The 112,459-nt window shown below is 56.2% G+C and carries 111 protein-coding genes, 6 tRNA genes and 1 rRNA gene; 46 read left to right on the top strand and 72 right to left on the bottom strand.

Going from position 1 to position 112,459, the window contains the following annotated elements; all coding sequences use genetic code 11:
• Window positions 1–200: 200 nt before the first annotated feature.
• The 6 genes from lptD to G364_RS0111585 are packed head-to-tail and all read left to right on the top strand — an operon-like array spanning window position 201 to window position 6,900.
• Window positions 201–2,579, top strand: coding sequence for an LPS assembly protein LptD (lptD, locus tag G364_RS0111610; protein WP_019935319.1), 2,379 nt, complete (start codon window positions 201–203; stop codon window positions 2,577–2,579).
• A gap of 24 nt (window positions 2,580–2,603) precedes the next feature.
• Complete coding sequence (gene surA / locus G364_RS0111605) at window positions 2,604–3,905, top strand: peptidylprolyl isomerase SurA (RefSeq protein ID WP_026344871.1); 1,302 nt, start codon at window positions 2,604–2,606, stop codon at window positions 3,903–3,905.
• Between the two features lie 14 nt (window positions 3,906–3,919).
• Entirely contained in the window at window positions 3,920–4,909 is a 990-nt protein-coding gene (pdxA, locus tag G364_RS0111600; protein WP_026344870.1) for a 4-hydroxythreonine-4-phosphate dehydrogenase PdxA, read from the top strand.
• A complete protein-coding gene (gene rsmA, locus G364_RS0111595; RefSeq protein WP_019935316.1) occupies window positions 4,902–5,711 on the top strand; it encodes a 16S rRNA (adenine(1518)-N(6)/adenine(1519)-N(6))-dimethyltransferase RsmA in 810 nt (269 codons plus the stop codon). Before pdxA ends, rsmA begins: the two co-directional genes overlap by 8 nt.
• Window positions 5,711–6,085, top strand: a complete 375-nt coding sequence (gene apaG / locus G364_RS0111590; protein WP_019935315.1) for a Co2+/Mg2+ efflux protein ApaG — start codon at window positions 5,711–5,713, stop codon at window positions 6,083–6,085. The genes rsmA and apaG overlap by 1 nt, the downstream gene beginning before the upstream one ends.
• On the top strand, window positions 6,085–6,900 hold the full coding sequence (locus tag G364_RS0111585; protein ID WP_019935314.1) for a symmetrical bis(5'-nucleosyl)-tetraphosphatase: 816 nt from the start codon (window positions 6,085–6,087) through the stop codon (window positions 6,898–6,900). The genes apaG and G364_RS0111585 overlap by 1 nt, the downstream gene beginning before the upstream one ends.
• 7 nt (window positions 6,901–6,907) lie before the next feature.
• Here the strand turns inward: G364_RS0111585 and folA are convergent, their stop codons facing one another.
• The 4 genes from folA to rplU form a co-directional block, all read right to left on the bottom strand.
• On the bottom strand, window positions 6,908–7,393 hold the full coding sequence (folA, locus tag G364_RS0111580) for a type 3 dihydrofolate reductase (protein WP_019935313.1): 486 nt from the start codon (window positions 7,391–7,393) through the stop codon (window positions 6,908–6,910).
• A 9-nt stretch (window positions 7,394–7,402) separates the two neighbouring features.
• Entirely contained in the window at window positions 7,403–8,560 is a 1,158-nt protein-coding gene (gene cgtA / locus G364_RS0111575) for an Obg family GTPase CgtA (protein ID WP_019935312.1), read from the bottom strand.
• 116 nt (window positions 8,561–8,676) lie between these two features.
• Entirely contained in the window at window positions 8,677–8,934 is a 258-nt protein-coding gene (rpmA, locus tag G364_RS0111570; protein WP_019935311.1) for a 50S ribosomal protein L27, read from the bottom strand.
• Between the two features lie 17 nt (window positions 8,935–8,951).
• Window positions 8,952–9,263 (bottom strand): 50S ribosomal protein L21, encoded by a 312-nt coding sequence (gene rplU / locus G364_RS0111565; RefSeq protein WP_019935310.1) that lies wholly within the window; start codon window positions 9,261–9,263, stop codon window positions 8,952–8,954.
• A gap of 237 nt (window positions 9,264–9,500) precedes the next feature.
• On the opposite strand from rplU, the gene ispB reads away from it, so the two are divergent.
• Window positions 9,501–10,475, top strand: coding sequence for an octaprenyl diphosphate synthase (gene ispB / locus G364_RS0111560; protein WP_019935309.1), 975 nt, complete (start codon window positions 9,501–9,503; stop codon window positions 10,473–10,475).
• Window positions 10,476–10,635: 160 nt separating this feature from the next.
• Here the strand turns inward: ispB and G364_RS0111555 are convergent, their stop codons facing one another.
• From G364_RS0111555 to G364_RS0111510, 10 genes are all read right to left on the bottom strand, one after another.
• Window positions 10,636–11,934 carry an adenylosuccinate synthase gene (locus tag G364_RS0111555; protein ID WP_019935308.1) on the bottom strand — a complete coding sequence of 433 codons (1,299 nt, stop codon included), beginning with the start codon at window positions 11,932–11,934 and terminating at the stop codon, window positions 10,636–10,638.
• Window positions 11,935–12,079: 145 nt separating this feature from the next.
• Entirely contained in the window at window positions 12,080–12,964 is an 885-nt protein-coding gene (gene hflC, locus G364_RS0111550; RefSeq protein WP_019935307.1) for a protease modulator HflC, read from the bottom strand.
• A 3-nt stretch (window positions 12,965–12,967) separates the two neighbouring features.
• Window positions 12,968–14,140 carry an FtsH protease activity modulator HflK gene (gene hflK / locus G364_RS16515; RefSeq protein ID WP_019935306.1) on the bottom strand — a complete coding sequence of 391 codons (1,173 nt, stop codon included), beginning with the start codon at window positions 14,138–14,140 and terminating at the stop codon, window positions 12,968–12,970.
• Window positions 14,141–14,202: 62 nt separating this feature from the next.
• Window positions 14,203–15,489 carry a ribosome rescue GTPase HflX gene (hflX, locus tag G364_RS0111540; protein ID WP_019935305.1) on the bottom strand — a complete coding sequence of 429 codons (1,287 nt, stop codon included), beginning with the start codon at window positions 15,487–15,489 and terminating at the stop codon, window positions 14,203–14,205.
• A 42-nt stretch (window positions 15,490–15,531) separates the two neighbouring features.
• Window positions 15,532–15,801, bottom strand: coding sequence for an RNA chaperone Hfq (gene hfq, locus G364_RS0111535; RefSeq protein WP_019935304.1), 270 nt, complete (start codon window positions 15,799–15,801; stop codon window positions 15,532–15,534).
• Window positions 15,802–15,838: 37 nt separating this feature from the next.
• On the bottom strand, window positions 15,839–16,780 hold the full coding sequence (gene miaA, locus G364_RS0111530; RefSeq protein WP_019935303.1) for a tRNA (adenosine(37)-N6)-dimethylallyltransferase MiaA: 942 nt from the start codon (window positions 16,778–16,780) through the stop codon (window positions 15,839–15,841).
• Window positions 16,770–18,554 carry a DNA mismatch repair endonuclease MutL gene (gene mutL, locus G364_RS0111525; RefSeq protein WP_019935302.1) on the bottom strand — a complete coding sequence of 595 codons (1,785 nt, stop codon included), beginning with the start codon at window positions 18,552–18,554 and terminating at the stop codon, window positions 16,770–16,772. Before mutL ends, miaA begins: the two co-directional genes overlap by 11 nt.
• Window position 18,555: 1 nt before the next feature.
• Window positions 18,556–19,872, bottom strand: coding sequence for an N-acetylmuramoyl-L-alanine amidase (locus tag G364_RS0111520; RefSeq protein ID WP_026344868.1), 1,317 nt, complete (start codon window positions 19,870–19,872; stop codon window positions 18,556–18,558).
• Window positions 19,872–20,333, bottom strand: a complete 462-nt coding sequence (gene tsaE / locus G364_RS0111515) for a tRNA (adenosine(37)-N6)-threonylcarbamoyltransferase complex ATPase subunit type 1 TsaE (RefSeq protein ID WP_211212446.1) — start codon at window positions 20,331–20,333, stop codon at window positions 19,872–19,874. Before tsaE ends, G364_RS0111520 begins: the two co-directional genes overlap by 1 nt.
• Complete coding sequence (locus tag G364_RS0111510; RefSeq protein WP_019935299.1) at window positions 20,299–21,810, bottom strand: bifunctional ADP-dependent NAD(P)H-hydrate dehydratase/NAD(P)H-hydrate epimerase; 1,512 nt, start codon at window positions 21,808–21,810, stop codon at window positions 20,299–20,301. The genes tsaE and G364_RS0111510 overlap by 35 nt, the downstream gene beginning before the upstream one ends.
• Between G364_RS0111510 and queG the strand changes: the two genes are divergently transcribed.
• On the top strand, window positions 21,809–22,936 hold the full coding sequence (queG, locus tag G364_RS0111505) for a tRNA epoxyqueuosine(34) reductase QueG (RefSeq protein ID WP_019935298.1): 1,128 nt from the start codon (window positions 21,809–21,811) through the stop codon (window positions 22,934–22,936). The two genes, G364_RS0111510 and queG, sit on opposite strands and share 2 nt — an antisense overlap.
• A gap of 89 nt (window positions 22,937–23,025) precedes the next feature.
• Here the strand turns inward: queG and G364_RS0111500 are convergent.
• The 5 genes from G364_RS0111500 to orn form a co-directional block, all read right to left on the bottom strand.
• Window positions 23,026–23,101 (bottom strand) — tRNA-Gly (locus G364_RS0111500).
• 136 nt (window positions 23,102–23,237) lie between these two features.
• A tRNA-Gly gene (locus tag G364_RS0111495) sits at window positions 23,238–23,313 on the bottom strand.
• 138 nt (window positions 23,314–23,451) lie between these two features.
• Window positions 23,452–23,527: transfer RNA gene (locus tag G364_RS0111490), tRNA-Gly, on the bottom strand.
• Between the two features lie 136 nt (window positions 23,528–23,663).
• Window positions 23,664–23,739 (bottom strand) — tRNA-Gly (locus G364_RS0111485).
• A gap of 254 nt (window positions 23,740–23,993) precedes the next feature.
• Entirely contained in the window at window positions 23,994–24,539 is a 546-nt protein-coding gene (gene orn, locus G364_RS0111480) for an oligoribonuclease (RefSeq protein WP_019935297.1), read from the bottom strand.
• Window positions 24,540–24,629: 90 nt separating this feature from the next.
• On the opposite strand from orn, the gene rsgA reads away from it, so the two are divergent.
• From rsgA to G364_RS0111460, 4 genes are read left to right on the top strand one after another with little or no spacing between them, the layout of a single operon-like run.
• Entirely contained in the window at window positions 24,630–25,664 is a 1,035-nt protein-coding gene (rsgA, locus tag G364_RS0111475) for a small ribosomal subunit biogenesis GTPase RsgA (protein ID WP_019935296.1), read from the top strand.
• 15 nt (window positions 25,665–25,679) lie between these two features.
• On the top strand, window positions 25,680–26,540 hold the full coding sequence (gene asd, locus G364_RS0111470) for an archaetidylserine decarboxylase (RefSeq protein WP_019935295.1): 861 nt from the start codon (window positions 25,680–25,682) through the stop codon (window positions 26,538–26,540).
• 29 nt (window positions 26,541–26,569) lie between these two features.
• Complete coding sequence (mscM, locus tag G364_RS0111465; protein WP_019935294.1) at window positions 26,570–29,890, top strand: miniconductance mechanosensitive channel MscM; 3,321 nt, start codon at window positions 26,570–26,572, stop codon at window positions 29,888–29,890.
• Window positions 29,891–29,899: 9 nt separating this feature from the next.
• Window positions 29,900–30,391, top strand: coding sequence for a DUF4136 domain-containing protein (locus G364_RS0111460; RefSeq protein ID WP_245541422.1), 492 nt, complete (start codon window positions 29,900–29,902; stop codon window positions 30,389–30,391).
• Between the two features lie 125 nt (window positions 30,392–30,516).
• Here the strand turns inward: G364_RS0111460 and epmA are convergent, their stop codons facing one another.
• A complete protein-coding gene (gene epmA, locus G364_RS0111455) occupies window positions 30,517–31,491 on the bottom strand; it encodes an elongation factor P--(R)-beta-lysine ligase (RefSeq protein WP_019935292.1) in 975 nt (324 codons plus the stop codon).
• A gap of 38 nt (window positions 31,492–31,529) precedes the next feature.
• Window positions 31,530–31,946: a VOC family protein gene (locus G364_RS0111450; protein ID WP_026344866.1), complete on the bottom strand. Its 417-nt coding sequence runs from the start codon at window positions 31,944–31,946 to the stop codon at window positions 31,530–31,532.
• A 314-nt stretch (window positions 31,947–32,260) separates the two neighbouring features.
• On the opposite strand from G364_RS0111450, the gene G364_RS0111445 reads away from it, so the two are divergent.
• The gene (locus G364_RS0111445; protein ID WP_019935290.1) at window positions 32,261–33,304 is read left to right on the top strand and encodes a GMP reductase; all 1,044 of its coding nucleotides are present in this window, start codon (window positions 32,261–32,263) and stop codon (window positions 33,302–33,304) included.
• 290 nt (window positions 33,305–33,594) lie between these two features.
• Here the strand turns inward: G364_RS0111445 and efp are convergent, their stop codons facing one another.
• Window positions 33,595–34,161 carry an elongation factor P gene (efp, locus tag G364_RS0111440; protein WP_019935289.1) on the bottom strand — a complete coding sequence of 189 codons (567 nt, stop codon included), beginning with the start codon at window positions 34,159–34,161 and terminating at the stop codon, window positions 33,595–33,597.
• Window positions 34,162–34,202: 41 nt separating this feature from the next.
• Here efp and epmB point away from each other — a divergent pair, with 41 nt between their 5' ends.
• Window positions 34,203–35,222 (top strand): EF-P beta-lysylation protein EpmB, encoded by a 1,020-nt coding sequence (epmB, locus tag G364_RS0111435; protein WP_156816494.1) that lies wholly within the window; start codon window positions 34,203–34,205, stop codon window positions 35,220–35,222.
• Window positions 35,223–35,231: 9 nt separating this feature from the next.
• Entirely contained in the window at window positions 35,232–35,540 is a 309-nt protein-coding gene (gene priC / locus G364_RS0111430; RefSeq protein WP_019935287.1) for a primosomal replication protein PriC, read from the top strand.
• On the opposite strand, the gene G364_RS0111425 is transcribed toward priC, so the two are convergent.
• The 4 genes from G364_RS0111425 to G364_RS0111405 all read right to left on the bottom strand — a co-directional run bounded on the left by G364_RS0111425 (window position 35,524) and on the right by G364_RS0111405 (window position 40,114).
• A complete protein-coding gene (locus tag G364_RS0111425; protein WP_019935286.1) occupies window positions 35,524–37,485 on the bottom strand; it encodes an EAL domain-containing protein in 1,962 nt (653 codons plus the stop codon). The two genes, priC and G364_RS0111425, sit on opposite strands and share 17 nt — an antisense overlap.
• The gene (locus G364_RS0111420) at window positions 37,482–37,979 is read right to left on the bottom strand and encodes a putative pterin-binding protein (RefSeq protein WP_019935285.1); all 498 of its coding nucleotides are present in this window, start codon (window positions 37,977–37,979) and stop codon (window positions 37,482–37,484) included. Before G364_RS0111420 ends, G364_RS0111425 begins: the two co-directional genes overlap by 4 nt.
• Window positions 37,980–38,150: 171 nt before the next feature.
• Window positions 38,151–39,788, bottom strand: coding sequence for a chaperonin GroEL (groL, locus tag G364_RS0111410; protein ID WP_019935283.1), 1,638 nt, complete (start codon window positions 39,786–39,788; stop codon window positions 38,151–38,153).
• 32 nt (window positions 39,789–39,820) lie between these two features.
• A complete protein-coding gene (locus tag G364_RS0111405) occupies window positions 39,821–40,114 on the bottom strand; it encodes a co-chaperone GroES (protein WP_019935282.1) in 294 nt (97 codons plus the stop codon).
• A 253-nt stretch (window positions 40,115–40,367) separates the two neighbouring features.
• Here G364_RS0111405 and G364_RS0111400 point away from each other — a divergent pair, with 253 nt between their 5' ends.
• Window positions 40,368–41,666, top strand: a complete 1,299-nt coding sequence (locus G364_RS0111400; RefSeq protein WP_019935281.1) for an MATE family efflux transporter — start codon at window positions 40,368–40,370, stop codon at window positions 41,664–41,666.
• Between the two features lie 49 nt (window positions 41,667–41,715).
• Here G364_RS0111400 and G364_RS0111395 read toward each other — a convergent pair whose 3' ends face one another.
• Window positions 41,716–42,192, bottom strand: a complete 477-nt coding sequence (locus G364_RS0111395) for an FxsA family protein (RefSeq protein ID WP_026344864.1) — start codon at window positions 42,190–42,192, stop codon at window positions 41,716–41,718.
• A 106-nt stretch (window positions 42,193–42,298) separates the two neighbouring features.
• Between G364_RS0111395 and G364_RS0111390 the strand changes: the two genes are divergently transcribed.
• Complete coding sequence (locus G364_RS0111390) at window positions 42,299–42,730, top strand: protein-disulfide reductase DsbD domain-containing protein (protein WP_019935279.1); 432 nt, start codon at window positions 42,299–42,301, stop codon at window positions 42,728–42,730.
• Between the two features lies 1 nt (window position 42,731).
• On the opposite strand, the gene G364_RS0111385 is transcribed toward G364_RS0111390, so the two are convergent.
• Window positions 42,732–43,442 carry an SIMPL domain-containing protein gene (locus G364_RS0111385; protein WP_019935278.1) on the bottom strand — a complete coding sequence of 237 codons (711 nt, stop codon included), beginning with the start codon at window positions 43,440–43,442 and terminating at the stop codon, window positions 42,732–42,734.
• A gap of 26 nt (window positions 43,443–43,468) precedes the next feature.
• Between G364_RS0111385 and G364_RS0111380 the strand changes: the two genes are divergently transcribed.
• A complete protein-coding gene (locus G364_RS0111380; protein ID WP_040614609.1) occupies window positions 43,469–43,837 on the top strand; it encodes a GIY-YIG nuclease family protein in 369 nt (122 codons plus the stop codon).
• On the opposite strand, the gene fkpA is transcribed toward G364_RS0111380, so the two are convergent.
• On the bottom strand, window positions 43,824–44,678 hold the full coding sequence (gene fkpA, locus G364_RS0111375) for an FKBP-type peptidyl-prolyl cis-trans isomerase (protein WP_019935276.1): 855 nt from the start codon (window positions 44,676–44,678) through the stop codon (window positions 43,824–43,826). The genes G364_RS0111380 and fkpA overlap by 14 nt on opposite strands.
• A 135-nt stretch (window positions 44,679–44,813) precedes the next feature.
• Between fkpA and G364_RS0111370 the strand changes: the two genes are divergently transcribed.
• Window positions 44,814–45,767 carry a WD40 repeat domain-containing protein gene (locus G364_RS0111370; protein ID WP_245541421.1) on the top strand — a complete coding sequence of 318 codons (954 nt, stop codon included), beginning with the start codon at window positions 44,814–44,816 and terminating at the stop codon, window positions 45,765–45,767.
• Window positions 45,760–45,975, top strand: a complete 216-nt coding sequence (locus tag G364_RS0111365) for a SlyX family protein (RefSeq protein ID WP_019935274.1) — start codon at window positions 45,760–45,762, stop codon at window positions 45,973–45,975. The genes G364_RS0111370 and G364_RS0111365 overlap by 8 nt, the downstream gene beginning before the upstream one ends.
• Window positions 45,976–46,106: 131 nt before the next feature.
• Here the strand turns inward: G364_RS0111365 and slyD are convergent, their stop codons facing one another.
• Both slyD and G364_RS0111355 read right to left on the bottom strand, forming a co-directional pair.
• Window positions 46,107–46,613 carry a peptidylprolyl isomerase gene (gene slyD / locus G364_RS0111360; RefSeq protein WP_019935273.1) on the bottom strand — a complete coding sequence of 169 codons (507 nt, stop codon included), beginning with the start codon at window positions 46,611–46,613 and terminating at the stop codon, window positions 46,107–46,109.
• Between the two features lie 234 nt (window positions 46,614–46,847).
• The gene (locus G364_RS0111355; protein WP_019935272.1) at window positions 46,848–47,048 is read right to left on the bottom strand and encodes a YheV family putative zinc ribbon protein; all 201 of its coding nucleotides are present in this window, start codon (window positions 47,046–47,048) and stop codon (window positions 46,848–46,850) included.
• A 62-nt stretch (window positions 47,049–47,110) separates the two neighbouring features.
• Here G364_RS0111355 and G364_RS0111350 point away from each other — a divergent pair, with 62 nt between their 5' ends.
• The 4 genes from G364_RS0111350 to G364_RS0111335 are packed head-to-tail and all read left to right on the top strand — an operon-like array spanning window position 47,111 to window position 50,996.
• Window positions 47,111–47,800, top strand: a complete 690-nt coding sequence (locus G364_RS0111350; protein ID WP_019935271.1) for an AraC family ligand binding domain-containing protein — start codon at window positions 47,111–47,113, stop codon at window positions 47,798–47,800.
• Between the two features lie 30 nt (window positions 47,801–47,830).
• On the top strand, window positions 47,831–49,729 hold the full coding sequence (locus G364_RS0111345) for an ABC transporter ATP-binding protein (protein ID WP_019935270.1): 1,899 nt from the start codon (window positions 47,831–47,833) through the stop codon (window positions 49,727–49,729).
• Window positions 49,726–50,142 (top strand): TIGR02444 family protein, encoded by a 417-nt coding sequence (locus tag G364_RS0111340; protein WP_019935269.1) that lies wholly within the window; start codon window positions 49,726–49,728, stop codon window positions 50,140–50,142. The genes G364_RS0111345 and G364_RS0111340 overlap by 4 nt, the downstream gene beginning before the upstream one ends.
• Window positions 50,143–50,153: 11 nt before the next feature.
• Window positions 50,154–50,996, top strand: a complete 843-nt coding sequence (locus G364_RS0111335) for a 23S rRNA (adenine(2030)-N(6))-methyltransferase RlmJ (protein ID WP_019935268.1) — start codon at window positions 50,154–50,156, stop codon at window positions 50,994–50,996.
• 120 nt (window positions 50,997–51,116) lie between these two features.
• Here the strand turns inward: G364_RS0111335 and G364_RS0111330 are convergent, their stop codons facing one another.
• The 3 genes from G364_RS0111330 to G364_RS0111320 form a co-directional block, all read right to left on the bottom strand.
• Window positions 51,117–51,977, bottom strand: a complete 861-nt coding sequence (locus tag G364_RS0111330; protein ID WP_281162944.1) for a LysR substrate-binding domain-containing protein — start codon at window positions 51,975–51,977, stop codon at window positions 51,117–51,119.
• A 43-nt stretch (window positions 51,978–52,020) separates the two neighbouring features.
• Window positions 52,021–53,124, bottom strand: a complete 1,104-nt coding sequence (locus G364_RS0111325; RefSeq protein WP_019935266.1) for a 1-acyl-sn-glycerol-3-phosphate acyltransferase — start codon at window positions 53,122–53,124, stop codon at window positions 52,021–52,023.
• Window positions 53,125–53,202: 78 nt separating this feature from the next.
• A complete protein-coding gene (locus G364_RS0111320; protein WP_019935265.1) occupies window positions 53,203–53,790 on the bottom strand; it encodes a LysE family translocator in 588 nt (195 codons plus the stop codon).
• Window positions 53,791–53,892: 102 nt separating this feature from the next.
• Here G364_RS0111320 and G364_RS0111315 point away from each other — a divergent pair, with 102 nt between their 5' ends.
• The 3 genes from G364_RS0111315 to G364_RS0111305 are packed head-to-tail and all read left to right on the top strand — an operon-like array spanning window position 53,893 to window position 56,025.
• Window positions 53,893–54,873 carry a hydrolase gene (locus G364_RS0111315; RefSeq protein WP_019935264.1) on the top strand — a complete coding sequence of 327 codons (981 nt, stop codon included), beginning with the start codon at window positions 53,893–53,895 and terminating at the stop codon, window positions 54,871–54,873.
• On the top strand, window positions 54,873–55,097 hold the full coding sequence (locus tag G364_RS0111310; protein ID WP_019935263.1) for a YheU family protein: 225 nt from the start codon (window positions 54,873–54,875) through the stop codon (window positions 55,095–55,097). Before G364_RS0111315 ends, G364_RS0111310 begins: the two co-directional genes overlap by 1 nt.
• A 58-nt stretch (window positions 55,098–55,155) precedes the next feature.
• Window positions 55,156–56,025 carry a phosphoribulokinase gene (locus G364_RS0111305; protein ID WP_019935262.1) on the top strand — a complete coding sequence of 290 codons (870 nt, stop codon included), beginning with the start codon at window positions 55,156–55,158 and terminating at the stop codon, window positions 56,023–56,025.
• A gap of 49 nt (window positions 56,026–56,074) precedes the next feature.
• Here the strand turns inward: G364_RS0111305 and G364_RS0111300 are convergent, their stop codons facing one another.
• The gene (locus G364_RS0111300; protein ID WP_019935261.1) at window positions 56,075–57,073 is read right to left on the bottom strand and encodes a cytochrome-c peroxidase; all 999 of its coding nucleotides are present in this window, start codon (window positions 57,071–57,073) and stop codon (window positions 56,075–56,077) included.
• 144 nt (window positions 57,074–57,217) lie between these two features.
• Window positions 57,218–57,622: an OsmC family protein gene (locus tag G364_RS0111295; protein WP_019935260.1), complete on the bottom strand. Its 405-nt coding sequence runs from the start codon at window positions 57,620–57,622 to the stop codon at window positions 57,218–57,220.
• 164 nt (window positions 57,623–57,786) lie between these two features.
• Between G364_RS0111295 and crp the strand changes: the two genes are divergently transcribed.
• Both crp and G364_RS0111285 read left to right on the top strand, forming a co-directional pair.
• Window positions 57,787–58,425, top strand: coding sequence for a cAMP-activated global transcriptional regulator CRP (gene crp, locus G364_RS0111290; RefSeq protein ID WP_019935259.1), 639 nt, complete (start codon window positions 57,787–57,789; stop codon window positions 58,423–58,425).
• A gap of 76 nt (window positions 58,426–58,501) precedes the next feature.
• On the top strand, window positions 58,502–58,849 hold the full coding sequence (locus G364_RS0111285; RefSeq protein ID WP_019935258.1) for a putative quinol monooxygenase: 348 nt from the start codon (window positions 58,502–58,504) through the stop codon (window positions 58,847–58,849).
• Window positions 58,850–59,056: 207 nt separating this feature from the next.
• On the opposite strand, the gene G364_RS0111275 is transcribed toward G364_RS0111285, so the two are convergent.
• The 5 genes from G364_RS0111275 to hutI form a co-directional block, all read right to left on the bottom strand.
• Entirely contained in the window at window positions 59,057–60,160 is a 1,104-nt protein-coding gene (locus G364_RS0111275; RefSeq protein WP_019935256.1) for a phosphoribosylaminoimidazolesuccinocarboxamide synthase, read from the bottom strand.
• Between the two features lie 41 nt (window positions 60,161–60,201).
• Window positions 60,202–60,879, bottom strand: a complete 678-nt coding sequence (locus G364_RS0111270; RefSeq protein WP_019935255.1) for a metal-dependent hydrolase — start codon at window positions 60,877–60,879, stop codon at window positions 60,202–60,204.
• Window positions 60,880–60,998: 119 nt separating this feature from the next.
• A complete protein-coding gene (gene hutH / locus G364_RS0111265) occupies window positions 60,999–62,531 on the bottom strand; it encodes a histidine ammonia-lyase (RefSeq protein WP_019935254.1) in 1,533 nt (510 codons plus the stop codon).
• Window positions 62,532–62,536: 5 nt separating this feature from the next.
• On the bottom strand, window positions 62,537–64,234 hold the full coding sequence (gene hutU, locus G364_RS0111260; RefSeq protein WP_019935253.1) for a urocanate hydratase: 1,698 nt from the start codon (window positions 64,232–64,234) through the stop codon (window positions 62,537–62,539).
• Window positions 64,235–64,279: 45 nt separating this feature from the next.
• Window positions 64,280–65,485: an imidazolonepropionase gene (hutI, locus tag G364_RS0111255; protein ID WP_019935252.1), complete on the bottom strand. Its 1,206-nt coding sequence runs from the start codon at window positions 65,483–65,485 to the stop codon at window positions 64,280–64,282.
• 253 nt (window positions 65,486–65,738) lie between these two features.
• On the opposite strand from hutI, the gene G364_RS0111250 reads away from it, so the two are divergent.
• Window positions 65,739–66,275 (top strand): YaeQ family protein, encoded by a 537-nt coding sequence (locus tag G364_RS0111250; RefSeq protein WP_019935251.1) that lies wholly within the window; start codon window positions 65,739–65,741, stop codon window positions 66,273–66,275.
• 341 nt (window positions 66,276–66,616) lie between these two features.
• Here the strand turns inward: G364_RS0111250 and hutC are convergent, their stop codons facing one another.
• The gene (hutC, locus tag G364_RS0111245; protein WP_019935250.1) at window positions 66,617–67,324 is read right to left on the bottom strand and encodes a histidine utilization transcriptional repressor HutC; all 708 of its coding nucleotides are present in this window, start codon (window positions 67,322–67,324) and stop codon (window positions 66,617–66,619) included.
• 162 nt (window positions 67,325–67,486) lie between these two features.
• Here hutC and G364_RS0111240 point away from each other — a divergent pair, with 162 nt between their 5' ends.
• Window positions 67,487–67,960, top strand: a complete 474-nt coding sequence (locus tag G364_RS0111240; RefSeq protein WP_026344862.1) for a MarR family winged helix-turn-helix transcriptional regulator — start codon at window positions 67,487–67,489, stop codon at window positions 67,958–67,960.
• A gap of 17 nt (window positions 67,961–67,977) precedes the next feature.
• On the opposite strand, the gene G364_RS0111235 is transcribed toward G364_RS0111240, so the two are convergent.
• Window positions 67,978–68,556, bottom strand: coding sequence for a YjaG family protein (locus G364_RS0111235; protein WP_019935248.1), 579 nt, complete (start codon window positions 68,554–68,556; stop codon window positions 67,978–67,980).
• A 150-nt stretch (window positions 68,557–68,706) separates the two neighbouring features.
• Between G364_RS0111235 and G364_RS0111230 the strand changes: the two genes are divergently transcribed.
• On the top strand, window positions 68,707–69,651 hold the full coding sequence (locus G364_RS0111230; RefSeq protein ID WP_019935247.1) for a D-2-hydroxyacid dehydrogenase: 945 nt from the start codon (window positions 68,707–68,709) through the stop codon (window positions 69,649–69,651).
• Window positions 69,651–70,250, top strand: coding sequence for a uracil-DNA glycosylase family protein (locus tag G364_RS0111225; protein ID WP_019935246.1), 600 nt, complete (start codon window positions 69,651–69,653; stop codon window positions 70,248–70,250). The genes G364_RS0111230 and G364_RS0111225 overlap by 1 nt, the downstream gene beginning before the upstream one ends.
• A 35-nt stretch (window positions 70,251–70,285) precedes the next feature.
• Here G364_RS0111225 and znuB read toward each other — a convergent pair whose 3' ends face one another.
• Together znuB and znuC are read right to left on the bottom strand one after the other, a co-directional pair.
• Window positions 70,286–71,074, bottom strand: coding sequence for a zinc ABC transporter permease subunit ZnuB (gene znuB / locus G364_RS0111220; RefSeq protein WP_019935245.1), 789 nt, complete (start codon window positions 71,072–71,074; stop codon window positions 70,286–70,288).
• Window positions 71,064–71,801, bottom strand: coding sequence for a zinc ABC transporter ATP-binding protein ZnuC (znuC, locus tag G364_RS0111215; protein ID WP_019935244.1), 738 nt, complete (start codon window positions 71,799–71,801; stop codon window positions 71,064–71,066). The genes znuB and znuC overlap by 11 nt, the downstream gene beginning before the upstream one ends.
• An 86-nt stretch (window positions 71,802–71,887) precedes the next feature.
• Between znuC and znuA the strand changes: the two genes are divergently transcribed.
• Entirely contained in the window at window positions 71,888–72,829 is a 942-nt protein-coding gene (gene znuA / locus G364_RS0111210; protein ID WP_019935243.1) for a zinc ABC transporter substrate-binding protein ZnuA, read from the top strand.
• 182 nt (window positions 72,830–73,011) lie between these two features.
• The gene (gene mepM, locus G364_RS0111205; protein ID WP_019935242.1) at window positions 73,012–74,355 is read left to right on the top strand and encodes a murein DD-endopeptidase MepM; all 1,344 of its coding nucleotides are present in this window, start codon (window positions 73,012–73,014) and stop codon (window positions 74,353–74,355) included.
• Window positions 74,356–74,410: 55 nt separating this feature from the next.
• Here mepM and hemE read toward each other — a convergent pair whose 3' ends face one another.
• Window positions 74,411–75,478: a uroporphyrinogen decarboxylase gene (gene hemE, locus G364_RS0111200; protein WP_019935241.1), complete on the bottom strand. Its 1,068-nt coding sequence runs from the start codon at window positions 75,476–75,478 to the stop codon at window positions 74,411–74,413.
• Between the two features lie 179 nt (window positions 75,479–75,657).
• On the opposite strand from hemE, the gene rsd reads away from it, so the two are divergent.
• Together rsd and G364_RS0111190 are read left to right on the top strand one after the other, a co-directional pair.
• Window positions 75,658–76,140, top strand: coding sequence for a sigma D regulator (gene rsd / locus G364_RS0111195; protein ID WP_019935240.1), 483 nt, complete (start codon window positions 75,658–75,660; stop codon window positions 76,138–76,140).
• A gap of 10 nt (window positions 76,141–76,150) precedes the next feature.
• A complete protein-coding gene (locus G364_RS0111190) occupies window positions 76,151–76,516 on the top strand; it encodes a PilZ domain-containing protein (RefSeq protein WP_019935239.1) in 366 nt (121 codons plus the stop codon).
• 37 nt (window positions 76,517–76,553) lie between these two features.
• Here G364_RS0111190 and radA read toward each other — a convergent pair whose 3' ends face one another.
• Window positions 76,554–77,924: a DNA repair protein RadA gene (radA, locus tag G364_RS0111185; protein ID WP_019935238.1), complete on the bottom strand. Its 1,371-nt coding sequence runs from the start codon at window positions 77,922–77,924 to the stop codon at window positions 76,554–76,556.
• Between the two features lie 71 nt (window positions 77,925–77,995).
• Here radA and G364_RS0111180 point away from each other — a divergent pair, with 71 nt between their 5' ends.
• Entirely contained in the window at window positions 77,996–80,275 is a 2,280-nt protein-coding gene (locus tag G364_RS0111180) for a PilZ domain-containing protein (protein WP_019935237.1), read from the top strand.
• Here G364_RS0111180 and serB read toward each other — a convergent pair.
• The gene (gene serB, locus G364_RS0111175; protein WP_245541418.1) at window positions 80,235–81,233 is read right to left on the bottom strand and encodes a phosphoserine phosphatase SerB; all 999 of its coding nucleotides are present in this window, start codon (window positions 81,231–81,233) and stop codon (window positions 80,235–80,237) included. The two genes, G364_RS0111180 and serB, sit on opposite strands and share 41 nt — an antisense overlap.
• 66 nt (window positions 81,234–81,299) lie before the next feature.
• Here serB and G364_RS0111170 point away from each other — a divergent pair, with 66 nt between their 5' ends.
• A complete protein-coding gene (locus G364_RS0111170; protein ID WP_019935235.1) occupies window positions 81,300–81,830 on the top strand; it encodes a hypothetical protein in 531 nt (176 codons plus the stop codon).
• Here G364_RS0111170 and deoD read toward each other — a convergent pair.
• From deoD to prfC, 6 genes are all read right to left on the bottom strand, one after another.
• On the bottom strand, window positions 81,816–82,529 hold the full coding sequence (gene deoD, locus G364_RS0111165) for a purine-nucleoside phosphorylase (RefSeq protein ID WP_019935234.1): 714 nt from the start codon (window positions 82,527–82,529) through the stop codon (window positions 81,816–81,818). The two genes, G364_RS0111170 and deoD, sit on opposite strands and share 15 nt — an antisense overlap.
• Window positions 82,530–82,557: 28 nt before the next feature.
• Entirely contained in the window at window positions 82,558–83,775 is a 1,218-nt protein-coding gene (locus G364_RS0111160; RefSeq protein WP_019935233.1) for a phosphopentomutase, read from the bottom strand.
• Between the two features lie 38 nt (window positions 83,776–83,813).
• Window positions 83,814–84,587: a deoxyribose-phosphate aldolase gene (gene deoC / locus G364_RS0111155; RefSeq protein ID WP_019935232.1), complete on the bottom strand. Its 774-nt coding sequence runs from the start codon at window positions 84,585–84,587 to the stop codon at window positions 83,814–83,816.
• 24 nt (window positions 84,588–84,611) lie between these two features.
• Window positions 84,612–85,895, bottom strand: coding sequence for a NupC/NupG family nucleoside CNT transporter (locus G364_RS0111150; RefSeq protein ID WP_019935231.1), 1,284 nt, complete (start codon window positions 85,893–85,895; stop codon window positions 84,612–84,614).
• Window positions 85,896–85,999: 104 nt separating this feature from the next.
• Window positions 86,000–86,764 carry a TatD family hydrolase gene (locus tag G364_RS0111145; protein ID WP_019935230.1) on the bottom strand — a complete coding sequence of 255 codons (765 nt, stop codon included), beginning with the start codon at window positions 86,762–86,764 and terminating at the stop codon, window positions 86,000–86,002.
• A gap of 176 nt (window positions 86,765–86,940) precedes the next feature.
• A complete protein-coding gene (gene prfC / locus G364_RS0111140) occupies window positions 86,941–88,530 on the bottom strand; it encodes a peptide chain release factor 3 (protein ID WP_019935229.1) in 1,590 nt (529 codons plus the stop codon).
• 195 nt (window positions 88,531–88,725) lie between these two features.
• Between prfC and G364_RS0111135 the strand changes: the two genes are divergently transcribed.
• From G364_RS0111135 to fabG, 3 genes are all read left to right on the top strand, one after another.
• Window positions 88,726–89,286 carry a tRNA-uridine aminocarboxypropyltransferase gene (locus G364_RS0111135; protein ID WP_019935228.1) on the top strand — a complete coding sequence of 187 codons (561 nt, stop codon included), beginning with the start codon at window positions 88,726–88,728 and terminating at the stop codon, window positions 89,284–89,286.
• Between the two features lie 436 nt (window positions 89,287–89,722).
• Entirely contained in the window at window positions 89,723–90,985 is a 1,263-nt protein-coding gene (locus tag G364_RS0111130) for a urate hydroxylase PuuD (RefSeq protein ID WP_019935227.1), read from the top strand.
• 208 nt (window positions 90,986–91,193) lie between these two features.
• Window positions 91,194–91,946, top strand: coding sequence for a 3-oxoacyl-ACP reductase FabG (fabG, locus tag G364_RS0111125; protein ID WP_019935226.1), 753 nt, complete (start codon window positions 91,194–91,196; stop codon window positions 91,944–91,946).
• Here the strand turns inward: fabG and G364_RS0111120 are convergent.
• The 5 genes from G364_RS0111120 to G364_RS0111100 are packed head-to-tail and all read right to left on the bottom strand — an operon-like array spanning window position 91,943 to window position 96,009.
• Entirely contained in the window at window positions 91,943–93,412 is a 1,470-nt protein-coding gene (locus G364_RS0111120) for a PhnE/PtxC family ABC transporter permease (RefSeq protein WP_026344861.1), read from the bottom strand. The genes fabG and G364_RS0111120 overlap by 4 nt on opposite strands.
• Window positions 93,409–94,080: an ATP-binding cassette domain-containing protein gene (locus G364_RS0111115; protein WP_019935224.1), complete on the bottom strand. Its 672-nt coding sequence runs from the start codon at window positions 94,078–94,080 to the stop codon at window positions 93,409–93,411. The genes G364_RS0111120 and G364_RS0111115 overlap by 4 nt, the downstream gene beginning before the upstream one ends.
• Window positions 94,080–94,952: a putative selenate ABC transporter substrate-binding protein gene (locus tag G364_RS0111110; RefSeq protein ID WP_019935223.1), complete on the bottom strand. Its 873-nt coding sequence runs from the start codon at window positions 94,950–94,952 to the stop codon at window positions 94,080–94,082. Before G364_RS0111110 ends, G364_RS0111115 begins: the two co-directional genes overlap by 1 nt.
• 54 nt (window positions 94,953–95,006) lie before the next feature.
• Complete coding sequence (locus G364_RS0111105) at window positions 95,007–95,336, bottom strand: branched-chain amino acid transporter permease (RefSeq protein WP_019935222.1); 330 nt, start codon at window positions 95,334–95,336, stop codon at window positions 95,007–95,009.
• Entirely contained in the window at window positions 95,329–96,009 is a 681-nt protein-coding gene (locus tag G364_RS0111100; protein ID WP_019935221.1) for an AzlC family ABC transporter permease, read from the bottom strand. The genes G364_RS0111105 and G364_RS0111100 overlap by 8 nt, the downstream gene beginning before the upstream one ends.
• Window positions 96,010–96,168: 159 nt before the next feature.
• Here G364_RS0111100 and G364_RS0111095 point away from each other — a divergent pair, with 159 nt between their 5' ends.
• Complete coding sequence (locus G364_RS0111095) at window positions 96,169–97,719, top strand: serine hydrolase (protein ID WP_019935220.1); 1,551 nt, start codon at window positions 96,169–96,171, stop codon at window positions 97,717–97,719.
• Here G364_RS0111095 and G364_RS16510 read toward each other — a convergent pair.
• Window positions 97,670–99,073 carry a heavy metal sensor histidine kinase gene (locus tag G364_RS16510; protein ID WP_051089279.1) on the bottom strand — a complete coding sequence of 468 codons (1,404 nt, stop codon included), beginning with the start codon at window positions 99,071–99,073 and terminating at the stop codon, window positions 97,670–97,672. The genes G364_RS0111095 and G364_RS16510 overlap by 50 nt on opposite strands.
• Window positions 99,070–99,741, bottom strand: coding sequence for a heavy metal response regulator transcription factor (locus G364_RS0111085; RefSeq protein ID WP_019935218.1), 672 nt, complete (start codon window positions 99,739–99,741; stop codon window positions 99,070–99,072). Before G364_RS0111085 ends, G364_RS16510 begins: the two co-directional genes overlap by 4 nt.
• Window positions 99,742–99,935: 194 nt before the next feature.
• Between G364_RS0111085 and uraH the strand changes: the two genes are divergently transcribed.
• Window positions 99,936–100,343 carry a hydroxyisourate hydrolase gene (uraH, locus tag G364_RS0111080; protein WP_019935217.1) on the top strand — a complete coding sequence of 136 codons (408 nt, stop codon included), beginning with the start codon at window positions 99,936–99,938 and terminating at the stop codon, window positions 100,341–100,343.
• Between the two features lie 119 nt (window positions 100,344–100,462).
• Here the strand turns inward: uraH and pntB are convergent, their stop codons facing one another.
• From pntB to G364_RS0111045, 7 genes are all read right to left on the bottom strand, one after another.
• Window positions 100,463–101,839 carry a Re/Si-specific NAD(P)(+) transhydrogenase subunit beta gene (gene pntB / locus G364_RS0111075; protein WP_026344860.1) on the bottom strand — a complete coding sequence of 459 codons (1,377 nt, stop codon included), beginning with the start codon at window positions 101,837–101,839 and terminating at the stop codon, window positions 100,463–100,465.
• Between the two features lie 4 nt (window positions 101,840–101,843).
• On the bottom strand, window positions 101,844–103,373 hold the full coding sequence (locus G364_RS0111070) for a Re/Si-specific NAD(P)(+) transhydrogenase subunit alpha (protein ID WP_026344859.1): 1,530 nt from the start codon (window positions 103,371–103,373) through the stop codon (window positions 101,844–101,846).
• Window positions 103,374–103,817: 444 nt separating this feature from the next.
• Window positions 103,818–105,113: an NRAMP family divalent metal transporter gene (locus tag G364_RS0111065; protein WP_019935214.1), complete on the bottom strand. Its 1,296-nt coding sequence runs from the start codon at window positions 105,111–105,113 to the stop codon at window positions 103,818–103,820.
• A gap of 213 nt (window positions 105,114–105,326) precedes the next feature.
• Window positions 105,327–106,346 (bottom strand): peptidoglycan DD-metalloendopeptidase family protein, encoded by a 1,020-nt coding sequence (locus G364_RS0111060; protein ID WP_019935213.1) that lies wholly within the window; start codon window positions 106,344–106,346, stop codon window positions 105,327–105,329.
• Between the two features lie 40 nt (window positions 106,347–106,386).
• The gene (rimI, locus tag G364_RS0111055) at window positions 106,387–106,830 is read right to left on the bottom strand and encodes a ribosomal protein S18-alanine N-acetyltransferase (protein ID WP_019935212.1); all 444 of its coding nucleotides are present in this window, start codon (window positions 106,828–106,830) and stop codon (window positions 106,387–106,389) included.
• Entirely contained in the window at window positions 106,806–107,177 is a 372-nt protein-coding gene (locus G364_RS0111050; protein ID WP_019935211.1) for a hypothetical protein, read from the bottom strand. Before G364_RS0111050 ends, rimI begins: the two co-directional genes overlap by 25 nt.
• Before the next feature lie 53 nt (window positions 107,178–107,230).
• Window positions 107,231–107,307: transfer RNA gene (locus tag G364_RS0111045), tRNA-Trp, on the bottom strand.
• Window positions 107,308–107,618: 311 nt separating this feature from the next.
• Between G364_RS0111045 and pyrB the strand changes: the two genes are divergently transcribed.
• Together pyrB and pyrI are read left to right on the top strand one after the other, a co-directional pair.
• Window positions 107,619–108,542: an aspartate carbamoyltransferase gene (gene pyrB / locus G364_RS0111035; RefSeq protein ID WP_019935209.1), complete on the top strand. Its 924-nt coding sequence runs from the start codon at window positions 107,619–107,621 to the stop codon at window positions 108,540–108,542.
• A 9-nt stretch (window positions 108,543–108,551) separates the two neighbouring features.
• The gene (gene pyrI / locus G364_RS0111030) at window positions 108,552–109,007 is read left to right on the top strand and encodes an aspartate carbamoyltransferase regulatory subunit (RefSeq protein WP_019935208.1); all 456 of its coding nucleotides are present in this window, start codon (window positions 108,552–108,554) and stop codon (window positions 109,005–109,007) included.
• Between the two features lie 30 nt (window positions 109,008–109,037).
• Here the strand turns inward: pyrI and G364_RS0111025 are convergent, their stop codons facing one another.
• The 4 genes from G364_RS0111025 to rrf all read right to left on the bottom strand — a co-directional run bounded on the left by G364_RS0111025 (window position 109,038) and on the right by rrf (window position 112,453).
• On the bottom strand, window positions 109,038–110,654 hold the full coding sequence (locus G364_RS0111025; RefSeq protein ID WP_019935207.1) for a ShlB/FhaC/HecB family hemolysin secretion/activation protein: 1,617 nt from the start codon (window positions 110,652–110,654) through the stop codon (window positions 109,038–109,040).
• A 66-nt stretch (window positions 110,655–110,720) separates the two neighbouring features.
• Entirely contained in the window at window positions 110,721–111,974 is a 1,254-nt protein-coding gene (locus G364_RS0111020) for a serine hydrolase domain-containing protein (protein ID WP_026344857.1), read from the bottom strand.
• 253 nt (window positions 111,975–112,227) lie between these two features.
• Window positions 112,228–112,304, bottom strand: a tRNA-Asp gene (locus G364_RS0111015).
• Between the two features lie 34 nt (window positions 112,305–112,338).
• Window positions 112,339–112,453 (bottom strand): 5S ribosomal RNA (gene rrf / locus G364_RS0111010).
• Window positions 112,454–112,459 lie beyond the last annotated feature (6 nt).

The following is a 112,459-nucleotide window of genomic DNA, read 5'->3' as shown; positions in this document are numbered from 1 at the left end:
GGCAAAAGCAATAGCGGTGGCAAACAAAGATAGTGTCATAAGGTCGGCGGATAAAAATATTTGTAGTCGGGGCCGGCATAGAGCTGGCAGCGAGAATGCTTTATCATAGCCCGCTACCATAAAAGAATGACACCAAAAGCTCAACCAGCCCGCAGGATCACGGGCGGTGTCGCCAACACCAGGAACGAGAGCATCACCTCATGAAAAAACGGATTATCGGCCTTCCCCTGCTGTTTGCATCCGGTCTGGCTCAGGCACAGGTTGCCGGCACGGCTCCTTTTGATGAGCAAGACAAGGATGCCAATCCTATTTCTTTCAGCCGTTGTTTCAGCCATGTGCCACTGCGGGTGGAAGGACAAACCGATGCCAATGCTCCCATTACTGTTACTGCCGATGTACTTAATGCCACCAGAGACGGCAAAATTCTCTATCAGGGCAATGTAGAGGTGCTGCAGGGGCAGCGACGCTTTAGCAGTGATTATATGGAGCTGGAGCAGCAAAGCCGGGATGTCATGGCGACGGGCAATATTCAGCTGACTGACGGCACCATCACAGTAAAAAGCGATAGTACCCTGACCGGTAATCTGACCACTAAAGACAGCCAGCTTGATCAGGCTCGCTATCAGCTGCACGGCGACCCGGGCCGGGGTACAGCCCGCAAGGTCACATTGGACAATCAAAAAGGTGAAGTTGATCTGCAAGGGGCCAGTTACACCACCTGCCCGCCCGGTGAAGAAGCATGGCAGCTGAAAGCAAGCACCGTCTCTGTGGAGCAGGATGAAGTTTTTGGTGAAGCCTGGAATGCCGTGCTGTGGGCCGGTAATGTGCCTGTTTTTTACTTTCCTTATATCAAGTTTCCGGTAAAAGACGAACGTCAGAGCGGTTTTCTGTATCCCTCTTTCGATATCAGCAGCAGTAATGGCACCGATATCCGTTTGCCTTATTACCTGAACATTGCGCCTAACTACGATGCCACCGTTACACCTCGCTATATAGAAAAGCGGGGCACCATGGCGCAGCTGGAGTTTCGCTATTTACCCACTCAGGGCCAGAGTGGTGTGCTTTATGGCGAATTTCTGCCTGAAGACAAAAAGCTGGCCAATGATCCGGCGCTGGCTGCTGAAGAATGGCAGAATGATGCTCGCTGGCTGTTCAGCTGGCAGCATAATGCCCGTTTTGACAGAGCAGGCCACTGGCGGGGTAATGTCAACTACACTCAGGTCGCCAGCTGGGATAAGAACTACCTGGATGACTTTGATCCGCCAGTAGGCACAGTGGTGGATGATCAGCTGATGCAGTCACTCAACGGCGGTTATTATGACCGGCACTGGCAGCTGACCACAGAAGTCCGTGATTATCAGATTTTGAAATCGGAACTGCCTACTCAGCCCTTTCAGCTGATGCCGTCACTGACACTCAACAGCTACCGTGGTTTTGGCGATTTTGATGCGGCACTGGATGCCGAGCTGGCGCGCTTTGAAAACAGCGATGAGCAAGCTTACCAGGCCACACGCTTTCATATTGAACCGCGTATTATTTATTCATTGATTGATCAGCCCGGCGTCCAGCTGAAGGCAGATGCAGGCGCCTATTACACTCACTATGAGCAGGATATACCCAATACCCTTGGCGCTTATTACCGCGATACATGGGGATTTGATGAAAACAGCCTGGACTCCAGTGCCGACCGGCTGTTACCTCGTCTGCGCCTGAACGGCAGCCTGGTGTTTGACCGCCGGGCACGCTGGTTTGAGCAGGATTTCACGCAGACCCTGGAGCCGCAAATTCAGTATTTGTATGTGCCCTACGACGATCAGGATCATATTGGCCTGTATGACAGCACCACCATGCGCCAGGACTATTACAGCCTGTTCAGCGATCGACGTTTTGCCGGCCTGGACCGCATCAGTGATGCCAACCAGCTGACCGCCGGCTTTACCAGCCGTATTTATGATAATGCCGGCACCGAACGCCTTCGTCTGGCACTGGCGCAGACCTTTAACTTCACAGCGCCACGAGTGAAACTGTTTCCCAGTGAACAACTGGATAAAACCAAGCGCTCCTTTCTCACCTTTGAAGGTGATCTTAACCTCGACAACAACTGGTTTGTTCACGCTGAGGCGCAGCAGGACACCCGCAACCATCAGCTGGCGGCCGGTAATATTACCCTGGAATATAACGAGCAGGGCAAACTGGCCCAGCTGGGCTTTCGTCACCTGAGTTCAGGTTACTTCTCCGATAGTATTAGCCAGGATCTCAACCAGATAGGTGGTACGGTATTCTGGCCACTGGCACCGCAATGGGGATTTATTGGCGCTTATTACCGGGATATTGAACTCCATCGTAATCTCGATAGTCTGATTGGACTGCGCTACGACTCCTGCTGCTGGGCAGTAAGCCTGGTATGGGAGCAATGGCAGAAAGAAGACAAACTGCGTACTCCTGCTGAAGCCAACCAGGAAACCAGCATAGGACTGCGCTTTGAGCTGAAAGGCTTCAGCTCGCTGGGCACAGGCAGTAAATTTGAGCCGGGTACCGAGCTGCTGCCCTATTATCGCCCCTTTAACTTAAACAACTGATTTTCATTGCGCACAGGATTTGTCATGAACCAAAGATGCAAGAATTTACTGATGGCCGCCGGACTGGGCTTGCTGTCATTTAGCGGTCATGCCGCGCCACAGGTACTGGACAAAACCGTGGCTCAGGTCAATAACGATGTGGTACTGGAAAGCCAGCTTGATGCGCTGGTAAAGCAGGTTAGCAGCGGTGCCAACGCTGCTGGCCAGCCTCTGCCCGATCTGCAGAATTTACGTAAACAGGCTCTTGAGCGCCTGATCCTGGAAAGTCTGCAACTACAGCTGGCTGAGCGCCTGGGATTACGTATTACCGATACTCAGCTGGAGCAGGCATTGGTAAATATTGCCAAAGGTGAAGGTAAAACCCTTGAGCAGCTACAAGCGGACACTGCGGCCAATGGCCAAAGCTGGTCTGCATTCAGAGAGCAGATCCGTAACGAAATTCTGATGAGTGAGCTGGCCCGCAATCAGGTACGCCGGCAAATTAATATCTCTGATCAGGAAGTCAAACAGGTAGTACAAATGATTCGGGAGCAGGGCCAGAGCAATGCCCGCTACCGGGTGGGCAACATTTTGCTGCCCCTGCCCGCCAATCCCAGCAGCGAACAACTGCGTCAGGCCGACAGCCAGGCAAAACAGCTGCTGGCGCAACTGAAAAATGGTGCCGATTTTCGTAAATTGGCCATCGCCCACAGCGCCGGTCCCAAAGCGCTTGAAGGTGGCGACTGGGGCATGATGACCATGGGCGAAATGCCGTCTCTGTTCAGCGAGGCGGTGAGAAATCATGCAAAAGGTGATATTATCGGCCCCATCCGCTCCGGTGCCGGCCTGCATATTCTGACGGTTCTGGATATGGAAGGCAGCCAGCAACAAACGGTGCAGGCACTGGAAGTGCGCGCCCGGCATATTCTGATCAAGCCATCGGTTATTCTGAGTGAAGAAAAAGCACAATCCATGCTTGAAGACTTTGCCCGCTCCATTCGCAATGGTGATGCAACCATGGCCCAGCTGGCCGAGCAACACTCTGATGATACCGGCTCTGCCGTGAATGGCGGTGATCTCGGCTGGGCTTCTCCGGAGCTATATGTCAGCAGCTTTCGTGACACCGTCACTCAGCTGCAACCTGGCGAGCTGAGCGCACCGTTTCGCTCTGAGCATGGCTGGCATCTGGTGCGTCTGGAAGACAAGCGTGTGCAGGATGCCACCGAGCAGGCCACCGAGCAGCGGGCCTATCAACTGATTTTCAATCGTCGCTTTAACGAAGAAGTACAGACCTGGCTCGATGAGCTCAAGGATCAGGCTTATATACGTATTGTCGACACTCAATAACTTAATGGTGACTCGTGAGTTGTAAACGCATAGCCATCACCCCCGGAGAGCCCGCTGGCATAGGCCCGGAGCTGATGCTGGCGCTGGCCGACCTGGACTGGCCGGCCGAGCTGGTAGTAATTGCCGACCCGGAGCTGATTAAAGCCCGGGCTGAACTGTTGGGCCGGGATATCACCCTGCTTACCTATGATCCACAGGCTGAACCCAGGCCACAAATGGCCGGCACCCTGACAGTAGCACCGGTTAAAATGGCCAGACCCGCCACTCCTGGCGTGCTGGATGAAGCCAACGGCCTTTATGTGCTGGAAACCCTGAAACGGGCATCCGACGGCAACATGACCGGCGAGTTTGATGCGGTGGTAACCGGCCCGGTCAACAAGGGTATTATCAACAAGGCCGGCGTGTCTTTCAGTGGCCACACCGAGTTTTTTGCCCAGCAGGCCAATGTGCCTGATGTGGTCATGCTGCTGGCCACCCCCGGACTGAGAGTCGCCCAGGTGACTACTCATATTCCGCTGGCTTATGTGTCAAAAGCCATTACCCATGAGCGTCTGACCAAAATTACTCGCATTCTGCATGCCGAGCTGAAAAGCAAATTTGGCATTGCAAGCCCGCGTATTTATGTGTGTGGCCTGAACCCCCACGCCGGAGAAGACGGGCACCTTGGGCGGGAAGAAATTGATGTCATTATTCCTGCCCTGAACGAACTGCGTGAAGAAGGCATGGATTTGGTTGGCCCGCTCTCGGCCGATACCGTATTCAATGAAAAATACATGAAAGATGCCGATGCCTTTCTCGCCATGTATCACGACCAGGGTCTGCCGGTGCTGAAATACATCGGCTTTGGCAAGGCCGTTAACATTACCCTGGGACTGCCCTTTATTCGTACTTCGGTCGATCACGGCACTGCCCTGGAGCTGGCCGGCACCGACCAGATTGACGCGGGCAGCATGCTGTGCGCACTAAACCAAGCCATTGAGATGATAGAAAAACGCGATGAATAGCAAGGTCCACCAAGGCCACAAGGCCCGTAAACGTTTTGGTCAGAACTTTTTGCACGATGATTACACCATCGATCAGATAGTCAATGCCATTCATCCGTCCGACGACTTTACCATGGTCGAAATCGGTCCTGGTCTGGGTGCGCTTACCGGCCCGGTGTGCGAGCGTATTGAACGCCTGAATGTTGTCGAGCTGGACCGGGACCTGGCTGCCCGTCTGGCAACCCACCCCTTTCTGAAAGATAAGCTCAATATTCATCAGGCCGACGCCATGAAGTTTGACTTCAGCAGCCTGTGCGAACCCGGCAAAAAACTGAAAATTTTCGGTAACCTGCCTTACAACATCTCCACCCAGCTGATGTTCCATTTATTTGAGTTCTCGGCACTGGTGCAGGACATGCACTTTATGCTGCAAAAGGAAGTGGTGAACCGGCTCGCTGCCGGTCCGGGCAGCAAGGCCTATGGCCGCCTCAGTGTGATGGCGCAATATTACTGTGAAGTCGTCCCCGTACTGGAAGTGGGACCGGAGGCCTTCAAGCCTGCGCCCAAGGTCGACTCGGCGGTAGTGCGGCTGCTGCCATTTGAGACACCGCCGCATCCGGCTCAGAGCCTCAAGGATCTGTCCCGGATCACCGCAGATGCGTTTGGTCAGCGCCGCAAGACCATTCGTAACAGCCTGAGCCACCTGTTTACTGCGGACGAGATCACTGCCCTGGGCCTGGATCCTTCCACTCGTCCGGAGCAGCTGACCCTGGCGCAATACGTTACGCTGGCCAATGCCCTGTCACAAAAGAAGGAGTCCTGATGTCTGCTGCTGCCATTCATATTACTCCGGTGCCCCGCTATCTTGCGGATCGTTCGTCGCCGGAAGATGAGCATTATGTGTTTGCCTATACCATCACCATTGACAACCAAAGTGATGAAACCGTTACGCTGATCAGCCGGCGCTGGTTGATCACTGATGCCAACGGCAAACGTATTGAAGTGGAAGGCAGTGGTGTGGTGGGCGAACAGCCCGCCATTGCAGCGGGGGATGATTATACCTATACCAGTGGTGTGAGCCTGGAAACACCGGTGGGCGTGATGGAAGGCTTTTATACCCTGCGCCGGGATGACGGCAGCGAGTTTGAGGCCCCCATAGCGCCCTTTCGTCTGGCCCAGCCGAATCTGATCAACTGATGGCCACCTATATTGTCGGCGATCTGCAGGGATGCCTGAGCGAGCTGAACCAGTTACTGGCCGGCGTGGGCTTTACTCCGTCCCGGGATCAGCTCTGGCTGACCGGTGATCTGGTGGCACGGGGGCCAGATTCCCTGGGTTGTCTGCGCCGGGTCATGGCCCTGGGCAATGCCGCCACCACAGTGCTGGGTAATCACGATCTGCATCTGCTGGCGGTTGCTGCCGGCCTGCGCAAGCCCAAGCAAGCAGACAAAGTTCAACGCATTCTGCAGGCTGCCGACAGTACTGACTTACTGTTCTGGCTGCGGCAGCAGCCACTGCTGGCAGAGCACAGCGAACATGGCTTTATAATGACCCATGCCGGTATTCCGCCCCAGTGGTCGGTTGAACAGGCGCGTGCGGCGGCACGATTCGCTGAAACTGAACTGCGTTCTGAGCACTATCTGGATCGATTACGAGATATGTACGGCAACCAGCCGGACCGCTGGCGTGAGGATCTGGACGAACCTGATCAGCTGCGCTTTACCATTAATGCCCTTACCCGTATGCGGCTGTGTTATGCCGATGGCCGGCTGGACTTTGACTTCAAGGAAGGTCTGGACAAGGTGCCGGCAACACTTAAACCCTGGTTTGAGCTGCGCAGTGAACACCAGGATCCGCCGCTGATCTTTGGCCACTGGGCGGCGCTGGAAGGTCAGTGTGAGCAGCCCGGCATCCATGCGCTGGACACCGGCTGTGTGTGGGGTGGCAGCCTGACGCTGCTGCACTGGGAAACCGGTGAGCGTATCAGCACGCCCTGCCCTGTGCATGCCTGAGTGGTAATTAACCCCGCTCCAGCACCTGAAACCGGCAGTCGAACTCATTGCGCTCATCGGCGGCACGCACCTCTTCACGCACCAGTTTCCACGCTTGCTCATCCAGAGCAGGAAAACGGGTATCACCGTCAATATTGGCTTCTATACGAGTAATATAAAGCCGGTCCGCCAGCGGCAGAAAGGCGGCATAGAGCTGGCCGCCGCCCATGACCATGACCTCTTCGTAACCATTCAGCAGCGCAATGGCTTCCTCGGGGGACGACACCAGCTCGGTACCCGCCGGTGCCTCTCTCAGCGAGCGGCTGACAATCACATTGCGCCGCCCGGGCAGCGGCCGGCCGATGGACTCATGTGTGTTACGTCCCATGATCACCGGCTTGCCCAGGGTGGTTTGCTTGAAGTAGGCCAGATCCGCCGGCAGGTGCCAGGGCATGTCATTATCCTTGCCGATAATACCGTTTCGAGTCATGGCCACTATCATGGATAACATCATGCTGTCCGCTTACTCCTTGGTGTAGATAACGTGACCGTCATCTTCTTCATCGTCCCAGTCATCATCCTCATCTTCCGCTTCGTGCATGGCTGACTGATGATATTCATCCCACTTGAAGCTGACCGGCTCACGGGCTGCTTCCAGCTCTTCCTGAGTGCGCGGGTGCTCGTCCAGGAAGGCCATCAGTGCCTGAGTCAGCTCACGGGTACCGCTCTTGCTGATGGCGCTCATGCGGTGTACCGGACCCTGCCAGTCAAGCAGCTCGGTGACGCGGGCAATGACTTCTTCGGCCTGCTCGTCATCCACCAGATCCAGCTTGTTAAATACCAGCCAGCGTGGTTTGGCAGCCAGCTCTTCGCTGTATTGGTTCAGCTCGTTGACAATGATGTCGGCGTTATCGGCAGGATCCGAGCCGTCAACGGGCAGCACGTCAATAATGTGCAGCAGTATACGGCAGCGTTCCAGATGCTTGAGAAAGCGAATGCCAAGGCCGGCACCATCGGCAGCACCTTCAATCAGACCGGGAATATCTGCCACGACAAAGCTTTTCTGGCCGTCACAACGCACTACCCCCAGGTTGGGCACCAGGGTGGTAAAAGGGTAATCCGCCACCTTGGGCTTGGCTGCCGATACCGAACGGATAAAGGTGGATTTGCCGGCATTGGGCAGGCCCAGCAGACCCACATCAGCCAGCAGCAGCAGCTCCAGCAGCACATTACGGATTTCTCCCGGGGTGCCGTTGGTCTTCTGCCGTGGCGCCCGGTTTACCGAGCTTTTGAAGCGGGTATTACCCAGACCGTGAAAACCGCCCTTGGCCACCAGTAATTTCTGGCCGTGACGGGTCAGATCGCCGAGGATCTCGCCGGTCATTTCATCCTTGGCACGGGTACCCACGGGCACCGTCAGCACCAGATCCTTACCGCGCTTGCCAGTACAATTGCCGCCCCGGCCATTCTCGCCACGTTCGGCACGATGAAAGCGCTCGAAGTGATAGTCGATCAGGGTGTTGAGGTTTTCGTCGGCCAGCATATACACATCGCCGCCATCGCCGCCGTCACCACCATCGGGGCCGCCTTTGGGAATATACTTCTCCCGGCGAAAGCTTACACAACCATTACCGCCGTCGCCCGCCTCGATGCGGATCTCCGCTTCATCGACAAATTTCATTTCACTGCTCTCCCATTCGTTTTCTGAGCCTGTCTATCCGGCTCTTGCCGAACGTGCCTTTATTAAAGCAAAAAGCCCCGCCGGTTGGCGGGGCTTTTTAAAGTCCTGATCGTAGCTTACTCGGCTACAATGCTGACGAACTTACGGTTCTGAGGACCTTTAACTTCAAACTTCACCTTGCCGTCGGCTTTGGCGAACAGAGTGTGGTCCTTGCCCAGGCCTACGTTGTCGCCGGCATGGAATTTGGTGCCGCGCTGACGAACGATGATGTTGCCCGCCAGGACAGATTCACCACCGTAACGCTTTACACCAAGACGTTTGCTTTCTGAGTCGCGACCGTTACGAGTAGAGCCGCCTGCTTTTTTATGTGCCATGGAACTTAACTCCTCTCTTAGGCGCTGATACCAGTGATTTTCACCTCAGTGAACCACTGACGGTGACCCTGCTGTTTGCGAGAGTGCTTACGACGACGGAACTTAACGATCTTGACTTTTTTGCCACGACCGTGAGTAACTACTTCAGCAGTTACCTTGCCACCATCAACGTAGGGTACACCTACTTTAACGTTTTCACCTTGGGCTACCATCAGCACTTTGTCGAACTCGACAGAAGCGCCGGTTTCTACGTCCAGTTTTTCCAGACGAACAACCTGGCCTTCGGCTACACGGTGCTGTTTTCCGCCGCTTTGGATTACCGCGTACATGATTTTAACTCCGAATATGGCACTTATGCCCGCTGAAGGGCTGTGCACTAAAACTGTTTTACAATGGTCGCGCATTGTACGCAAATTGATCCCCTGAGACAAGGGGAGAGAGCGCAAAAAAATGATGCCCGTCCGCATTGCAGGCCATGCCTGCCCGGACAGGTTTATCCCTTTGACGAATCGTGTAAAATCCTAACATTATTGAATTCACACTGCATCGTCCGGCTTATAACTTTTATGGTAGATATTCACAGGATCAAACAACTGACCGAGCAGGACATGCAAGCGGTCAACGAACTCATCATGACCCGCCTGCAGTCAGACGTCAGTCTGATCAATCAGCTGGGATTTTACATTGTCAGCGCCGGCGGCAAACGCATGCGCCCCATGCTCACCGTGCTCAGTGCCCGGGCACTGGGCTACGAAGGCACTGACCACATCAAGCTGGCCGCGCTGCTGGAGTTTATTCATACCTCCACCCTGCTGCACGACGATGTGGTAGACGAATCGGACCTGCGCCGGGGCCGGGATACCGCCAATGCGCTGTTCGGTAACGCTGCCAGCGTGCTGGTGGGCGACTTTCTTTATACCCGCTCCTTTCAGATGATGACAGAGCTGAACAGCATGCGCATTATGCAGCTGCTGAGTGAAGCCACCAACGTCATCGCTGAAGGGGAAGTATTGCAGTTAATGAACTGCAATGACCCGGATACTACCGAAGCCAGCTATATGCAGGTGATCTACTGCAAAACCGCCAAGCTGTTTGAGGCAGCGACCCGGCTTGCCGCCGTGCTGACTCATCAGCCTGAAGCCACCGAGCAGGCCATGCTGGATTACGGCAAGTATCTGGGCACAGCGTTTCAGTTAATGGACGATGTGATGGACTATTGCTCCGATGCCAGTGACATGGGCAAAAATGTGGGCGATGACCTGGCAGAGGGCAAGCCCACGCTACCCCTGCTGCGAGCCATGGAAAATGGCACGCCGGCTCAGCGTGAGCGTATTCGTGATGCCATCACTAACCGCACCGGCATGGATCATCTGGATGAGATCATGGCGATTCTGGAGCAGACCCAAGCCCTGGAATATTGTCGCCGGCGCGCCCGGGAAGAAGCGCAGAAAGCCATTGATGCACTGCATGTACTGCCTGACTCCGAGCACAAGGCCGCCCTGATTGATCTGGCCCATATGGCAGTCGAGCGCAGCCGCTGATCTGCAGACTATCGTCACTCCGGGCTTGACCCGGAGTCCATGACTGACAACATCAACGTCTGCAGAATGGGTTCCGGCCTTCGCCGGAATGACCAAAGTGAATCAAACAAAAACGCCGGCTCAGTGAGCCGGCGTTTTTTTATTGCGTGCAGTTTAAAGCTCAGGCTTCAAACGGGTGACGCAGTATCATGGTTTCGGCACGATCCGGGCCAGTAGAGATAATATCTACCGGTACACCGGTCAGCTCTTCAATGCGTTTGATATAATCACGCGCCGCCTGAGGCAGACCTTCTACCGTGGTCACGCCGAAGGTGTTATCACTCCAGCCGGGCATGGACTCGTATACCGGTGTCACTGTCTCATAGCCTTCAGCAGCCATGGGCGGCACATCCTGCACCGAGCCATCAGGCATCTTGTAACCGGTACAGATCTTGATCTCGTCAAGACCGTCGAGCACATCAAGCTTGGTCAGGCAGAAGCCGGTAATGGAGTTCACCTGAATGGCGCGCTTCATGGCCACCATATCGAGCCAGCCGGTACGACGTTTGCGGCCGGTAGTAGCACCAAACTCATGCCCCTTCACACCCAGGTGCTGACCAATATCGTCAAACAGCTCTGTAGGGAACGGACCAGAGCCCACGCGAGTGGTGTAGGCCTTGATAATGCCCAGCACATAATCTACATAGCAGGGGCCAAAACCGGAGCCGGTGGCCACGCCGCCGGCAGTGGTGTTGGATGAGGTGACGTAAGGGTAGGTACCGTGATCGATGTCGAGCAGAGTGCCCTGAGCACCTTCAAACATGATGCGCTCACCACTGCGGCGGGCCTTGTCGAGCAGGTCGGTTACATCAACCACCATGCTGGTCAGCAGCTCGGCGTAGCCTTTGGCCTGCTCCAGTATCTCATCGTAAGATACTTCTTCAACGCCATAGAAACCCTTGAGCTGGAAGTTATAGTATTCCACTACTTCTTTCAGCTTATGGGCAAAGGTGTTCATGTCGAACAAATCACCCACGCGCAGACAGCGACGGGCTACTTTGTCTTCATAAGCAGGGCCGATACCACGACCTGTGGTGCCAATGGCTTTATTACCACGGGCCTTTTCGCGGGCCTGATCCATGGCAACATGGTAAGGCAGAATAAGCGGGCAGGCTTCGCTCAGTTTCAGGCGTTCCCGCACCGGCACACCACTTTCTTCCAGGCCGGCCATTTCCTTCAGCAAAGCGTCAGGAGACAGCACAACGCCGTTGGCGATGATACAGGTGCAATTGTCGCGCAGGATACCTGAGGGAATGAGATGGAGGACGGTCTTTCTGCCGTCGATAACCAGGGTGTGTCCGGCGTTGTGGCCGCCCTGATAACGTACAACATAACGAGCCTTGTCGGTCAGCAGATCGACAACTTTGCCCTTGCCTTCGTCACCCCACTGGGTGCCTAGTACAACAACGTTTTGTCCCATTTTCTCTAACTGTCGAGTTGTTAAAAATGGAGTCTACCAAATTTTGACCAAGGCCGGAACTGCTGGACGGCCGGATTGCTGAAAATATTATCACGCTCAAAAAAAAGCCCGGTTTCCCGGGCTTTTTACTGATTCAGCAGACTGATTAATTGCCTTGTGGATCCTTCAGGAAGCGGAAGAAGTCGCCGTCCGGTTTCAGGATCATCATATCCCCACCCTGCTCAAAGCTCTTGCGGTAGGCTTCAAGGCTACGGATAAAGGTAAAGAACTGCGGATCCGCGGCATAGGCATCAGCATAAATCCTGGCTGCCTCAGCGTCCCCTTCACCACGCAGAGTACGGGAATTACGCTGGGCATCAGCGATCATAATGGTTACCCGACGATCCGCTTCGGCCTTGATGATCTCGGCCTGTTCACGGCCTTCAGAGCGATGCTCACGGGCCACAGCGGTCCGTTCGGCACGCATACGCTGATAGATGGAGTTGGACACCTCGGTAGGCAGGTTGATCTGCTTGATGCGCACATCCACTACTTTGATCCCCAGCTCGGAAGATGACTCCAGCAAGCCTTTCAGCGCGCTTTCCATCACATCACCCCGCTCACCGGACACAATGTCACGAATGGTACGGCTGCCGATCTCCGAACGCAGGCTGTTGTTGATACGACGACGCAGCAGGCTTTCTGCCTGCAGACGATTGCCGCCACCGGTGGCCAGATAATAGGATGCAAAGTTGTCGATACGCCACTTCACGTAGGAATCGATGATCAGATCCTTTTTCTCTGAGGTGACGAAACGATCCACCTGATCATCCAGGGTCTGAATGCGGGCATCCAGCTTGCGCACCTGATCGATCATCGGCACCTTGAAGTGCAGACCTGGCTGGTAAATAACCGGCAGTTCGGAATCCTGCTCGCGCTTGACCTTGCCAAACTGCAGTACTATGCCCCGCTCCCCTTCGGCAACCACAAATACCGAAGAGAAAAGCAGTATCGCCAGCAGGGCCAGCACCACGATTAATACTCTTTTCATCGCTTAGTTTCTCCCTGACGTCGGACGAATGTTGCTTCGGTCGGAGCCGGGTCTGAGCTGACCGCTGTCCTGTCCGGAAGGCACATTGTTGTTGTTCAGATAGTCGGACGTGATCACATTGGGATCCACTCGGGCTTCACGCGTCGCCTGTTGCTCCATCAGCTTATCCAGCGGCAGATATATCAGGCTGTTGCTGCCTTCCGGGGTGTCCACCACTACCTTGTTAACCTTGCTGTAAATCTCTTCCATGGTTTCAAGGTAAATACGCTGACGAGTCAGCTCCGGCTGCAGTTCATACTGAGGCAGCAGTTCACGGAAGCGGGCCACTTCACCTTCAGCACGCAATGCAATTTGCTGCTTGTAAGCTTCGGCTTCCTGCAGCAGGCGCTGCGCCTGACCCCGGGCCTTGGGTTCAATTTCCCGGGCATAGGCTTCTGCTTCACGAATAAAGCGCTGTTCGTCTTCCTGAGCGGCGATGGCATCGTCAAAAGCATCCTTCACTTCTTCCGGCGGGCGGGCCGGCAGGAAGTTCAGATCCAGGATCATCAAACCGAGCTGATAGGGATCAATGATCTCTTGCAACAACTCCCGGGTTTCCTGACGTACCCGTTCACGACCCACGGTCAGCACGTCGTCCATGGTGCTGTGGCCCACCACATAGCGCAGGGCACTGTCGAGAGCCTGATGCAAACTGTCGTCGGCATTGGTGACGTTGAACAGGTAGTCACGGGGTTCGATAACGCGGTACTGCACATCCATTTCTACCCGAACCAGGTTTTCATCCCGGGTCAGCATAAAGCCGGATGCCGGCAGTGAACGCACGGTTTCCACATCTACCGGATAGACACGATCAATGAAGGTAGCTTTCCAGCTCAGGCCGGGTTCTACCGTCTGATAGAACTTGCCAAAACGCAGCACCACGCCACGCTGAGCTTCGCCAATGGTGTAGAAACCACTGACTACCCACACGGCCACCGCTATCACCAGCGCCACTATCACTCCAAAAGAGCCGAGACCACCGCCGCCATTACCAGAGCCGCGACCACCCAGCACTCCTCCCAGTTTTCCGCTCAGGTTGCGGATCACCTTGTCCAGATCCGGCGGGCCCTGATGCTTGCCGTCATTCCCCCAGGGATCACGGTCTTTGCCACCATTTCCAGGCTCATTCCAAGCCATTTGTATCTCCGTCTTTCTGGTTTATGAAATTAACTCTACCAAGCAATGGATCATTCAGGCAATCAATCGCTTATAAAGCTTTCCAGTTGCTCACCTTCCTGTTTGAGCAGCCGGTGCCAGTCAGCTTGCTGCAAACGAATATCCACCACGTATTCACCCTGTTCGCCAAAAGCTTCTGCCACTATGCCGTTAAGCGCATAAAGCCGGCTGCGCAGCCGCGAGGCCGATGGCGGCAACGTCAGTCTGTGTTCGATCAGGGTGCCGGCCAGACGCTCATTCAGTGCTTCTAACAGACCGTCAATACCGAGACCTTGTTGCGCTGATACCCACACTGCCCGCGGACGGCCTTCGTCATCCCGCTCGGTACGGGGTAACGGCTGATCAAGCTTATCGATTTTGTTGTAAACCATGAGTACCGGAATTTCATCGGATTCGATCTGTTCCAGTACCGAGTTTACCTCGTCGATATTGTCCCGCATCTGTTCATCAGCACAGTCCACCACATGCAGCAACAGGTCGGCATCCCGGGTTTCCTGCAGCGTCGCCTTGAAGGCTGCCACCAAATCGTGCGGCAGATGACGAATAAAACCCACTGTATCAGCCAGAATAGCCGGCCCTGCATCGGGCAACTCAATTTTTCGCAAGGTCGGATCCAGAGTGGCAAACAGCTGATCCGCGGCGTATACCCCGGCCTGGGTCAGCCGGTTGAACAGGGTCGACTTGCCGGCGTTGGTATAGCCTACCAGAGACAGGGTAGGAATTTCGTTGCGCTGACGCGCACGCCGGCCCTGCTCCCGCTGGCGGGATACTTTTTCAAGTCGCTTGCGAATATATTTGATGCGCTCTCGCAACAGCCGGCGGTCAGTTTCCAGCTGGGTTTCACCCGGACCACGCAGGCCGATACCGCCCTTCTGTCGCTCCAGGTGGGTCCAGCCACGCACCAGCCGGGTAGATAAATGGCTGAGCTGAGCCAGCTCTACCTGTAATTTGCCTTCATGGGTACGCGCACGCTGAGCAAAAATATCGAGAATAAGACCAGTGCGATCCAGTACCCGGCACTTGACTTCCCGCTCCAGGTTACGTTCCTGGGCAGGAGACAAACTGTGATTGAAAATCACCACATCGGCCTGGTGCATTTGCACCAGTGCCGCCAGCTCTTCTACCTTGCCGGTGCCGATAAAGAACTTGGACTGGGGAGCTGCCCGGCTCGAGGTGACCACGGCACAGGTGGTGACTCCTGCTGAATCAGTCAGCAGTTCAAGCTCTTCAAGATCTTCCCGCTCACTGTCGTCAGTGAAATTAATATGCACCAAAATGGCGGACTCACCACCCTGATAACGTTCAAACATAGGGGGTCCTCCGTCTGCCGGCCATCACTAATTCAGCGTAACTCAATCTTGATCCTGCTCACTGTCGGCCTGTTCCTGATGGCTGCCTGACGGTACACTCAGGTGCTGCACCGGACGGGCCGGTACCACGGTAGAGATGGCATGCTTGTACACCATTTGACTGACGGTGTTTTTCAGCAGAATAACGAATTGGTCAAACGACTCTATCTGGCCCTGCAGCTTGATGCCATTGACCAGATAAATAGAGACGGGTACCCGTTCCCGGCGCAGTGCGTTCAGAAACGGATCCTGCAGTGATTGCCCCTTAGCCATTTTTGTTGTCCTTATCTTTTGTAATAGTGGAAATTTATTATTGTTTTACTGACTGGGCCAGTATTACCTGCTCAATCAGTTGCCGTCCGGCGTCCTTGTCGTCGGTATCGAGCCAGGTCAGCTCAGGCCAGCCCCGCAGCCAGGTCAGCTGTCGCTTGGCCAGCTGACGGGTGGCGGCAATACCACGCTGTACCATTTCATCATAGCCAACATTACCGGCCAGGTAATCCCACATTTGCCGGTAGCCTACGCAGCGAACAGACGGCAGCTCGGTGTGCAGGTCTCCCCGCTCATATAATGCCCGCACTTCCTGCTCAAATCCCTGGTTCAGCATCAGCTCAAAGCGCTCGGCAATGCGGCGATGTAACGTGGCACGCTCAGCCGGTGCAATCGCAAACTGTAACACTTTGTAAGGCAAGGGATCACCCTTGCTTTGGGTTAATTCTGTGAGCGTTTTACCGGAAATTCGAAAAACCTCCAATGCTCTGGACAGGCGCTGAGGATCGTTGGGATGAATACGCGCCGCCGAGACAGGATCGATTTGGGCAAGCTCATGATGCAATGCCGTCCAGCCCCGCGCGGCAGCATCACTTTCTATGCCGGCACGCACTGCAGAGTCTGCCGAAGGCAAGGGTGACAATCCTTCCAGCAGCGCCTTGAAATACAGCATGGTGCCGCCTACCAGCAGCGGAATACGCCCGGCCTGAGTCACCTCCGCCATGGCAGCCAGGGCGTCGCGACGAAAATCAGCGGCAGAGTAGGCATCCAGCGGATCAATCAGATCAATCAGCCGGTGCGGCGTGATAGCCTGCTCTTCTGCAGTAGGCTTGGCGGTGCCGATATCCATGCCTTTATAGACCAGCGCCGAATCGACGCTGATCACCTCGCAAGGCAATGCCCGGCACAGCTCGGTGGCCAGACCGGTTTTACCCGAGGCAGTTGGCCCCATCAGGAATATTGCCAGGGGCTTAGTGCCCATATGTCCACCTGTTAAGTTGCTCAGTAACATCCACCGGACACATAAATTCCGGTAATGGATCAGCCAGTTCAGGCAGCAGCTGCTGCCACAACGCCGTGGCTTTTTGCCAGTTCCATTCGTTATCGGCAATGGCCTGCTGCGCCAGCCACTGACACAAGGCCTGCGGCTGACTGGCCGTTTCCTGCTCCAGCCGAGCCAGCAGCTCGGGAAACAAGCGGGCCAGATCCGCATGACGCAGAGGTTGTGGCACCCGGACGAGAATAATGGTGTCACCGGGGCCGCCTTTCAACTCCAGCCCCAGCTTTTGCAGCAGCGCCTGATGAGCATGAGTCTGTGCTTTTTGCTCCGTGCTCAGCGCCAGTCGTATTGGCAGCAACAGAGGCTGAGGCGTCAGTCCTTGTTGCCAGACAGCAAACAGGGATCGCCCATTAAGCCAGGCCTGGGCCAGATTCAGTTCACACAGCCATAGCTGCTTCCGGTAAAACACCACCAGTGCCCGCTGCTGCTCCAATGTCAGTGGCATGGCATCTGCTGGGGTTTCTGTAGATACCGGTACAGACGTATCGTCACGGGGCAGCGTGGTCAGCAGGCTGTCAAGCCCCTGCCACTGCTGGCGGCTCAGACCACTGTCACTGCGCTCGGTTTGCCGGCCGTAGCCATGACTTGCAGGTGTATAGCGGGGGGCCGGTGACACTGCAGCTTCATCATACTGAGCGTCGTAGCTGGCATCGGGTTCACCGGAAAAGCCTTGCTGCGGCTCTGCAGCCGGTGCGCTGTGCTCCTGCTCCAGGGTTTGCTGCAGCACCTGAAAAATAAAGTCATGCACCAGCCGGGCCTGATGAAACCGCACCTCATGTTTGGCCGGGTGCACGTTGACATCCACTTCGTGAGCGTCCAGCTCCAGATAGAGCACAAAAGCAGCATGACCTTCGGGCGGCAGTCTGTCTCCATAGGCCTGACGCACCGCATGATTAAACAACTTGTCACGCATCATGCGGCCGTTCACATAGGTATACTGCAAATCAGGCTGGTTGCGGGCCGCAGACGGTGGTGCCAGCCAGCCCCACAGCCGCAAACCATGATGCTCGCTGTCAAATTTAAGCGCCGGCCCCACAAAAGCCTGGCCACACACCGCTGCCAGCCGTTTGTCATGCTGTGACGGCAACTTGCCGGCGCGGTACTGACGCACCGGCTTGCCATTGTGGCGCAGTGTCATATTCACATCAAAGCGACTGAGCGCAATACGCCGCAACACTTCATCGATATGACCAAACTCGGTTTTCTCGGTACGCAGAAAGCGCCGGCGGGCCGGCGTATTAAAGAACAGATCACTTACCTCTACCGTGGTGCCCTGAGGGTGAGAGGCCGGCTGCAGCTGCACCGCCATATCACGGCCTTCTGCCATGGCCTGCCAGGCTTCTTCCTGAGCCGCTGTGCGGGACGTCAGCAACAGCCTTGATACCGAACTGATTGACGCCAGTGCCTCACCGCGAAAGCCCAGGCTGACAATGGCCTCCAGGTCGTCAAGGGTGCTGACCTTGGAAGTAGCATGGCGTGACAAGGCCAGGGTGAGTTCGTCTTTGCCGATACCACAGCCGTTATCACGAATACGGATCAGCTTGGCCCCGCCTTTTTCAATATCTACCTCAATGCGGGTAGCCCCCGCATCCAGGCTGTTTTCCACCAGCTCTTTCACCACAGAGGCCGGCCGCTCCACCACTTCACCGGCGGCAATCTGATTGGCAAGACGGGCCGGTAATATTTGTATTGCCATTTTAACTACCCGGAATATTCAGCACCTGCCCTACCCGAACCACATCGGTATTTAGATCGTTGTGACCCTTGATGCGGCTGACCGAGACGCCATACCGGCGGGCGATGATCGACAGGCTTTCACCGCTTTTTACCGTATGGCGAATGGATGAGCCCGGTGCCGCCTTGGCCGCCATCATGGTGCCGTTGGGCGGGTTTTGCCGATAATAGGATTTAACGCCATTGAGCAGCGCCTGCGCAATTTTTTGCTGATGGGACGATGTCAGCAATAACTGCTCTTCATGGGGGTTCGAAATAAACCCGGCTTCAATCAGCAAAGACGGTATATCCGGCGACTTGAGCACCGCCAGGCTGGCGTGTTCGGGCTTGCGTTTATGCAGGCGCACCACCTTGGCCATTTCCGCCAATATGTGTTCACTGATGGCATAACTGTCGGCACGGGAGCGGTCCATGGACAGATCAAGAAAGGTGCGGGTGAGATAAGGATTTCCATCGGTCTGGGAAATCACTTCACCCACACCGCCCAGCAGCTCGGACTGACGCTCCTGTTTTTCCAGCCAGCCGGCCATTTCCCGGTTGGCGCGGTTGGATGACAGCAACCAGACCGATGCGCCACGAGGGCCCTGATTTGCCACGCTGTCGGCATGAATGGACAGCAGCAGATCGGCCCGGGCCTTGCGGGCAATTTCGGATCGCTGGTTCAGGTTCACATAATAGTCGCCGGTGCGGGTCAGTACTGCACGCATGCCCGGCTCCTTGTTGATAAGATCCGCCAGCTTGCGGGAGATAGCCAGGGTAATGTGCTTCTCATGGTTCTTTTTGGGGCCAACCGCACCGGGATCTTCACCGCCGTGGCCGGCATCTATGGCCACCACCAGCTCACGCAGGCCCGCCGGAGCCATTTTACGCTCAGGAGGCTCGGGCTTTCTGCTTTGATCCTGATACGGCAAGTCGATCACCAGCCGGTGTCCGTAGTTACCGGCGGGAGCCAGCGGAAACACCACCGGACTGGCTGATGACGTCAGCTCAAATACCAGCCGGTAACTGCCCGCCCTGGGCGGCTTGCTATCGCGAATCCGGGTGATCAGCTCACTGCTGTTTTTAATAGCAGAAAAGTTTACCCGGTTCTGTGTTTGCTCCAGATCCACCACCAGCCGGTGCGGACCATTCAGCATAAAATGATCAAAACGTGGGCTGGCCTGCATATCAAGCACAATGCGGGTATTGTTCGGTGACGGCCAGATACGAATACCTTCCAGCTGATTGGCCCAGACACTGACAGAGCAAAGTACCAGAAACAGCGTCAGCAGGGTTCTCATCATGATACCGCCTTGAGCACGGCGCGGCCGGTGTCGGTATGGGCAGTTAGCATTGCCACACGGCCATCACCGTCATAGCTGAGAGTAATATCCAGATCGGCCTGAGGCAGCATCCCTGCGCCCCGCTCCGGCCACTCCACCAGACACAGGCTGTTGCCGGTAAAGTAATCACGAATGCCCATGTACTCCAGCTCTTCCGGATCCGCCAGACGATAGAGATCAAAATGATAGACGGCACGTTCACCGCACTGATAAGGCTCCACCAGAGTGTAAGTAGGACTTTTTACCTTGCCGGTATGCCCCAGCGCCTGAATCACTCCCCGGCTGAAGGTTGTTTTTCCCGCTCCCAGTTCACCATGCAGAAAAATGACACAGGCAGTATCACTGCTTTGGGCAAGGGCCTTGCCCAAAGCCAGAGTGGCGGCCTCATCGGCCAGTGTCAGGCTTATTGTTGTCATAATCATCCGTTTGATTGATAAGGCTTCTTACAGGGTAAAGCAAATCTGATGCCAGCATGCCGGTCATGCCCTGTGCGGCGGCCATGTCGCCGGCACAGGCATGCAGACATACCCCCAGACGGGCGGCACTTTCCGGCGCAAGCCCCTGGGCCAGAAAAGCGCCGATTATACCAGATAACAGGTCTCCCATACCCCCCGATGCCATGCCCGGATTACCATGAGGGCACAGTGCTGTGCCACTGGGGCCGGCAATCAGGGTTCCTGCACCTTTCAGGACCACAACGGCTCCGGTTTGTTCCCGCAGCTCTTGCACCGCCGCCAATCGGTTGGTTTCTATTTCAGCAGCCGTACACCCCAGCAAAGCGGCGGCCTCACCGGAGTGAGGGGTTAATACTGCCTGTACCGGTACTTTGCCCTGCAGCAAATGCAGGGCATCGGCATCGATCACCATGGGTTTGCCGGCATTCAGCGCTGCCGCCATCAATGCCCGGCTCCAGTCATTGCGGCCAAGCCCCGGGCCTGTCACCAGCGCATCGCACCAATGCCACTGGCTAAACTCCGGAAAGGTGGCGGTCATCAGCTCGGGCCGGGTCAGGTTCAGCCAGTGCACATGGCTGGCATGGCTCACCAGCCGCACCAGACCGGTGCCACAGCGCAGCGCCGCTTCACCGGCCAGGCGAATAGCTCCGCTCATACCGGCATAACCGCCAGCCACCAGCAAGCGGCCGGTTTCTCCTTTGTGCGCTCCCCGGCGGCGCGCTGGCAGTGCCTTTCGCTGGGTATGCCAGTGTAACAGTTCAACAACCGGCATTGACGGCAGCCGGTGCTGAATACCCAGGTCCGCCAGGCAAACATGTCCGCACACGTCTGGTCCGCGCCCGGTCAGCAGGCCGGTTTTCAGACCCACAAAGCTGATGGTGGTATGAGCGGATACCGCCTCGGCAGGAATACAGCCGGTGCCGGCACACAGACCGGATGGCACATCCATGGCCAGCACGGGCACATTCAGCCGGTTAATGGCCGCAATATGCTGCAGGGCTGCGCCCCTGGGCGTGCCGCTGAGGCCGGTGCCGAGCAAGGCGTCGATCACCAGATCGGGTGTTCCCTGCAGCGCCCCCAGCTGCTTAATGGCACCGCCGTCAGCCCGGTAATGATTCCGCGCGGTGGCGGCATCTCCGCTGAGGGCTTCGGCATCGCCCATCTGCACCAGCTGCACATGAATGCCGGCGGCACGGGCCAGCCGGGCCACCACATAACCATCACCGCCGTTATTACCACCACCACAAAATACCCACCAGTGCCGGGCCTGAGGCCATTGCCGGCGGGCCAGTTCAAAGGCCGCCAGCCCGGCCCGGGACATCAGCTCAAACATGGCCATGCCCATGGCGGCAGCCGCCTGACGCTCTCCTTGTTGGATCTGCTCCGGCAGCCAGAGCCCTTGTGTTAGAATATGGGGCTTTTCCAGACCGGTAATGCTCATGACCACTCCCGACTTAGATGCATTGGCTCACGATATCAAGCTCTGGGCAGCAGAGCTAGGCTTTGACCAGGCCGGCATTACCGGGACCGATTTGTCCGGTGAAGAGCCCCTGCTCGGCAGCTGGCTGGCAAAGGGCTATCACGGTGACATGGAGTATATGGAGCGCCATGGCATGATGCGCGCCCGCCCCCATGAGCTGCTGCCGGGCACTCTGCGGGTAATTTCGGTACGCATGAGTTATTTGCCCGAGCACGCTGCCATCGCCCATGTTCTGAGCGATCCTGAGAAAGGTTACATCAGCCGTTACGCCCTTGGCCGGGATTATCACAAGGTATTACGTAACCGGCTAAAAAAACTGGCAGAAAAAATTCAGAGCCGGGCAGAGCAGCTGGTGGCCCGTCCCTTTGTCGACTCGGCCCCGGTGCTGGAGCGGCCGCTGGCAGCCAATGCCGGCCTGGGCTGGACCGGCAAGCACTCGCTGCTGATCAACCGGGAGCAGGGCTCCTTTTTCTTTCTGGGCGAGCTGCTGGTAAATTTGCCGCTGCCGGTAGACTCGCCGGTGGAAGAAGGCTGCGGCAATTGTGTGGCCTGCCTGACCATTTGCCCTACCCAGGCCATTGTAGAGCCCTATGTAGTGGATGCCCGCCGCTGTATTTCCTACCTCACCATTGAACTGGACGGCCCCATTCCGCAAGAGTTTCGCCCCTTGATGGGCAACCGTATCTACGGCTGTGACGACTGCCAGTTAATCTGCCCCTGGAACCGCTTTGCCGGCGCCAGCCAGGAGCCGGACTTTGCGCCCAGGAAGCAGCTGCATGCGCCACAACTGCTGGAGCTGTTCAGCTGGAACGAAACCCATTTTCTGAAAGTAACCGAAGGCAGCCCCATTCGCCGCATTGGTCATCGCCGCTGGCTGCGTAATATTGCCGTGGCACTGGGCAATGCGCCCGCCAGCCCCATGGTGGTGCAGGCGCTCGAGGAAAAGCGTGATAACGTGGACGATATGGTGCGCGAGCACATTGACTGGGCGCTGGCGCAACAGAGCGGCAAGCTGGAACAGCAAAACCGTAAAACGGCGCGACTTATTCGCGCCGTAGATAAAGGTATGTCTGCGCATGCGCGCTGATAGCATGATACGAAGCCGCAGCAGGCTTATACGCGAATTATGCAGACTCAGAAAAGCAAAAAGCCGACTATGAAGTCGGCTTTTTGATTTGGAGCGGGAAACGAGATTCGAACTCGCGACCCCAACCTTGGCAAGGTTGTGCTCTACCAGCTGAGCTATTCCCGCATAAAACTTTTAACTTTTGCATGGGGCCGCGGCGCGACCCTCATCAACTTCAGCAAGGTCAAGCTCCATAAGCTGAGCTATTCCCGCAGATTTTAACTTGCTTCAAACACCGGTCTGGTAACCCGTGCTTTAAATTTGGAGCGGGAAACGAGATTCGAACTCGCGACCCCAACCTTGGCAAGGTTGTGCTCTACCAGCTGAGCTATTCCCGCGTAATACTTTTAACTTGTGCATGGGGCCGCGGCGCGACCCTCATCAACTTCAGCAAGGTTAAGCTCTATATAAGCTGAGCTATTCCCGCAGATTTTAACTTGCTTCAAGCACCGGTCTGGTAACCCGTGCTTTAAATTTGGAGCGGGAAACGAGATTCGAACTCGCGACCCCAACCTTGGCAAGGTTGTGCTCTACCAGCTGAGCTATTCCCGCGTAATACTTTTAACTTGTGCATGCGCCCGCGGCGCGACCCTCATCAACTTCAGCAAGGTCAAGCTCCATAAGCTGAGCTATTCCCGCAGATTTTAACTTGCTTCAAACACCGGTCTGGTAACCCGTGCTTTAAATTTGGAGCGGGAAACGAGATTCGAACTCGCGACCCCAACCTTGGCAAGGTTGTGCTCTACCAGCTGAGCTATTCCCGCGTAATACTTTTAACTTGTGCATGGGGCCGCGGCGCGACCCTCATCAACTTCAGCAAGTTTAAGCTCTATATAAGCTGAGCTATTCCCGCGCTGACTGTATTCAGTCTGTTGTAACCAGTGGCTTGCTTCGCAATTCCTCTTGGCTACGGGAGGCGTAGTATAAGCACGAACCGATCGAATGCAAGCCTTTTTTAAAGCAGGTTAGCCGTTTGCTGAAATTGTCGCCAAACGACTAAAATCTGGCTGTTTTGCGTTTAAATGGCAAACACATGCCGGCGGTAGAACTGCAGTTCGGCAATGGACTCACGAATATCGTCCAGGGCCTGATGACTGCCTTTTTTGGTAAATTGCTCCAGCAGTTCCGGTTTCCAGCGGCGTACCAGCTCTTTTACCGTGCTCACATCCACATTGCGGTAGTGAAAAAAGGCTTCCAGCGCCGGCATGTGCCGCACCAGAAAACGCCTGTCCTGACCGATGGAGTTACCACACAGGGGCGAGCTGCCTTCCGGCACCCACTGACGCAAAAACGCCAGCGTCTGTTTCACTGCTTCATCTTCAGTAATGGTGCTGGCCTGCACTCTGGCCACCAGGCCCGAGCCAGTATGAGTGTTCACGTTCCACTCGTCCATTTTGCCAAGCTCGGCTTCGCTCTGGTGAATAGCCAGCACAGGCCCTTCTGCCAGAATATTGAGATCCTTATCAGTCACTATGCTGGCAATTTCAATCACTCTGTGTTCATCGGGATCAAGGCCGGTCATTTCCAGATCGATCCATACCAGGTTTTCTGCACTTTGCGTCATGGTTTGCGTTCCTGCGGCTTGGCAAATAAGGACAAGGTTGAACGGGAAAGTGTATCATAGCCGGCAGTGAAAACAGGTTCGAGGAACAGCGTGACCAAGAAGAAACGTCTGAGTAAAGGCCAGAAGCGCCGCGTTAGCGATAACCACAGCCGCCGCCTGAAAAAACAGCAGTCCGAAGTCATTGACGACACCCAGCTGGGTGCCCCGCAGGAAGGGGTGGTGATCAGCCGCTTTGGTCAGCATGCTGACATTGAAGACAGTGACGGTAACATTCATCGCTGCAATCTGCGCCGCACCCTGGGCTCGCTGGTAACCGGAGACCATGTGGTATGGCGGCCCGGCACAGAGGCCTTGCAGGGCATCAGCGGCGTGGTGGAAGCAGTACACCCACGCACCACAGTGCTCACCCGCCCTGACTATTACGACGGCATCAAACCGGTAGCGGCCAATATCGATCAGATAGTAGTGGTATCTGCGGTGCTGCCGGAGCTGAGCTGCCATATCATCGACCGCTATCTGGTGGCCGCCGAAGACGTGGAAATGCCACCCATGCTGGTGCTCAACAAGGTGGACCTGCTGAGCGACGAACAGCGCCGTGACGCTGAGCGCGATTTGCAGCGCTACCGCGACATTGGCTACCGGGTGCTGCTGGTGAGCTGTGACACCGGTGAAGGCCTGAATGAACTGCAACAGGCACTGAGCAGCCACACCAGTATTTTTGTGGGGCAGTCCGGTGTGGGCAAGTCGTCGCTGGTAAACGCCATCATGCCTGAGGTGGAAGCACAAACCGGTGCCGTATCCGATAACTCCGGTCTGGGTCAGCACACTACCACCACGGCCCGGCTCTATCATTTTGCCACCGGCGGCTCACTTATCGACTCTCCCGGCATTCGCGAGTTTTCTCTCTGGCATCTGGCTCCCGAGCGGGTGGCCTGGTGTTTTCGTGAGTTTCGCGATTATCTGGGCGGCTGCCGCTTTCGCGACTGCAAGCACGGCAGCGATCCGGGCTGCCTGCTGCAGCAGGCTGCGGCCGAAGGCCGTATTCATGCAGAGCGGCTGGACAGCTATCACCGCATTATGGATGCCATGGCCGACAAGCCTGATCGCTATCACCCCAATTCCTGACGGTACTCAATCACAATGAAAGATCATCTGAAAATTTTGCTGCAATACCTGTTACCCAAGCACGCTCTGTCACGCCTGGTGGGCAAACTCGCCGCCGCCGAGGCCGGTGGTCTGACCCAGTGGCTGATCAAACAATTTATTCGCCGCTATAAGGTGGACATGAGCGAAGCTGCTTACAGCGAGCTGGAACACTATAAAAGCTTTAATGAATTTTTTACCCGCCCGCTGAAAGAAGACGCGCGCCCTTTGGTACCGGGCGACGAAGTGCTGGCCATGCCGGTAGACGGTGCCATCAGCCAGCTGGCACCCATTGAGCAGGGCCGTATTATTCAGGCCAAGGGCCATGACTTCAGTGCCCGCACCCTGCTCGGTGGCGACAAGGCGCTGGCTGCGCCCTTTATGAACGGTGACTTTGCCACCATTTATCTGGCTCCCAAAGACTATCACCGCATTCATATGCCGCTGGACGGCGTGCTCAAGACCATGGTGTATGTGCCCGGCGAACTGTTTTCGGTCAACCCGCTCACCGCTTCTCGCGTACCGGAGCTGTTTGCCCGCAACGAGCGGGTGGCGTGTATTTTTGATACCAGCGCCGGCCCTATGGCCATGGTGCTGGTGGGGGCCACCATAGTGGCCAGCATTGAAACCGTCTGGGCCGGCACCGTGACGCCGCCGCCGGGCAAACGAGTGCAACGCTGGGACTATAATGCTGATACGGCTCCGCGCCTGGCCAAAGGTGATGAAATGGGCCGGTTCAAGCTGGGCAGCACGGTAGTGTGTTTATTCGGGCCAGATGCCGTCACGCTGAGTGAAACACTCACTCCCGGCACCAGCACCCGCATGGGCACCGAGTTCGGTCGTCTTGTTCAACCCTGATTAATCCAGCCCCGCTGAGAGAGGTTGCCGTGTTTGCCCCTGTACTGCTGTTTTTTATGCTGTTGTTGCTGCCGGCCCCGGTGCCGGCAGATCAGAGTGTGGCCGATATAGAAGCCTTGCTGAAGGAAGTTCCGGAAGGAGACAAGCCTGAGCTGCAAAAGCTGCGAGACAGTTATAATCAGGCGCTGCAGCTGGTACGGGAAGGAGAGCGCTACCGCAGTCAGACCGACAGCCTGCGCCAGTTTATGGAAGAATATCCGGCGGCACTGAAAAAACTGGAGCAACAAAAAGCCGGACTTAAAGGCACCTCCACCGAAAATATTCCGCTGCTCGACGGCGTGGGTCTGGATCAGGCGCTGGTAGATGCTCAGGCCCGCCGGCTTGAACTGCGCCGCCAGCGGGAAGAGCTGACCAACACCCTGAACCTGCAGGAGCTGAGCAATAGTGGCGTTCACAGTCAGCTCGACGAACTGCGCCAGCAGCTACGCCAGACTCAGCAAAATCTGGATCAGCAGCAATTTACCGAAAACCCCAGCCGCCAGCAAAATGCTAACCGCATTCTCAGCATGGTTCGCGAGCAGGCACTACAGCGGCGTATTCAGATGCTGGAGCTGGAGCAGCTGTCGGCGGGTAACCGGGATACTCTCAACAAGCTGCGGCTGGACATACTCCAATACCGGCTGACCGATCTCGACAATTACATAGATGCCCTGCAAAACCGGCAGAATGAGTTGCGCCGGGCTACTACGGAAGCCGCCATTGCTGAAAGCGAACGGTTACTGGACGAAGTAGAAACTGACTCCCCCCTGCTTGCCCGGGAGCAGGAGCGCAATCAGCAGCTTTCCGTTACCCTGGCCGAGCGCAGCCGTACCATAGAGTCTTTACAGCTGGAAAATCAGGCGGTAGAAAGTGCTGTTAACGAACTCAGCACCCTTAAAAACAACCTGAAAGAACAGCTGGAATGGCTGGAAGTGAGCCGCGGTTTTGGTGAGAACCTGCGTAATCGCCTGAGCGAACTGCCCGCTCCCTACCCGCTGCACCAGCTGGAAGCCCGCATCGTGCAGAGCCGGGTAGACAGATATGGCTATCAGGAAGATTTTGATGATCTTGCCAATAACAGCTACCGCAACCGGTTGCTGACCCTGGAGCAGAGCCTGAGCGAAGAGCAGCAATTGTTGCTTGATGAACTGCTCACTACCCGGGCCCGCCTGCTGGAACGGCTGTTGGCGGTTACCGATAATGAAATTCATGAACAAACCCGGCTCAAGGTAGCCTACAGCCGGCAAAATGGTCAGCTGGAAGAAATTCGGGCCCTGACCGAAGAGCGGTTGTTCTGGCTGCCGGATCTGCGCCCGGTAGACAGTAATTTTCCTGCGGCCCTGATGGAAACCCTGGACTGGCTGACCCGTACCGCCACCTGGACCGCCCTGCCCCGCGCGCTGCAGCAGCAGGGAGGAGCCAGCCTGACGCTTTATGGCATCAGCTCCATGGTAGTGCTGTATTTGTGGCTGCTCAGCCGGCGCAGTCTGCGCGATTATCTGGCGCGCATCAGCCCGCGCATCGGTAATGTCACTCAGGACAAATACGGTTACACCTTTAATACCCTGCTGCTGAGTGTGCTTACCGCCCTGCCCATTACCGCGCTGTTGTCTTTGCTGTCTCATGCCATCGACTCACCACTGGCCTCTCCCATTGTGGTGTCACTTGCCGAAGCGCTGCGGGCGCTGATGCTGCCGGTATTTATTTTGCTGCTCATTGGTAACCTGACCCTGCCCAAGGGCCTGCTGGTGATGCACTTCAATCTTCCCGCCGAGCAGGTACGCCGGGTCTGGCGGCAATTCCGCACTCTGATGCTGAGTTTGCTGCCTATGTTGCTGCTGTTTTACACCGCCCGGGAGTTCAGGGAGTTTTCCCTTTATGACACCCTTGGCCGGCTGGCCTTTATTTACATCAGTGTGATGATCAGCCTGTTTTCCTGGCGGTTATACCGTCAGGACATGCCGCTGCTGGTCTCCGCTCCCAAAAAGGAACACCTGACCCTGGCCAATCATCTGCTGTGGGGGCTGCTGATCACGGCACCGCTGCTGGCCGGTGCCGCTGCCATCATGGGCTATCTGTTTACCGCCCACACTCTGCTGCGCCAGCTGGAAGTCTCGGTGCTGGCCGGGCTGGGCTTTGTGATGGCTTATTATTCGGTTCGCCGCTGGATGCTGCTGCAGCGCCGGCGGCTGGCCTTTGAGCGGGCCAAGGCAAGACGCGCCGAGATCCTGGCTCAGCGTAAAGAGAAAGAGCGGGACGAGCCTCAGGAGACGCCTCCCAGCCCGGAAGCGGAAGCCGCCGCTGTGGCCGAGGTGGATCTGGATGCCATCAGCGCTCAGTCTCTGGGGCTGCTGCGCTCAGTGCTGATGCTGGGCTATATTCTGACCCTGATGTTACTGTGGTCCGAGATCAACACCGCCTTCAGTTTTCTCGACAGCATTGAAGTCTGGCATGTGTCCAGCAGTCTGGCCGGCGAAGATACCCTGGTGCCCATTTCCCTGAAAGATCTGGTGCTTGCCGTTTTTCTAGTGGTATTAACCCTGATCACCGCCCGCAACCTGCCGGGGCTGATGGAGCTGAGTGTGCTGCAGCATCTTAATCTGTCACCGGGTACCGGCTTTGCCATTACCACCATTTCCAAATATCTGGTGCTGCTGTTCGGGGCCTTTGCCACCTTTGCCATGCTGGGCATTGACTGGTCCAAGCTGCAATGGCTGGTGGCGGCGCTGTCGGTAGGGCTGGGTTTTGGTCTTCAGGAAATCTTTGCCAACTTTGTGTCGGGCCTGATCATTTTGTTTGAAAAGCCCATTCGAATCGGTGACACCGTTACCATTCGCGATCTCACCGGCACCATTTCCAAAATCAAAACCCGGGCCACCACCATAGTGGACTGGGACAGACGGGAAATTATCGTGCCCAACAAGGCCTTTATTACCGAGCAGTTTGTCAACTGGTCCCTGTCCGATGCCATTACCCGGGTCAAACTCTATGTACGGGTACGACTGGATGCGGATGTGGACACCGTGCAACGGCTGCTGCAGGACGCCATTGCCGAATGCAGCCTGATCCTTGATAACCCGGTGCCTGAAGCCTTTCTGGTGGAGCTGACCGACTCGGCGCTGGTGTATGAAGTGCGGGTCTATGTGAACGACATGGGCCATCGCATGCCCATGACCCACGAACTGCACAATTTGCTGCTGGAACGGCTGCGCCGCCATGATATTCGCATTCCGCATCAGCAGGTGGATATTCGCCTGGTGGGAGAGCATGGCCGCACATTCACGACCGCTGATGCCGATAACCCGGCCTGATGGGAGGCAATGATGATAAGAATACTGGCTCTGATATGGCTGCTGAGCGGCTGTGCCGCCCCTTACGATTATTCTGAAGAAGCCGACTTCAGCCGTTTTAACACAGTGGCTCTGAGCCCGGACATGGACACCACCTCGCTGGACGGTGCCCGCATTGCCGATGCCGCCCGGGAATTGCTGCCCGGCCGCGGCCTGACCGTTACAGAAGCACCGCTGGCCTCGTTATGGCTCGACTACCGGCTGGACGAAGAGATGCGCCTGCTGACCACCATGCCCAATATGTTTGGCCGTAATGGCTTCTGGGAGGAAGAGCGGGTTTACGGGGCCCGCCGGGAGCTGCATCTGGTGCTGCGACTGACTCAGCCTGACACCGGCAAGGTGGTCTGGACCAGCCGCCACCCCGATGCTTTTCCGAGTGACGGCAGTCGCGGTCAGGAGCGCCGGGAGCATATTTATCAGCAGGTTGCCGAGCTGCTCGAGAACTACCCGCCGGCCCCTTAGAGGGGAGCTGTAAGCGATCAGCTGGAAGCTGTAAGCAACACAGCGGTGCTTGCAATCACGGCGCCGTAACTGCGCTCCACACCGACCTGCTTATAGCTGACAGTTTAAAACTTAAAGCTGAAGTTTTACGCTCGGGTGACCGGAAAGGCGATCACCTGCTCCAGCCGGTCTGCTCCCAGCGCCAGCATCATCAGCCGGTCTATGCCCAGCGCCACACCGGCACAGTCGGGCAGGCCAGCCTGCAATGCCGCCAGCAGGTATTCATCCACCGGCTTGGCAGCAAGACCCCGCGCCCTGCGCAAATAATTATCCTGCTCAAAGCGGGCGCGCTGCTCGGCCGCATTGGTCAGTTCATGAAACCCATTGGCCAGCTCTATGCCTTTAAAATACACCTCAAAGCGCTCTGCCACCCGGGTATCAGACGGATTAATGCGCGCCAGTGCCGCCTGACTGGCAGGAAAGTCATACACAAAACAGGGCGCTGTCTGGCCAATCACAGGTTCAACCCCAAAGGCAAACAACAGCTGCAGCAGGGTATCGCGATCTTTTTCCTGCGCCAGTAAATCATCAGCTCCCAGCCCCTTGCCGGCCTCACGTAATTCATCAAGCGTCGCGGTCAGCGGGCAGACGCCCAAAATACGCTCAAACACACCGGCATAACTGATACGCTCGGGGGCAGCACAACCCAGCACTCCTTGCAGCAGCTCAGCCATTTCATCCATCAGTTTGTGATGATCAAAGCCGGGCCGGTACCACTCCAGCATGGTAAATTCGGGGTTATGCAAGCGGCCTGACTCTTCGTTACGGTAAGACTTACAGATTTGGTAGATGGGCCCGCTGCCGGCCGCCAGCAGTCGTTTCATATGAAATTCCGGCGACGTCTGCAGGTAGAGCTGCTGACCCTGTGCCATGCCCGGCCCGACAAAATGAGTGACAAAGTTTTCCAGATGCAGATCCGTCACGCCCGCCGCCGCCATGGTAGGCGTATCTACCTCCAGTACACCGCGTTTGGCAAAGAAGTCACGGATCCCGGAAAGCAATTCGGCACGCCGGCGCAGCAGGGTGACATCGGCGGTGGGAGACCAGGCAGGTATCGTCATAAAAATGCACTCGGTAAAAATGGCGAGTGTATCCGGAATCAGTCTTGACTGGCAGCCTTTGTATCTCTTTTCAGCTCGATCTGGTTGCCTTCAGGATCAAACAGGTAAATAGACAGCCCTTCTCCCTGAGCACCATAACGCATGGCCGGACGCTCACAGATAGCGCCGGACAAACTAAGGTAATTGAGCAAGGCATCAGGCTCGAAAGGATCGATACGCAAACAGAAATGATCCATATTGGCCCGGCAATGATCCGCCGCTTCTCCTTCGCCCCCAAGAGGACCGCGAATGTCGACCAAATCGATCAGCTGATCGCCGGCTCGCAGCTGATACAGCCCGATATCAGCTTTTTCCCGCTCCAGAGTGCACCCCAGTACCTTGCAGTAAAAATTCAGCATGCGCTGCGGATTACGCACCCGCAACACCAGATGATCCAATCCTGTGATCCTGAACATGACGCCGTCCTCACCCTGTGGTTTTTCCAATAATGACGCAATTTTAACCAGAACAAAAGCCCTTACTCTTCCTGGGTGAGCATTGTTGTCAGCAGCACTTCCCTCGCAAAAGCAACGTCAAACCCCCTGTGAATGGCCAGTGCAGAGCAAAGTAACAAGATGGTTTTGGCCTTGACTGACACTCCCGCAATAAAATATCTGAACTAAAGGTCAGGAATGGTTGCAAAAAAGTTCGTCGTGGCTAGAATGCCTAAAACCGGGGGCCTAAAAAACCCCCGGTTTTTTTGTGCCTGTCATTTACTGAGGTAATACCAATGCGTATCGAAGAAGACTTGAAACTGGGCTTTAGGGATGTGCTGTTTCGCCCCAAGCGCTCCACCCTTAACAGCCGTGCTCAGGTCGAGCTGAACAGGGAGTTCACCTTTAAGCATTCAGGTCGCCGCTGGTCTGGCGTACCGGTGATCGCCGCCAACATGGACACAGTCGCCACTTTTGAAATGGCCCGTGCCCTGGCCCGTCATGACATGCTGACCGCGGTTCACAAACACTACACCGTAGAACAATGGCAGGCCTTTGTTACCGAGTCCGGCACCGATGTGCTTGAGCACGTTATCGTGTCTACCGGCACTTCAGATAAAGACTTTGAAAAACTGCAGCAAATTCTGGCGCTGTCTGATGACCTGGGCTTTATCTGCATTGACGTGGCCAACGGCTACAGCGAGCACTTTGCTTCTTTTGTCTCCCGTGTGCGTGAGCAGTGCCCCAAGCACACCATTATTGCCGGCAACGTGGTGACCGGTGAAATGGTGGAAGAGCTGATCCTGTGCGGTGCCGACATTGTTAAAGTAGGCATTGGCCCCGGCTCAGTGTGCACCACCCGTGTTAAAACCGGCGTAGGCTACCCTCAGCTGTCGGCCATTATCGAGTGTGCCGATGCGGCCCACGGTCTGGGCGGTCAGATCATCGGTGACGGCGGCTGCACCTGCCCCGGCGATGTCGCCAAAGCCTTTGGCGGCGGTGCCGACTTCGTGATGCTGGGCGGTATGCTGGCGGCCCATGAAGAATGCGGTGGCGAGCTGATTGAGCGTGACGGCCAGCAATTTATGAAGTTCTACGGCATGAGCTCTGCCAGCGCCATGGACAAGCACGCCGGCGGTGTAGCCAAATACCGCGCAGCGGAAGGTAAAACCGTTGAACTGGCCTACCGTGGTCCGGTCGATAACACAGTGAACGACGTGCTCGGCGGCGTGCGCTCTACCTGCACCTATGTGGGTGCCCAGCGCCTGAAAGAACTGACCAAGCGCACCACCTTTATTCGCGTGCGCGAGCAGGAAAACAACGTTTACGGCAAGGAATAACAGCCAAATAACAGCTGTAAGCTGTAAGCTGTAAGCTGTAAGCTGTAAGAAAGCAGTATGGAGTGCTAACAGTTGACACTGCTGCTTATCGAAGCAGCAGTGGGGATTGCCATAGCCGACCATTAAATGCCATGGATGGCATTTTCGAGCGATACATGGAGGTACTTGCAGCGTGTCGGCGGTGTGCAACCGCACTGATGCTTCGCGTTGCCTCCTTTCGAGCGGCTTACCACTGCTTTACATATAAAAAAGGCGCCCAAAGGCGCCTTTTTTATATGTAAAGCCAAAGCTTATTTTACGCGGGACACGTATTCGCCGGAGCGGGTATCTACACGCAGCACTTCACCGATTTGAATAAACAGCGGCACCCGCACTACGGCACCTGTGCTCAGGGTAGCAGGCTTGCCGCCGGTACCGGCAGTGTCACCTTTCAGGCCCGGATCGGTTTCTACCACTTCCAGCTCAACAAAGTTTGGCGGTGTCACGGAAATGGCAGCGTTATTCCACAGAGTCAGGGTGCATACATCCTGCTCTTTCAACCACAGCTTGGTATCACCTACCGCCTTTTCATCGGCAGCAATCTGCTCAAACGTATCGTTATTCATGAAATGGTAGAATTCGCCATCGTTATAAAGATAGGCCAGCTCCACGTCCATCACGTCGGCAGCTTCTACGCTGTCGCCGGACTTAAAGGTTTTTTCCAGCACCTTGCCATTGAGCAGGCGGCGAATTTTTACGCGGTTGAAGGCCTGACCTTTGCCGGGCTTAACGAATTCGTTCTCGATAATGGCGCAAGGCTCGCCGTCCAGCATAATCTTGAGACCGGACTTGAATTCATTGGTACTATAAGAGGCCATTTTACCCTCGTAGATTGACAGAGTTGCAGAAAATGCCGGCAATGATACCCCTAAACGCGGGCGAATTACATATTCCCTGGCAAAAAGAGCTGGCCCGCGCCTTTACCAGACCCGAGCAGCTGCTGGACTATCTTGGTCTGGACAACACGCCCTGGCAGGAAGGCTTTGCCGCCCGCAAGTTGTTTTCCATGCGGGTGCCCCGCCCTTTTGCCGACAAAATGCGTCCGGGTGATCCAGACGATCCGCTGCTGCGCCAGGTACTGCCTCTTGTCGATGAGTTCACCGAAGTACCCGGCTTTATTACCGATCCGCTGGATGAGCACGACAGCGCCCTGCCCGGCCTGCTGCATAAATACCGCTCCCGCGTACTGCTGGTGCTGCGCGGTGGCTGCGCGGTGAACTGCCGCTATTGTTTCCGCCGTCATTTTCCCTATGAAGATAACAGCCCGGGCCAGGGCGGCTGGCAACCGGCGGCAGACTATATTGCAGCTCACCCTGAAATTAACGAGGTGATCCTCTCCGGCGGTGATCCTTTAATGGCCAAGGACGAGCATATTGCCGCCCTGCTGAACGAGCTCGAAACCATACCGCACCTGAAGCGACTGCGTATTCACAGCCGGCTGCCGGTGGTCATACCGACACGGCTGACCGAGGCCCTGCGTGAGCGGCTGAGCCAAAGCCGGCTGAGGCCAGTACTGGTGCTGCACATTAACCATGCCAACGAAATTGACGATGATCTGGCTGCCCGGCTGCACAGCTGGCAGCGTGCCGGCATCACTCTGCTGAACCAGAGCGTGCTGCTGGCCGGCGTGAATGACAATACCGACACCCTGGAAGCACTGTCGGAACGTCTGTTTGCTGCGGGTGTGCTGCCTTATTACCTGCATCAGCTCGATAAAGTAGCCGGAGCCGCTCATTTTGCCGTGAGCGATGACAAAGCCAGGGCACTGATGGCCGGACTGCTGGCACGACTGCCGGGCTTTCTGGTGCCCCGCCTGGTACGTGAAATTGGCGGTGAAGTCAGCAAAACCCCTATTGATTTAATTCTGCAACCCAGTTAAGGAAACATTATGTACGACTCGGTAATAGATCGGCTGAACGATACGCTGAAAGAGCTGTACCATCAGGCCATAGATGCCGATAAAAAGCTCACCGCCCTGCGCACCAAGGGCCAGGCCAGGTTCAGTGCTGTGCTGAGCGAAGACAGCCAGTTCACTACGCATGCCGATCAGTTTATGCCCTATGTAGCAGAGCTGGCTGATGAGCTGGAGATGCTGTCTTCCTGCTCAGAGGAAGAATATCAGGCGTTACTGGCACGTATGGTGCACAAAATTCAGCTGCTGGCTTCCACACTGAGTCAGTTTATGCGTCTGGACTAAGTTCGAAGTCGGTCAGTCTGGCGGGGCCTCCTCTGTGCTCCAGCCATTCCCGTACTTCCATGGCTTCCAGAGACGGACTGACATAAGGTCCCTGCAACAACGTGCAGCCCTCCATGGTGGTAACCAGACCGGCTTCTGCTGCCGAACTGATACCACAACACAATACCGGCAGCTTAAGCACCCGGGCCAGCTCAAACAAACGGGTAAGCTGCTCTCTGGCGCCGGCGCGCTGCTCAATACCACTGCACCAGAACGCATCCAGCTGCAGCCAGCTCAAGGGCAATTGCACCAGTTGCCCCCATTGTGAGCATCCGGATCCAAACTCTGTCAGCATCACCCTTATGCCCTGCTGCTGCAGTGCCGTCAGCACTGCCTCTGCCTGCTGGCCGGCTTGCTGCAGTTCAGCCTCTGTCAGCTCCATTATCAGCGCGTCTCCTCCCAGACCGTGGCGTTCAAGCAGGTTGGTAAGCCGCTCGCTCAACGACGCGCGCAACACCGACAGCGGTAACGGCAGCGAAATAAACAGCGCTGAATTAAACATTCGCCACTCGGGTAAGCGCTCGGCAAGACGACTGACTGCCCATAGCAGCAGCCGCTCCGACAGCTGATACTGCTCTGTCATACGCTGCAGCTCGCTGCCGGCCACTTCACCAAAACGGGGATGCCGCCATTGCAGCGACAACCTCAGCCCGGCACATTCCCCGGACGGCGTAACCAGTGGATAGAACTGCAGTGTCAGACTGTCACTTGCCAGTGCCGCAGGCAAATCCCGCGCCAGCTGTTGCCGGCGCTCGGCATCTTTCAGCAGTGATGAGTCAAAAATCACATAAGGCAGCTGATCCCGCCGGCACAACTCCAGCGCCAGCTCAACACGAGCCAGCAGATCCACCATATTGTCAGCATCAGCCGGATATAATACGACGCCTATCTGAGGCGTAGGGTAAAAGTCATGGCCGCTGATGTTTTCCGCAGTGATCAGCTTCTGGCGGATTCGGGTAAGCTGAGCGCGAATTTCTGCCAGCTCCAGCATACCCTCTGTTGTCACAATCAGACCATCACGCCCGTAAGCCGATAAATGCTCGCCGGATAGAAGACATTGCCGTAACCGCTGTGCCAGTATCTGCTGTAACCTGTCTGCCACTTCAAAACCGAACTGCTGGCGAATACGGGCCACCTCTTCCAGCTCAATCAGGGTAAGACTAAAAGGCCGTTGACGGGCAATTAAATGCTCCAGCCGATAGTGCAGCGAAAAACGATTGGGCAGACCAGTGAGCGGATCATGCAGCAGACGCTTACGGTATCCCCATAATTCCATGGCCAGCATAAACAGCAGCAGCACGCCACAGACGGCAAGACTCACAATACAGATATACAATTGCCGGCCCAGCTCACGGTAGGCCTGGTCATATTCCGCATAAAAAAGCACGTTACTGTGCATGGTGGCCGTCATGGTACGGGCCAGCGGCTCGGCATAAGGGCTTAGCTCCGCCAACAACAACTGATAGCCGGGCTCACCGGGACGAATCGCCTTGACCAGCGGCTCCATGCCACGAACCCTGTCTTCAATCTGCTGAATAAGCTGCCATAGATCAGGTCTGTCAGTCAGCGTGTCTTTCAGCTGCTGGCTGAGCAGCACCGGCGTTCGGCTCCATAAAATATCGTAACGCAGCATCAGTTCATCGTGGCTGATAGCACCGGCATGAAGCAGCCGTACACCATCAAGAAAACGGTTCATTTCCAGCTTCAGCTGCATCAGTGACCAGGGCAGTTCATAGTTACGCTGCTCCAGCAAGGTGCTGTGCTGGCGTATATTCTGCAAAGAATATGCGGCCCCCAGACCAAATAGCAGCATGCACAGTGCAAGCAGCACTATGAGCGCCCGTTTAACCGAATGTGAAGCCCCCAGCGGATCCGTGCCGGGAACAGGAATAAACAATCTTTTCACTGAAGTGCCGTTTTTACTGTGATATGTCTGAGCTGCCAGGCCATATAGTGCAAAAATTCAGCCTGCTGTATTTCAGACAGACGATGATAAGGCAGCATCAGCCATAACGGACCTTTATTGCGCCGGCTCATGATAACGCCATCCTCACTCCAGGCCAGCACGGGTTGATAAGGAGCCAGCTGCTGCCAGTCAACGGCGACACTGAAGCCGTTCAGAGCCTGCAGATACAAAGTATGAATATCTTGTCCGGCAAACAAATTCGCCAGCAGGGCTGATAAATCTGTGCCTCTGTAGGTATGGAGCTGTTCAGACCAGGGATGCTGGGTTGTGATTTCTTTCCCGGGCAGAGCCTGCAGTTGAGACAGCGTAAATTCTGCCAGCTCATGGTGATGGCCATCTTGTGTCATGCTACCGGAAATACTGAGTATAACCGGCTCCCGGGCCAGCGTTCCCCATGATATCAGACACAAAATCATAACAGCGATGTGCTTCATGGTGTTTCACCTGGCTGATGTGAACGATAAAAACACCGGTCATCATACCCAAAATACACCAGACAACAGAAGAGCAATTCAAATCTGCCATCAAGAAGACATAAAAAAACCGGACCTTTCGGTCCGGTTTCTGATGCAGGAATAATCCGGCAGGCAATAATGTGACTTAAATCACATCATGCCACCCATACCACCCATGCCGCCCATGTCAGGCATGGCCGGGGCATCGTCTTTCGGCAGTTCGGTCACCATGGCTTCAGTGGTGATCATCAGGCCGGCTACGGAAGCAGCGAACTGCAGTGCGGAGCGGGTTACTTTGGTGGGATCCAGAATACCCATTTCCAGCATGTCGCCGTAGGTGTCGTTACCGGCGTTGTAACCCTGGTTGCCTTCGGAGGCTTTCACCTTGGATACCACTACGGAAGCTTCTTCGCCGGCGTTGGTAACAATCTGACGCAGCGGGGCTTCCATGGCGCGCAGGGCCACCTTGATACCCACGTTCTGATCTTCGTTGTCACCGGTCAGGCTGGCCAGCTTGGAAGCGGCACGCACCAGCGCAACGCCACCACCGGGCACCACGCCTTCTTCCACTGCAGCGCGGGTAGCGTGCAGGGCGTCGTCGACGCGGGCTTTCTTCTCTTTCATTTCCACTTCGGTGGCAGCACCCACCTTGATTACAGCAACACCGCCGGCCAGCTTGGCCACGCGCTCCTGCAGTTTCTCGCGGTCGTAATCGGAAGAAGACTCTTCAATTTGCTGGCGAATTTGCGCTACACGGGCGTTAATGGCCTCGGCTTCACCCACGCCGTCGATGATGGTGGTGTTGTCTTTGCTGATCACCACGCGCTTGGCACGGCCCAGATCTTCCAGGGTCGCTTTTTCCAGCTCCATGCCCACTTCTTCGGAGATAACAGTACCGCCGGTCAGAATGGCGATATCCTGCAGCATGGCCTTGCGGCGGTCGCCAAAGCCCGGGGCTTTAACACCGGCCACTTTCACGATGCCACGCATGTTGTTCACCACCAGAGTGGCCAGGGCTTCGCCTTCCACGTCTTCGGCAACCAGCAGCAGCGGCTTGGACTGCTTGGCCACGCCTTCCAGCACCGGCAGCAGCTCGCGAATGTTGGATACTTTCTTGTCAACCAGCAGAATGAAGGGGTCGTCCAGCTCAACGGTGCCGGTTTCCTGCTTGTTGATGAAATAGGGAGACAGGTAGCCGCGGTCAAACTGCATGCCTTCTACCACATCCAGCTCGTCTTCCAGACCCTGGCCTTCTTCCACAGTAATCACACCGTCGGTGCCCACTTTTTCCATGGCTTCGGCAATCAGGGTACCGACTTTTTCATCGGAGTTGGCAGAGATGGTACCTACCTGAGCAATGGCCTTGGTGTCTTTACAGGGTACAGACAGTGCTTTCAGCTCGATCACGGCCTGAGTGACAGCCTTGTCGATACCGCGTTTCAGATCCATGGGGTTCATGCCGGCGGCCACGGCCTTGAGGCCTTCGTTAACGATAGACTGAGCCAGTACAGTAGCAGTGGTGGTGCCGTCACCGGCCTCATCGTTGGCCTTGGAAGCCACTTCCTTCACCATCTGGGCACCCATGTTCTCGAACTTGTCTTCCAGCTCGATTTCCTTGGCCACGGATACGCCGTCTTTAGTGATGTTGGGCGCACCGAAGGACTTGTCCAGCACCACGTTGCGGCCTTTCGGACCCAGGGTTACCTTGACGGCGTCAGCCAGGATATTTACGCCTTTCAGCATTTTAACGCGGGCGTCGTTACCAAATTTTACGTCTTTAGCTGCCATTGTTTATCTTCCTTTAAAGTTGATGAACCGGATTATTCTTCGACGATGGCGAGAATGTCGCCTTCAGACAGGATCAGTACGTCCTGGCCATCCAGCTTCTCGGTTTTAACGCCAAACCCTTCGTTAAAGATCACCTTGTCACCGACCTTTACAGACATGGCTTTTACTTCACCGTTGTCCAGCGTGCGACCATTACCTACAGCCAGCACTTCACCGCGAGTGGATTTCTCTGCGGCAGAGCCGGTAAGAACGATACCGCCGGCCGACTTGGCCTCGGCTTCAATACGTTTGATAATGACGCGATCGTGCAATGGACGAATGTTCATCGATAACTCTCCTGATGAGTGTTGTTACCTTGTTAGATAAACGGCCAATGGCCGAAACCTGTTCCGTTGCCTTCCTATATGGGAGCGGTTTTCCTGCCTTCAAGAGCGATTGGTAAAAATTTTTTAAAATACCCGCACCAGCGGCGTTATCATGACCGCCATCTCTTCATTTACGGGTTTGCCAACACAGGGTTATTTTTTGCAACGCTCCAACTCCTTGCTAACTGCACCAATCGGCCCGCAACTGGCACGTATGACCGGTCCTATGGCGCTCGGCATAGTGGCGATCCTGGCGTTCAACCTGGTGGATACCTTTTTTATCGGCCTGCTGGGTACGGCACCACTGGCGGCGGTCACCTTTACTTTTCCGGTCACTTTTGTGGTGACCTCACTGGCCATGGGGCTGGGTGCCGGCCTGTCGGCCAGTCTGGGACAGGCACTGGGAGCCGGCCGTCATGAGCGGGCCGCCCGCTTTACCAGCGACAGCCTGCTGTTTTCTCTGTTGTTGATACTCATATTGGCCGGGCTGGGACTGGCCAGCATGGATATTGTATTTCCGTTGCTGGGTGCTCAGCCGGTGCTGCTTCCCCTTATTCATGATTACATGTTTATCTGGTATGCCGCCTGCCCCATGCTGATTGTGCCCATGGTGTGTAATGCCGCCATTCGAGCCACCGGTGATACCAAAACCCCGGGGCTGGTCATGCTGATAGCAGGCCTGGTCAACGGCATACTCGATCCTATACTGATTTTTGGCGCGGGCCCTTTCCCGCCAATGGGTATTCGCGGCGCCGCCATTGCCAGTGCCTGCTCCTGGCTGATGGCCATGCTGGTGGCCCTGACTTTGTTACAGCGCCGGGAGCAACTGCTGAGCTGGGAGCTTCCGTCACTGGGAGAAATGTTACAGCACTGGCGTCAGTTGCTGCATGTAGCTATTCCGGCGTCTTTTACCAGTGTGCTTAATCCGGTGGCTACCGCCCTGCTGATGCTGTTACTGGCAGACTTTGGCACCGAAACAGTAGCCGCCTACGGAGCTGCGTCCCGCATTGAAGCCGTAGTGCTGATTGTCATGATGGCACTGAGCTCGGTGCTGGCCCCCTTTATTTCTCAGAATACCGGCGCAGGCCAGTATGAACGCAGCCGCCATGGCCTGTTGCTGACCATGCGTTTTGCGTTGCTGTTTCAGTTTATTATTTTTGCACTGCTGTGGTGGCTGGCTCCCTGGCTGGCCGGCCTGTTTACCGACAGCGCTGAGGTGAGCCGCCTGCTGCAGCAATATCTGCAGCTGGTGCCCCTGAGCTACGGCTTGCAGGGCTGCTTTATGTTACTGGGGGCGGCACTGAACGGCTTGCGGGTGTCAATGATTTCCCTGCTGCTGAATGGCCTGCGGTTATTTGGCCTGCTGCTGCCGCTGGCCTGGCTGGGTGCTGAAATAGCAGGTGCCGAGGGGATGTTTACCGGTATTCTGTTAGCCAATATGCTGGCCGGCACCATCGCCTGCCTGTTTGCCTGGCACCGCTTTCCCTGGAAGATTCGCCATCCGCTGAGTTGAAAGCCCGGGGACTGGGGAGCTTCCGGCTTCCGGCTCCCGAAGGGGCCGGTTATTTGTCGTCCTTGCGCTCGGCTTCGCCCTCAAAGGTAACGCCTTTTCTGTTACTCTCATCGTTCACCCGGGTTTCAGTGTGGTAGTAATACTCGGCACTGAAGGTATGGCCCTTGTCACCGCGCACATGGGCCCGGGACAAAAAGCGCTCCGCCAGGGCGGTGCGCACCGGCGGCAGCAACAGAAGAACGCCGGCAAAATCGGTGACAAAACCGGGCAGCAACAGCAATACACCGCTCAGTGCCAGCATCATACCCGACACCATTTCCCGCGCCGGCGTTTCACCCCGGTTTACTTTTTGCTGAGCTTCCATCAGGGTCTGCAGACCCTGAATACGTACCAGGCTGATGCCGATAATGGCCGTCAGCAGAATGAGCGCTATGGTACTCCAGGCACCAATGGCTGAGCCCACCTCGATAAATACAAAAATTTCCAGCAAGCCGGCACCAACCAAAAACAATAATACTTTGCCCACAATCACCTCTTTTTGCCGTTCACGGCTTACAATGGGGGTCAAGCTGATAGAAATGGGGACATCTGTCCCGTTTTTCAAATGTTACTGCACACCAAGGAGCACACCCTTGAAACCTGCCCTGATGATCGCCGCTCTTGCCGCCCCGGCCCTGATGCTGGCTTACCTGGCGCTGGAACAGCGCTCTGCATCAGCACCAGCCGGGAATCAGGTTATGCCGGTGGAGCAGGCATTTGTCATCACACACGAACGCACGGACACAGTGGTACAGCTGAACATTAATATAACGCCCGGCACCTACCTTTACCGGGACAAGCTGCAACTGACTGCCGAAAACCTGACGCTGGGCAACTGGCAGCTGCCGGCCGGTGAGCTTCATCAGGACGAGTATTTTGGCAAAAGCCATGTTTTTCGGGAGCCTCTTACACTTATTCTGCCATTACAGCATGCAACCCGAAACAGCCGGCTCACCTTATCTTACCAGGGGTGCGGCACCGGCTTCTGTTATCCGCCCCAGCAGCTGGCTATTGAGCTTAACTGAGTTATTCCAGCAAATATTCCACACTGGTCACAACCCGTACCTTTTTCACTTCTGGCGTGTAACTGTCCAGATCCGCGATGGAAAAATATCCCTGCTGGGCCGCGCGAATGCCGCCCACCTGAGCATCCGCATCATCAGCAAACTGACGGGCCGCCTCTCGTGCATTGGCGGTAGCCTGCGCAATCATGTCGGGCTTGATGTCATTCAGGCCGGTAAAAATATATTGGGTTTTATGTTCATAGCTCTGGGTCAGTAACACGCCCTGACTGACCAGGCCAGCCACTGCCGGCTGTGAGTTTTTTACCAGGTTTACCTGATGGCTGCGCACCAGCAACACGGCATCAGCCCGGTAGCGCAGCGGAGAGCGCTGTTCGCCATACTGGCTGGCCCACACGTCCTGTACTACGGGGGCAGAAAAACTCAGCTCATTCTGAGCAAAACCCTGTTGCAGCAAAAAGCCGGTGATCTTGCTTCTGTCCCTATCAATGGCGGTATAGAGGTTTTCCAGAGTGTCCGCAGACACCGAAAAGCTCAGAGGCCACAGCACCAGATCGGCCCGCACTTCCCGCTCGGCCAGCCCTTTTACCGATACCACCCGCTCCGACTGCTTCCAGATGTGCACCGCATCCTTGAGATAACTGCCGCCCCAAATCAGCCCGAGGGCTATCAGGCCGCCCAGCAGGGCTGCCTGCCCGGTTCCGTTTGCTTTCATAAAAAACCCCGTTAGCATTTGCCGCTATGAACGATTCGAGTGTAACGCATTCCATGACACAGGCCAGCTCACCTTCTCAATGGTTTCTTTATTTGCTGCGCTGCCAGGATGGCAGCCTTTACGGCGGCATCAGTACCGCGCCCGAACGCCGCTGCCATGAGCATAATAAAATACAGCGACGGGCGTCCCGCTATGTGTGGGCGCGACGTCCCGCTATCCTGGTGTGGCAACAGCCGGTGGCCGACAAATCCACAGCGCTGAAACTGGAATACCGGCTAAAGCGCCTGCCCAAAACAAAAAAGGAGCAATTGCTGACGCAGCCTGATGGCTGGCAACAATTGCTCCCCGCACTCACCGGGGCCTCAGCCCCGAGTGCTGCACTTACTGCTGAGTAGCTTCTTCCTGCTGTGCAGCCACGGCTTCTTCAGCGTCGGCGGCCTTTTCAATATCCAGCAGCTCTACCTCGAAAATCAGCACGGCATTACCGGGAATGGAGCCGGCACCGGTTTCACCATAAGCCAGCTCAGCGGGAATAAAGAATTTATATTTGGCACCGACCGGCATCAGCTGAACCCCTTCGGTCCAGCCCGGAATAACCTGATTCAGCGGAAAACTGGCCGGCTCGCCACGCTCTACCGAGCTGTCAAAGGTAGTGCCATCAATCAAGGTGCCGGTGTAGTGTACCGTGACCACATCTTCTGCAGCAGGCTGGTCACCTTCGGCAGCGGTCAGCACTTCATATTGCAGACCGGACTCGGTTACCTCAACGCCGTCACGCTTGGCATTATTCTCAAGAAACTCCTGCCCTTCCTTCAGAGTGGCTGCCGCTTCTTCTTTGGCTTTGGCTTCAATCAGCTCATTGATATGAGTGTCATAGTCCATCAGTGCCTGTTTGACTTCTTCTTCCGTCATATCAGCGTCGGCACCAAAACCGTCTTTTACGCCCTGCAGGATTACGTCATTGTTAAGGTCAATACCCAGCTCCTGCTGTTTTTCGAGCGTGGAGCCAATGTAGCGCCCCATGGACAGGCCAATGGCATAGGCAGACTTATCCTCGAAACTGCTCAGCTCCGCTGCACCGTCAGCTGACGATGCAGCCTGAGTTTCTGCCGCTTTGCCTTCAACCGCAGTGGCATTTTCTGCCGGTGCAACAGAGGCTGCCTGCTCGTCATTACAACCACTCAAGCCCGCCATCACGGCGGTAGCCAGCAAACTGACCTGTAACAGCTTTTTCATTATCAACTCCGAATCGGGTGCACAGGCACCTTGGAAAATGAGAGACTTATACTCAGGGATTTATACTAACCTTGCAACTTGTCCATGCGAAACCCTTTAAACATAAAAAGCGGCACCGGCCTCATTGGTGCGGCAATGCTTGTCCTGATACTGGCCGGCTGTGACGCCGGTAACGCTCCGTTGAGCAGCCAACCACTGGCCAACGGAGCCATACTGGCCGCCGAAACCAATGGCCGCTTTACGCTGGTTACCTCAGGCAATGGTCCGGTACAGGTATGGCGGCAGGGTGATGCCACCCCGCTTTATCAGTGGTATCAGGGCGAGGAAACCGATCCTGTATTGCTGCTGACCATCAGCCCCGGCGGCAATGCCGCAGCCACGGCAACCAGCCATACCGTTGCTGTCTGGTCACTGGAAAGCGGCCAGAACCTGGGCTTTTACAGCTTACCGCAGAGCCTGAGAGCGCTGGCACTGGCGAATAATGGCCAGGCGCTGCTATTGGGTTACCAAAATGGCACAGTGGAGTTTGTAAACCTGAACACCGGCCGGCGGTTGCAGTATTTTGGCCATGAAAATGTGATTAACAGCCTGGATCTTTCTGCTAACGGCCGCTACGCCCTGAGTGCCAGCCATGATGGCATGGTGCACTTCTGGCAGACCACAGATGCTGCCCTGCTGGCCAGCTGGCAGCACAGTAATAGTGCCAATCTGGTTAAACTGGACGAAAACGGTAGCTATGCCTTTAGTGCAGACGCGCAGGGTAACGGCAAAATACATCACCTGCCCGGCGGTGAGCTGCAGGCACAACTTAAAGTACCGGCACGGGGCCAGACTTTTGTCAGTGCCAGACTGAATGCCGGACAGAACCTGCTGGCTACCGGCGGCACCAGTCGCCGGCTGGATCTTTGGCAGCTTGACAGTGGCACGCACCTGCAGCAATGGCAGGTTGGCTTACACACTCAGCTAAGGCCCGCCAGCGCCATGGTGTATAGTGTCGCCTTTGTTTCGCCCGACACGCTTTACAGCGCCAGCTCTTCCGGCCTAGCCGAAACCTGGACAATCACCAACAGTGAGCAGAATGATGAATGACGAAGTGCTGCAGCGGCTTGAGCAGCTGGAAACCCGGCTGGCTTTTCAGGACGACACCATAGAACAACTGAATCAGGAAATTACCGCTCAGGGTGGCGAAATTGCCCGGCTCAAGCTACAGCTCAGCCTGCTGAGCAAAAAATTCAAGGAAATTCAGCCCGGTCAGATCGCCAGCCAGGCAGAAGAAACCCCGCCGCCGCATTACTAACAGCGCGAAGCCGTTACCTGGATGTACCTGAAGCGTGTCGGCGTAGTGTAACCGCGCTGCTGCTTCGCCGTGCACGGCTCTACAGACGATACAAAAAAGGCGCCGCAGCGCCTTTTTTATTGCCATTACTCTTAATGGTGATGATCGCAGCAGCCGCCGCTGTGGTCATGATCGTGCTCACCATGCACATGGCCGTGGGCCAGCTCTTCTTCGGTGGCTTCACGCACCTTGCGTACCACGCCCTTGAAGCACAGTGTCATGCCTGCCAGCGGATGGTTGCCATCCACTTTCACATATTCTTCGGCCACTTCCAGAATGGTCACCGGACGCTGACCGTCATCGGTCTCGGCCACAAAAGTGTCGCCTTCAGACACTTCCATGCCGTCAAACAGCTCGCCGGGCACAGACTGCACCAGAGTGTCGTCATAATCGCCGTAAGCCTGATCCGGGGTCAGAGTTACATCAAATTCGTCACCAGCGGCTTTGCCGGCAAGCTGGGTTTCCAGTCCGCTGACCAGAAAACCGGTGCCGTGCAGATATTCCAGCGGCTGTTTGTTATCGGTGGTGTCCAGCACTTCGCCATCGGCGTTGCTGACAGTAAAGTCCAGTGTAACCACTGCGTTATCGGATACTTTCATGGGATTAACCCTGCCTGTAAATGGTACTGAATAGAATACATGATGGGCCGGCGGGATGAAATGAAGGCCATAAACAGAAAATGGCCCCGAGGGGCCATTGGCGGCAGAATTCAAGGAAACACAGGGAATGAAACTTGCGCTCTGCCAAGAGCAGTCTAGCCTGAAAGGCACTTCCATACCAAGCGGTCACAAGCCAAACGCACGAAAAGCACACAAAAACTGTGGAATATTCAATTATTCCGGGCGAAAAATACCAATAACCTCACCGCCGGCAGCAGATTCGGTGTTTTCATCTGCCTGACTTTTACGGTGACCACATTGCACACACTCGACCTTCTCGACACCATGCTCCATATACAGCATCATGGTATCTGCTGACTGACACTCTGGGCAGACGGCACCGGCTATAAACCGCTTTCTGCGACGGGTTTCCATGAAAGGGGATCCTGTACCATTTATCATGATGAAAATTTTCCGCCAAAAACGAACCAATCACAATGACCGCAAGCGCCCATTACAGTATTCATCATCAGCTTTTCGATCTGCCTCACTTAACCCCGGGCAAACGCCGCCGCCATATTAAAGGTGTGCTGCTGCTGGTGCATAAAGGCTCGGGCCTGCTGCAGCTTGGCCGCCAGCACGTTCCGCTGACCAGGGGTGAAGGCGCTTTTCTGCCCGCTGACACCCTGTTTGCCTGGCACGCCCTAGCAGGCAGCCGGGTCAGCCGCATTGAACTGTCCTGCCGGCTGACTCAGCCGCAGCAGGCCGGCCGCTTTTATCCCACTGAGCTGTTGGCTGCCATTACCGGCAAGCTGGCCCGCTGGCAGGGCGAACAGACCTGGCAGGGACCTTATGGCCGGCTGTGCCGCGCTTTGCATGATGAGCTGCCGGCACAACAATTACTGCCTTTTGAGGCGATGGCTGAGTTACCTGCCCGCGTGGCTGCCAATCCGGCAGGATTTACCCTTGCCGATAACGAGCAAGAAGACTTCAGGGCCCTGTTTGGCTGCGATGCCGGCAACTGGCAGCGCCAGTATGCCCTGCTGCAGATGCTGCGGGAGTTGCCCAAGGCGGCAGATCCGGATGCCCTGGCCAAAGCTCACGGCTTTGCTTCTTTCCCCCAGTTTGAGCAGGATTGCCGGCACTGGCTGGGCAGCCCCTGTCATAGCCGGGGCAAAAACAGCTAGAATACCGCTTTTGCACAACTTCGGGTTTCTATGATCACCCTCAGCCAGATTGAATTGCTCCGGGGCGGCCGCCCCCTGCTGAAAGACGCCACTGCCACCATTCACGGCGGCCAGAAAGTCGGCCTGGTGGGTAAAAACGGTTGCGGCAAGTCTACCCTGTTTGCTCTGCTCAAAGGCGAGCTGAGCGTGGACAGCGGCCAATTTGCCCTGCCCGCCGACTGGCAGCTGGCCAGTGTGGCTCAGGAGACCCCGGCGCTGGACTGCTCCGCCCTCGACTATGTGATTGATGGCGATCAGCAATATCGTCGCCTGTGCCGGGAGCTGGAAGCCGCCGAAGCCAGCCACAATGGTATGGCCATTGCCGAGCTGCATGGCCGGCTTGAGACCCACGGCGGTTACCATATTCACGCCCGCGCTGCCGCCCTGCTGCATGGCCTGGGCTTTGCCAACGAGGCTCACGCCCGTCCGGTCAGTGATTTCTCCGGTGGCTGGCGCATGCGCCTTAACCTTGCCCAGGCGCTGATCTGCCGCTCCGACTTGCTGCTGCTGGATGAACCCACCAACCACCTGGATCTGGACGCGGTGATCTGGCTGGAACGCTGGCTGAAAAGCTATGACGGTACTCTGATATTGATTTCCCACGACCGCGACTTTCTCGATGCCGTGGTCAACCGCATTATTCATATCGAAAACAGCCAGCTGAACGAATATACCGGCAATTACTCCGATTTTGAGCGCATGCGAGCCGAACAGCTGGCATTACAACAATCGATGTTTGAAAAGCAGCAGAAAGCGCTCAGCCATATGCAAAGCTACGTGGACCGCTTTCGCTACAAGGCCAGCAAGGCCAAACAGGCCCAGAGCCGGCTCAAGGCCATGGAAAAGATGGAGCGCATTCTGCCTGCTCATATCGACTCCCCGTTCAGCTTTAGTTTTCGCCCGCCGGCCAGCCTGCCGGTGCCGCTGATTGCCATGGAAAAACTGGCGGCCGGTTATGGCAACAAGGAAATTCTGTCCAATATCAAGCTCAACCTGGTACCCGGTTCGCGCATCGGTCTGCTGGGGCGCAACGGTGCCGGCAAATCCACTTTTATCAAGTTGCTGGCGGGTGAGCTGACGCCCCTGCACGGCAAGCTGGAAGCCAGCAAAGGCGTGGCGCTGGGCTACTTTGCCCAGCATCAGCTGGAAAGTCTGCATCCGCAGGAGTCGGCACTGACTCACCTGGCACGGCTCGATCCCAACGCCACCGAGCAGAGCCTGCGCGACTACCTGGGCGGCTTTGACTTTCATGGCGACAAGGTCAAAGAGCCGGTAGGTCCCTTTTCCGGCGGTGAAAAGGCCCGGCTGGTGCTGGCGCTGATCGTCTATCAGAAGCCTAATCTGCTGCTGCTCGATGAACCCACCAACCACCTGGATCTGGACATGCGCGAGGCCCTCACCCTGGCGCTGCAGGCCTTTGAAGGGGCCATGGTCATCGTGTCTCACGACCGCCACCTGCTGCGCGCCACTACCGACGAATTCTATCTGGTGGATGCCGGCAAGGTTGAGCCGTTTGACGGCGACCTTGATGATTATTACCAGTGGCTTACCGAGCAGGATAAAGCCGAGCAACCGGCTCAGAGCAGCACCGCCGGTGACAACTCGGCCCAGGCCCGCAAAGCTGAAAAGCGGCGTCAGGCTGAGCTGCGTCATCAGACTCAGCCCCTGCGCAAGGCCATTACCAAACTGGAAAAAGACATGGAGCGCTGCCAGCTGCAACTGGCGGCTATAGAGCAGCAGCTGGCCGACCCCGATATTTACGCTGCCGAGCACAAGGCCCGGTTGCAGCAGCTGCTGAAAGATCAGAGCCCGCTGCAACAACAGCTGGCCGAGGCAGAAATAGAGTGGCTGACGCTGCAGGAGCAGCTGGAAGATCTGGAGCAGCCATGATTAACGCCGATGAGCTGTGGAAATTCAGTGAACAGCATTACAGCCGCCCCGGTGTAGCTGCCGCCTGTCTGGAGCTGCAGGATGATTATGGTGCCAATGTAAATCTGCTGCTGTTATTACTGCTGCTGGAAGAGCAAGGGCAGACCACAGAACTTGCGCCTTTTATGCCGCTGCTTGAAAGCCGGCGGGGCATGTTTGCCCACTGGCGGAGTCTGCGCCGGCGGCTGAAGCCTGAACTCGGTGCCGACGACTATGCTCAGCTGTTGCAGCACGAGCTGGAGCTGGAGCGCTGGCAGCAGGAAGAGCTGCTCACTGTGCTGACAGCCGTGCCGGGCAGCGGTGCCCTGCTTGCTTACCTCAATACGTTACAGGTGGATAATGCTCACCTGTGGCAGCTTAAACTTGCCGGTTAAGAGAGACTTTTATGCTTAGTTATCGTCATGCCTTTCACGCCGGCAATCATGCCGATGTACTCAAACACGCGGTGCAGGCTTTTATTCTTGAATCGCTGTGCGCCAAGGACAAGGGCTACAGCTATATCGACACTCACTCCGGTGCCGGCGGCTATACCCTGAGCCACGAATGGACTCAGAAAAAGGCCGAGTATCAGGGCGGCATTGCCAGGCTCTGGAACGAACAGGAGAAATGGCCGCAACTTTCCGGCTATTTCAATGCCATTCGCGCCATCAATGCCGGCGATGCGCTGGAGCATTATCCCGGCTCACCCCTGCTGGCGGCGCACTTTCAGCGCCCCCAGGACAGGCTCAACCTGATGGAGCTGCATCACAACGAAGTAGAGCTGCTGCGCCAGAATCTGAGCGGCGACGGCGTGGCCATTCATCACAGAGACGGCTTTGAAGGGCTGGTCGGCCTGTTGCCGCCCACGCCCAAGCGCGGTCTGGTATTGATTGATCCGCCCTATGAGCTGAAGGAAGATTATCAGCGGGTAGCCGGCACCCTGCAAAAGGCCCGCAAGCGCTGGCCCATCGGCATTTACGCGGTCTGGTATCCGCTGCTGGCCAGGGCCGTGGATCGCAGTGAAGGGTTGAAACAGGCACTGGCACAGCTCGGCTTTGAGCAAGTGCTGTGCGCCGAGCTGAGTGTGCAGGGCCAGGCCGACGACTTTGGCATGCATGGCTCCGGCATGATAGTACTGAACCCGCCCTGGAAGCTGGATGAAAAGCTTGCCGAACTGCTGCCCTCCTTAAGCCAGACCCTGGCTCAGGACGAGCAGGCCGGCTTTACCCTGGAATGGCTGAAGGGCTGACGACGCCTGCCGTTTTTTCTCCCTTTCTGTAACGCGATGCAGTAGCAGGGCCGGCTCCGGCAATCCCTGCTACTGCCTCGCTTGCCCGAGGCGTCTGTTCCACTCCCTGCTCCCCAATCCCTATTCCCGATCTTGAAGCGCTTCCTGCTTCAGCCAGTCCCGCACCAGAGCAATGTCGTTCAGGCGTGAAGAGTCGGGACGCCACACCAGATAGTAGCGGTGTTGGGGTGTCAGCTCGGTGGAAAAGGGACGGCACAGCCTGCCCTCGCGCAGCAAGTCGGCCACCAGCACAGAGCGGCTGAGCGCCACGCCCTGCCCTGCCAGCACCATCTCCAGCCCCAGATTACCATCACCCACAGTAAGCTGGCGGCAGTGGGGCAATATGTGCTCATTACCGCTCAGGGCCAGCCAGTTGGCCCAGCTTACTCCGGCGTATTCCGGGCCCGCCACCAGCGGCAGCCTGATCAGGTCTTCTACCCGCTGTAGCTGTGCCGCCAGCGCCGGCGCGCACACCGGAAAGGCAGTATCACTCATCAGCCAGTCACTGTGCAGGCCAGTATAATTACCTTCGCCATAGCGAATGGCCAGATCCGCTTCGCCAGCGGCAAAGTCGGCCAGTTGCTGACTGGGCTGCAGCCGCAGCTCAAGATGAGGGTGAAGTTCGGTAAAGCGCCATAATCTTGGCATCAGCCAGCGCGCCGCGAAAGAAGGCAACACACTAAGCTGCAGCGGGCCGGCAGCAGGTGACAGCAATTGATTCAGACCTTGTTCAAGCGTTGCCAGCCCTTGCTCGGCAAAAGGGAGTAAAGTGCGGCCTTCATAAGTAAGCACCATGCCAGCCCCCTTACGCACAAACAGCCGGCAACCAAGGGAAGATTCAAGATTGCGGATCTGCTGACTGACTGCCGCCTGAGTCACACAGAGCTCGTCAGCAGCAGCGGAATAACTACCATGGCGGGCAGCCACGGCAAATACCCGCAGCCCGCTCAGCCGGTTGGCAGTAACAAGCCGGGGGTTCAGCGCGTCAGCCCTTGTTCAGTACCGGCCTGGCATACATGGCCAGCACCCGCTCGCGCAGCTCGGCAGGTACCTGGCTCATGTGTGCGTCAAAGGCTCGTCGCTCGGCGTCATTTACTCCCACTGTCTGGCCGGCTGCCAGTAAATTGCTGGGAAACAAATGGTAGTTGGCGTGTATTTCCTGATCTATCTCGCGGGCCAGCTCATCAGCATTATCTGCGTCTGTGTTCAGCGGCTTGCCAAAAGCCACATGAACCCGACCTTTATGGCCGGTAATGCCCTGCACTATGCTTTGAATATCTTCGAATTCGCTTTTTTCATAAGCACCGGCCGTTTCCTTGGCGTGCAGCTCCCGGGCTTTGGCTACATCACCGGGGTCATATTCATACGATATGGAGACAGGTACCAGGTTCAGGCTGCTAATGTAGTCGTTAAAGGGAATTTTCTGCTTTTTCCCTTCCATATAGAACATTTTAAGAATGGCCGGATCCGTTTTGTCATTACCGTCCTTGGCCCGCCCTTCCTTCTGAGCAATCCAGATAGAGTGCTGTTCATCAAGAGAATGACGCAGGTAGGCAGAGAGCTCGCTGAACGCCTTCATCATCTCCCGCGGCCCCTTGGCGGAGCGCTTGACGATAAAGCTCTTGTTGAGCTTCATCAGTTCGGTGGCGCAGGGCTTGCGCAGCAGGTTATCGCCAATGGCAATGCGCACCGTATTCAGCTGATGGGTATACAGGCCCCAGTTGACAAAGGCCGGATCCATGGCGATATCTCTGTGATTGGAGATAAACAGATAGCCGGTATTCGGGTCCAGATGCTCCAGCCCGGAATAGCTGACGCCCTGAGTGGTGCCCGCTATCATTTTTTCCATAAAACGGGCTACCTCCAGCTGCACCTGATGCACACTGGTGACCCGACGCCAGCGCCAGGTCAGGTAAAGGCGAATCAGTCCCTTGACCAAGCCACCGCCTATGCGGGACAAACCACCATAGCGATAGCGGGCAATGGCACCGATAAACTCGTCGTCTGCAATCAGCCGGGCAATAGCGCCAGCCACCTCGTCATCATTATAAGGACGAATATCTTTAAATAAATCTGTGTCAGAAACCATGAAAGCCCAGAATCGAAGACAAAAAACCGGCCAGATTTTACACCCTTTGCGCTCAAAGGATAACGGTTAAGGGCAAATTCAGTACCAGATCATCACCACACAGGCCGCCGTCAGCGCTCCCATAACACTATTAAACCGCCGCCAGTGAACATCAGTGTGCAGCCAGCGCCGTACCCGCATTCCTATCAAGGTCCATAAGTGACCAGTGACGATGCCGCACATTAAAAACACTCCCAGCACCGTCCAGGCCGAAGGCCAGTATTGTTCACCTGCCAGGGTAAACCCGCTGATGGCAGAAATGGCCATTAACCAGGATTTGGGGTTCAGAAACTGAAAAAGGGCACCCTGATACCAGCGCATACCGGATTCATGACTGTTCGGTGGCGGGGCCACGGCAATGCGCCAGGCCAGCCACAACAAGTAACCACTGCCGGCAATTTTAAGGCCCCATTGCAGCGCCGGCCACAGCTCAAACAACCGGCCCAGCCCAAGCGCGGTGAACAGCAGCAGCAGCTGCAGCCCCAGCATGATACCCAGCAACAGTTTGAGTGACGACCGGTAACCATTATGAGTGCCGGAGCTGGCCAGTAACATATTATTGGGGCCGGGTGTACCACAGGCAGCAAGCGCAAAACCTGCCACCGGCCCCAGCAGAGAGATATCCATGACAGGGTTACCAGTAATGTGTTCGGTGAGAGCGTTGTTTTACTCGATTTTAGCGTCTGCGCCCAGTATTTTAGGTGCATTGTTCCCTCTGAGCTCATTGCCATGATCCATCCAAGCCGGTTTCAGCCATCCTGGTGGGCGCGTAATGCTCATCTGCAAACCATTCTTGCCCGTTATCTGCACCGTCAGCGCCAGCACTACCAAAACGAGCGGCTTGACTTACCCGACGGTGACTTTATAGATCTGGCCTGGGCCATGCCGCTGCAAGATGAAGCCCGCCCTCTGATAGTGCTGTTTCATGGCCTGGAAGGCGATGTGCAGTCTCATTATGTACAGGGCATGATGGCAGCCTTACACCATCAGGGCTGGCAGCCGGTATTAATGCATTTTCGCGGTTGTAGTGGCGAGCCCAACCGGCTGTTGCGAGCCTATCACTCCGGTGAAACAGAAGACGCAGCCTTTGTGCTCAGCACACTGCGCCAGCGCTTTCCGGGCAGAGTCATGGCGGCTATCGGTTATTCTCTGGGGGGCAATATGCTGGTAAATTATCTGGCTAAATATCACCGGAATCCGCTGTGTGCAGCGGTGGTGGTATCGGCCCCTCTGCAGCTGGCGGCCTGTGCCGATCGCATTAACCGCGGATTCTCCCGAGTATATCAGCGCTATCTGCTCGATCGTATGAAGCTTAACTGGCAGCGAAAACTGGCCCGTCATCGCCATGCCGGTATTGACACCGACATTAACGCCATTGCCAGCCTGCGGGAGTTTGATAACCGCCTGACCGCCCCCATTCATGGTTTTAACGATGCGGATGACTATTACCGGCGCTGCTCCGGTCTGCCACGGCTGGCTGATATCATCACGCCTACGCTGGTGCTGCATGCCGCCGACGATCCCTTTATGACAGATGCAGTAATACCGGAAGCAGACGCCCTGCCTCCGGCCATTACCTATGAGCTCAGCCGTCATGGTGGCCATGTGGGCTTTATGCACGGCGCTCCCTGGCGGCCACGTTACTGGCTGGAGCACCGGATACCCGGCTGGCTGCAGCAACACTTACTTTTCACTCAGGATCACGATTGATGATTATCTCCCATCGCGATTTGTCCGACGACACGCTCAAGAATTTGATTGAACACTTTGTACTGCAGGAAGGCACAGAGTATGGCGAGCAGGATATCTCGCTCGGACAAAAAGTATTAGAAGTAAAACAACAACTTGAGCGGGGTGATGCGGTCATTGTTTATAGTGAGTTGCATGAAACCGTGAACATAGTGCCGGCACAGCGTTTCGCTCACAAACCTTGACCTTGGCCCTGAGCACTGCGTATAAACACTGTCGGTTTCATCAATTTAAGGGTTTGTCATGTCTGCCAAGCACCCCATTATAGCGGTGACCGGCTCTTCGGGTGCCGGCACATCGACCTCTACTGAAGTGTTTCAGTCCATGTTTGCCCAGCTGGGTGTGAAAGCCGCCATGCTTGAAGGTGACAGCTTTCACCGCTATACCCGGCCGGAAATGGATGTTGCCATTCGCCGGGCCAGAGAGCAGGGCCGGCATATCAGCTATTTTGGCCCCGAGGCCAACGACTTTGAGCTGCTGGAGCAGTTTTTCAAGGAATATGGCGATACCGGCACCGGTCAGTTCCGACGCTACCTGCATACTTTTGATGAAGCCGTGCCCTTTAACCAGATGCCGGGTACCTTTACTCCCTGGCAACAGCTGCCCGACGATACTAACCTGCTGTTTTATGAAGGCCTGCACGGCGGTGTGGTCACCGGCGAGCACAACGTGGCCCAACATGTCGACCTGCTGGTGGGCATGGTACCCATTGTTAACCTGGAGTGGATTCAAAAGCTAATCCGTGACACCGCTGAGCGCGGCCACTCCCGGGAAGCAGTCACCGACTCCATCGTCCGCTCCATGGAAGACTACATCAACTTTATTACGCCGCAGTTTTCCCGTACTCATATCAATTTTCAGCGAGTACCCACGGTAGATACGTCCAATCCGTTCAGCGCTAAAGTAATCCCCAGCCTGGATGAAAGCATGGTGGTGATTCGTTTTCGTGGTATCAAAAACGTCGACTTTCCCTACTTGCTGGCCATGATCGACGGCGCTTTTATGTCCCGGCGCAACACCATAGTGGTGCCCGGCGGTAAAATGGGCTTTGCCATGGAGCTGATTTTGCGTCCCATGCTGGAGCAGTTGCTGGAAACCGGAAAAATCCGCTGAATACAAACAGGCCCGGCATGGCCGGGCCTGAAAAGAAGCATGTCAGCTGTTAGCCAAAGGGCTCGGGTGCAGGCGTTTGGTTAGTAGACGGCGGTAATATCGGCAGCTCGAAACGGGGCTGCTCACCGGTCAATGATTTCAGAAACGCCACTATCTGGCTGACTTCCTGATTCGAGTAAACCCGGCCCAGCTGTAACCGCCCCATAATATCTACCGCCTCTTCCAGTGTCGCTGCCTCGCCGTCATGAAAATAGGGATAGGTCAGCTCCACATTACGCAAGGTCGGCACCTTAAAGGTAAAACGATCAGCATCCTTACCGGTAACGGCAGCACGGCCAATGGCATCAGAGTCGGACTGATAGGGCTCCACCACCCCCATTTTCTGAAAAGACGTGCCGCCCAGATTGGGGCCGTTATGACAGGCCACACAGCCACTTTGCTTGAACAACTGATAACCGGCCAGGGCTTGAGCGCTCAGGGCGTTATCATCTCCCTTCAGCCACTGATCAAACGGCGAGTCAGGAGTCACCAGGGTTTCCTCAAAAGCGGCAATGGCGTCGGTGACCATATCGATATCCAGCTCGGACTGACCAAACACCGTCTCAAATTCGGAAACATAACCGGGAATGGACTGCAGCACTCCGATGGCCAGCTCATGAGTAAACGCCATTTCACCCGGATTAGCGATGGGCCCGCCTGCCTGTTCCTTGAGATCCGCGGCACGACCGTCCCAGAACTGAGCCAGGTTGAGACTGGAGTTCAGTACCGTAGGTGAGTTGATCGGCCCTTGTTGCCAGTTATGGCCAATGGACGTTTTAAGATTATCGGTTCCTCCCATCGACAGGTTATGGCAGGAGTTGCAGGAAATAAAACCCGAACGGGACAGGCGAGGATCAAAGAACAGCTTTTTTCCCAGTTCCGCCATGGCTGCATCGCTTACCTCAGCAGCCGGTATTGGCTGCACCGGCTCATTGCGTGGTCCCTGAGCATAAACCGCCGGGCCTGCCAACAGCAGACCGACGGCCAGACTGGTCAGTGTCATTTTCATGTTGCTTCCTTCTGATGATGGGCGAATGACAGCCACGAGACTGTTGTTATGGTTCTGGTTTCGCCCAGCATAATCAAAAACAGAAAGACTCAATTTGACCCAGATCAGTCAGCACTCTGTTCCATACTCAATACAGCCTGAGCCTCAGGCTGCTTTAATTTCAAAGGAAGAAGAAATCTCAACCGCCTTTTCCAGCATTTTGATCACGGAACAGTATTTTTCCATCGACAGTTCGACTGCCCGCGCCACCTGTTTTTCTGACAGCTCATGACCGGTTACCACAAAATGCAGATGAATGCGGGTAAATACTCGGGGGGGATTTTCCGCCCGTTCGGCACTGAGCTCGGCGTCACACCCGGTAATAACCTGGCGTCCTTTTTCCAGAATAGATACAACATCAATGGCACTGCAGCCGCCGGCACCCAGCAGCACATGTTCCATGGGGCTGGCCCCTTCGCCCGGGTTGGTGCCGTCCAGAATGATTTTATGTCCTGACTCGGATTCGCCTTCAAAGCACATGTCCCGCAACCAGCTGACTTTTGCTTTCATAACATCTCCTTATAAAAACAGGCATAATAGCCTATTGCTTTAGTAGTAGAAAACCGGCGCGGCTCTTGATGAAGGTCTCCAAGCCTTTTATGCTAGCCGCTCACCCACGCAATTAGGTATAAGGCTGAGCCTTTGTAGCCCAGCCCGTCTCAAGAGGTATATTCATGGTTATCGGCAAGCCCCAAAGTGACCCGACCCTGGAATGGTTTTTGTCACATTGCCATATTCACAAGTATCCGGCCAAAAGCTCGCTGATCCATGCGGGCGAAAAGGCAGAAACCCTCTACTACATCGTTAAGGGTTCAGTAGCCGTGCTGATCAAGGATGAAGACGGCAAGGAAATGATCCTCTCTTACCTGAACCAGGGTGACTTTATCGGTGAACTGGGTCTGTTTGAAGACACAGACAACCCGGTACGCACCGCCTGGGTCCGCGCCAAATCTCCCTGCGAAGTGGCCGAGATCTCCTACAAGAAATTTCGTCAGTTAATCCAGGTGAATCCGGAAATTCTGATGCGGCTGTCGGCTCAGATGGCCAGCCGGCTGCAGACCACCAGCCAGAAGGTGGGCGATCTGGCGTTCCTGGACGTAACCGGCCGCATTGCAGAAACCCTGCTGAGCCTGGCCCGTCAGCCCGACGCCATGACCCATCCCGACGGTATGCAGATCAAGATCACCCGTCAGGAAATTGGCCAGATTGTGGGCTGCTCCCGGGAAACCGTGGGCCGTATTCTGAAGATGCTGGAAGAGCAGAATCTGATCACCGCCCACGGCAAAACCATAGTGGTGTTCGGTACCCGCTGATCTACTTATGCCGTTTGTATTAACGCCACCGTCAGGGTGGCGTTTTTGTTGGTTATATCAACCTTAAGGAAAAATGATGTCGAGCCGAGTTTATTGCATTGCCGCATTCAAACCCAAACCGGGCAAGGAGCAGGAGCTGTTTCGTGTGTTACAGGCGCTTGAAAGCGATACCCTGCGTGAAGACGGCTGTATTCAGTATCGGGTCACCCGTCATGTTGACAGCCCCTTTGCCGGTGGCCACAGCTTTCCATTGGTGTTTAACGAGATTTGGGCCGATATGGCCAGTTTTGAGGCCCACTGCCAGCGCAGCGGTATTCAGGCGTTTTTTGAAGCCCACTGCGTCAGCCCCGACGGGCTGGTGGCCGAGCACAATGTGTGTATCTACACCGACGAACCGGAAGACTTTGACGCACCGCGCTTTTGAGTGAGCAGAAGAGGAAGCAGCAGCATTACGGCAAGAAATGTTGGGATTCGCTTCGCTCATCCCAACCTACCAAGCCAATGCTCGCAAGGAGGGTAAAGGGAGCGGTTTCACGACCGATCAAATGCCATGGATGGCATTTGCCGAGCGCCCCAGGGAGGGGCTTGAAGCGTGTCGTGAAACCGTCCCTTTGTCCGACTGACGCCGGGCTTAATCCACCAGGCCGTATTGATCGCGCAGAATGGCGATAATATCGGCCTTGGGATTGTCGGAGAGCTCCAGCTTCTGGCCGGTGATTTTCTCGGCAATGCCCACATAGGTGCGGGAAATGTTCATCAGCACTTCTACCGGCAGGGCATTGTTCTCGGCCAGGGCTTCCCGCTCGGGCATGCGCTCCTTGTTGAGCAGAATGTCCGGATCGGGAAAATGCTTAAGCAGCAGCTGGCGAAAGTCCTCTTTTGAATTTTCCACAATTCGACCTTCCCGGTAGGCCGGTCCATCCCAGATGCGGGATGAATCGGGCGTGCCCACCTCGTCCATGTAGATCAGCTTTTCGTTGCCCTGATCGTCGGTGACATAGCCAAACTCAAACTTGGTATCCACAAACACCTGATCGATTTTCGCCAGCTCTTGGCTTATCACCTCAAAGCCTTCTTTCAGCAGCCGCTCATAAGTGGCGATGTCGTCCCGGCTTTTGAAATTAAAGGCGGCGAAGTTGTCTTCAATGTTCTGGCGGGTGATGTTGACGTCGTCCGCTTCCGGCACGCCGGGAATACCCTTGAGAATGCCCTTGGTGGATGGCGTCATCAGCAGCTCAGGCAGCTTTTGATCCTTTTTCAGCCCTTCGGGCAGACGAATACCGCAAAACTCCCGCTCACCTTTTTCATAACTGCGCCACATGGATCCGGTGATGTACTGACGGCAGATAGCTTCAATTTTGACCGGGGTGGCCTTTTGCACTATCCACACAAAGGGATGGGGAATGTCGAGAATATGGCTGTCGGCCAGGCCCTGCTCCTTGAACAGACGAAACCAGTGATTGGAGATGGCATTCAGCGCCGCGCCCTTGCCCGGTACGCCGTTAAGACCTTCTTCGCCGTGCCAGATGCAATCAAAAGCGGAGATGCGGTCGCTGATCACCATGATCGCCAGCGGCGCATCGGGGGCGACTTTATAGCCTTTTTCCTGGATCAGCCGGCGGCTGTCTTCTTCCGTCAGCCAGTAAACGGAGCGCACCTTACCGCTGTGTACCGGCTGGTGGGTTCGAATGGGAAGATCATTATTAACGGCCAAAACCTTGTCTGCGAGGCTCATCACTGTTGTCCTGTATATGGGGGGTATTAAGCGCCGCCATTCTACCAGATGTGAGAAACCGGCAATAGCCGCACCAGCAGGCCGCCCAGGTCCGGCTGAGCCGGTGCCAGCCAGATTGCGCCCGCCAGCAGTGCCAGCAACAGCAGGTTGGGCAGCGGTGCCGGCCACTCAATCAGCTTGAAGGCAGTACCAAAGGATTTTTTAATGCGTCGCCCTTCCAGATCGATACTGTACAGCTCGTCCAGCAGCAGGTGAATGCAGGCACCAAGAAACACAAACAGGCCGGTAAACCAGGCCATATCTGATGGCTGACTAAACAAACGATCGGCTACCACCACTGTCATCAGACCAAATACCGCATTGGCCAGCAACGAATGCAGGCTGGCCCTGTGCACGGTGAAATGCGCAAAAACCCAGCACAGCGGATAGCGTACCAGGCCATAACCCACCGCCCCCAGCAGCAGGGTATCAACCAGCGACAAATGCTGCTGGCCAAACAATAACGCCAGCGTCGCTGCCAGGGCACCAAACAGCCGGAATACGATATTCAAAGAGCGGGATGAGTCCGAATCCATATCCGGCAAAATACCGCCCAGACTGCCCGCCAGCCACAACAGACAAGCCTGAGTTAAGGTCACTTCCTCTGCCCACACCATACCGGCGGCCAGCAAACCGCTGGCGGTGCTTGCCACCTGAATATGAGTTCTGAAATTCGCCATCGACCACCTTTCCCGGCGCTAAGAAAGAGGCGAGTCTAGCATGGGACTACTGGACAAAAAAACAGGGGCTGCCGAGGCAGCCCCATGACGGTGCAACAGTGCGTCCCGAACTGTCCGGCTCAGTGGCTCGGCAGCAGCCCCGCCGGTACCAGATGGCTGAGCACGTTGGCCTTGAGCAGGGCGTTGGCCTGCTCGATATCCGGCGCAAAGAAGCGGTCCTTGTCGTAATAGCTCACTGTTTCGCGTAGGGTCCGGCGCGCCTGCTCCAAAGCATCGGTGGTCTTCATGCCGCCGCGGAAGTCCAGCCCCTGACAGGCCGCCAGCCATTCAATGGCCAGCACGCCCCGGGTGTTTTCCGCCATGTCCCACAGCCGGCGACCGCCGTTGGGGGCCATGGAGACATGGTCTTCCTGGTTGGCGGAAGTGGGCAGTGAGTCCACCGAGTGCGGGTGCGCCAGCGCCTTGTTGTCGGAGGCCAAAGCTGCTGCCGACACCTGAGCAATCATAAAGCCGGAGTTGACCCCGCCGTTTTCCACCAGAAAAGGCGGCAGGCCCGACATATGGGTGTCCATCATCAACGATACCCGGCGCTCGCTTAAGGATCCGATTTCGGCAATGGCCAGAGCCAGATTGTCGGCGGCCATGGCCACCGGCTCGGCGTGGAAGTTGCCGCCGGAAATCACGTCGTTGTCGTCGGCAAATACCAGCGGGTTGTCGGACACGGCGTTGCCTTCAATTAACAATACCTCGGCGGCCTGACGCAGCTGGGTCAGGCAGGCGCCCATCACCTGGGGCTGACAGCGCAGGGAATACGGATCCTGCACCTTGGCACAATTCACGTGAGAGCGGCTAATCTCGCTCGCCTCGCCCAGCACATGGCGGTAGGCGGCGGCGGCATCGATCTGCCCCTGCTGGCCACGCACTTCGTGAATGCGCGGGTCAAACGGACGGCGTGAGCTCAGGGTGGCTTCCACCGTCAGGCCGCCCACGGCAATGGCCCCGGCGAACAGGTCTTCCGCCTCAAACAGGCCGCGCAGGGCAAAGGCGGTGGACACCTGGGTGCCATTCAGCAGCGCCAGGCCTTCCTTCGGTGCCAGTCCCATGGGCTTGAGTCCGGCGATCTCCAATGCCTGGCCGGCACTGATGATCTCCCCCTTATAGCGGGCATGACCCTCGCCCAGCAGCACACAGCTCATGTGCGCCAGCGGCGCCAGATCCCCTGAAGCACCCACGGAGCCCTTGCCGGGAATGCAGGGGTAGACCTCGTGGTTGACCAGCGCCATCAGTGCCTCCAGCACTTCCAGGCGAATACCGGAAAAGCCCCGGGCCAGACCGTTGATCTTGAGCACCATGATAAGGCGCACCAGCTCATCGCTCACCAGTTCACCCAGGCCGGTGGCGTGGGACAGTACCAGGGAGCGCTGCAGAGTTTCCAGATCCTCGGGCTTGATGCGGGTGTTGGCCAGCAGACCAAAACCGGTGTTGATGCCGTACACGGTGCGGTCTTCCGCCACCATGCGATTCACGCAATCCACCGAGGCCTGAATGGCCTTATGGGTGCTGGTGTCCAGGCTCAGCGTAACCGGCTGCTGATAGGCCTGGCGCATCTCGGCCAGGGTCATTTTTCCGGGGTTGATGGTCAGTGTGTTCATTGTGCTCAGTCCTTATTAACCATGGGCAGGTCCAGGCCCTGCTCGCGGGCACAGTCGATGGCAATATCATAGCCGGCATCGGCATGGCGCATCACGCCGGTGCCCGGGTCGTTGCGCAGCACGCGGCCCAGGCGGGCGGCGGCGGCGTCGGTGCCGTCGGCGACGATCACCACGCCCGAGTGCTGGCTGAAGCCCATGCCCACGCCACCACCGTGGTGCAGAGATACCCAGGTGGCGCCGCCGGCGGTGTTCAGCAGGGCGTTCAGCAGCGGCCAGTCGGAGACAGCATCGGAGCCGTCCTTCATGGCTTCGGTTTCCCGGTTGGGGCTGGCCACCGAGCCGGAGTCCAGGTGATCCCGGCCTATTACTATGGGCGCCTTGAGCTCGCCGTTTTTGACCATTTCGTTAAAGGCCAGGCCGAGACGGGCGCGATCCTTGAGGCCCACCCAGCAGATCCGCGCCGGCAGCCCCTGAAAGCTGATGCGCTCCCGGGCCATGTCGAGCCAGTTGTGCAGGTGCGGATCATTCGGGATCAGCTCCTTCACCTTGGCGTCGGTCTTGTAAATATCTTCCGGATCCCCGGACAGCGCCACCCAACGGAACGGGCCTATGCCCTGGCAGAACAGCGGGCGAATATAGGCCGGCACGAAGCCGGGGAAGTCAAAGGCGTTGTCCACTCCCTTTTCCTTGGCCATCTGGCGAATGTTGTTGCCGTAGTCGGTAGTGGCCGAGCCCCGCTCCTGCAGCGCCAGCATGGCGCGCACCTGAATGGCCATGGACTCCTTGGCGGCGTCCACCACGGCGGCTTCGTCCTTGCGGCGCATCTCGGCGGCGTAGTCCATGGTCCAGCCCTTGGGCAGATAGCCGTTCAGGGGATCGTGGGCACTGGTCTGATCGGTGGTCACGTCGGGTACGATGCCGCGCGCCACGATTTCCGGGAAGATGTCGGCACAGTTGCCGAGCAGGCCCACGGACACTGCCTCGCCCTTGCTCTTGGCTTCATCGATGATGCCCAGAGCTTCATCCAGGCTATAGGCCTTTTTATCGACGTAACGGGTACGCAGACGGAAGTCGATGCGGGTTTCGTCACATTCCACCGCAATACAGCTGAAGCCGGCCATGGTGGCCGCCAGGGGCTGGGCACCGCCCATGCCGCCCAGACCGCCGGTGAGGATCCAGCGGCCCTTGGCGTCGCCGTTGAAGTGCTGCCTGGCCATGGCTACAAAGGTCTCGTAGGTGCCCTGCACAATGCCTTGTGAGCCGATGTAGATCCAGGATCCGGCGGTCATCTGGCCGTACATCATCAGGCCCTTTTTATCGAGCTCGTTGAAGTGCTCCCAGTTGGCCCAGTGGGGCACCAGGTTGGAGTTGGCCAGCAGTACCCGCGGCGCATCGGCGTGAGTCCTGAACACGCCCACCGGCTTGCCGGACTGGATCAGCAGGGTTTCGTCGTCTTCCAGACGGATCAGCACCTCGGCAATGCGATCAAAACAGGGCCAGTTGCGGGCGGCGCGGCCGATGCCGCCGTACACCACCAGATCTTCGGGGCGCTCGGCCACGTCCGGATGCAGGTTATTGTGCAGCATGCGGTAGGCGGCTTCGGTGAGCCAGCTTCTGCAGATTTTGTTGACGCCGGTAGGCACCTTGATGACGCGGCTGGCATCGTGACGCAGATCTTGCTGTGACGGGGTGTGCTGAGTCATGGAAAATTCCCTCTTCAGTGTCGTAATGAGTACGGTTGTTTCAATTCAGTGGCTGTTGCCGGCAAATACGCGCCGGGCCAGAGTAGGCAGCCCCACGCTGTAGGCCAGCTCCGCCGGGTTACTGGTGTTCCACAGGCACAGGTCTGCCTGCAGGCCGGGGGCAATACGCCCGGTTTGTTCATGCAACCCCAGTGCTCGAGCGCCGTGAGCAGTCACGCCGCTCAGGGCTTCCAGCGGCGTCAGCCGGAACAGGGTGCAGGCCATGTTCAGCATCAGCCGCAGGCTGAAAATCGGTGAGGTGCCGGGGTTGGCGTCGGTGGCCAGGGCCATGGGCACGCCGTAACGGCGCAGCAGTTCAATGGGCGGCACTTTGGTTTCGCGCAGCATGTAAAAGGCGCCGGGCAGCAGGGTGGCGACGGTGCCGGCCTCGGCCAGCGCCTTCACGCCGGCTTCGTCCAGATATTCGATATGATCCACCGACAGCGCCCCGGCGTGAGCCGCGGCGGCGCTGCCGCCGAGATTGGAAAGCTGCTCGGTATGGCCCTTGATAGCCAGACCATGGGCCTTGGCAGCGGCATAGACCCGCTGGCACTGAGCCACGGAAAAACCGATACCCTCGCAGAACACGTCTACCGCATCCGCCAGGCCTTCGGCGGCGGCCGCCGGTATCATTCGGTGGCACACCAGCTCGATATAGCCGTCGGCATCGTCTTTATATTCCGGCGGCAAAGCATGGGCCCCCAGCAAAGTGGTGACCACCCGTACCGGCCGCTCACACCCAAGTCGGCGGGCCACCCGCAGCATTTTCAGTTCGTCCTCCACGGTCAGGCCGTAACCGGACTTTATCTCCACCGTGGTCACGCCCTCACTCATCAGTGCCTCCAGGCGTGGCAGGGCGGCGGCAAACAGTTCGTCCTCGCTGGCCGCGCGGGTGGCGCGCACCGTGCTGAGGATGCCGCCGCCGGCGCGGGCGATGGCTTCATAGCTTTGGCCTTCGAGCCGGGCTTCGAATTCGCCGGCGCGGCTGCCGCCAAACACCAGATGGGTATGGCAGTCCACCAGCCCGGGCGTCAGCAGCCTGCACTCAGCGTCGAACACCTCACCGGCCTCACGCTCACTGGCCGACAGCTTGCTCATGGGGCACACCCGCTCGATCAGGCCGTTTTTCACCGCCACTGCCATGGGCTCGGCGGCGGTATTGAGGCCGTCGAACAGGGTGACGTTGATCCAGAGACGATCCGGTACTGACATAACAGGCTCCTTGCTGCGCTATTTGTATATACATTTAAAAGAACAATGCCCGTCTTGGCAACCAAAAAATCAGACAAAGTAGGAATAAAGGATCCGGATCACACAATTATTTTACATATGAGAAAGGCGAACATGGTGTTTGTATATACATAAGACTGAATAACATGCCGAAAAATCCGTGGTCGAGTACGGCGCAGACTGGCCCGGTGCGCCGCTTGCCGCTACTATGTCCGCTTTTATACGGAATCCCTTCATGGCCCTTTCCGCCACCCTGCGCAAGGTGCGCATCAATATCAGTGATCTGACCCGCCACTATTACGAGGCTCACAGCCTGACCGTGGCCCAGCATCCTTCCGAAACCGACATTCGCCTGATGGTGCGGCTGCTGGCCTTTATGCGCCATGCCGATGCAGACTTGTCCTTTACCAAGGGGCTGAGCACCGACGACGAGCCGGAGCTATGGCAAAAGGCCCCCGACGGCCGCATTGTGCTGTGGGTGGAGCTGGGTGAGCCCAGCGTCAAGCGCATCAAGCAGGCCCTGTCCCGGGCCGAGCAAGTGGTGGTGTACAGCTATGGCGGCCGCAGCGCCGAGGAATGGTGGAACAAGCACAAGGTGGAGCTGAGCCAATTGCCCAGACTGGAGATTTTTCATCTGGCCGAGCCCCAGCCGGCGCAACTGGGGGAGCTGTGCCAGCGCAGCATGGACCTGTTCGCCACCCTGCAGGAAGAGGAAATTCAGCTTACCGACGGCAGCCACAGCCTGGATCTGCAACTGACCCGCTGGCGGTGAAACTCCTTCGGAGAGCTGGAAGTCTGTCTTTTGGAACATTCGTCACGCGAATCAGCAGTGCGGTTGCGCTACGCCGACACGCTTCGAGCCCATCCATGGGACGCTCGGCAAATGTCATCCATGACATTTGACGGTCGGCTCCGGCAATCCCCACTGCTGCTTCGAGAAACATCGGCGCGGCCTGAACAGAAGCTATTAGTCAGCTCAGCGTGCCTGGGGAGGACAAAGGGTACTGTTTCGCCGTGCCCTTCGTGCCAGGGATGGCGCGACGGAGCCTACAGGGAGGTATTCACGGCGTGCCGGAGAAGCAGTGCCCTTTGGCCGACGAGCGAGCACGGCACTTATAACTTCATCGTTGATCTCAGTTTGTAGCGGTTGCCCGGATGCCAGAGACGGGCGAAGCTCACCAGCTGGTTCAGTGACCAGGTGCGACGGGTCACCAGCAGGCAGGGCTGCTGTGATGAAATCTGCAGCCAGTCACTGATGTTGGCTGGCGCCAGCCGGGCCTCGACAATATGCTCCATGTCCGATAACGGACACTGCGCCATCAAATAGGCGTTGGGAGTCTGACTGCTGAAGTCACACTGCAGATACCCCGGCGCCAGCTGCGGATTAACGAAACGCTCTTCCACCTGAATGGGCACGCCGTTTTCCAGGTGCACCAGCACAGAGTGAAACACCTTTGAATTGAGTCGCATGCCCATCTGCAAGGCCACTTCCTCATCGGCGCGCCGGCTGTCGAGCACCAGCACGTTGTTGGCGTATTCATGGCCCCGGCTTCGCACCTCATCGGCGATGTTATTGATGTCGGCCAGGGGGGACTCCGCCTTGGGCTCGGTGACAAAGGTGCCAAGCCCGGCCCGGCGCATCAGATAGCCTTCCTGCACCAGGTCGCGAATGGCCTTGTGAGCAGTCATTCGGCTGACCCTGAACTGCTCAGCCAGCTCCTGCTCGGGGGGAATTTGCTGATGAAGCCGGTATTCCCCCGACTCGATACGGGCCAGAATATGCTGCTTGATCTGTTGATAAAGGGGAATGGAAGGGGTCACATGGCCTCCTGCTGGTGAAACTCAATTGTACATACAATTAATCATGAGTCACGTCAGAGATCTGTAATCCACAAGGCGGATCTTTTCACTTTACCGGTTTTGCGCTATGGTGCGCGCAATTTCGGCAAGCCCGCCTTTAATTCCAGAGATAACAGGTTGATTGTGGAAAAACATGAAGAGGTACTGGTGGCCCTGCGCCAGATCATTCGCGCCATCGATCTGCATTCACGCCAGCTCAGCAAGGCGTCCGGTCTTACCGGCCCTCAGTTGCTGCTGATGCAGTCCATCAGCGAACATGGTGATATCACCATGCGTAAACTGGCCCAGGCCACCAATATGAGTCAGGCCACCGCCACTACCATTATTGACCGGCTGGAGCAGAAAAATCTGGTTCGCCGTGAGCGCAGCCAGACCGATAAACGCAAGGTGCACGCTGTGCTCACCGAAGACGGCGTGGAAAAGCTGAAAACCGCACCGCGGCCGCTGCAGGAAAGCTTTATACAGCGCTTTCAGTCGCTGGATGAGTGGGAGCAAAACCTGCTGTTGTCGTCGCTGCAGCGTATCTCTTCCATGATGAACGCCCACGATCTGGACGTGGCCCCCATGCTGCAGGTGGGCAGCCTGCTGCGCGAATAACCGCGCAGCCACCTTATTTACTCCAGACCGATACCAATATTGGACACACCGCCCTGTGCGGCAAAGTCCCGCACTGCCAGAATGGTATCGGCATCCCTAGGCTGAGCCACCCGCTCAAGCAACTCTACCTGAAATTCCATCTCGGCTTCCATCAGCTCATGCTCGTAGAGTTCATGCTCTTCCAGCTCCCGCTCCGCCATCAGCTCGGCAAAACCGGCGACCGTGCCCAGAGACGCGTTACTTGCTTCCACCGCTTCTTCGCCGATGCGGCAAATCACCGAGTTGTAGGCCGTTCCCAGCGCCACACAGGCATCCAGTGCCGGCCAGGCACCATAGGATTCAAATTTGTTCGGATCCGGAATAATATTCTCAAATGCTTCCAGCTCAGCAGATAAATCCACCCGGGAGCCCTTGACTGTCAGATAGGTCCAGAGTACATCCAGACAGTGACGAAAACGGTTACCGTCGCCAAAACCAGCGGTCTCGGCAAACAGCCGGTAATTAGGATACATGCGCTCAGCCAGCGCCAGCGCAAACACGGTTTGCTGCCAGGGCGTCAGTTTGTTGAGCTTTTTATAAAATTTATCGCCGAACACGCGAAATTCCTTGTAGTTGGGTTTGCTGCCGTTTACTTAAAAACCGTTTGCCTTCAGGCTCACAATTTACGGCGCAAACACTGGTATAAGATTTTGCCTGTGTCATTGTCTCATAAAAACCGGCGAACACCCCATTTCAAGGAGAAAGGTATGGCCAATCATACCCTGCTGCTGCTCAGCCAGGACAATCATCACTATCAGGATTTGCTGAGTAAGGCCTATCTGCCGGGTCTGACGGTGCTGATGCCCGGCAATGAAAACGAAATTCGTGCCGGTCTGGAACGGGCTGACATTCTGCTGGGCGAGCCTGCCCGCATTAAGCCCTGGCTGAAGGAAGCCAGACAGGTCAAATGGGTGCAGTCTACTTATGCCGGCGTGGATGTGTTGCTGGGCCCGGGCCTTCGCCAGGACTATCAGCTGACCAACGTGCGTGGTATTTTTGGCCCGCTGGTGAGTGAATATATCTTTGCTCATCTGCTGTCGCTAACCCGCCATCTGCGTCATTACCGGGAGCAGCAACGTCATCATAACTGGCAGCCTATCGCATACCAGAGCCTGGCGGGAAAAACCATGCTGATCCTGGGCACCGGCAGCATTGGCCAGCATGTGGCCGGTACCGCCCGTCATTTTGGCATGAAGGTGCTGGGCATGAGCCGCACCGGCCGCGAAGCGCCCAACTTTGACCGTACCTTTCAGCCGCCAGCGCTGAACAAGGTGCTGCCCCAGGCCGATGTGGTGGTCAGCGTGCTGCCGTCTACTCCCCAGACCCGCAAGCTGTTTGATGAAGACCGGCTGAATCACATCAAGCCTGGGGTGATTTTCTGTAACGTGGGCCGGGGGGATGCGGTGGACGAAACCGCCCTGCTGCATGCCCTGCGCACCGGCCGTATTGGTGCCGCCGTGCTGGATGTGTTTGCCACCGAACCACTGCCGCAAGACAGCCCGCTGTGGGACATGCCCAATGTAGTGATCACACCCCATAACTCGGGCTACAGCTTTCCGGATCAAATCGTGACCCGGTTCAGCCGCAACTATCTGAAGTTTATTGAAGGCAAAACCATGGAAGGCGTGGTGAACTTCGATCTGGGTTATTGATGCAAACGCTGCTTGCCGAGATACGCGCCTGCCGGCTGTGTGAAGCTCATCTGCCTCTGGGGCCGCGCCCTGTGGTGCAGCTGGGCACGGGAGCGCGTATTCTGATCATCGGCCAGGCCCCGGGCACAAAAGTGCATCAAACCGGCATTCCCTGGAACGACCCCAGCGGCGATACTCTGCGCCGCTGGCTGCAGGTAAGCCGCGAGCAGTTTTACGATCCTGAGCAGATTGCCATTATGCCCATGGGGTTTTGTTATCCGGGCCGGGGCAACAGCGGCGATCTGCCGCCCCGGCCCGAATGCGCACCCGCCTGGCACAAACGCATTCTGGCCGCCCTGCCCAATGTGCAGCTGACGCTGTTTATTGGTTTGTATGCTCAGCGTTATTATCTGGGCAAGCGCTATGCCACCCTTACCGACACAGTGCGTCACTGGCGCGAATTCGCTCCGGACCGCCTGCCCCTGCCCCACCCTTCCCCGCGTAACCGCCGCTGGCTGACGCAAAACCCTTGGTTCGAGCAGGAAGAGCTACCCGCTCTAAGAGCGCGGGTGCATGAGGTTCTTGACACCAAGCCTGAAGCTGGAAGCGGTCAGCTGTAAGTCGTCCAGAAAAGCAGGTTGGGATGAGTTTTTCATCAGCCGCGTTTGGGTACAATCTGAGACAGCAGAAACAGGGTGGCGGCGGCCACCACCACGGACGGGCCTGTGGGGGTGTCGTAGCTTACCGACAACTGCAGGCCGCCGAGCACCGCCAGCACGCCGATACCCGAGGCCAGCGCGGCCATTTGTTCAGGCGTGCGGCTGAAGCGCCGGGCGGTGGCGGCAGGAATAATCAGCAGTGAAGTAATAATCAGCGCCCCCACAAACTTCATCGCCACCGCAATCAAGACGCTTATCATCAGCAGCAGCAGCAGTTTAAGCCGCTCTACCTTGAGACCTTCCACCCGGGCCAGCTCTTCGCTGACAGTAATGGACAACAGCGGGCTCCAGAACTTGCGCAGCACCAGCAGCAACAGGGCACCACCGCCATAAATCCAGAGCAGATCGGAGGTCTGAATGGCCAGCAGGTCCCCGAACAGATAGGCCATCAGATCGACCCGGATATTATCCATAAAGGCCAGAGCCACCAGCCCCAGAGACAAGGAAGTGTGGGCCAGAATGCCGAGCAGAGTATCCGTGCCCAGCCGGCTGCTACGCTGCAGTCCGGCCAGCAACAGACCCAGCAGCACACAGGCTACCAGCACCGCCAGAGTCAGGTTAATCTGCAGCAGCAGGCCCATGGCCACACCCAGCAGGGAGGAGTGAGCCAGGGTATCGCCGAAGTAGGCCATGCGCCGCCACACCACAAAACTGCCTAATGGCCCGGCCAGCAAGGCGATACCCAGGCCCGCCAGCAAGGCGTAAAGCAAAAAACTATCCCACATGGCGCACATCTCCGTGGTGTTCGTCGTCACAGTCGTGATGATGGGTATACACCGCCAGCTGTGCCAGCTCAGGCCGGCCGAACAAACGGGCAAATTCAGGATGACGGGCTACCTGTTCGGGCTCGCCGTGGCAGCAGACATGACGGTTGAGACAAATCACTCTGTGGGTACTGGCCATCACCAGATGCAGATCATGAGACACCATCAGGACACCGCATTGCAGCTCACCGGCCAGCTGCTGGATCAGCGCATACAGCTCGGTCTGGCCGTGCACATCCACCCCCTGAGCGGGTTCATCGAGGATCAGCAACTCGGGTGCCATCATCAGCGCCCGGGCCAGCAGAATACGCTGCATTTCGCCGCCGGACAGTGCCTGCATGGCCCGCTCGGCCAGCCGCTCAGCACCTACCCGGGCCAGCGCCTGTGCCACTGTCAGCCGGCGGCCGCAGGACAAACTCAGAAAACGCGCCACCGTGAGCGGCAGCACAGGATCAAGATGCAGTTTCTGCGGCACATACCCTACCCGCAGACCGGACTTGCGCCACAGCCGGCCCTGAGTTGCCTTGCGCAAGTCCAGCACCAGTTTGATCAATGAACTTTTACCTGCACCGTTGGGGCCGACCACGGTCAGGATCTCGCCCCTGTGCAGACTAAGAGAAATACTATCGAGAATGACGTTACCGTCAGCCTCCAGGCCGACGTTGGTCAGCTCTACCAGTTTGGTCATTGGCGATACGCCTTTACTTCAGCATTTGTAATATTATAACATTTCGATTCAGATAAACTCCATTCATCATCCAGAGTGTACCCGCCATGAGAGCCCTGTTTTTTCTCGGTCTGTTCTTTGCCGGCCAGGCCAATGCCGTGAACGTGCTGACCACGGTCAAACCCCTGCAATTGATTGCCAATGCCATTACCGACGGCGGCGAGCCTGCCGCCCTGCTGTTAAAGCCGGGTACTTCACCGCACGACTATGCCCTTAAGCCTTCTGATCTGCACCGTATCAATGACGCTGATCTGGTCATTTGGGTGGGCCCGGAGCTGGAACAGTTTCTTGAGCCTTTGCTGAAAGATCATTCGGGCAGCCTGGCATTAATGAACAGATTGTCACCTCATGATCACCATGATGAACATGAACCTCATGACGAGCATCATCATGATGAAGACAAGCACCATGATAACGGGAAAATCGTGATCACTCAGCAGGAAGATCACCATGATCATCATCATGGCGACCGGGATCCTCATATCTGGCTGGATCCGCACAATGCGCTGCAGATTGCTCGAATGCTCACAACTCGCCTGGGTGAGCTGGATCACACCAACCTTGATCGATATCAACAAAACCTGATGCGCTTTGAGGCAAAGTTGGCGGCGGCTGACGAACAGGTGTCGGCACGCCTGGCACCGGCCAGAGACAAAGGATACTTTGTATTCCATGATGCCTATGGCTATTGGGAACAGCACTACCACATTCCTTCTCTCGGGCATTTTACCATTAGCCCGGAGCGGGCTCCCGGTGCCAAAACCGTGGCCAGCATTCATGAGGCGTTGAAGCAGGCGAACGCCGAGTGCGTGTTTGCCGAGCCTCAGTTCCGGCCAGCGGTAGTCAATGCAGTCGTACGAGGAACCCAGGCCAGGGTGGCTGAACTGGATCCTCTGGCCACGGCGGTTAAGCCAGATTCAGACGGCTATTTCCACTTTATGTTAAAGCTCGCGGACGATATGGCCGCTTGTTTATTGAATGAAAGATAAACACTCGGACACTATTTTTTGTATAATGCCGAACTTTCATATCAAGTGATGCACTAACCTTGGTGGCCCGTCATGTAACGGGCCATTTTGTAATTAAAAATGGTGTTTTTATCGCTTTTTGTATTAGAAAGTCATAACAACACGCTTGCATCGTGTAGTTTTCACAGGCACAGGTAACCCGGATGAAGTTTTTCCGCCCGATACAAAGCAGACTGCAGGACATGCCCTCTCCCCTGCCCAAGCGTCACCTGTATGGCATTGTTCTGCTTAGTGGTCTGACCCTTTCTACTGCCGCTCTGATACCTACACCCGGCGAGCTGATGAACAAGCCGGTACGGATCAGTATTCCGGCTGCTTTGCATGTTCCTCAGCAAGAGCGGGTTGACAGTACCGAGTTTTATGCACTACCCAATGATGATATCGGCGCGGTTGAGCCGGTGGATGCGCTGGATGAAATTGCTGCCCAGGAACCCGAATGGCAGGAATATGTTGTGCAGAACGGTGATACTCTGAGCACCATTTTTAACGGTCTTGGTCTGCCTCTGGCCACTATGTACAAGCTGCTGGATGCCGATGAAAACAGAGCACTCGACGGTCTGCGTCCGGGCCAGACCCTGTATCTGCTGATTGACCAGGACAACCTGCTGCAGGAGTTCAAACTGCAGCGGGATATTATACATACCCGCATTTTCAGCCGTAGTGGCGATGGCTATGAAAGCCGGCTGAAAACCGAGGAAAGCCACTGGGAAAGCCGCAGCCTCAAGGGCACCATCAATGGCAGCTTTTATCTCAGTGCCCGCAGTGCCGGCCTGTCTGCCGGTCAAATCCAGAAAGTGGCCAACCTGTTTCAGTGGCAGCTGAATTTTGCCCGTGACCTGCGCCAGGGCGATACCTTCAGAGTGGTGGTCAAGCGTGAATTTGTAGAAGGCGAGAGCACCGGCAAATCTGAACTTCAGGCTGTTGAAATTGTTAATGGCGGTCGCACTTATCAGGTGTTCCGCCATGAAGACGGCAATTTCTATGATGCCGAAGGCAACAGCATGGAGCGTGGTTTTTTACGTATACCGCTTAAGCACAGCTCCCGCATCAGCTCCAATTTTAACCTGCATCGCAAGCATCCTGTTACCGGTCGGGTTCGGCCGCACAAGGGCACTGACTTTGCCGTTCCTACCGGCACACCGGTGCTGGCACCCAGTGACGGTGTTGTGGTTAAAGCCGTTCGCCACCGGCTGGCAGGCAACTATCTGGTGATCCGTCACGGCCGTAAATATACCACCCGTTTTCTGCACCTGAGCAAATTCCTGGTTAAACCCGGTGACAAGGTACGCCGCGGTGAACGCATTGCACTGTCGGGCAACACCGGTCGCTCTACCGGTCCGCACCTGCATTACGAGTTTCTGGTCAACAACAGAGCCGTCGACCCCATGCAGGTTAAACTGCCCATGGCCGAAGGCCTGACCGGTAAGGAAAAACAAGCCTTCCTGACCCGGGTCAAACAGTTCAAGCAACAGCTTGGTGCCAGTTAATATACCAGCATAAAAAAAGCGCCTTTCGGCGCTTTTTTTATATCTGTGCCCTGGCTTACCCGGCGTGATAAGGGCGAGACAGACGATGGACAGACTCAATAAAGGCACCGGCGTGCTCCGGTGGCACATCCAGATGAATGCCGTGGCCCAGATTAAACACATGGCCGGGGCCATGGCCAAAGCCGTCCAGAATGGTGGCCACTTCCTGCTCGATGCGCTCAGGGGAAGCATACAGCATGGACGGATCCATATTGCCCTGCAGCGCCACCTTATCGCCCACCCGGCGTTTGGCATCGGCAATATTAATGGTCCAGTCCAGACCCACGGCGTCACAGCCGGTGGCGGCAATGGCTTCCAGCCACTGACCACCATTTTTGGTGAACAGTGTCACCGGCACCCGGCGGCCATCGGTTTCACGGGTCAGACCATCGACTATTTTGGCCATATACTGCAGCGAGAAGTCGTTGTAGTCCCGCGGCGTGAGCACGCCACCCCAGGTGTCAAAGATCATCAGTGACTGGGCCCCTGCCGCCACCTGAGCATTGAGGTAGCTGATGACGCTGTCAGCCAGCTTGTCGAGCAGCAGGTGCAACGTCTGCGGATCGGCATACATCATCTTCTTGATTTTGGTAAAGGCCTTGGAGCTGCCGCCTTCCACCATGTAGGTGGCCAGGGTCCAGGGGCTGCCGGAAAAACCGATAAGCGGCACTTCACCCTGCAGCTCGCGGCGAATGGTGCGCACTGCGTTCATCACATAGCCCAGCTCGCCTTCCGGATCGGGAATACCGATGCGCTTGACGTCAGCAGCACAGGTAACCGGACGCTCAAAACGCGGACCTTCACCGGTTTCAAAGTACAGGCCCAGCCCCATGGCATCGGGAATGGTCAGAATGTCGGAAAACAGAATGGCCGCATCCAGCGGAAAACGACGCAGCGGCTGCAAAGTCACTTCACAGGCCAGCTCGGCATTACGGCACAAAGACATAAAATCGCCGGCTTCGGCCCGGGTTGCCTTGTATTCGGGCAGATAACGACCGGCCTGACGCATCATCCATACCGGAGTGTAATCGGTCGGCTGACGCATCAGCGCACGCAGATAAGTATCATTCTTGAGTGGTTTCATTCCGTGTTTCCGCATCGGGTGACAAAATTTGGCCGCATTGTACCATTACAGCACAGGAACGCGAAAAAGCCGGCTCTGGCTCCCGCTCCGGTTACAAATTCACCACTGGCTATTGACCCCGGCATCACTTTTCATTAGTTATAGAAGCTGAGCCCATCAGGCAGCCCACGGAGGGAACCATGCTCGGGAAACTGGAACAAACCAAAGCCAGGCTTGGCGGAATACACAAGGCACTGGACACCTTTCTGAATGCACGTCAGCAATTACTCGTTGAATATATTCGCCTGTCTACCAACAAGAAAACACTGCCCGCCAATGAAGAGCTGCATGAGTTCTGTGGTCAGCTGGTAGATTATGTGTCTGCCGGTCATTTTGAAGTCTATGACCACGTGCTTGCCGCCTATGAAGCTTCAACGGGTAACGCCCGTGTGCTGGCAGAGCGCATTTATCCGCGTATTAAACGTAATACAGATGAAGCACTCAACTTTCATGACAAGTACCACGAGGCCGATGACGAGGTCATGATGGAGCTTGATCAGGATTTAAACCGGCTTGGTGAGGTACTGGAAGAGCGTTTCTCTCTGGAAGATCGCCTTGTTACGGCCATTCGTCTTGCCGATCACCTGGATACCAGCGAACCCGCTTCCGGTGAACCGGCCTGAAGGAGCCGTTATGAGTGAACGCAGAGCCTTCAGCCGCATTGAGTTTAACGCCAGTGCCCTGCTGATCGACGCCGACGGCCATCCCTTTACAGCACAGGTAAAGGACATTTCCCTGCACGGTGCCCTGCTGACGCTGAACACGCCATGGCAAATCAACGACGGCGGTGAACTGATCCTGCAGCTTATGCTCGATGATGGCAGCCAGATCACCATGCACGGATACCAGCGTCATCATGAAAATCATCTGCTGGGACTGGAATGTAAACAACTGGATCTGGACAGTGCCACTCGCTTGCGCCGGCTGGTAGAGCTCAATCTGGGCAACGAGCAGTTACTGCACCGCCAGTTTGAACAGTTGCTGGCAGAAGACCAATAAGGCACGCCGGCCTGACGCCGGCGCGCAGCCCCGGCAATTACAGTGCTTCCAGCGCCTCTTCCAGTTTTTTAACGGCGATCACTTCCATACCTTCCGGAGCCTGTTTGGGCCGGTTGGCCCAAGGTACAATGGCGCGGGTAAAGCCGTGCTTGGCAGCTTCCATCAGCCGCTCCTGCCCCGATGGCACAGGACGAATTTCTCCTGACAGCCCTACTTCGCCAAACACTACCAGCTCTTTAGGTAACGCCTTGTCACGAAAGCTTGATACCAGCGCCAGCAACAATGCCAGATCTGCACTGGTGTCTTCTACCCGCACGCCACCCACCACATTAACAAACACATCCTGATCCGCCATCTGCATACCGCCATGACGGTGCAGCACCGCCAGCAACAGGGCCAGCCGGTTATGCTCCAGGCCCACGGTTACCCGGCGCGGATTGGCCAGCTGGGAATAGTCCACCAGCGCCTGCAGCTCTACCAGCAGGGGACGGGTACCTTCCCAGATCACCATCACCACAGAGCCATTAACGTTTTCCTCGCCCCGGCTGAGGAAAATGGCAGAAGGATTGCTCACTTCTTTCATGCCGGTTTCGGTCATGGCGAACACCCCCAGCTCGTTGACCGCGCCAAAGCGGTTTTTGTGGCTGCGCAGGGTACGAAAGCGGCTGTCGGCAGCACCATCGAGCAGTACCGAGCAGTCAATGCAATGTTCCAGCACCTTGGGGCCGGCGAGAGTGCCGTCTTTGGTCACATGCCCCACCATCAGGATCACCACCCCCTGCTGCTTGGCAAAACGGGTCAGCTGAGCGGCCGCTTCCCGCACCTGACTGACCGAGCCCGGTGCCGACTGCACATCCGCCACATGCATCACCTGAATCGAGTCGATCACCATGACCGCCGGCTTTTCTTCCCGGGCCACATGGCAAATTTGCTCCACACTGGTTTCCGACAGCATGCGCAGCTGATCCCGGGGCAGATTAAGCCGCTGAGCTCGCATGGCTACCTGCTGCAATGACTCCTCGCCGGTAACATAAAGCGTTTTCATACGTCCGGCCAGGCCACACATTACCTGCAGCAGCAAGGTACTTTTGCCCGCCCCCGGGTTGCCACCAATCAGAATGGCAGAGCCCGGCACCAGACCGCCGCCCAGCACCCGGTCCAGCTCGCGAAAACCGCTGTCAATGCGGGGAATTTCGGTCATGGCAATTTCGTTCAGGGTCTGCACCTTGCTTTCCTGCACGCCGGCATAACCGGAAAAACGGGAATTGCGGCTTGCAGAAGATGTGGCCGGGGCCAGCCGGATTTCGCTGACGGTATTCCACTCTTTACATTCAGAGCACTGTCCCTGCCAGCGGGGAAATTCGGCACCACACTCGCCACAGACGAAAGCGGTTTTAGACTTGGCCATGCTGCCTCACTCATTAATTAACAAGCTGTTATACTGGCTTAAGTTTTTCGCTCACTCAAGCCTGTACTGATATGGACTTCAGCCCTTATAAAGCCTTGCTAAACCGTCTTATCCCGCTAAGTTATCAGCAGGACACAGAGACCCTGCTGGCAGGCTTATTACCCGATGCTGATGCTCAAACCCGCTACCAGCTGGCCGCTGAAATCAACCGGCTGAAAGCGCCCTGTCTGCGTGTGCTGGATTTACAGCAGCTGTTTCCGGAACAATGCCGCCAGGTATTTCATCGTGGCCTTAACCATATGCTTCCCCCCAAACTGGAGCAGCGTTTTATGCAGCTGCTGGGGCAATATAACGGTGATTATACCCGGGGCCTCTACGAAACCTTGTTGGCTGATCTGGCTGCCATGCGCAAACAACCGGCGTTGTTTAATGCTACTCCCTGGCATCAGCCCGGTTTCGGCACCCGGCGCAAAGAGCCAAGGGTGCAGTTTGTTACTCCGGCTGAGCTGCATCTTGAAGATGGCCATATTCAGGTCAATACCCTGGATATTTCAGTCAGTGGCATCATGCTGACGGTGCCCCCCGGATTGATCCTGCCCCAAAAAGTATCCGTATCTTTTCCTGCGCTTGCCGAGCTGCCGGAATTTGCCTGTCTGGCTGAGCCAAAGTGCTTTCAGCTGACACAGCTGCCTGTCTCAGCCAAAGAACAGGAAAAAACGCAGCGCCAGGAACGGGCTGCGCTGCAGCGCATAGAGCCGGACTCCGCCTGGCAAGAGGCGCTGTCATTGTTTATCGAACAAAACCGGGCACGTTACGGACAGAATGCCGAAGATCTGTATAGTACAGCGCTGGCACAGTGCTGGGGGCAGACGCTGCTGGAGTCCGGGCTGGGGCAGTCATTATTTTTTGATGAGCAGGGCGAATTACAGGAAATACTGTGCAACCGCTTCGGTAAAAAGCTGCTGGAATACTGGCGTCACGAGCAGGCAGGTGATTTGTTGCCGGTCTTGCTGCCTCCCGAACGAATTCTTGCCATGGCAGCGCGCCAGCATGAGCCTGTGTTCCTGTATGGTTTTAAACTGAAGGGTAAAAAGGACAGCTATCATTTTGCTGCCGAGCAAAGTCAGTTGTTGCAAAAGCAGTTGCTACAACAGTTTATCTGCGAAGGCCAACGTGCAGGTACCCTGCAGCTTTATCATCTGAGCATTCGGCCCGTACTGTTTACTGATCAGATCACCGAAAACCTGGATCTGCTGGGCAAGGAGCGGCTTTCACCACTCAAATGGCAATTATGGTTAACACCCTTGCCGGCACCGGAGCCCCGGACACTGCTTCCGGCAAATGGCCGTTTGCTGCTGCCCTGGCTGCTGACATCACCGGCAAAACAAATAACCCCCGTGTTATTGCGTCAGTCACCAGCCCGCAAGGAAACCCGGTTTCGTTTTGAAACGCCGGTAGAATTACTGCTGGACGACAAGCCATTACACGGTGCCAGTGAAGATATTTCCGTCGCAGGCATGAAACTGATGCTGCCGCAGCCGGTTGAGCTGACCTTGCCGGCCACTGTTCACATCAGCCTGCCGGAGCTGAACAAACTCAGCCCGGACTGGAACCTGAAAAAGTTACCCTACCGGGTAGTCAATATCAGCCAGGGCGGTAAGGTGATGCATCTGCATGCTATTCAAGGGGCTAAAGGCCACGGTGGCAGCCGTTTTTTCAGTGCACTGCTGAACCAGAACCAGGACAAGCTGCGGGCAAGAGCCGAAGGAAGCCAGCAACCCGCCTGGATGAGATGGCTGATCCGGCAGGCATTGCAGCAGCTGTCCGGACCGGCCTTTTTACTTGGCCGCAACGATGGTGGGTTTTACGTACAGGGCAGCCTGGCAAGTCCGGTGCGGCAGCGGCTGATGACCATGCTCACCGACGATAAAAGGCTGGCGCAGCTGGGATTGCTGATTACTCGTCAGCTGCTGCAATCCATGGCAAGTGCATTGCAACGGCCAGATGGCAAAAGCCATCTGGTAACCGAGTTATGGATAACAGAAAAAGCAGATCAGACTTCACTCTTGCAGGTTAACCCGGCCGCAGAGCAGCAGCAGCAACTGATGGCAGGCCAGGACAGAGTCACTGTGTGTCTTGCTGCAGTGAACCGGTTGCAATTACGTCAGCTGACGTTAAATGTACCGGAATGGAATCAGCTGGCTGAGGTATCACTCTATAAAACCCAACTGCTGGAACAAAATCTGGCGGAGCTGGCGTTACAGTGCCAGATCTTCAACATTACCGATCTGGCACGGGCAAGAGTACAGCTTAACGGGCCCGCAGCAGCCCCAGCACCCCCTCAAGACTGAGCTGGTTCAGGCATACAGGTGCCTGCTCCTGTACCAGCGGCTTGGCATGCAGGGCCACGCCCAGACCGGCTTTAGCCAGCATGTGCAGATCATTGGCACCATCGCCAATGGCCACTGTCTGGCTGAGCGCCATGCCGTGCTGCTGAGCCAGCGTTTCCAGAATACGAGCCTTGGCCTCGGCATCCACTATGTCGCCCAGCACTCTGCCGGTCAGCTTGCCGTCGACAATTTCCAGGGTATTGGCAAACACGGCATCCAGCCCCAGCTGGTGCTGCAGATGGCGGGCAAAGGGCACAAAGCCACCAGAAGCAATCGCCACTTTCCAGCCCATGGCCTTAAGACCGGTCACCAGCTCGGTCAGTCCCGGCATCAGCGGCATGCGGTCAATGACAGCATCAATAATACTGGCATCGGCACCGGCCAGTGCCGCCACCCGCCGGCGCAGGCTTTCAGAAAACGGCAGTGCCCCTTCCATCGCAGCTCGGGTCACAGCGGCTACTTCTTCACCCACCCCTGCCAGCGCGGCAATTTCATCTATACATTCAATCTGAATGGCGGTGGAGTCCATATCCATCAGCACCAGACCGGGCTGGTTACTTGACGGCAGCTCAGGTACACAGGCTACATCCCAGTCGGTTGCCTGCTGCTGCAGCGCGGCCTTGAGCGCAGGAGACCAGGACGACAACCGCAGCACGGCGAGCTCACGAGCTGCCACCGTCTCTACCTTGCACAGCTCAGCGTTTACACCGGCTTCATCCAGCACCTGCAGGCTGCTGACAAATGCCTGCTTGTTCAGCTGTTCCGCCAGCAAAACCAGCCAGCCACCGGTAGCCGGCAACTGCCCTGCTATCCATTTGCCCTGCTGCCAAAGATATGTTTGCTGGGCCAGCACGCCCTGCCATTGCACCACACGCTCGTGCAACTCATTTAGAAACAGTGCCACTTTTCTTCCTTTCATGACGACAAACCGGCGCTCAGGGTAGCGTATTGCTTTTTAAGCAGGCAAGAGACAATATTGGCGGTCATGAGAAAGCTTCCATCAGATTACAAACGCTGGCTCGGGCCGCTGGCAGCCTTGCTGCTGCTACTGCTGGCACTACAGCAGTGGCTGGCACTGAACCAGCTGGGCCAGCGCTGGCAGCGGCTGCCGTATCAAAACTCGGCGTCGGCCCTGGCCGACTTTGCCGAATTTCAGGCACTGCGGGCACTGACCGCCGAAGACAGCGATGCCCAGCAGCAGCTGGTCACCGAGCTCAGCCAGTCGCCTTTTGTGCTGGGGGCACGTCTGTACGACGGTGGCGGACGTCTGCTGGCCGCCGTCACCCCCAATAAAAGCAACAACAGCCGGGATTATGTGCGTGCTATTTACCAGCAGGAGCGCATTGCCGGCTTTCTGCAACTCAATATGGCCAGTGCTGCACTGAATGATGAGCAGGTATCCATCTGGCGGCGTATATATCAGCACCTGAGCTGGCTGCTGCCCCTGACCAGCGCGCTGGGCGCTCTGCTGGTCTTTACCCTGCTCCGCCTGCGCCGGCCATCAGACTTCCAGTAACACCGACTCCAGCGCGACTTCCATCATTTGATCAAAACCGGTCTGGCGTTGGTCAGCGCTGAGTTGTTCGCCCCGCAGAATATGATCCGACACGGTACAGATGGTCAGCGCCTGAGCACCGTATTCCGCCGCCACACCATAAAGACCCGCCGCTTCCATTTCGACACCCACTATGCCGTAACGCCTGAGCAGCTCAAACAGCTCGCTCTGCGGGGTATAGAAAAGATCTGCCGAAAACAGGTTACCCACCTTGACCGGCACCCTAAGGTTATTAGCCGCCATCACTGCATTCTGAGTCAGCGCAAAGTCGGCTATGGCCGCCAGATCATGATCCATAAAGCGAGTGCGGTTCACTTTTGATTCGGTACTGGCTCCCAGGCCAATCACTAGATCCATCAGCCTGATGTCGTCCCGTACTGCACCGCAGGAACCTACCCGAATCAGTTTTTTTACATCAAACTCGGTGATTAGTTCCTTGGCATAAATGGACACGGAAGGAATGCCCATGCCATGACCCATCACGGATACGCTTCTGCCCTTGTAGCTGCCGGTAAAGCCCAGCATATTGCGCACTCCATTCACCTGGCGCACATTGGCAAGAAAGGTATCGGCAATGTATTTGGCCCGCAGCGGATCGCCGGGCATCAGCACAGTATCGGCAAAATCGCCACGCTCAGCCTTGATATGAGGAGTCGCCATTGTCTCTTCCCGTTAACGAATAAAAAATTCAGAGAAAGGAACGCCCGTAATTCATGGGGCTGGTTCCAAAGTAATTTGCCAGTGTCTGCCCGATATCGGCAAAGGTATCCCGCTGGCCCAGCGAACCCGGCTCAAGACCGGCACCGGTGGCCAGCACGGGAATATATTCCCGTGTATGCTCGGTGCCGGGCCAGGTGGGATCACAGCCATGATCCGCGGTCAGGATCAGCAGATCATCAGGCGCAAGCTGGCCGATAAGCTCGGGCAGACGACGATCAAAGGCTTCCAGCGCAGCCGCATATCCCGCCACGTTTCGTCTGTGGCCGAAGCTTGAGTCAAACTCCACAAAGTTGGTCATTATCAGGGTATTGTGGCCGGCCCGGCTCAGCTCACTCAGAGTGGCGTCAAACAAGGCATCATGGCCGCTGGCCTTGATCTTGCGGGTGATGCCGCAGTGCGCGTAAATGTCGGCGATTTTGCCGATGGACACCACCTCGCCGTTGAGCTCGTCGGTCAGCTTCTGCAGCACTGTGGAAGCCGGCGGCTCAATACTGTAATCCCGGCGGTTACCGGTGCGCACAAAATCGACGGCACTCTCGCCCACAAAGGGCCGGGCAATAACCCGGCCGATGTTGTACGGCATCAGTAATTTCCGGGCAATCTCGCACAGGGCATAGAGCCGATCCAGGCCAAAGTACTGCTCGTGGCAGGCAATCTGAAATACCGAATCGGCCGAGGTGTAGCAGATGGGTTTGCCGGTGCGCACATGCTCCTCGCCCAGCTGTTCCAGAATGGTGGTGCCGGAGGCATGGCAATTGCCGAGAATGCCCGGTAAATCAGCCTGACTGACCAGACCATTCACCAAGGATGCGGGAAAGCTGTTGTCGGTGTCGGTAAAGTAGCCCCAGTCAAACAGCACGGGCACACCGGCAATTTCCCAGTGGCCCGATGGCGTGTCCTTGCCCGACGACAGCTCGGCGGCATAGCCGTAACTGCCGGTCACTTCGGCGGGCAGCTGCACCCCTTTAGCCACTGCTCCCGTGCTGCCGGCATGGGCATGAAACAGCCCCAGCCGGGCCAGATTGGGCAAGTGAAGCAGGCCGCTGCGGCCATCATTGGCCCGGCCTTCGGCACAGGCGGCAGCAATATGCCCCAGGGTATCGGCGCCGGCGTCGCCAAACTTGGCGGCATCGGGAGCGGCACCAATACCAAAAGAGTCCAGTACCAGCACAATAGCGCGTTTCATCGGGTCTCCTTCCGCCTTTACCAGCGGCATCAATCAGATCAATATCCGGCCGTTTTATTGGCGTGCTGCTCAGGTAGCTGCAACACCTTAAGCAGGTCACGCAACAGGCCGGAAGCACCAAAGCGGAACCGCGCCGGTGTGGCCCAGCCCGGTCCCATTATCCGTGCGGCCAGCGCCAGATAAGCCTCTGCCTGCTCCAGCGTGCGCACTCCGCCAGCAGCCTTGAAGCCGATATGACCGCCCTTGTCGCGAATCACGTTAAGCATCACTTCTGCCGCTTCAGGAGTGGCGTTCACTGCCACCTTGCCGGTGGAGGTTTTAATAAAGTCGGCCCCGCCGTCAATGGCCAGCTCACTGGCCCGCTGAATAAGGACCGGCGTGGCCAGCGCTCCGCTTTCAATAATCACTTTGAGCAACCGGTCACCACAGACGGCCTTGCAGGCTTTGACCATGGCCAGGCCAATGTGCTCGTCTCCGGCCATCAGCGCCTGCCAGGGAAACACCAGATCCACCTCATCAGCCCCGTTTGCGATGGCTGTCCGGGTTTGCTGCACAGCAGCGGCAATATCACTATCACCCGCAGGAAAGTTGGTCACGGTGGCCACGCGGATATGATTCGCCACTCCCAGCTCTTGCAGTGTAGTTTTGGCCAAAGGCACAAACCGCGCATACACACACAGTGCCGCCGGGCTGCCGGCAGTGGTTACCGCACTGTGACACAGTGCAATGATATTCGCATCGGTATCGTCGTCATTAAGACTGGTCAGATCCATCAGGCTCAGGATGCGGGTGGCGGAGTCTGTCTTGCTCATGGGGTTATCTCCTGTAACGATGTGTTAAAGCGCACCCAGTGCCAGAAAAAAACCGGCCAGGGTGGCAGACATCAGGTTGGACAGGGTACCTGCCAGCACTGCCTTCAGCCCCAGACGGGCAATATCGTGCCGCCGGCCGGGGGCCATACCACCCAGGCCGCCAAGCAGAATGGCGACCGAGGCCAGGTTGGCAAAGCCACAAAGAGCAAAGGAAATAATGGCGCGCGTATGTTCGCTCATGGCCTGTCCGGTACTTTCCAGCAGCAGATCGTCCGACAGATACGGGGCAAAATTCACATAAGCCACAAACTCGTTCAGCACCAGTTTCTGGCCAATAAAGGAGCCCGCCAGCCGGGCTTCCTCCCAGGGCACTCCCAGCAAAAACGCCAGCGGCGAGAACAGCCAGCCCAGTAACCACTCCAGACTGAGATTTTCCATGCCAAACCAGCCGCCAATGCCGCCCAGCATGCCGTTGATCAGAGCAATCAGGCCAATAAAGGCCAGCAGCATGGCCCCCACGTTCATCGCCAGCTTCATGCCGGCGCTGGCCCCCGAGGCGGCGGCATCAATCACATTGGCAGGACGCTCATCGTCTGCAGTGGCGGCGTCGGCGGCACTGTGCTCCTGTGCGACCGGTTTTTCGGTTTCCGGCAGCAACAACTTGGCAAACAGCAGACCACCGGGCGCGGCCATAAAGGAAGCAGCAATCAGGTATTCCAGCGGCACCCCCAAAGAGGCATAACCCGCCAGTACGGAGCCGGCTACCGACGCCAGACCACCGCACATGACCGCGAACAACTCCGATTCGGTCATGCGGGCAATATAGGGGCGAACCACCAGGGGGGCTTCGGTCTGCCCCACAAAGATATTGGCGGTGGCCGACAGCGATTCGGTACGCGAGGTGCCCAGCGCCTTTTGCAGCGCGCCCCCCAGCAGCCGAATAATCCATTGCATGATGCCCACGTAATAAAGCACGGCAATCAGTGACGAAAAGAAGATAATGACCGGCAGCACCCGTACCGCAAAGATAAAGCCCAGGCCGCTTTCAAAGGCAGCGTCCCCCACCAGGCCGCCAAATAAAAAGCTCATGCCGTCATTGGCATAGGCAATAATCTGGGCCACCCCATCGGATAATGACGTCAGCATTTCCCGGCCGGCAGGCACATACAGAACAAGCGCTCCCAGCCCCGCCTGAATGGCAAAGGCGCCGGCTACGGTACGAAGCCGGACTGCGCTGCGGTTAGTTGAAAACAGCAGGGCAATCAGCACCAGCACCGCCATGCCCACCACACTCATGATCAGGGTCATCGTCTTCTTCCTTAAACTGAGGACCGACTCTCACAGGGTAGAGAAAAGCTGGCTATTTTCGAGCTTTATTTCAATGAAATGATGGTTTTATGAGCAAGGCCTCGTTACCACTGCAGCAATCGCGCTGCATTTTGCTCCAATATCAGAGCCAGCTCCGGGAGCGGTTGCTGGCGAATATCCGCCAGTGCCTGCAGCACCAGCGGCAGCCTTTCCGGATGATTGGGCTGGCCCTGAAAGCCGCACAACGGCATATCGGGAGCGTCGGTTTCCAGCACCAGAGACTCCGCTGGCATGGCAGCCATGGTATTACGGGTCTTTTGCGCCCGCTCATAGGTAATGGTGCCACCCACGCCGATATGAATACCCAGCTTCCAGAAGTTTTGTGCCTGTTGCAGCGAGCCGGCAAAGCCGTGTACCACACCGCCCACCGGCGGGTAACGACGCAGCCACTTCAGCAGCACGTCGTGGGTTTTGTGGCTGTGCATGACGACCGGCAGGCCGCGCTCGCAGGCCAGCCGGAGCTGGAATACAAAGGCGTATTCCTGCTTCTCCATGGGCACCTTGCAGGCCATATCCAGCCCGGTTTCGCCAATGGCCACACAATCGTTACCGGCGCTATTTAGCGCCGTTATCAGCTTCTGCTGCCACTGATCAGACGCCGTTTTCAGCCACCAGGGGTGCAAGCCCAGCGCATAGCGGGTGCCGGGCAACTGCCGGCACAAGCGGGGCAGTCCGGGCCACTGGGCTTCTTCCACGCCCGGGATCAGCAGCCGGTGCACACCCGCAGCCTGCGCCCGCTGCCAGTGGCCGGCCCTGTTATCGGCAAAGGCGTTAAAGTCGAAATGACAGTGAGTGTCGGTGAGTTTCATACGTTAAAACACGATATCTGCAGACTTCTTCAAGGTAGCTGTATTGTAGCTGCCACTTTAGTTGGCAGAAGGTGTGTAACACCTTTAAGGAAAAAATGACCGGAGGGGTTGCGCCGGCTAAAGCGACGCCTGATGAAATCCTGCAGCCGTCAGGCGGCTGCAGGACTTTATATGCCTTAGTGCTCCCGGGTTTTGCTGAACTGAATATCAGGATAACGTTCCTGGGTCAGGTTCAGATTCACCATGGTGGGGGCGATATAGGTGAGGTTGTCGCCGCCGTCCAAGGCCAGGTTTGCAGATACCTTACGCTGAAATTCGTCCAGTTTTTTAGCATCACTGCCATACACCCAGCGGGCGGTGGACACGTTGACAGACTCGTACAGAGCATCAACATTATATTCTGCCTTCAGGCGGGCCACGACAACATCAAACTGCAGCACCCCCACGGCACCCACAATCAGATCGTTGTTATCCAGTGGCCGGAATACCTGTACAGCACCTTCTTCCGACAACTGCACCAGTCCTTTGAGAAGCTGTTTTTGCTTGAGCGGGTCGCGCAGACGAATACGGCGGAACAGCTCAGGGGCAAAGTTGGGAATGCCGGAAAACTTGAGGTCTTCACCCTGCGTAAAGGTATCACCAATCTGAATAGTGCCGTGGTTGTGCAGTCCGATAATATCGCCGGCATACGCCTCTTCCGCCCGTTCACGATCACCGGCCATAAAGGTGACTGCATCGGAAATGCTCACTGTCTTGCCAATGCGCACGTGTTTCATTTTCATGCCCTGGGTATATTTACCTGACACAATGCGCATGAAGGCAATGCGGTCCCGGTGACGAGGATCCATATTGGCCTGTATTTTGAACACAAAACCAGAGAACTTGTCGTCGTCAGCCGTCACTTCACGCTCGTGGGTCTGGCGAGGCTGAGGGGCCGGTGCCCATTGAGTCAGGCCCTGCAGCATATGATCCACACCAAAGTTGCCCAACGCAGTACCAAAAAATACCGGACACAGCTCACCGGACAGGAACAGCTCCTGATCAAACTCGTTGGAAGCCCCCATCACCAGCTCCAGCTCTTCCCGCAGCTGTTCTGCCAGGCCGTCGCCCACGGCTTCGTCCAGTTCAGGGTTGGACAGTCCCTTGATAATGCGTACATCCTGAATAGTATGTCCCTGACCGGACTGATATAAAATGGTCTCATCCCGGTGCAGGTGATACACCCCTTTGAACAGCTTGCCGCTGCCAATGGGCCAGGTGACCGGCGCGCACATGATATTCAGCTCGGTTTCTACTTCGTCGAGCAGCTCCATGGGATCACGAATGTCCCGGTCAAGCTTGTTCATGAACGTAATGATGGGGGTATCCCGCAACCGGGTCACCTCCATCAGCTTGCGGGTTCTGTCTTCCACCCCCTTGGCAGCATCGATCACCATCAGACAGGAATCTACTGCCGTCAGGGTGCGGTAGGTGTCTTCCGAAAAGTCTTCGTGCCCCGGCGTGTCAAGCAGATTGACCAGGCAGCCGTTATAGGGAAACTGCATCACCGACGTGGTCACAGAGATGCCCCGCTCCTTTTCCATTTCCATCCAGTCAGATTTGGCATGCTGGCCAGACCCCCGGCCCTTGACGGTGCCGGCACTCTGAATGGCCTGACCGTGCAGCAGCACTTTTTCGGTGATAGTGGTTTTACCGGCATCAGGGTGAGAAATAATGGCAAAGGTACGGCGCTTGGCAATTTCCTGCGCTATGGTGCTGTTTGACATGGTGTAATCTTCTGGGTTGACACGGACCGGAGCCGGCGGCGAAAGCGCCTTAAAACATGAAATCCGCTGGGGTTATTTGAACTGTGAGTATTTTCGCCTATTCGGCGACGCTTCACAATGCATCTGATGCCGCCTCGCACTTTCTTCCCTGGTTCTGCACCGTTATGATCGGCCTTTTCTCAGTCAGGATGGTATATGTCCCGCCTTGTCTGCCCCCGCTGTGCTCTGCCGGAACGCACCTGTCTGTGTGCCGAGGTGAACGCTCAGGCCTGCCCCTTGCCGGTGGTAGTGTTGCAACATCCGCAGGAAGCCAGACACGCCAAAAGCACAGTGCCATTACTGCAGCTGGCCCTGCCCGGCCTGCAACGGATAGTCGCAGAGCGCATGCCGCCGCTCCCGGCACCGGCACAAGGGCGCTGGTGGCTGCTGTATCCGGGAGAAAATGCCGCCGATGTGGATTCACAGCCCGGCATCAGAACCGATATTGGCGGTCTGATCGTGCTCGATGGCACCTGGCGCAAAACCCGCTTGCTGCGTTACCTTAATCCCTGGCTGAATACGCTGCCACAGCTCAGTTTCAGCCGGGCCCCTGCCGGCCGTTATCTCATGCGCAAAGGGCCCGGCGGGCAAAACTTGTCTACGCTGGAAAGCGTAGCCCATGTGCTCAATGCGCTTGCCCCGGATTTTGAACCTGCTCACCTGCACCATTTACTCGCCTGCAGAGTCGCTCAGTTCAGGAGCTACCAGACCGATTGAATACCGCCCGAGAATTCATATGTAAACATAATGGCCTGATTCCGGTCTCAATCTGACGTGCCGGCATAGTTGCAGCGACAAGCAGATGCGCTATGATGTCGGCCGTTTAAAGTTCACTCGTGGGTCAAATTGGTGATCTCCCTCAGGGTAAAACTTTAAACCATTGATTAGCTGTTACTTTTTCATATCAACCTGCACTAAACCCAACCAAATGGTTGCAAATGCAAGAAAAATAACTGTTAATGAATGTTGACAAAGTTCATGTTTTTGAAAAAAATCACCACACAAATTGTCAACAGTTTAATTTTTGAACTGTATACAGTTTGATAATCACAAGGCAGCGCATGTGGTCTCAGCTCCCGCCAGTGGCAGGGCATCTGTTTCGATGCGCTAGGGTCTCAAACAATACAAATGAAACAGAGAAGGTAAGACCATCATGGAAGCGTATCTGCTGGATTTTGGTAACCTGCTGCTCCGCTGGCTGCACGTGATTGCCGCCATTGCCTGGGTAGGGGAATCCATTTATTTCGTAATGCTCGACAACGGCCTGCGTCCGCCCAAGTCTGAAGAATGCAAGAAAAAAGGCGTGTTCGGTGAAATGTGGGCCGTGCACGGCGGTGGTTTCTACCACAACCAGAAATATGCAACCAGCCCCGAGCAGCTGCCCGAAGACCTGCACTGGTCGTTCTGGAAGTCTTACACCACCTGGCTGTCAGGTTTTGGTCTGTTCACCCTGCTGTATCTGACCAAGCCCAGCTTCTACCTGGTTAACCGCAATTCTCCCTGGGAGTGGGCCGCCAACATGACTGGCTGGCAGGCTAACATTGCCGCGCTGGCATTCCTGCTGCTGGGCTGGATCGTGTATAACGAGCTGTGTAAGCGTATCAGTCCCAACATGGAGCGCGACGGCATTCTGTCCGTGGCGGTTGCTGTCATGATGGTGGTGGTGGCTTATCTGAGCACTCATATCTTCTCCGGCCGTGCTGCCTTCCTGCTGACCGGTGCGGTGATGGCTACCGCCATGTCTGCCAACGTATTTTTCTGGATTATTCCTGGCCAGCGCCGCATGGTTGCTGCCATGAAAGCCGGTGAAACGCCAAACCCGATTGACGGCAAGCGTGGCAAACAGCGTTCCGTGCACAACACCTACTTCACCCTGCCTGTTGTGCTGCTGATGCTGAGTAACCATTACTCCTTCACCTACAGCCATGAACTGTCCTGGGTGATCATGACCCTGTTCATCTTTGCAGGTGCTCTGATCCGTCAATACTTCGTGCTGATGCACGCCGGTCACATTCGTCCGGGTTACCCCATTGCCGGTGTTGCACTGCTGCTGGTTGCTATCTGGATTGGCGCGCCCAAATCCACCCCGGCTCCTGCTGCAGTTGCTCCGGCTGCGACTCAGTCTGAGACTGCCGCTGCCGGCGAAGAGGCAGCCGCCCCTGCCGCAGCCGCAGTGACTACTGCTCAGGTACTGCAGGTAATGGAAAGCCGCTGCGTACAATGCCATGCAGCTAATCCTAGCCAACCCGGTTTTGCTGCAGCTCCTGCCGGCGTCATGCTGGATACCGAAGAGCATCTGCTGCTGCAGGCCGGTACTGTGAAGCAGGTTGTGGCTAACAAATATATGCCGCTGGGTAACATTACCGGCATGACCGATGAAGAGCGTGCTCTGGTCGCCGCCTGGAACGGTCAGTAAGCATTACACTACCTCCGTCGTTATAAAGCCCGCCTTGTGCGGGCTTTTTTGTGCCTGTTATTTTTCAGTCACGCTTAACATTGCGCTGCACAACGAGAAATAAAACAGCCTTTTTATATAAGGCCAAAAAATATACTGCAACGCAAAAATTATACTATCATTGCTTTGCTTCAGCCTTAAATGGCACCACCTTAATAAGGAATCCGTGATGAACAGTATGACTCAGGATATGCAAGGCAATGTATGTGTGGTCACCGGCGCTGCCCGCGGGCTGGGCCGCTGTATCAGTGAAACCCTGGCTCAGGCCGGCGCAAACCGGGTCTACGCCTGTGATATCGATATGGCACCGGCAGAAAACTGGCTGAGAGAGTATGACAATGTTACTGCTGTTACGCTGAATGTATGTGACAAAACTGCGCTGGCACAACTTAATGAACGCATTTACAGCGAGCAGCGCCGCCTAGATGTGCTGGTAAACAACGCGGGCATTACCCGGGATGCTCTGCTCGACAGCATGACTGAAGCCGACTGGAACAGCGTGCTGGAGGTCAATCTGAAGGGAGTATTTTTAACGACTCAGGCCATGCTGCCACTGATGCAGCAGCATCAAAGCGGCAGTATTATCAGCATTTCTTCCATCGTGGGCACCGACGGTAATATCGGCCAGAGCAACTACGCTGCCAGTAAGGGCGGTATTATTGCCATGACCAAAGGCTGGGCAAAAGAACTGGCCCGGGGCGGCGCAAACATAAGAGCCAACTGCATCGCCCCCGGCTTTATCAATACTGAAATGACCCAGGCGGTGCCGCAAAAGGTGCTGGATAAACTGACTGCCCGCATTCCCCTTGGCCACCTGGGTGAGCCTGCCGACATTGCCCAGGGCGTGTTGTTCCTGGCCAGTGAACGGGCCCGCTACATCACCGGGCAGGTACTGAAAATTGATGGGGGCCTGGTGCTTTAAAGCACCTCGGCGCGGTTGCCCAGGTGCAGCCGCTGCCGCAGCCGGCGGGCTGCCACATCGACCAGTATGTTCAGTCCGGCGCACACCAGCAGCAGCGCCATGGCCCGGTCAAAACGAAATTCACTGAAGGCCGAATCAATAAAAAAGCCCAGCGTGGGAATACCCAGCATGCCCAGAATCGCCGTTTCGCGGATCAGGTTCTCAAAACGGTACAGACTGTAGGCCATAAAGGCACGATACAGCCGGGGCAGCACCTCAAAAAAATACAGATTGAGACCGCCCGGTGCATCTTCCCGCAGGCTCAGGGTGTTGAGATGATGCCCGAGCAGGTGAGCGATTATGGCCCCGTTATGCAGCCCCAGCGCCAGCATGGCCGGCAGCATGCCCGGCCCCAGCAGCAACATGCCTACAAAGGCCAGTAAATACTCTGGCAGTGAGCGCATCAGCACCAGCCAGCCATGACTGGCGTGCCGGCTGACGGCATTGCCAAAACGCCGGGAAATGGCCGGAAACCATACCAGTGCCAGCATACCGGTCAGTACCAGTGACACCAGTGCCAGCACCAGGGTGTTGGCAAGTCCGGGCCCTGCCTGCTGCTGCCATAACTGCGCCCACCAGGGCCAGAGCCCGGCCCAGTCCCCTGCCCTCAGCGGAGCCGGAATAATGTCTTCGGTAAAAAAACGGGCCATCAGCGACCAGTTCAGGCTGGCCACCGGCGGCAGCCAGATAATGGCAGCCAGCAGATAAAGCGGCACCAGCCGGCTTCGCAACCACCAGCGCAGGGTAGCGATAATCAGCACCAGCGCATAAAAAAAAGCGGCGGCTTCATCGTAATATCCCTGCCGCAACAAAGATTCAAGATGGTAGCCCAGGGTGGGCAGACCAATGAAACCCAGCACCGCGGAGCTGCGAATACCACACTCCAGCCGGTATCCGGTGTAAGTCGCCATCTGCCGCCAGCACAGCGGTAATTGCAGATAGACAAGCCGGGTCAAGCGGCCAAAGCCCGCCGCCAGTGCCTGCTCGGGGGCCGGATCTGCTTCTTCAAACAGCTCACCGTAAATCTTGGCAAAGGTGCCCGCGTAGGGCAGTGCGATGGCCAGTACACCCGCCAGCGCCGACAGCCCCAGCAGTTGCATAAACAGCAAAGCCCAGAACAGCTCGTGCACTGCCCGCAGTCCTGCTGCCAGCCGACGCACCCCCGCCGATCGATAGCCGCAGGCGAGGCCCAGCCCCAACACAGCCCCCAGCGCCACCCCCTGCAGAGCAAAGGAAAGCGTATTGGCCAATGCGGCCAGCAGTACTTCTGTATCTGGCCAGGCAGGTAGCAATAAGCCGGCACCAAGACGGCTCAGCTCAAACCAGGGATCGACAGCAGTAATGGAAAAATCCGCCCAGGGCAGACACAGCAGCGCCAGCGCCACAAACAACAGGCTGGTTCGCCCCATTGAAGCAGAAGTTGTCATGAGGAAGTATATAAAGCCCGTAATTGGGCAGGCGTCAGATCACGGCTGGGCGCATCCAGCACCAGCCTTCCCCGGCGCAGTCCCACAATGCGAGTGCAGTGAGTAAGTGCCTGCTCCACGTTGTGCAGCGCCAGTACCACCGTCTGGTGGCGTTCGCACACCAATGTGAGCAGGTCGGCAGCCTGACGCTCATCCAGCGCCGACACCGGCTCATCACCAATGAACACCGGCTTTTGCTGATACAGGGCCCGGCCCAGACTGACCCGGCTTTGCTGACCACCGGATAACGCTCCTGCCGGTTGCCATAGCTGACCGGAAAGACCCAGCCGGCTGGCCAGCCCGGTAATTTCTTTTTTGGGCCCGGCCAATGGCTTCACCAGATTGGCCAGGTTATACCAGAACGGATTGCCTGCCAGTCGCCCCATATAAATGTTGTGAAAGGTACTCAGCACAGGCACCAGGCCGGGCTGCTGCGGACACCAGGCAACTTCATCCGGCCGCAGTTCACGCAGCCGGCGCAGTAGCGTGCTTTTACCGGTGCCCGACTCACCCAGCAGGGCGATTTTGTCTCCCTGCCTTACATTCAGATTCAGCGCTTCCAATACCGGCTGCCCGGCATAGCCAAGGCTGGCATCATGGAACTGAAACAGGCTGGCAGGCTCGCTCATTATTGTTCAGGATCCATAATGCCAATGGCCACGGCAGTATCACGAATGGGCGCGTAATCGTCGTTGGTCGCATTCACAAAACCGGAGCGGGGAAAGGCAGCCAGCAGCTCGGGATCTTTCATCTCCAGCAGTGCCTGCTTCACTTTTTCTTTAAAGCCGTCACCAAAGCGGGCATTTACATCACCACGAATACTCCACTGATAATCGGGATACTCCGGGCTGGTCCAGATCACTTTAACCTTACTTTCATCAATATTGCCCTTTTCCAGCTCGGCATCCCATACTGCGTAGTTCACGGCACCCACTTCATAGGCACCGGACTGTACCAGACTGATGGTGCGGTTGTGATCACCGGAGAAGCCCACCCGGGAGAACAAGGTTTCCGGAGCCTGCTCAAAGTGCTCACGCAAAAAGAACTCGGGCATCAGGCGGCCGGAGGTAGAGCCCTTGTCGCCAAAGGTAAAGCGCTTGCCGGCCAGTTCAGCAGGTAACTGCTCACTTGCAGCCAGGCCCGTGCTTTCATGAGCAATCAGATAGCTGACAAAAGCAGTGTCTTCCGCACCTTGTGCAATCGCTTCACTGCCGGGCACCAGTTCCCGGGCCTGCACGCCGGTCAGGCCGCCAAACCAGGCCAGCTGAACCTGATCGTTACGAAAAGCGCTGACCGCGGCCGGATAACTTTTTACCGGAACATATTTCACGTCTACGTTCAGCTGCTCGGAAAGATAGTCGGCAATTTTGCCAAAACGCTCGGTCAGACGGCGCTCATCCTGATCCGGAATGGCAGTAAACACAAAGGTCTCAGCCTGACTCAGACCACTCAGACACAGGGCAGCCAGCCCCATCAGACGTACGGGTACAGAAATACTCATGTTCGGTTCCTTTTAAACAAGAAAGACCGGCATTATAGCCGAAAGCAGCCCGGTTCAGAGTCCAATCCAGCCATTAACCAGTGTCATATAGACCAGAGTACCCGCCAGAATGCTGGTCAGCGCCTGCCGCCGCCATAATTGCAGCACCGCCACGACCACAACGGCAATTAACTGATCCCGGCCATCGGCAGGAGAACTCCAGTGATGCACTCCTACCGCATACAGGGTCAGTAATACCATCATGGCCACCGGAAGCCGCCGGCCCAGGACCTGAATACGATGATGATGAGCAATAACGCCTCTGGCTACAAAGGGAAATGCGCGCAGAGTAAAGGTAACGCCCCCCATGATCAGCGCGGCCCACAGATAATCCACATCAGACATGCGCCGGCTTCTCCTTTTTCTTGTGCTCGGGCCAGGCCAGCAATACCAGCACCAGCATAAGGGAGGCAGCCAGCAGGAAGTACTCACTCATCCAAATGGCAGAGACAGCCGCAGCCACCACGCCCAGCGCTACTGCTCCCCAGTCTTTTCTGGCGCGGATCTGCTCTACTGCCAGCACGGTAAACAGTGCTGGCAGAGCAAAATCCAGCCCCTGCAGGCCCGGCGGTAATCCCTTTGCCAGCACCATGCCAATCAGGGTACCCAGCACCCAGTAGCTTTGATTGAGCAATACCACCCAAAGTGCGGTTTCAGGATCTTTTACTCTGCCCGAGGCACTGAGCAGAGAATAGGTTTCGTCGGTAATGCCAAAAATAAAGTACTGCCGGCCAATCACGCCTTTGGGCAGCAAATGATAAAGCGACAGGCCATAGAACAAGTGACGGAAATTGACCAGCAGCGCTGCTACTGCCAGATCAACCCAGCCAATGCCGGCAGCCAGCAAGCCCACCGCCAGATACTGCATGGCACCGGCATACACCAGCACACTCATCAGCGGTGCCCAGTACCAGGTCAGCCCGGCATCCACCCAAAGCACGCCAAACACGGCTCCCAGCGGCAAATATCCCATCATCACCGGCAGTGTCAGCGACACTAGCCCGCTTTTGCTTGTCATTATTCTGCTCCTTTATTTAATCCTTTGTAAAATAAGGGTTTATTAATGAATTGGCAATCAGCAAGGCCAGCCCCGGCCTATATCCATGCTCTGATTGACTGGCGTATCTGGCCGGCTGTGCATAATCTTGAACTCATTCATTTTTAACGGACTTTCTTTATGGGCGTCATATCACTGTTTTCTGCCAGAGCCAGCATGCTGGTCACTGTACTGGCTCTGGGTGTCAGCACAACGCCGGTGTTGGCACAAGCCCAACAAAACGTTTCAGAGGATGCCGTATTGGCCGCGCTGGAAAAACTGCCCGGCTACATTGCCAGCACTCAGCGGCGCAGTGGCGTACCGGGCATTGCCGTGGCCGTGGTGCATAATAATAAAACCCTGTTCGCCAAAGGGTTTGGTATCAGAAAGAAAGGCGAACCCGGGGCGGTGGACGAACATACCGTGTTTCAGCTGGCGTCTTTGTCCAAACCCATCAGTGCTACCATTGCCGCGACCCAGATCACTCAGGGCAAGCTCGGCTGGCATGATCCGGTGTCAGACTATTTACCCGATTTTGCACTGGCCTCAGCCTATGTAACCAGGCAGGCCACCATAGGGGACTTGATGGCGCACCGCTCTGGCCTGCCCGCTGCCGCCGGCGACGAGCTGGAAGATATCGGCTTTTCCAGAGCGCAGATTATAGCCAGGCTGCAGCAACAGCCCCTGACCGCTTTTCGCCTGTCTCATGCTTATGCCAATTTCAGCACTACCACTGCTGCAGAAGCCGTTGCTGCAGCCGCAAACACCAGCTGGGAGCAACTGGCTGAAGCCAGCCTGTTTCAGCCGCTGGGCATGACGCGCACCAGTGCGCGCTATCAGGATTATCTGGCGCATGATAACCGGGCCAGCCTGCATGCATTTGAAAGTGAGCAGTTTCAGCCGCTCTATCAGCGAACTCCAGATGCTCAGTCCCCTGCCGGTGGTGTGTCCTCATCGGTTACTGATCTGGCGCTGTGGCTGAAATTACTGCTCAACACCGGCAAAGGTGAATCAGCTTTACTGACACAAGCGGCCCTGCTGCCGGCCATGAGCCCGCAAACTCTGCATAAACCGCTGCCCAGTCTGCTGAAACCACCCTCTTTTTATGGTTATGGGTTTAATGTGGGGTTTGATGAAGCCGGCGATCTGCGCCTGGGCCACTCGGGAGCATTTTTGCTGGGTGCCAGCACGGCGTTTCAGCTCTGGCCGGCCGCAGACATAGGTATGGTCGTGCTCACCAACGGCGGCCCTGTGGGCGTGCCTGAAAGCCTGATTGCCGATTTTACCGATACAGTACGCTATGGCAGCCCGCAACGTGACTGGTATGCTGCCTACCGTGAGCCCATGAAAACCCTGTATCAGCCGGTGGGAGATCTGGCAGGCCAGCAAGCCCCGGCATCTCCCACGCCGGCACAGGCAAATGAATCTTATACCGGTGAATATAAAAGCACATATTTTGGCCCCGCCGTTATCACTCAGCAACAAGGGGCACTATTGCTGACATTGGGGCCGGCCAGAGTGCCGCTGCCCCTTACTCACTGGAGTGGTAACACCTTTGCCATTGAACCCAATAATGAAAATGCGCCTGCAGGTTCGCGCAGCTCGGTGCATTTCACTGTGGAAAATGGCAAGGCGACCGGCTTTACCATCGCTTATCTGGATCAGCACGGCCTGGCTCGATGGCAACGTTGATGGGAAAATGCAACATAAACACTGTGCCCCTGTTATCGCTGCACACGCTGACGTTACCGCCATGCAGCTGCATGATGGAGTCGACAATGGCCAGCCCGAGGCCACCCGTATCCCCTCCCTGAGTGCGGGAAGGATCACAGCGATAAAAGCGGTCGAACAGCCGGGGCAGGTGCTCAGCGGCAATGGCCGGCCCGTGATTGTGTACGCTGATCACAGTGCTGTTGCTAGTGTGTTCACTGCCAATCACTATAGGCTGTCCCGGCTCACCATAACGCAAGGCATTGGCCAGCAAATTGGCCAGCGCCCGGCGCAGCAGCTCCTGATCAGCCCACACTTCACCGTGGGCCTGGTTAACCAGGCTGGTATCAGCCTCTTCTGCCATGCCTTCAAAATATTCACACAACTGTTCAACCAGCATAGACAGGGTGACCGCTTCAGCTTGAATCACTGCCTGAGGCTGCTCGGTGCGAGCCAGAAAAAGCATACTGTTAATCATACGGCTCAGCCGTTGATACTCTTCCAGGTGAGACGCCAGCAAACTTTCATACTCTTCCGTACTGCGGTTCCGGCGTAAAACATGTTCGGTATGCCCCATCAGATTACTGAGCGGAGTGCGGACCTCATGAGCCAGATCTTCCGAAAAACGCGACAGCCTGCCAAACCCCTCTTCCAGGCGAGCCAGCATATGGTTGAGGCTATGGCCAAGTTCACGCAGCTCTTCAGGTAATTGCCGTGTATTCAGACGCCGGTGCAGCTCGCGAACATCAATGGCTCCTGCCTGCTTAGCCAGCCGTCGTACCGGCATCAAGCCACGCCGGCTGACCAGCCAACCCAATAAAAGTGCTATCAGCGCCCCTCCTGCCAGCGCCAGTAACAAACGCAGGCGGTAGGCGGCCAGCATCTGCTCTCTTGGCGCCAGCAGCTTGCCCGCCACCAACATCAGATTAAGGTTGCCTTGTTTAAGGTAATGCCACGCAAGGCGGGCATTACCTTCCTCGTTATAACCCAGACGGGTTTGCCCGGCGGAAAGGCCAACAGGTACCGATAGTCCGGCCGGATTCACCGAGATCAGTACTTCACCATCCTGATCCAGCACCCATAACAGGCTGTCTTCATTGCCCAGCATATTGGCATAAAGCGTAGGCCGGTCGCGTAAATCCTTGATACTGTCACTGCTTGTCAACAGCGCCTGCATGTGTTCCAGACGCCCGAGCAGGCTCTGATCATCCCGCCAGGCCAGTTCACGCTCCAGTGAAAAATAGAGATAAAAACCAATACTGCCCAGCAGCACGGCACTGACCAGCGCAAACATCAGTGCCAGCCTGAAACTTAACGAAGACAGGATCTGTTTCATTCTCTCAGCTCGCAGACATAGCCCATGCCACGCACAGTATGAATGACCCTGGGCTCAAAGCCGTCGTCAATTTTGGCCCGCAACCGGCGAATGGCAACGTCTACCACATTGGTGTCACTGTCAAAATTCATATGCCATACCTGTGACGCAATATAAGTACGCGACAGTACCTCGCCCTGATGAGACAGCAGCAGCTGTAACAAAGTAAATTCCTTATTGGTAAGATCAATGCGCTGCCCGCTGCGGCTGACCCGGCGCGCCAGCGGATCCAGCTGCAGATCCGCCAGCTGATAAAACACCGGCTCGGCCGGCTTGCCCCGGCGCAACAACTTGCGTGCCCGGGCCAGCAGCTCGGCGAACGAAAACGGCTTGGCCAGATAGTCATCGGCCCCCTGCTCCAGGCCACGAACCTTATCTTCCACCGCATCCCGGGCACTCAGGCAAATAACGGGCGTATCGCTTTCGCTGCGAATAAACTGTAACAACTGCCAGCCATTCAGCCCCGGCAGCATAATGTCCAAGATCACCAGATCAAAGACGCTTTCTTCCAGCAGATAGCGCCCCTCCAGCCCGTCTTTGGCTATCTCGACCTGATAACCGGACTCGGTAAACCCCTTTTTAAGGTAATCGGCAATTTTGGCTTCGTCTTCTACTACCAGAATGCGCATATGCAGCCTCGCTCAGTGCCATTTAATAAAGCCAGTCTACCATTAGAACCGTGTGTTGCCGGCCGAATGACAGTTTTGTAATGAAGCAGTAAGCGGTTTGCAAGACGAGCTCAGGCATGATGAGCCCATCTCGCCAGACACGGCGAACATACAAGCAGTGACGCTATACCCAATCTTAACCACGGAGAATCGCCATGAATTTTAAACATGTTCTGGCCGGCGCCATGATGGCCGGTGTATCCACCCTGACCTTCGCTGCCGGCAACCCGCTGAGCGTTCATGTACTCAACCTGGAAAATGGTCTGCCTTCCCCCGATGTGAAGGTAGTACTGGAGCAGAAGCAGGGAGACAACTGGGTACAGCTTAACAGTGCCATCACCAACGAACAGGGTCGTATTACCGCCCTGTACCCGGAAGGCAAGGAGCTTGAAAAAGGCACCTATAAAGTGACGTTTGAAACCGGTGAGTGGTTTGAAAAGCACGACACAGCCACCTTCTTCCCCGAAATCCCGGTAATTTTCAGTGCCGATGGCCAGGTAGAGCATTACCATGTGCCGCTGCTGCTGAGCCCTTACGGCTTTTCTACCTACCGCGGCAACTAATCTGTGCAGCTGTAGTGAACACCAGGTCCTGAATAAAAAAGAGAGCTTCGGCTCTCTTTTTTATCTGTACATGCAAAACAAAAGGGACGCCGCAGCGTCCCTCGAATCGTGTCCGGCGCTTACAGCGCGCGCAGAATATTGTCCACGCTGTCTTTGGCGTCGCCAAACAGCATAACGCTGTTTTCCCGGAAGAACAGCGGGTTCTGCACCCCGGCATAGCCGGTATTCATGGAGCGCTTGAACACCACCACCTGCTGGGCTTTCCACACTTCCAGCACCGGCATGCCGGCGATGGGGCTGGCCGGGTCTTCCGCCGCCGAGGGGTTGACGGTGTCATTGGCACCAATCACCAGCACGGTATCGGTATCGTCGAAATCGTCGTTGATCTCGTCCATTTCCAGCACCACATCGTAGGGCACCTTGGCTTCCGCCAGCAGCACGTTCATATGGCCGGGAAGACGACCCGCCACCGGGTGAATACCAAAGCGCACCTTGACGCCCGCCGCGCGCAGCCTGGATACCAGCTCCGCCACCGGATACTGGGCCTGGGCCACCGCCATACCGTATCCCGGGGTGATGATTACCGAGCTGGAGTTTTTCAGCATGTCGGCCACATCTTCGGCGTTCACTTCGGTGTATTCGCCCTCTTCTTCCTCACCGGAAGACACTGTGCCGTCGGAGCCAAAGCCACCGGCGATCACCGAAATGAAGGAGCGGTTCATGGCCCGGCACATGATGTAGGACAGAATGGCACCCGAAGAGCCCACCAGGGCACCGGTCACAATCAGCAGATCGTTGGACAGCATAAAGCCCGCCGCCGCCGCCGCCCAGCCCGAGTAGGAGTTGAGCATGGAGATCACCACCGGCATGTCGGCACCGCCGATGCTGGCCACCAGATGCCAGCCAAAGGCCAGGGCGATCAGTGTCATCACCAGCAGAGCGAAGGTAGAGCCTTCCACCTGCACAAACCAGATCAGCAGCATGGCCGACACCACTACCGCCAGCAGGTTGAGTTTGTGACGGTGCGGCAGGGTCAGCGGCTTGGAGGACACCAGGCCGCGCAGCTTGCCAAAAGCGACGATGGAGCCGGTAAAGGTGACCGCACCGATAAACACACCAAGGAAGACTTCGGTATTGTGAATGTTCAGCATGGCACCGGACAGGTCACCGTGATCGATATAGGTGTTGTAGCCCACAAAGACCGCAGCCAGCCCCACAAAGCTGTGCAGAATAGCAATCAGCTCCGGCATTTCGGTCATTTCCACCTTGAGCGCAAAGCGAATGCCGATAGCGGCCCCAATGGCCATAGCCACGATAATCCAGCCCAGGCCGGTGACCTCGGGGTTAAAAATGGTGGCCAGCAGGGCAATGGTCATGCCCGCCACGCCATACCAGTTACCGGCCTTGGCCGACTCCTGCCTGGACAGACCGGCCAGGCTCATGATAAAGAGCACGGCGGCCACGATATAAGATGCAGTTACTAATCCTTGTGACATTTAATCAGCCCTTCCTAAACATCTTCAGCATGCGATGTGTCACGGTAAAACCGCCAAACACGTTGATGGAGGCGATCAGCACCGCCACAAAGGCGATAAAGCTGACAAAACCACTCTCCGACCCCACCTGAGACAGGGCCCCCACCACAATAATGCCGGAAATAGCATTGGTCACCGACATCAGCGGCGTGTGCAGGGAATGGGACACGTTCCAGATCACGTAGTAGCCCACGATACAGGCCAGCACGAACACGGTAATGTGAGACAGAAACTCAGCCGGTGCCACCGCCGCCAGCCAGGCAAACAACACAATGCCGGCACCGCCCAGGTAATATTTGAGCCTGCTTGGCTTTTTGGCTTCAGGCTCGGCCTGAGGCTGAGCAGCCGCTTTAGCCTTGGGGGCCGCCGACACGCTGATGGCCGGCGGCGGGAAAGTGACTTCACCGTCTTTTACTACCGTCATATTGCGCAGCACCACGTCGTCGAAGTCGACATGGATATTGCCGTCCTTTTCCTTGCACAGCAACTTGGCCAGGTTAACCAGGTTGGTGGCGTACAGGGTGGAGGACTGGGTCGGCAGGCGACCGTTGAGATCGGTATAGCCGATGATCTTGACGCCATTGTCGGACACAAACAGCTCGCCCGGCTTGGTCAGCTCACAGTTACCGCCGTTCTGGGCGGCCAGATCCACAATGACAGAGCCCGGAGCCATGGCAGCCACCATGTCGGCAGTAATCAGTTTGGGGGCCGGCTTACCAGGGATTAGCGCTGTGGTAATGATAATATCCACCTCTTTGGCCTGCTCCATAAACAGGGCCATTTCGGCGTCGATAAAGGCCTGACTCATCTCCTTGGCATAACCGTCGGAAGAATCGCTGTCTTCCTCGTAGTCCAGCTCCAGGAACTCGGCCCCCATGGAGTTGATCTGCTCTTTTACCTCGGGGCGGGTATCAAAGGCGCGCACTATGGCACCCAAAGAGCCGGCAGCACCAATGGCAGCCAGGCCGGCAACACCGGCACCGATCACCAGCACCTTGGCCGGCGGCACCTTGCCGGCGGCGGTGATCTGACCGGTAAAGAAGCGGCCAAACTCGTGGGCGGCTTCCACCACGGCACGGTAGCCGGCAATGTTGGCCATGGACGACAGCGCATCCAGCGACTGGGCGCGGGAAATACGCGGCACCATGTCCATGGCAAGTACGGTCACGCCTTTGTTCTTGAGCTGCTCGACCAGCTCAGGGTTCTGCGCCGGCCAGATAAAGCTGACCAGAGTAGTACCTGCCTGCAGCCGCTCAATTTCGTCGGCAGTGGGCGCGTTCACCTTGTAAATAATGGTGGCCTGCCAGACGTCGTCGGCATTTACCAGTTGCGCGCCGGCGGCCTGATAGCCAGCGTCTTCAAAGCTGGCCTTGCTGCCCGCGCCCTGCTCGACGCTGACCTCAAAGCCCAGTTTGCGCAGCTGCTCAACGGACTTGGGGGTGGCGGCCACCCGTGTCTCTCCGCTGAGCGTTTCCCTTGGAATTCCGATTAACATAATAATTCCCTGATCCTTGTTGATATTACCCCGGGCAAACACGCCCGGTTTTCAGCAAGCTGTTCCTTCAACTTCCGGCAGCCTTGCCTGTGTCACACCAGTAAAATGACGTTTTTTTACAACGCATTTACTTTACCAACGCATACCTAGTAATTTTTTTTGTATTTTTAGGCGATATTGGATACAAAAACACCCTAAAACACATACAATTAATTTTAAGTGAAGGTAGTGCGTAGGAAAAATACAGCGTGAAAGCCAATATACTGGTTACGGTCAAAAAAGATAAATTGATCTTTCCGCGAGCCTCGATAGGCTCTGACTTTCAATGAGTAAGGTAACACTTATCCAGTGCCGGCCAAGTGGTCATTTAGCGAGCAGGATCACATAAGGCGGGAATAGCGGTATAACGCAGCCGGCCCTGCGGAACCACAGGGCCGGCAAGCCTTATTTCACAAACAAATACCAATAACCAAACAGCAGATTAAAACCGGCAAAGAACAGAATGCCAACCCGGCTCAGAGCCACCATGCCCTTGCCCAGCCGGTAGCGTTCAGGCACCTGTGGCAAACGCATCAGTCGAAGGTTCAGCCAGGCAAACACCAGGGCGCTGATAAAGGCGGAGATCATGGCAAACTCCAGCATGGCCAGCAGCGCCCCTTTAAAAAACATGATGATCAAGGCGGCCACCACGCCCATGGCTATCATCAGCGGATAGGTGAAACGGGCACCGTTGCCGGTAGGGCCGCTGCCCTGTAGCTGACCAAACTGTACGAAGCATTCACTCAGCGCCCGGCTGTAGCCGTCGAGCACGGTTACTGTGGTAGAAAACATGCACAGAAACGCCACTATGGCGATCAGCCAGCGGCTCCACTCCCCCATCACACTGGCGTACACGTTCACCAGCTGATGAGCAAAAGCAATGCCTGACGTAGCCAATGTTTCACCGCTGCCGTGCAGTACCAGGGTGCCCAGCGCTACAAAGGCCAGTGCCAGCAGCGTGGAGGTAACGTAACCAACGTTAAAATCGACCAGAGCGTCTTTATACTCCAGCGTTCCCCCCAGATCCTTTTGCTTTTGCCGAAGCCAGACACTGTTCCAGGAAGACAGCTCAATAGGAGCCGGCATCCAGCCCATCAGGGCCACCAGAAAGCCTACCGAGGCCAGATTCCAGGGGCTGGGTGCCACAAAGTCCGGTGTAGCCACGCCCCCCCGGTTAAGCGCAATAAACACGGCGGTGACGGTGGCAATGGCCAGGCCCACAATAATCCATTTGGTCACACTGTCCAGAGTTCGGTAGTGACCGGTGATCAAGAACGCCAGTGAGCCTGCGAGCACTATCATGCTGAGCTGAGTCACGCTCAGGCTGTCGCCGATGAATAACCCCAGAATGCTGCCACAGAGCATGGCCACACCCGCCGTGCTGACCACGGAAGAAAACAGGTTCAGCAGCGTAAATAAACGCAGATAACCACGGCCGATACGATCATAGCCCTGAATCAGGCTTTCATTGGCGGCCATGGTGTAGCGGGCACCAATCTGAAAGAAGGGATATTTGAGCAGATTAACCAGCAGAATAAGCCCCACCAGCTGCCAGCCATAAATGGCACCGGCCTGGGTGGACGCCACCAGATGAGAGCCGCCAATGGCGGCGGCAGCGCCCAGGATCCCCGGACCCAATACCCTCATATAGTGACTGATACTGCGAGGCTCGCGCTGCGCTGCTTCGGCGATCTGTGACATACTGCTGTTCCTGCTTTTTTGTGGTTTTTTATATAAGAAGTCGATTAAAAAACCATAGCAAAAAGCATAAAGCAACTGCCGGCAGTTGCCTGATAACCGCTCAAACAACAACAACCACCAGGTCAGGCAGATTCAGCAGCAGTTAACCCCATCATACAAAGACAAAACGGTTTGTTCACTCGCTTGATGGTGCATTTACCAAATGAAATAATTTCATTCGTTACTACCTTCACTGCCTCGGGCCAACAGCGTATTGCCAGCATCAGGCAGGCGGCCATTCAGAGTAAAGGGGATGGACTCCATTCGCCCCTTGTTATTTACCTGCACCGCCAGGTGCAAATGCGGGCCTGAGCTGTAACCGGTATGCCCGGAGGCCGCCACCACCTGCCCGGATCTTACCCGATCGCCTTTTTTCACTTTCAGTGAGCCGGTATTCAGATGAGCATAAAGCGTCATGGTACCGTCAGGATGACGCAAGCGCAGATGATTGGACTTGCCCCGGTATCTGGCCTCAAGACCACCGCCAACATGATGGTCCACCGCGGCGACCACCACCCCATCGGCAGTAGCCAGCAAAGGCGTGCCAACGGGCAATGCAATATCAAGGGCATAACGGTTGGAGCGCTTGTTATGACTGAAGTCACCGTTAAAGCCTTGCGAAATACGAAAGGCACCGGCCACCGGCGGGCTGATATTCACAGCGCCGGAGAGATTAAGTACACCTTGCCGGGGTTGATTATAATGCTGCTTCCAGGCATTAACCCGGGGGCTGACAATAGTACTGCCGGCTATTTTCTGTACCTTGTGCCCCTGGTTGACCTTATTCTTTTCATAATGGCTGCTGTAAGCAAAACCGTAATCATAACTCCAGCTGCCGCTGCTATCTGGCGTCAGCCTGCCGATAAAGGTTTCCTGGCGGGCGGGCAGGATCAGCGGTTGCTCCATGGCTTTGGGTATGCTGACATTCTGCCGCTTTACAAATCTGATATTAAAACGGGCCTGGCTGGCAAGGCGGTTAAGGGCATAGAAGTGGTGGCCATCGTTTTGTTTAACCACCCGCACCAGAATACCGTCTTTGTTAATGGCATCCTGATGCCAGCGCTGGCTGATAGTGGCTTTGAGCCGGTTGTCGGTGTAATGCACTACACCGGCGGCATCGCGGTATTGATAGATAGTGGCATGAGCAGGTGCTATTCCTGCAAGCACCAGCACAATGGCAAGCAAGCCTCTCATAATGCGTCCCTGCGAGAGTGTGTGCTTTTCAGTATAGAAACTAACCGTGTTTTTGCATCATGACGGCATCTTCGGTGCCGCTGCCTGCCGGATAGTAACCACGACGCCGGCCGGTTTCCCGGTAACCACAGGACTGATAAAGCCCAATCGCGGCCTGGTTGGACGCTCTCACTTCCAGCCAGTAATAGTACAGACCCAGTTTCCGGGCGTCAGCCAGATAGTGCTGCAACAGTAACCGGCCCAACCCTTTACCCTGCCACTCAGGAGAGATACAAATGTTCATCAGGGTGGTTTCATCAAGTACCCTGTCGGCAATAAAGTAACCTAGCAGCTGTTGCTGATACCAGAAGGAGCCGGTGAAATAACGTGCGTCAAAGGCACCAGCCAGTAAAGAGCGGCTCCAGGGATGCTGATGGGCAGCCAGCTCTACCGCCACCATGGCATCAAGATCTGCCGGTGTCAGTGCCCGGTATTCAGGCTGCATAAACAGCTCCAGAGTTCACGTTTTTGTAAAGCAGACAACGGCAGTGAACCTTGCCAGTTTAGCTGCCCGGCCGGCTCGGTAAGGTTAAACCCCAGCACAATACGCGCATCAGGACAGCCTGCGGCAAGCCAGGCCGTTTCCTCCTGAATATCGGGCTGTACACCTTCAAGCGCAATCAGCAGATCATTAAGCAGCGTTGCCGGCAGCTGATGGCCTTGTCCGATCACAAGACGAACGTCAGCAACGACAGGGGCGGGTTCAGGAGCATAAGGCAGCCGTTCGGCATGAGCGCACTGCCATACCGGTAATGCCATAAACTGCCAGAGTCGGGTCTGTAGTGATTTCATCAATACTCCATAACGAAAAAGGCCAGCACTGAGGCTGGCCTTTTCGGTGAAGCTGGCAGGGGCAGAGGGATTCGAACCCCCAACCGTCGGTTTTGGAGACCGCTGTTCTACCAATTGGAACTATGCCCCTGCAACACGAAGCGAATTATATAGAGCTGAATTCAAAGGTAAAGGGCTTTTTGCTTACCCCAAGCCTGTTCGCTCACTCTTTCACCGCCGGCACTGTCCTGCTGTGTGAATTTTGCTTTGGCGACGCATTTATCTATAATTCCGGTCGATTCGCAAACCCATGGAGTTGCCCATGACTTACTCTTGCTGCTGCCACTCATTGGTAGTGGTGCCCTGTGCCGGCACCGGCTTTGGCGTTTGCGATCCTGTTTCTGTGATGGCCCCATTCAGGGGCTTTTTTATGGCCCGCATTTCACTTCAAGAGCACAGCTGATGGCAAACCCTTTATATCAAAAGCATGTCATATCCATATCTGACTTTACCCGCTCCGAGCTGGAACTGGTTATCGACACGGCCGTGAAGCTTAAAAGTCAGCCCCAACCCGAGCTGTTAAAACAAAAAGTGGTTGCCAGCTGCTTTTTTGAAGCCTCCACCCGCACCCGGCTGTCATTTGAAACGGCCGTGCATCGTTTGGGCGGTTCCGTCATCGGCTTTTCCGACAGCGGCAGCACCTCATTGGCTAAAAAGGGCGAAACTCTGTCCGACTCGGTGCGCATTATCAGCTCTTACAGCGACGCCTTTGTCATGCGCCATCCTCAGGAAGGCGCGGCAAGGCTGGCGGCGGAGTTTTCATCAGTGCCGGTGATCAATGCCGGAGACGGCTCCAACCAGCATCCCACTCAGACCTTGCTGGATCTGTTTACCATCTATGAAACTCAGGGCACACTGCAGGGCCTGACCGTGGCCTTTGTTGGTGATCTTAAATACGGCCGCACCGTGCACTCACTGACGCAGGCACTGAGCCTGTTTGGCTGCAAATTCTACTTTATCGCCCCTCAGGCGCTGGCCATGCCGGAATATCTGTGTGATGAGCTCAAGGAAAAAGGCATTAACTTTGAGTTTCGTGACAGCATGGAAGAAATCATGGACGAACTCGATATTCTGTATATGACCCGGGTACAGAAAGAGCGCTTTGACGAAACCGAATATATGCATGTGGCATCCCGCTATGTACTGACACCGCAAGTACTGGAAAATGCCAAAGACAGCCTCAAGGTACTGCACCCGCTGCCGCGCATTGATGAAATTACGGTAGAGGTTGATGACACCCCTTATGCCTACTATTTTGAGCAGGCCGAGAACGGCGTCTATGCTCGCCAGGCCCTGCTGGCCCTGGTATTGAATGAAACCCTGTAAGGAGCAGCCGTGAATAAAACCCAATTACAAGTCGAGGCCATTCACAATGGCACCGTGATCGACCATATTCCTGCCGGTCAGGGTATTCGTATTTTGCAGCTGTTTGGTCTGGCAGAGAACCGCGAGCGTATTACCGTGGGTCTTAATCTGCCGTCCAAGGCACTGGGTGCCAAAGATATTATCAAAGTAGAAAACGTGCGGCTGTCACCGGCACAGGCCAACCAGCTGGCGCTGTTTGCACCCGATGCGACCGTGAATCTGATTGAAGACTTTGAAGTAGTTGAAAAACTGCAGTTACATCTGCCGGAAAAGATCAAAGGCGTATTTGCCTGCCCAAACGGTAACTGTATCAGCCGCAGAGAGCCGGTCAGCAGCCAGTTCCGCGTAAGGGCCGTCAGCGGCCAGGTGCATTTTCGCTGCTGCTACTGCGAGAAGTCGTTTCATCAGGACTTTATGGCAGTATAAACCGATGCGGGCAGGCTCTGCCCGCATAAGTTAAAACACACTGCTCAGCCTGAACAGTAGCTGCCCGCCAGATTCGTCTGTGTCGGCAGGCTTGTGCCAGGGAAGACCGGCACTCACCTCAAACAAAACGCGATCAGCAAGGGTCCCGCCCAGACTGATGCCGTAAGAGCCCAATTCCTGATATTCAGCCCTCGCCCCCGGTTGATGCTCACGAGTGACGCCATAATCAATAAAAGGCGTCACCACGACCGATGGCAGTAAAGACAAATCTGTTGTCACCTCATACATCAGTTCGGCAGCTGCAGCCATGCCACTGTCTCCGCTGATAGCTCCGCTTTCAAAGGCGCGTCCGAATGAAAACCCGCCCACCGAAAACTGTGAAGACGCCGGCAGCATCATTGGAGAATGCTGCCCGACGGTCCGCAGCTGCATATTGATATTATTATTTACCGGATACAAGTAATTGAGCGCCGCCCGCCAGTAATGATAGTTACCGGGCTGCTCACCCAGATCCATATCGGAAATATGCCCGGCTCCCACTCCGGCCATGGCAGACAGGTCGCCACTGCTCAGGGCGCTGTCATAATCCAGCATCAGTTCGGCACGGCGTATACGAGTGCGCGCAACCGCTGTACTCATGATATCGACATCATCATGCTGAAATGTCACTTCAGCACGACCAAACAGGCTTTGCTGCAAAGTACGCACAAAAGGATAAGACAGCTCCGCACTCACGACCACTGACTCAACCTCTATATGCTGCAACGCCAGAGATCCGCCGGGTTGCTGTTCAATGTAGGACAGGTTGTAACCGGTAAACAACCCGTTATAACCGAGAGGCATATTCTGAGAGAGCTGAAAAATAGACATTTGCTCCGGTGCATCAGGAATCGTCAGAGCCAGCAGGTTACTGCTCTCAAAATAGCCAAAGACATCGTTAAACCCGGCACTGGCGGCCAGCTCATAGGGCCCGACCTCGTCGCTGCCAAAATTATCCAGCGCAACCATCACTGAGCGCGGGTTAAATCCGATATTCAGTTTAAGCAGGCCTCCGGCCCGGGGCGTATCGGGTTTGATGAAGGTTCCTTCAATATTAACACCGGCCAGATCACTCATTAACAGCAGTACTCGCTCCGCCTCTTTAACTCGAATGGGCTGCATGGCCATCAGACGATCAATATAGGGAGCCAGCCTCCGCTCCATGCCAGGAATATCACTGGTAATTTCTACCCGCTCTACATAGCCTTCATAAACCTGAAAATGAACATGACCGGACTCAAGATCCTGTACCGGTACTACTGTCATGGAGAAATAGCCTGCTGCCAGATAGGCTGCATCAATATCCCGGGCCACCTGATACAGATCGGCCAGAGTTATTTCTTTTCCCAGTAAAGACTGCCAGCTGGCCCTGAGCTGTTCCGGCTCAAGCGTAAATGCACCGTCCACAGTAACAGAATTAAGTACCAGCGTGACTTTTTCTGCTTCCTGCTCCGACAGCTCATCTTGCTGATCCATGATGTCAATATCAATCATGCCGCGCTTTTGTGGTGGGGTAAGGCGCTGAAGAATAATGGTTTGCTCTACGACAGCCTGCTCTGCCTCGCTGACTTGAGCCAATACCGGAGAAGACGTGCTCAGGGACAGCATGGTCAACGCAGTAAAACAGGCTGACAGATACGGGTAATGATATGGCTGTATTTTATTCAAGTGGCGTTACTCTGGTGCTGTCATGGAAAAAGGATGACCCAGTGCCACAGACACTGCCTCAAATACCCGCGATGCCGGTGAAGCGCAGCTTATTCCGGTAGGATTATTTGGTAATACTTCTTCATCAGAGCAGTCTCCGGAGCGTATATCGCTGTTAGCCTGAACCACCACAGTGGTATCGCTGGCAACATGATAGAACAGCGTAGTGTTATATCCGGGCAACTCACCGGTATGCCCGACCCAGCCAGCAGCGCAGCCCATTCCTATCCCGTACCCCATGGGATCAGGAAATGATGTTAAACGCGTTTGCTGAGCAGCTGGCGAAAGTAACCCTTTACCAGTACCCAGCGCTCTGCCATAAATCAGCAGATCATCCATGGTGGAAATCATCTCTCCGGCAGTCCAGCCCCAGGAAGGATTCCAGTGAGTGGCATTAGAAGGCTGCTCAGGTGTGGCCGCATTTCCTTGCAGTGTAAAACCCTGTGCAAAAGGGTCAGGCATATCAGCAGCATTACCAGGCCAGACAGTATTCGTGAGCCCAAGAGGCTCCAGGATCATGGCTGATAAACTCTGTTCAATAGGTTTTCCTGTTACTTGTTCAATCACCATGCCCAGCAGCACTGTATTGGTATTGGAATAATCAAAGGATGCGCCGGGCTCGAACTCCGGTGATGCCGGCAATGCAAAATTCAGTAATTGCTCGGGAGTATAGATCTGGGAAGGATCTTCAAAGAAAATATCAAGAAACGCCTCTGCACGGGTATAGCTGGATACACCACTGGTCATATTGGCGAGGTGGCGAAGCGTAATCTTATTACCATTAGGCACACCGGCCACATAAGTGTCTATGGTGTCATCCAGCGATAATTTGCCAGCGTCAGCCAGCTGCATCAGCAAAGTGCCGGTAAAGGTTTTGGTCACAGAGCCAATGCGAGTATGCATGCCTGCTTTCATTGCTTCACCTGTTGCAGGATCAGCCACTCCCCACGCTTTCTTCCATATTCCCTCAGGCGTTTGTATGCCGACAATAACGCCAGGTGCGGATACATAATCCAGAGTACGACGAACCGCACTCTCTACTTCTTTGGTCATCGTTTCCGGCAGCTGCGACTGATTCATTGCAAATGTGGAAGGCGCAGAATTAACAACTGAAGGTTCTGCTACACAGGACTGGGATGCCGAAGCACCAGAAGAAAACAAAGCAAGTAATACGGCCAGGCTACAGAGCTCAGACTTCTTGTGTCTGATGGTTTTAATCATATTTACTCATCCCTAAGTAATATTTACTACGAATTGAACGAGTATAGGCAGCTTATAACAAGGGAAAAAGAAAAAATGCAGCTTTGGCCAGAAATAAAAGCCCTGAGCGTTAACTCAGGGCTTCTTTAAAATGGCGGAGTGGCAAACGCACCGCGTTTGAAGGCGAAGGTGCGCAGCACCGACCTCATCCAGCAAGTCCGGCGCAGCCGGAAATGAAAAAAGCCCTGACCGTAAGGTCAGGGCTTTTGTATGATGGCGGAGCGGACGGGACTCGAACCCGCGACCCCCGGCGTGACAGGCCGGTATTCTAACCAACTGAACTACCGCTCCGCAAAAGCTGTATAGTCAGAGTACTAAATTGGGTGCCTGGCAGTGACCTACTTTCACATGGCAGCTGCCACACTATCATCGGCGCGGTTGCGTTTCACTGCTGAGTTCGGCATGGAATCAGGTGGTTCCACAACGCTATGGCCGCCAGGCATTAA

Origin of the sequence: Oceanimonas smirnovii ATCC BAA-899 (genome assembly GCF_000381965.1) — a bacterium.
Lineage (GTDB): Bacteria > Pseudomonadota > Gammaproteobacteria > Enterobacterales > Aeromonadaceae > Oceanimonas > Oceanimonas smirnovii.
This window is presented reverse-complemented; position numbering and strand designations above follow the sequence as displayed.

What these genes read in the sequence shown, in the direction of transcription:
- lptD (WP_019935319.1), top strand. Translation starts at nt 201, where the DNA reads ATGAAAAAACGGATTATCGGCCTTCCCCTGCTGTTTGCATCCGGTCTG.
- surA (WP_026344871.1), top strand. Translation starts at nt 2,604, where the DNA reads ATGAACCAAAGATGCAAGAATTTACTGATGGCCGCCGGACTGGGCTTG.
- rsmA (WP_019935316.1), top strand. Translation starts at nt 4,902, where the DNA reads ATGAATAGCAAGGTCCACCAAGGCCACAAGGCCCGTAAACGTTTTGGT.
- apaG (WP_019935315.1), top strand. Translation starts at nt 5,711, where the DNA reads ATGTCTGCTGCTGCCATTCATATTACTCCGGTGCCCCGCTATCTTGCG.
- G364_RS0111585 (WP_019935314.1), top strand. Translation starts at nt 6,085, where the DNA reads ATGGCCACCTATATTGTCGGCGATCTGCAGGGATGCCTGAGCGAGCTG.
- folA (WP_019935313.1), bottom strand. Translation starts at nt 7,393, where the DNA reads ATGATGTTATCCATGATAGTGGCCATGACTCGAAACGGTATTATCGGC.
- cgtA (WP_019935312.1), bottom strand. Translation starts at nt 8,560, where the DNA reads ATGAAATTTGTCGATGAAGCGGAGATCCGCATCGAGGCGGGCGACGGC.
- rpmA (WP_019935311.1), bottom strand. Translation starts at nt 8,934, where the DNA reads ATGGCACATAAAAAAGCAGGCGGCTCTACTCGTAACGGTCGCGACTCA.
- rplU (WP_019935310.1), bottom strand. Translation starts at nt 9,263, where the DNA reads ATGTACGCGGTAATCCAAAGCGGCGGAAAACAGCACCGTGTAGCCGAA.
- ispB (WP_019935309.1), top strand. Translation starts at nt 9,501, where the DNA reads ATGGTAGATATTCACAGGATCAAACAACTGACCGAGCAGGACATGCAA.
- G364_RS0111555 (WP_019935308.1), bottom strand. Translation starts at nt 11,934, where the DNA reads ATGGGACAAAACGTTGTTGTACTAGGCACCCAGTGGGGTGACGAAGGC.
- hflC (WP_019935307.1), bottom strand. Translation starts at nt 12,964, where the DNA reads ATGAAAAGAGTATTAATCGTGGTGCTGGCCCTGCTGGCGATACTGCTT.
- hflK (WP_019935306.1), bottom strand. Translation starts at nt 14,140, where the DNA reads ATGGCTTGGAATGAGCCTGGAAATGGTGGCAAAGACCGTGATCCCTGG.
- hflX (WP_019935305.1), bottom strand. Translation starts at nt 15,489, where the DNA reads ATGTTTGAACGTTATCAGGGTGGTGAGTCCGCCATTTTGGTGCATATT.
- hfq (WP_019935304.1), bottom strand. Translation starts at nt 15,801, where the DNA reads ATGGCTAAGGGGCAATCACTGCAGGATCCGTTTCTGAACGCACTGCGC.
- miaA (WP_019935303.1), bottom strand. Translation starts at nt 16,780, where the DNA reads ATGGGCACTAAGCCCCTGGCAATATTCCTGATGGGGCCAACTGCCTCG.
- mutL (WP_019935302.1), bottom strand. Translation starts at nt 18,554, where the DNA reads ATGGCAATACAAATATTACCGGCCCGTCTTGCCAATCAGATTGCCGCC.
- G364_RS0111520 (WP_026344868.1), bottom strand. Translation starts at nt 19,872, where the DNA reads ATGAGAACCCTGCTGACGCTGTTTCTGGTACTTTGCTCTGTCAGTGTC.
- queG (WP_019935298.1), top strand. Translation starts at nt 21,809, where the DNA reads ATGACCACTCCCGACTTAGATGCATTGGCTCACGATATCAAGCTCTGG.
- G364_RS0111510 (WP_019935299.1), bottom strand. Translation starts at nt 21,810, where the DNA reads ATGAGCATTACCGGTCTGGAAAAGCCCCATATTCTAACACAAGGGCTC.
- orn (WP_019935297.1), bottom strand. Translation starts at nt 24,539, where the DNA reads ATGACGCAAAGTGCAGAAAACCTGGTATGGATCGATCTGGAAATGACC.
- asd (WP_019935295.1), top strand. Translation starts at nt 25,680, where the DNA reads ATGAAAGATCATCTGAAAATTTTGCTGCAATACCTGTTACCCAAGCAC.
- G364_RS0111460 (WP_245541422.1), top strand. Translation starts at nt 29,900, where the DNA reads ATGATGATAAGAATACTGGCTCTGATATGGCTGCTGAGCGGCTGTGCC.
- epmA (WP_019935292.1), bottom strand. Translation starts at nt 31,491, where the DNA reads ATGACGATACCTGCCTGGTCTCCCACCGCCGATGTCACCCTGCTGCGC.
- G364_RS0111450 (WP_026344866.1), bottom strand. Translation starts at nt 31,946, where the DNA reads ATGTTCAGGATCACAGGATTGGATCATCTGGTGTTGCGGGTGCGTAAT.
- G364_RS0111445 (WP_019935290.1), top strand. Translation starts at nt 32,261, where the DNA reads ATGCGTATCGAAGAAGACTTGAAACTGGGCTTTAGGGATGTGCTGTTT.
- efp (WP_019935289.1), bottom strand. Translation starts at nt 34,161, where the DNA reads ATGGCCTCTTATAGTACCAATGAATTCAAGTCCGGTCTCAAGATTATG.
- epmB (WP_156816494.1), top strand. Translation starts at nt 34,203, where the DNA reads ATGATACCCCTAAACGCGGGCGAATTACATATTCCCTGGCAAAAAGAG.
- priC (WP_019935287.1), top strand. Translation starts at nt 35,232, where the DNA reads ATGTACGACTCGGTAATAGATCGGCTGAACGATACGCTGAAAGAGCTG.
- G364_RS0111420 (WP_019935285.1), bottom strand. Translation starts at nt 37,979, where the DNA reads ATGAAGCACATCGCTGTTATGATTTTGTGTCTGATATCATGGGGAACG.
- groL (WP_019935283.1), bottom strand. Translation starts at nt 39,788, where the DNA reads ATGGCAGCTAAAGACGTAAAATTTGGTAACGACGCCCGCGTTAAAATG.
- G364_RS0111405 (WP_019935282.1), bottom strand. Translation starts at nt 40,114, where the DNA reads ATGAACATTCGTCCATTGCACGATCGCGTCATTATCAAACGTATTGAA.
- G364_RS0111400 (WP_019935281.1), top strand. Translation starts at nt 40,368, where the DNA reads ATGACCGGTCCTATGGCGCTCGGCATAGTGGCGATCCTGGCGTTCAAC.
- G364_RS0111385 (WP_019935278.1), bottom strand. Translation starts at nt 43,442, where the DNA reads ATGAAAGCAAACGGAACCGGGCAGGCAGCCCTGCTGGGCGGCCTGATA.
- G364_RS0111380 (WP_040614609.1), top strand. Translation starts at nt 43,469, where the DNA reads ATGAACGATTCGAGTGTAACGCATTCCATGACACAGGCCAGCTCACCT.
- fkpA (WP_019935276.1), bottom strand. Translation starts at nt 44,678, where the DNA reads ATGAAAAAGCTGTTACAGGTCAGTTTGCTGGCTACCGCCGTGATGGCG.
- G364_RS0111370 (WP_245541421.1), top strand. Translation starts at nt 44,814, where the DNA reads ATGCTTGTCCTGATACTGGCCGGCTGTGACGCCGGTAACGCTCCGTTG.
- G364_RS0111365 (WP_019935274.1), top strand. Translation starts at nt 45,760, where the DNA reads ATGAATGACGAAGTGCTGCAGCGGCTTGAGCAGCTGGAAACCCGGCTG.
- slyD (WP_019935273.1), bottom strand. Translation starts at nt 46,613, where the DNA reads ATGAAAGTATCCGATAACGCAGTGGTTACACTGGACTTTACTGTCAGC.
- G364_RS0111355 (WP_019935272.1), bottom strand. Translation starts at nt 47,048, where the DNA reads ATGGAAACCCGTCGCAGAAAGCGGTTTATAGCCGGTGCCGTCTGCCCA.
- G364_RS0111350 (WP_019935271.1), top strand. Translation starts at nt 47,111, where the DNA reads ATGACCGCAAGCGCCCATTACAGTATTCATCATCAGCTTTTCGATCTG.
- G364_RS0111345 (WP_019935270.1), top strand. Translation starts at nt 47,831, where the DNA reads ATGATCACCCTCAGCCAGATTGAATTGCTCCGGGGCGGCCGCCCCCTG.
- G364_RS0111340 (WP_019935269.1), top strand. Translation starts at nt 49,726, where the DNA reads ATGATTAACGCCGATGAGCTGTGGAAATTCAGTGAACAGCATTACAGC.
- G364_RS0111335 (WP_019935268.1), top strand. Translation starts at nt 50,154, where the DNA reads ATGCTTAGTTATCGTCATGCCTTTCACGCCGGCAATCATGCCGATGTA.
- G364_RS0111325 (WP_019935266.1), bottom strand. Translation starts at nt 53,124, where the DNA reads ATGGTTTCTGACACAGATTTATTTAAAGATATTCGTCCTTATAATGAT.
- G364_RS0111320 (WP_019935265.1), bottom strand. Translation starts at nt 53,790, where the DNA reads ATGGATATCTCTCTGCTGGGGCCGGTGGCAGGTTTTGCGCTTGCTGCC.
- G364_RS0111315 (WP_019935264.1), top strand. Translation starts at nt 53,893, where the DNA reads ATGATCCATCCAAGCCGGTTTCAGCCATCCTGGTGGGCGCGTAATGCT.
- G364_RS0111310 (WP_019935263.1), top strand. Translation starts at nt 54,873, where the DNA reads ATGATTATCTCCCATCGCGATTTGTCCGACGACACGCTCAAGAATTTG.
- G364_RS0111305 (WP_019935262.1), top strand. Translation starts at nt 55,156, where the DNA reads ATGTCTGCCAAGCACCCCATTATAGCGGTGACCGGCTCTTCGGGTGCC.
- G364_RS0111300 (WP_019935261.1), bottom strand. Translation starts at nt 57,073, where the DNA reads ATGAAAATGACACTGACCAGTCTGGCCGTCGGTCTGCTGTTGGCAGGC.
- G364_RS0111295 (WP_019935260.1), bottom strand. Translation starts at nt 57,622, where the DNA reads ATGAAAGCAAAAGTCAGCTGGTTGCGGGACATGTGCTTTGAAGGCGAA.
- crp (WP_019935259.1), top strand. Translation starts at nt 57,787, where the DNA reads ATGGTTATCGGCAAGCCCCAAAGTGACCCGACCCTGGAATGGTTTTTG.
- G364_RS0111285 (WP_019935258.1), top strand. Translation starts at nt 58,502, where the DNA reads ATGTCGAGCCGAGTTTATTGCATTGCCGCATTCAAACCCAAACCGGGC.
- G364_RS0111275 (WP_019935256.1), bottom strand. Translation starts at nt 60,160, where the DNA reads ATGAGCCTCGCAGACAAGGTTTTGGCCGTTAATAATGATCTTCCCATT.
- G364_RS0111270 (WP_019935255.1), bottom strand. Translation starts at nt 60,879, where the DNA reads ATGGCGAATTTCAGAACTCATATTCAGGTGGCAAGCACCGCCAGCGGT.
- hutH (WP_019935254.1), bottom strand. Translation starts at nt 62,531, where the DNA reads ATGAACACACTGACCATCAACCCCGGAAAAATGACCCTGGCCGAGATG.
- hutU (WP_019935253.1), bottom strand. Translation starts at nt 64,234, where the DNA reads ATGACTCAGCACACCCCGTCACAGCAAGATCTGCGTCACGATGCCAGC.
- hutI (WP_019935252.1), bottom strand. Translation starts at nt 65,485, where the DNA reads ATGTCAGTACCGGATCGTCTCTGGATCAACGTCACCCTGTTCGACGGC.
- G364_RS0111250 (WP_019935251.1), top strand. Translation starts at nt 65,739, where the DNA reads ATGGCCCTTTCCGCCACCCTGCGCAAGGTGCGCATCAATATCAGTGAT.
- G364_RS0111230 (WP_019935247.1), top strand. Translation starts at nt 68,707, where the DNA reads ATGGCCAATCATACCCTGCTGCTGCTCAGCCAGGACAATCATCACTAT.
- G364_RS0111225 (WP_019935246.1), top strand. Translation starts at nt 69,651, where the DNA reads ATGCAAACGCTGCTTGCCGAGATACGCGCCTGCCGGCTGTGTGAAGCT.
- znuB (WP_019935245.1), bottom strand. Translation starts at nt 71,074, where the DNA reads ATGTGGGATAGTTTTTTGCTTTACGCCTTGCTGGCGGGCCTGGGTATC.
- znuC (WP_019935244.1), bottom strand. Translation starts at nt 71,801, where the DNA reads ATGACCAAACTGGTAGAGCTGACCAACGTCGGCCTGGAGGCTGACGGT.
- znuA (WP_019935243.1), top strand. Translation starts at nt 71,888, where the DNA reads ATGAGAGCCCTGTTTTTTCTCGGTCTGTTCTTTGCCGGCCAGGCCAAT.
- mepM (WP_019935242.1), top strand. Translation starts at nt 73,012, where the DNA reads ATGAAGTTTTTCCGCCCGATACAAAGCAGACTGCAGGACATGCCCTCT.
- hemE (WP_019935241.1), bottom strand. Translation starts at nt 75,478, where the DNA reads ATGAAACCACTCAAGAATGATACTTATCTGCGTGCGCTGATGCGTCAG.
- rsd (WP_019935240.1), top strand. Translation starts at nt 75,658, where the DNA reads ATGCTCGGGAAACTGGAACAAACCAAAGCCAGGCTTGGCGGAATACAC.
- G364_RS0111190 (WP_019935239.1), top strand. Translation starts at nt 76,151, where the DNA reads ATGAGTGAACGCAGAGCCTTCAGCCGCATTGAGTTTAACGCCAGTGCC.
- radA (WP_019935238.1), bottom strand. Translation starts at nt 77,924, where the DNA reads ATGGCCAAGTCTAAAACCGCTTTCGTCTGTGGCGAGTGTGGTGCCGAA.
- G364_RS0111180 (WP_019935237.1), top strand. Translation starts at nt 77,996, where the DNA reads ATGGACTTCAGCCCTTATAAAGCCTTGCTAAACCGTCTTATCCCGCTA.
- serB (WP_245541418.1), bottom strand. Translation starts at nt 81,233, where the DNA reads ATGAAAGGAAGAAAAGTGGCACTGTTTCTAAATGAGTTGCACGAGCGT.
- G364_RS0111170 (WP_019935235.1), top strand. Translation starts at nt 81,300, where the DNA reads ATGAGAAAGCTTCCATCAGATTACAAACGCTGGCTCGGGCCGCTGGCA.
- deoD (WP_019935234.1), bottom strand. Translation starts at nt 82,529, where the DNA reads ATGGCGACTCCTCATATCAAGGCTGAGCGTGGCGATTTTGCCGATACT.
- G364_RS0111160 (WP_019935233.1), bottom strand. Translation starts at nt 83,775, where the DNA reads ATGAAACGCGCTATTGTGCTGGTACTGGACTCTTTTGGTATTGGTGCC.
- deoC (WP_019935232.1), bottom strand. Translation starts at nt 84,587, where the DNA reads ATGAGCAAGACAGACTCCGCCACCCGCATCCTGAGCCTGATGGATCTG.
- G364_RS0111150 (WP_019935231.1), bottom strand. Translation starts at nt 85,895, where the DNA reads ATGACCCTGATCATGAGTGTGGTGGGCATGGCGGTGCTGGTGCTGATT.
- G364_RS0111145 (WP_019935230.1), bottom strand. Translation starts at nt 86,764, where the DNA reads ATGAAACTCACCGACACTCACTGTCATTTCGACTTTAACGCCTTTGCC.
- prfC (WP_019935229.1), bottom strand. Translation starts at nt 88,530, where the DNA reads ATGTCAAACAGCACCATAGCGCAGGAAATTGCCAAGCGCCGTACCTTT.
- G364_RS0111135 (WP_019935228.1), top strand. Translation starts at nt 88,726, where the DNA reads ATGTCCCGCCTTGTCTGCCCCCGCTGTGCTCTGCCGGAACGCACCTGT.
- G364_RS0111130 (WP_019935227.1), top strand. Translation starts at nt 89,723, where the DNA reads ATGGAAGCGTATCTGCTGGATTTTGGTAACCTGCTGCTCCGCTGGCTG.
- fabG (WP_019935226.1), top strand. Translation starts at nt 91,194, where the DNA reads ATGAACAGTATGACTCAGGATATGCAAGGCAATGTATGTGTGGTCACC.
- G364_RS0111120 (WP_026344861.1), bottom strand. Translation starts at nt 93,412, where the DNA reads ATGACAACTTCTGCTTCAATGGGGCGAACCAGCCTGTTGTTTGTGGCG.
- G364_RS0111115 (WP_019935224.1), bottom strand. Translation starts at nt 94,080, where the DNA reads ATGAGCGAGCCTGCCAGCCTGTTTCAGTTCCATGATGCCAGCCTTGGC.
- G364_RS0111110 (WP_019935223.1), bottom strand. Translation starts at nt 94,952, where the DNA reads ATGAGTATTTCTGTACCCGTACGTCTGATGGGGCTGGCTGCCCTGTGT.
- G364_RS0111105 (WP_019935222.1), bottom strand. Translation starts at nt 95,336, where the DNA reads ATGTCTGATGTGGATTATCTGTGGGCCGCGCTGATCATGGGGGGCGTT.
- G364_RS0111100 (WP_019935221.1), bottom strand. Translation starts at nt 96,009, where the DNA reads ATGACAAGCAAAAGCGGGCTAGTGTCGCTGACACTGCCGGTGATGATG.
- G364_RS0111095 (WP_019935220.1), top strand. Translation starts at nt 96,169, where the DNA reads ATGGGCGTCATATCACTGTTTTCTGCCAGAGCCAGCATGCTGGTCACT.
- G364_RS16510 (WP_051089279.1), bottom strand. Translation starts at nt 99,073, where the DNA reads ATGAAACAGATCCTGTCTTCGTTAAGTTTCAGGCTGGCACTGATGTTT.
- G364_RS0111085 (WP_019935218.1), bottom strand. Translation starts at nt 99,741, where the DNA reads ATGCGCATTCTGGTAGTAGAAGACGAAGCCAAAATTGCCGATTACCTT.
- uraH (WP_019935217.1), top strand. Translation starts at nt 99,936, where the DNA reads ATGAATTTTAAACATGTTCTGGCCGGCGCCATGATGGCCGGTGTATCC.
- pntB (WP_026344860.1), bottom strand. Translation starts at nt 101,839, where the DNA reads ATGTCACAAGGATTAGTAACTGCATCTTATATCGTGGCCGCCGTGCTC.
- G364_RS0111070 (WP_026344859.1), bottom strand. Translation starts at nt 103,373, where the DNA reads ATGTTAATCGGAATTCCAAGGGAAACGCTCAGCGGAGAGACACGGGTG.
- G364_RS0111065 (WP_019935214.1), bottom strand. Translation starts at nt 105,113, where the DNA reads ATGTCACAGATCGCCGAAGCAGCGCAGCGCGAGCCTCGCAGTATCAGT.
- G364_RS0111060 (WP_019935213.1), bottom strand. Translation starts at nt 106,346, where the DNA reads ATGAGAGGCTTGCTTGCCATTGTGCTGGTGCTTGCAGGAATAGCACCT.
- rimI (WP_019935212.1), bottom strand. Translation starts at nt 106,830, where the DNA reads ATGCAGCCTGAATACCGGGCACTGACACCGGCAGATCTTGATGCCATG.
- G364_RS0111050 (WP_019935211.1), bottom strand. Translation starts at nt 107,177, where the DNA reads ATGAAATCACTACAGACCCGACTCTGGCAGTTTATGGCATTACCGGTA.
- pyrB (WP_019935209.1), top strand. Translation starts at nt 107,619, where the DNA reads ATGGCAAACCCTTTATATCAAAAGCATGTCATATCCATATCTGACTTT.
- G364_RS0111025 (WP_019935207.1), bottom strand. Translation starts at nt 110,654, where the DNA reads ATGCTGTCCCTGAGCACGTCTTCTCCGGTATTGGCTCAAGTCAGCGAG.
- G364_RS0111020 (WP_026344857.1), bottom strand. Translation starts at nt 111,974, where the DNA reads ATGATTAAAACCATCAGACACAAGAAGTCTGAGCTCTGTAGCCTGGCC.